106 protein-coding genes, 1 tRNA gene and 1 other RNA gene are annotated in these 113,608 nt (G+C 64.3%); 73 read left to right on the top strand and 35 right to left on the bottom strand.

Features of this window, described 5'->3' with window-relative positions:
* Positions 1–38 precede the first annotated feature (38 nt).
* The 4 genes from C8348_RS07680 to C8348_RS07665 all read right to left on the bottom strand — a co-directional run bounded on the left by C8348_RS07680 (position 39) and on the right by C8348_RS07665 (position 4,344).
* Positions 39–1,172 carry a sn-glycerol-3-phosphate import ATP-binding protein UgpC gene (locus C8348_RS07680; RefSeq protein WP_106752713.1) on the bottom strand — a complete coding sequence of 378 codons (1,134 nt, stop codon included), beginning with the start codon at positions 1,170–1,172 and terminating at the stop codon, positions 39–41.
* Between the two features lie 9 nt (positions 1,173–1,181).
* Positions 1,182–2,024, bottom strand: a complete 843-nt coding sequence (locus C8348_RS07675) for an ABC transporter permease subunit (protein WP_106752712.1) — start codon at positions 2,022–2,024, stop codon at positions 1,182–1,184.
* A 10-nt stretch (positions 2,025–2,034) separates the two neighbouring features.
* Positions 2,035–2,916: an ABC transporter permease subunit gene (locus C8348_RS07670; protein ID WP_106752711.1), complete on the bottom strand. Its 882-nt coding sequence runs from the start codon at positions 2,914–2,916 to the stop codon at positions 2,035–2,037.
* Positions 2,917–3,033: 117 nt separating this feature from the next.
* Positions 3,034–4,344: an extracellular solute-binding protein gene (locus C8348_RS07665; RefSeq protein WP_106752710.1), complete on the bottom strand. Its 1,311-nt coding sequence runs from the start codon at positions 4,342–4,344 to the stop codon at positions 3,034–3,036.
* A gap of 517 nt (positions 4,345–4,861) precedes the next feature.
* Between C8348_RS07665 and ugpB the strand changes: the two genes are divergently transcribed.
* The 9 genes from ugpB to C8348_RS07620 all read left to right on the top strand — a co-directional run bounded on the left by ugpB (position 4,862) and on the right by C8348_RS07620 (position 12,227).
* A complete protein-coding gene (gene ugpB / locus C8348_RS07660; RefSeq protein ID WP_106752709.1) occupies positions 4,862–6,190 on the top strand; it encodes a sn-glycerol-3-phosphate ABC transporter substrate-binding protein UgpB in 1,329 nt (442 codons plus the stop codon).
* A 92-nt stretch (positions 6,191–6,282) separates the two neighbouring features.
* A complete protein-coding gene (gene ugpA / locus C8348_RS07655) occupies positions 6,283–7,167 on the top strand; it encodes a sn-glycerol-3-phosphate ABC transporter permease UgpA (protein ID WP_106752708.1) in 885 nt (294 codons plus the stop codon).
* A 12-nt stretch (positions 7,168–7,179) separates the two neighbouring features.
* Positions 7,180–8,028, top strand: a complete 849-nt coding sequence (gene ugpE, locus C8348_RS07650; protein ID WP_106752707.1) for a sn-glycerol-3-phosphate ABC transporter permease UgpE — start codon at positions 7,180–7,182, stop codon at positions 8,026–8,028.
* 1 nt (position 8,029) lies between these two features.
* Positions 8,030–9,160: a sn-glycerol-3-phosphate import ATP-binding protein UgpC gene (locus C8348_RS07645; protein WP_106752706.1), complete on the top strand. Its 1,131-nt coding sequence runs from the start codon at positions 8,030–8,032 to the stop codon at positions 9,158–9,160.
* A gap of 164 nt (positions 9,161–9,324) precedes the next feature.
* Positions 9,325–10,296: a tyrosine recombinase XerC gene (locus C8348_RS07640; RefSeq protein WP_106752705.1), complete on the top strand. Its 972-nt coding sequence runs from the start codon at positions 9,325–9,327 to the stop codon at positions 10,294–10,296.
* A gap of 312 nt (positions 10,297–10,608) precedes the next feature.
* On the top strand, positions 10,609–10,815 hold the full coding sequence (locus tag C8348_RS07635; protein ID WP_106752704.1) for a cold-shock protein: 207 nt from the start codon (positions 10,609–10,611) through the stop codon (positions 10,813–10,815).
* 242 nt (positions 10,816–11,057) lie between these two features.
* Positions 11,058–11,288 carry a 30S ribosomal protein S21 gene (rpsU, locus tag C8348_RS07630; protein ID WP_106752703.1) on the top strand — a complete coding sequence of 77 codons (231 nt, stop codon included), beginning with the start codon at positions 11,058–11,060 and terminating at the stop codon, positions 11,286–11,288.
* A 135-nt stretch (positions 11,289–11,423) separates the two neighbouring features.
* Entirely contained in the window at positions 11,424–11,879 is a 456-nt protein-coding gene (locus C8348_RS07625) for a hypothetical protein (protein ID WP_106752702.1), read from the top strand.
* A gap of 99 nt (positions 11,880–11,978) precedes the next feature.
* Positions 11,979–12,227, top strand: coding sequence for a hypothetical protein (locus tag C8348_RS07620; RefSeq protein ID WP_106752701.1), 249 nt, complete (start codon positions 11,979–11,981; stop codon positions 12,225–12,227).
* Between the two features lie 44 nt (positions 12,228–12,271).
* On the opposite strand, the gene C8348_RS07615 is transcribed toward C8348_RS07620, so the two are convergent.
* A complete protein-coding gene (locus C8348_RS07615; protein ID WP_106752700.1) occupies positions 12,272–12,622 on the bottom strand; it encodes an MmcQ/YjbR family DNA-binding protein in 351 nt (116 codons plus the stop codon).
* A 161-nt stretch (positions 12,623–12,783) separates the two neighbouring features.
* Here C8348_RS07615 and C8348_RS07610 point away from each other — a divergent pair, with 161 nt between their 5' ends.
* A complete protein-coding gene (locus C8348_RS07610) occupies positions 12,784–13,212 on the top strand; it encodes an Hsp20 family protein (protein WP_198646964.1) in 429 nt (142 codons plus the stop codon).
* 56 nt (positions 13,213–13,268) lie between these two features.
* Positions 13,269–13,541, top strand: coding sequence for a BQ00720 family protein (locus C8348_RS07605; protein WP_106752698.1), 273 nt, complete (start codon positions 13,269–13,271; stop codon positions 13,539–13,541).
* A gap of 140 nt (positions 13,542–13,681) precedes the next feature.
* On the opposite strand, the gene C8348_RS07600 is transcribed toward C8348_RS07605, so the two are convergent.
* Positions 13,682–14,266: a disulfide bond formation protein B gene (locus C8348_RS07600; RefSeq protein WP_106752697.1), complete on the bottom strand. Its 585-nt coding sequence runs from the start codon at positions 14,264–14,266 to the stop codon at positions 13,682–13,684.
* 10 nt (positions 14,267–14,276) lie between these two features.
* A complete protein-coding gene (locus tag C8348_RS22085; protein WP_198646963.1) occupies positions 14,277–14,432 on the bottom strand; it encodes a DUF5993 family protein in 156 nt (51 codons plus the stop codon).
* A gap of 465 nt (positions 14,433–14,897) precedes the next feature.
* Here C8348_RS22085 and ffs point away from each other — a divergent pair.
* The 4 genes from ffs (at position 14,898) to msrA (ending at position 18,187) form a co-directional block, all read left to right on the top strand.
* Positions 14,898–14,994: signal recognition particle sRNA small type (gene ffs / locus C8348_RS07590), an RNA gene on the top strand.
* A 29-nt stretch (positions 14,995–15,023) separates the two neighbouring features.
* Positions 15,024–17,060 (top strand): DNA polymerase III subunit gamma/tau, encoded by a 2,037-nt coding sequence (locus C8348_RS07585; protein ID WP_198646962.1) that lies wholly within the window; start codon positions 15,024–15,026, stop codon positions 17,058–17,060.
* Between the two features lie 75 nt (positions 17,061–17,135).
* Positions 17,136–17,456 (top strand): heavy metal-binding domain-containing protein, encoded by a 321-nt coding sequence (locus C8348_RS07580; protein ID WP_106752695.1) that lies wholly within the window; start codon positions 17,136–17,138, stop codon positions 17,454–17,456.
* Positions 17,457–17,551: 95 nt separating this feature from the next.
* Positions 17,552–18,187 carry a peptide-methionine (S)-S-oxide reductase MsrA gene (gene msrA, locus C8348_RS07575; protein ID WP_106752694.1) on the top strand — a complete coding sequence of 212 codons (636 nt, stop codon included), beginning with the start codon at positions 17,552–17,554 and terminating at the stop codon, positions 18,185–18,187.
* Between the two features lie 33 nt (positions 18,188–18,220).
* Here the strand turns inward: msrA and recQ are convergent, their stop codons facing one another.
* The gene (gene recQ, locus C8348_RS07570) at positions 18,221–20,095 is read right to left on the bottom strand and encodes a DNA helicase RecQ (RefSeq protein WP_106752693.1); all 1,875 of its coding nucleotides are present in this window, start codon (positions 20,093–20,095) and stop codon (positions 18,221–18,223) included.
* A 117-nt stretch (positions 20,096–20,212) separates the two neighbouring features.
* Positions 20,213–20,590 carry an MAPEG family protein gene (locus C8348_RS07565; protein ID WP_106752692.1) on the bottom strand — a complete coding sequence of 126 codons (378 nt, stop codon included), beginning with the start codon at positions 20,588–20,590 and terminating at the stop codon, positions 20,213–20,215.
* A 172-nt stretch (positions 20,591–20,762) separates the two neighbouring features.
* Here C8348_RS07565 and C8348_RS07560 point away from each other — a divergent pair, with 172 nt between their 5' ends.
* Positions 20,763–21,164: a methyltransferase family protein gene (locus tag C8348_RS07560; protein ID WP_198646961.1), complete on the top strand. Its 402-nt coding sequence runs from the start codon at positions 20,763–20,765 to the stop codon at positions 21,162–21,164.
* On the opposite strand, the gene C8348_RS07555 is transcribed toward C8348_RS07560, so the two are convergent.
* Positions 21,161–22,084, bottom strand: a complete 924-nt coding sequence (locus tag C8348_RS07555; RefSeq protein WP_106752690.1) for a LysR family transcriptional regulator — start codon at positions 22,082–22,084, stop codon at positions 21,161–21,163. The two genes, C8348_RS07560 and C8348_RS07555, sit on opposite strands and share 4 nt — an antisense overlap.
* A gap of 123 nt (positions 22,085–22,207) precedes the next feature.
* Here C8348_RS07555 and C8348_RS07550 point away from each other — a divergent pair, with 123 nt between their 5' ends.
* From C8348_RS07550 to C8348_RS07530, 5 genes are all read left to right on the top strand, one after another.
* Positions 22,208–22,834, top strand: a complete 627-nt coding sequence (locus tag C8348_RS07550) for a nitroreductase family protein (RefSeq protein WP_106752689.1) — start codon at positions 22,208–22,210, stop codon at positions 22,832–22,834.
* An 87-nt stretch (positions 22,835–22,921) separates the two neighbouring features.
* On the top strand, positions 22,922–23,875 hold the full coding sequence (locus C8348_RS07545) for a DMT family transporter (RefSeq protein ID WP_106752688.1): 954 nt from the start codon (positions 22,922–22,924) through the stop codon (positions 23,873–23,875).
* Between the two features lie 76 nt (positions 23,876–23,951).
* Entirely contained in the window at positions 23,952–25,016 is a 1,065-nt protein-coding gene (locus C8348_RS07540) for a glycosyltransferase family 4 protein (RefSeq protein ID WP_106752687.1), read from the top strand.
* Positions 25,013–25,969 carry a glycosyltransferase family 2 protein gene (locus C8348_RS07535; protein WP_106752686.1) on the top strand — a complete coding sequence of 319 codons (957 nt, stop codon included), beginning with the start codon at positions 25,013–25,015 and terminating at the stop codon, positions 25,967–25,969. Before C8348_RS07540 ends, C8348_RS07535 begins: the two co-directional genes overlap by 4 nt.
* 17 nt (positions 25,970–25,986) lie before the next feature.
* The gene (locus C8348_RS07530; protein ID WP_157950399.1) at positions 25,987–26,727 is read left to right on the top strand and encodes a glycosyltransferase family 32 protein; all 741 of its coding nucleotides are present in this window, start codon (positions 25,987–25,989) and stop codon (positions 26,725–26,727) included.
* A 23-nt stretch (positions 26,728–26,750) separates the two neighbouring features.
* Here C8348_RS07530 and C8348_RS07525 read toward each other — a convergent pair whose 3' ends face one another.
* Positions 26,751–27,839 carry a glycosyltransferase family 61 protein gene (locus C8348_RS07525; protein ID WP_208983621.1) on the bottom strand — a complete coding sequence of 363 codons (1,089 nt, stop codon included), beginning with the start codon at positions 27,837–27,839 and terminating at the stop codon, positions 26,751–26,753.
* A gap of 66 nt (positions 27,840–27,905) precedes the next feature.
* Complete coding sequence (locus C8348_RS07520) at positions 27,906–28,832, bottom strand: LysR substrate-binding domain-containing protein (RefSeq protein ID WP_106752684.1); 927 nt, start codon at positions 28,830–28,832, stop codon at positions 27,906–27,908.
* Between the two features lie 252 nt (positions 28,833–29,084).
* Here C8348_RS07520 and C8348_RS07515 point away from each other — a divergent pair, with 252 nt between their 5' ends.
* From C8348_RS07515 to C8348_RS07500, 4 genes are all read left to right on the top strand, one after another.
* Positions 29,085–29,621 (top strand): hypothetical protein, encoded by a 537-nt coding sequence (locus C8348_RS07515; protein ID WP_106752683.1) that lies wholly within the window; start codon positions 29,085–29,087, stop codon positions 29,619–29,621.
* Positions 29,622–29,648: 27 nt separating this feature from the next.
* On the top strand, positions 29,649–30,524 hold the full coding sequence (locus C8348_RS07510; RefSeq protein ID WP_106752682.1) for a sigma-70 family RNA polymerase sigma factor: 876 nt from the start codon (positions 29,649–29,651) through the stop codon (positions 30,522–30,524).
* A 168-nt stretch (positions 30,525–30,692) separates the two neighbouring features.
* On the top strand, positions 30,693–31,901 hold the full coding sequence (locus C8348_RS07505) for an acyl-CoA dehydrogenase (protein ID WP_106752681.1): 1,209 nt from the start codon (positions 30,693–30,695) through the stop codon (positions 31,899–31,901).
* Between the two features lie 299 nt (positions 31,902–32,200).
* The gene (locus C8348_RS07500; RefSeq protein WP_244293955.1) at positions 32,201–33,385 is read left to right on the top strand and encodes an NAD(P)/FAD-dependent oxidoreductase; all 1,185 of its coding nucleotides are present in this window, start codon (positions 32,201–32,203) and stop codon (positions 33,383–33,385) included.
* Here C8348_RS07500 and C8348_RS07495 read toward each other — a convergent pair whose 3' ends face one another.
* Positions 33,386–34,243 carry an N-formylglutamate amidohydrolase gene (locus C8348_RS07495; protein WP_208983620.1) on the bottom strand — a complete coding sequence of 286 codons (858 nt, stop codon included), beginning with the start codon at positions 34,241–34,243 and terminating at the stop codon, positions 33,386–33,388.
* Between the two features lie 258 nt (positions 34,244–34,501).
* Here C8348_RS07495 and C8348_RS07490 point away from each other — a divergent pair, with 258 nt between their 5' ends.
* Positions 34,502–35,683 carry a pyridoxal-phosphate-dependent aminotransferase family protein gene (locus C8348_RS07490; protein WP_106752678.1) on the top strand — a complete coding sequence of 394 codons (1,182 nt, stop codon included), beginning with the start codon at positions 34,502–34,504 and terminating at the stop codon, positions 35,681–35,683.
* A 47-nt stretch (positions 35,684–35,730) separates the two neighbouring features.
* On the opposite strand, the gene C8348_RS07485 is transcribed toward C8348_RS07490, so the two are convergent.
* Positions 35,731–36,312 carry a GNAT family N-acetyltransferase gene (locus C8348_RS07485; RefSeq protein ID WP_106752677.1) on the bottom strand — a complete coding sequence of 194 codons (582 nt, stop codon included), beginning with the start codon at positions 36,310–36,312 and terminating at the stop codon, positions 35,731–35,733.
* A gap of 196 nt (positions 36,313–36,508) precedes the next feature.
* Here C8348_RS07485 and C8348_RS07480 point away from each other — a divergent pair, with 196 nt between their 5' ends.
* The 11 genes from C8348_RS07480 to lpdA all read left to right on the top strand — a co-directional run bounded on the left by C8348_RS07480 (position 36,509) and on the right by lpdA (position 49,953).
* Positions 36,509–37,048 carry a protease inhibitor Inh/omp19 family protein gene (locus tag C8348_RS07480; RefSeq protein ID WP_106752676.1) on the top strand — a complete coding sequence of 180 codons (540 nt, stop codon included), beginning with the start codon at positions 36,509–36,511 and terminating at the stop codon, positions 37,046–37,048.
* Positions 37,049–37,159: 111 nt separating this feature from the next.
* A complete protein-coding gene (locus tag C8348_RS07475) occupies positions 37,160–37,963 on the top strand; it encodes a DUF7662 domain-containing protein (RefSeq protein WP_106752675.1) in 804 nt (267 codons plus the stop codon).
* Positions 37,964–38,349: 386 nt separating this feature from the next.
* Positions 38,350–39,525, top strand: coding sequence for a cell division protein ZapE (gene zapE / locus C8348_RS07470; RefSeq protein ID WP_106752674.1), 1,176 nt, complete (start codon positions 38,350–38,352; stop codon positions 39,523–39,525).
* 159 nt (positions 39,526–39,684) lie between these two features.
* Positions 39,685–40,647, top strand: coding sequence for a malate dehydrogenase (gene mdh / locus C8348_RS07465; RefSeq protein WP_106752673.1), 963 nt, complete (start codon positions 39,685–39,687; stop codon positions 40,645–40,647).
* An 81-nt stretch (positions 40,648–40,728) separates the two neighbouring features.
* The gene (gene sucC, locus C8348_RS07460; RefSeq protein WP_106752672.1) at positions 40,729–41,928 is read left to right on the top strand and encodes an ADP-forming succinate--CoA ligase subunit beta; all 1,200 of its coding nucleotides are present in this window, start codon (positions 40,729–40,731) and stop codon (positions 41,926–41,928) included.
* Entirely contained in the window at positions 41,928–42,308 is a 381-nt protein-coding gene (locus C8348_RS07455) for a hypothetical protein (RefSeq protein WP_106752671.1), read from the top strand. The genes sucC and C8348_RS07455 overlap by 1 nt, the downstream gene beginning before the upstream one ends.
* On the top strand, positions 42,308–43,210 hold the full coding sequence (gene sucD, locus C8348_RS07450; protein WP_106752670.1) for a succinate--CoA ligase subunit alpha: 903 nt from the start codon (positions 42,308–42,310) through the stop codon (positions 43,208–43,210). Before C8348_RS07455 ends, sucD begins: the two co-directional genes overlap by 1 nt.
* A gap of 192 nt (positions 43,211–43,402) precedes the next feature.
* Positions 43,403–46,396 carry a 2-oxoglutarate dehydrogenase E1 component gene (locus tag C8348_RS07445; protein WP_106752669.1) on the top strand — a complete coding sequence of 998 codons (2,994 nt, stop codon included), beginning with the start codon at positions 43,403–43,405 and terminating at the stop codon, positions 46,394–46,396.
* 78 nt (positions 46,397–46,474) lie between these two features.
* Entirely contained in the window at positions 46,475–47,704 is a 1,230-nt protein-coding gene (gene odhB, locus C8348_RS07440) for a 2-oxoglutarate dehydrogenase complex dihydrolipoyllysine-residue succinyltransferase (RefSeq protein ID WP_106752668.1), read from the top strand.
* Between the two features lie 186 nt (positions 47,705–47,890).
* On the top strand, positions 47,891–48,472 hold the full coding sequence (locus C8348_RS07435; protein ID WP_157950398.1) for an HXXEE domain-containing protein: 582 nt from the start codon (positions 47,891–47,893) through the stop codon (positions 48,470–48,472).
* A gap of 77 nt (positions 48,473–48,549) precedes the next feature.
* Entirely contained in the window at positions 48,550–49,953 is a 1,404-nt protein-coding gene (gene lpdA, locus C8348_RS07430) for a dihydrolipoyl dehydrogenase (RefSeq protein ID WP_106752666.1), read from the top strand.
* Between the two features lie 306 nt (positions 49,954–50,259).
* On the opposite strand, the gene C8348_RS07425 is transcribed toward lpdA, so the two are convergent.
* Both C8348_RS07425 and fsa read right to left on the bottom strand, forming a co-directional pair.
* The gene (locus C8348_RS07425) at positions 50,260–50,682 is read right to left on the bottom strand and encodes a MerR family transcriptional regulator (protein ID WP_106752665.1); all 423 of its coding nucleotides are present in this window, start codon (positions 50,680–50,682) and stop codon (positions 50,260–50,262) included.
* A gap of 394 nt (positions 50,683–51,076) precedes the next feature.
* Positions 51,077–51,730, bottom strand: coding sequence for a fructose-6-phosphate aldolase (gene fsa, locus C8348_RS07420; protein WP_106752664.1), 654 nt, complete (start codon positions 51,728–51,730; stop codon positions 51,077–51,079).
* A gap of 337 nt (positions 51,731–52,067) precedes the next feature.
* Between fsa and C8348_RS07415 the strand changes: the two genes are divergently transcribed.
* The 6 genes from C8348_RS07415 (at position 52,068) to C8348_RS07390 (ending at position 59,457) form a co-directional block, all read left to right on the top strand.
* On the top strand, positions 52,068–54,263 hold the full coding sequence (locus C8348_RS07415) for a primosomal protein N' (RefSeq protein ID WP_106752663.1): 2,196 nt from the start codon (positions 52,068–52,070) through the stop codon (positions 54,261–54,263).
* 231 nt (positions 54,264–54,494) lie between these two features.
* Positions 54,495–55,055: a F0F1 ATP synthase subunit delta gene (locus C8348_RS07410; RefSeq protein WP_106752863.1), complete on the top strand. Its 561-nt coding sequence runs from the start codon at positions 54,495–54,497 to the stop codon at positions 55,053–55,055.
* Positions 55,055–56,584 (top strand): F0F1 ATP synthase subunit alpha, encoded by a 1,530-nt coding sequence (gene atpA / locus C8348_RS07405; RefSeq protein ID WP_106752662.1) that lies wholly within the window; start codon positions 55,055–55,057, stop codon positions 56,582–56,584. Before C8348_RS07410 ends, atpA begins: the two co-directional genes overlap by 1 nt.
* 36 nt (positions 56,585–56,620) lie before the next feature.
* Positions 56,621–57,499: a F0F1 ATP synthase subunit gamma gene (locus C8348_RS07400; RefSeq protein ID WP_106752661.1), complete on the top strand. Its 879-nt coding sequence runs from the start codon at positions 56,621–56,623 to the stop codon at positions 57,497–57,499.
* Positions 57,500–57,518: 19 nt separating this feature from the next.
* On the top strand, positions 57,519–58,943 hold the full coding sequence (gene atpD, locus C8348_RS07395; protein ID WP_106752660.1) for a F0F1 ATP synthase subunit beta: 1,425 nt from the start codon (positions 57,519–57,521) through the stop codon (positions 58,941–58,943).
* 106 nt (positions 58,944–59,049) lie between these two features.
* Entirely contained in the window at positions 59,050–59,457 is a 408-nt protein-coding gene (locus C8348_RS07390; protein WP_106752659.1) for a F0F1 ATP synthase subunit epsilon, read from the top strand.
* A 162-nt stretch (positions 59,458–59,619) separates the two neighbouring features.
* Here the strand turns inward: C8348_RS07390 and C8348_RS07385 are convergent, their stop codons facing one another.
* The 5 genes from C8348_RS07385 to C8348_RS07365 form a co-directional block, all read right to left on the bottom strand.
* On the bottom strand, positions 59,620–59,823 hold the full coding sequence (locus tag C8348_RS07385) for a hypothetical protein (RefSeq protein ID WP_106752862.1): 204 nt from the start codon (positions 59,821–59,823) through the stop codon (positions 59,620–59,622).
* A gap of 242 nt (positions 59,824–60,065) precedes the next feature.
* Positions 60,066–61,676, bottom strand: coding sequence for an NTP transferase domain-containing protein (locus tag C8348_RS07380; RefSeq protein ID WP_106752658.1), 1,611 nt, complete (start codon positions 61,674–61,676; stop codon positions 60,066–60,068).
* Positions 61,676–62,392 carry an XdhC family protein gene (locus tag C8348_RS07375; protein WP_106752657.1) on the bottom strand — a complete coding sequence of 239 codons (717 nt, stop codon included), beginning with the start codon at positions 62,390–62,392 and terminating at the stop codon, positions 61,676–61,678. The genes C8348_RS07380 and C8348_RS07375 overlap by 1 nt, the downstream gene beginning before the upstream one ends.
* The gene (locus C8348_RS07370; protein ID WP_106752656.1) at positions 62,382–62,738 is read right to left on the bottom strand and encodes an XdhC family protein; all 357 of its coding nucleotides are present in this window, start codon (positions 62,736–62,738) and stop codon (positions 62,382–62,384) included. Before C8348_RS07370 ends, C8348_RS07375 begins: the two co-directional genes overlap by 11 nt.
* Before the next feature lie 201 nt (positions 62,739–62,939).
* On the bottom strand, positions 62,940–64,550 hold the full coding sequence (locus C8348_RS07365) for a phosphoenolpyruvate carboxykinase (protein ID WP_106752655.1): 1,611 nt from the start codon (positions 64,548–64,550) through the stop codon (positions 62,940–62,942).
* Between the two features lie 457 nt (positions 64,551–65,007).
* On the opposite strand from C8348_RS07365, the gene C8348_RS07360 reads away from it, so the two are divergent.
* The 17 genes from C8348_RS07360 to C8348_RS07280 all read left to right on the top strand — a co-directional run bounded on the left by C8348_RS07360 (position 65,008) and on the right by C8348_RS07280 (position 81,645).
* On the top strand, positions 65,008–65,706 hold the full coding sequence (locus C8348_RS07360) for a response regulator transcription factor (protein WP_106752861.1): 699 nt from the start codon (positions 65,008–65,010) through the stop codon (positions 65,704–65,706).
* Between the two features lie 77 nt (positions 65,707–65,783).
* Positions 65,784–67,631, top strand: coding sequence for a sensor histidine kinase (locus C8348_RS07355; RefSeq protein WP_106752654.1), 1,848 nt, complete (start codon positions 65,784–65,786; stop codon positions 67,629–67,631).
* Between the two features lie 17 nt (positions 67,632–67,648).
* The gene (locus C8348_RS07350) at positions 67,649–68,119 is read left to right on the top strand and encodes an HPr kinase/phosphorylase (protein ID WP_244293954.1); all 471 of its coding nucleotides are present in this window, start codon (positions 67,649–67,651) and stop codon (positions 68,117–68,119) included.
* A gap of 155 nt (positions 68,120–68,274) precedes the next feature.
* Positions 68,275–68,679, top strand: coding sequence for a PTS sugar transporter subunit IIA (locus C8348_RS07345; protein ID WP_106752652.1), 405 nt, complete (start codon positions 68,275–68,277; stop codon positions 68,677–68,679).
* Between the two features lie 33 nt (positions 68,680–68,712).
* Positions 68,713–68,988 (top strand): HPr family phosphocarrier protein, encoded by a 276-nt coding sequence (locus C8348_RS07340; RefSeq protein WP_106752651.1) that lies wholly within the window; start codon positions 68,713–68,715, stop codon positions 68,986–68,988.
* A 129-nt stretch (positions 68,989–69,117) separates the two neighbouring features.
* Complete coding sequence (locus C8348_RS07335; RefSeq protein WP_106752650.1) at positions 69,118–69,738, top strand: ribonuclease D; 621 nt, start codon at positions 69,118–69,120, stop codon at positions 69,736–69,738.
* A gap of 244 nt (positions 69,739–69,982) precedes the next feature.
* Positions 69,983–70,609, top strand: a complete 627-nt coding sequence (lptC, locus tag C8348_RS07330; RefSeq protein ID WP_106752649.1) for an LPS export ABC transporter periplasmic protein LptC — start codon at positions 69,983–69,985, stop codon at positions 70,607–70,609.
* Positions 70,606–71,136 (top strand): LptA/OstA family protein, encoded by a 531-nt coding sequence (locus C8348_RS07325; protein WP_106752648.1) that lies wholly within the window; start codon positions 70,606–70,608, stop codon positions 71,134–71,136. Before lptC ends, C8348_RS07325 begins: the two co-directional genes overlap by 4 nt.
* A gap of 141 nt (positions 71,137–71,277) precedes the next feature.
* Positions 71,278–72,060 (top strand): LPS export ABC transporter ATP-binding protein, encoded by a 783-nt coding sequence (lptB, locus tag C8348_RS07320; protein WP_208983650.1) that lies wholly within the window; start codon positions 71,278–71,280, stop codon positions 72,058–72,060.
* Between the two features lie 187 nt (positions 72,061–72,247).
* Entirely contained in the window at positions 72,248–73,825 is a 1,578-nt protein-coding gene (rpoN, locus tag C8348_RS07315; protein ID WP_106752646.1) for an RNA polymerase factor sigma-54, read from the top strand.
* Between the two features lie 285 nt (positions 73,826–74,110).
* The gene (hpf, locus tag C8348_RS07310; RefSeq protein ID WP_106752645.1) at positions 74,111–74,698 is read left to right on the top strand and encodes a ribosome hibernation-promoting factor, HPF/YfiA family; all 588 of its coding nucleotides are present in this window, start codon (positions 74,111–74,113) and stop codon (positions 74,696–74,698) included.
* 79 nt (positions 74,699–74,777) lie between these two features.
* Positions 74,778–75,245, top strand: coding sequence for a PTS IIA-like nitrogen regulatory protein PtsN (gene ptsN, locus C8348_RS07305; protein WP_106752644.1), 468 nt, complete (start codon positions 74,778–74,780; stop codon positions 75,243–75,245).
* A gap of 508 nt (positions 75,246–75,753) precedes the next feature.
* Positions 75,754–76,002 carry an acyl carrier protein gene (locus C8348_RS07300; RefSeq protein WP_106752643.1) on the top strand — a complete coding sequence of 83 codons (249 nt, stop codon included), beginning with the start codon at positions 75,754–75,756 and terminating at the stop codon, positions 76,000–76,002.
* Positions 76,002–77,183, top strand: a complete 1,182-nt coding sequence (locus C8348_RS07295) for an acyl-CoA dehydrogenase family protein (protein ID WP_106752642.1) — start codon at positions 76,002–76,004, stop codon at positions 77,181–77,183. Before C8348_RS07300 ends, C8348_RS07295 begins: the two co-directional genes overlap by 1 nt.
* 3 nt (positions 77,184–77,186) lie before the next feature.
* Positions 77,187–78,095 (top strand): amino acid--[acyl-carrier-protein] ligase, encoded by a 909-nt coding sequence (locus tag C8348_RS07290; RefSeq protein WP_106752641.1) that lies wholly within the window; start codon positions 77,187–77,189, stop codon positions 78,093–78,095.
* 1 nt (position 78,096) lies between these two features.
* On the top strand, positions 78,097–79,119 hold the full coding sequence (locus tag C8348_RS07285) for a DUF1839 family protein (RefSeq protein ID WP_106752640.1): 1,023 nt from the start codon (positions 78,097–78,099) through the stop codon (positions 79,117–79,119).
* 6 nt (positions 79,120–79,125) lie between these two features.
* The gene (locus tag C8348_RS07280) at positions 79,126–81,645 is read left to right on the top strand and encodes a glycosyl hydrolase 2 galactose-binding domain-containing protein (RefSeq protein WP_106752639.1); all 2,520 of its coding nucleotides are present in this window, start codon (positions 79,126–79,128) and stop codon (positions 81,643–81,645) included.
* Between the two features lie 378 nt (positions 81,646–82,023).
* Here C8348_RS07280 and grpE read toward each other — a convergent pair whose 3' ends face one another.
* The 9 genes from grpE to C8348_RS07235 form a co-directional block, all read right to left on the bottom strand.
* Positions 82,024–82,620: a nucleotide exchange factor GrpE gene (gene grpE / locus C8348_RS07275; protein WP_106752860.1), complete on the bottom strand. Its 597-nt coding sequence runs from the start codon at positions 82,618–82,620 to the stop codon at positions 82,024–82,026.
* Positions 82,621–82,809: 189 nt separating this feature from the next.
* On the bottom strand, positions 82,810–83,130 hold the full coding sequence (gene trxA, locus C8348_RS07270; RefSeq protein WP_106752638.1) for a thioredoxin: 321 nt from the start codon (positions 83,128–83,130) through the stop codon (positions 82,810–82,812).
* Positions 83,131–83,212: 82 nt separating this feature from the next.
* On the bottom strand, positions 83,213–86,734 hold the full coding sequence (gene addA / locus C8348_RS07265; protein ID WP_106752637.1) for a double-strand break repair helicase AddA: 3,522 nt from the start codon (positions 86,732–86,734) through the stop codon (positions 83,213–83,215).
* Positions 86,731–89,880 (bottom strand): double-strand break repair protein AddB, encoded by a 3,150-nt coding sequence (addB, locus tag C8348_RS07260; RefSeq protein WP_106752636.1) that lies wholly within the window; start codon positions 89,878–89,880, stop codon positions 86,731–86,733. Before addB ends, addA begins: the two co-directional genes overlap by 4 nt.
* The gene (locus C8348_RS07255; protein ID WP_208983619.1) at positions 89,880–90,614 is read right to left on the bottom strand and encodes a nucleotidyltransferase family protein; all 735 of its coding nucleotides are present in this window, start codon (positions 90,612–90,614) and stop codon (positions 89,880–89,882) included. Before C8348_RS07255 ends, addB begins: the two co-directional genes overlap by 1 nt.
* Positions 90,615–90,778: 164 nt before the next feature.
* Positions 90,779–92,326 (bottom strand): tRNA (adenosine(37)-N6)-threonylcarbamoyltransferase complex ATPase subunit type 1 TsaE, encoded by a 1,548-nt coding sequence (gene tsaE / locus C8348_RS07250; protein WP_106752635.1) that lies wholly within the window; start codon positions 92,324–92,326, stop codon positions 90,779–90,781.
* An 8-nt stretch (positions 92,327–92,334) separates the two neighbouring features.
* Positions 92,335–94,860 (bottom strand): PAS domain-containing sensor histidine kinase, encoded by a 2,526-nt coding sequence (locus tag C8348_RS07245; protein WP_106752634.1) that lies wholly within the window; start codon positions 94,858–94,860, stop codon positions 92,335–92,337.
* Positions 94,861–95,089: 229 nt separating this feature from the next.
* Positions 95,090–96,478: an adenosylhomocysteinase gene (gene ahcY, locus C8348_RS07240; protein WP_106752633.1), complete on the bottom strand. Its 1,389-nt coding sequence runs from the start codon at positions 96,476–96,478 to the stop codon at positions 95,090–95,092.
* Between the two features lie 257 nt (positions 96,479–96,735).
* Entirely contained in the window at positions 96,736–97,125 is a 390-nt protein-coding gene (locus C8348_RS07235; RefSeq protein ID WP_157950397.1) for a YybH family protein, read from the bottom strand.
* 159 nt (positions 97,126–97,284) lie between these two features.
* Here C8348_RS07235 and C8348_RS07230 point away from each other — a divergent pair, with 159 nt between their 5' ends.
* Positions 97,285–97,974, top strand: a complete 690-nt coding sequence (locus tag C8348_RS07230) for a helix-turn-helix transcriptional regulator (protein ID WP_106752631.1) — start codon at positions 97,285–97,287, stop codon at positions 97,972–97,974.
* Between the two features lie 131 nt (positions 97,975–98,105).
* On the opposite strand, the gene C8348_RS07225 is transcribed toward C8348_RS07230, so the two are convergent.
* Positions 98,106–98,192 (bottom strand) — tRNA-Leu (locus C8348_RS07225).
* Between the two features lie 174 nt (positions 98,193–98,366).
* Here C8348_RS07225 and C8348_RS07220 point away from each other — a divergent pair.
* The gene (locus tag C8348_RS07220; protein ID WP_106752630.1) at positions 98,367–99,341 is read left to right on the top strand and encodes a complex I NDUFA9 subunit family protein; all 975 of its coding nucleotides are present in this window, start codon (positions 98,367–98,369) and stop codon (positions 99,339–99,341) included.
* Between the two features lie 75 nt (positions 99,342–99,416).
* Here the strand turns inward: C8348_RS07220 and C8348_RS21915 are convergent, their stop codons facing one another.
* Positions 99,417–99,668 carry a YjiS-like domain-containing protein gene (locus C8348_RS21915; protein WP_157950396.1) on the bottom strand — a complete coding sequence of 84 codons (252 nt, stop codon included), beginning with the start codon at positions 99,666–99,668 and terminating at the stop codon, positions 99,417–99,419.
* Between the two features lie 148 nt (positions 99,669–99,816).
* Between C8348_RS21915 and C8348_RS07210 the strand changes: the two genes are divergently transcribed.
* Positions 99,817–100,830, top strand: a complete 1,014-nt coding sequence (locus C8348_RS07210; RefSeq protein ID WP_106752629.1) for a helix-turn-helix transcriptional regulator — start codon at positions 99,817–99,819, stop codon at positions 100,828–100,830.
* Positions 100,831–100,865: 35 nt separating this feature from the next.
* Here the strand turns inward: C8348_RS07210 and C8348_RS07205 are convergent, their stop codons facing one another.
* Positions 100,866–101,147 carry a LuxR C-terminal-related transcriptional regulator gene (locus C8348_RS07205; RefSeq protein WP_106752628.1) on the bottom strand — a complete coding sequence of 94 codons (282 nt, stop codon included), beginning with the start codon at positions 101,145–101,147 and terminating at the stop codon, positions 100,866–100,868.
* Between the two features lie 160 nt (positions 101,148–101,307).
* Between C8348_RS07205 and C8348_RS07200 the strand changes: the two genes are divergently transcribed.
* Positions 101,308–102,744 carry a helix-turn-helix domain-containing protein gene (locus C8348_RS07200; protein ID WP_106752627.1) on the top strand — a complete coding sequence of 479 codons (1,437 nt, stop codon included), beginning with the start codon at positions 101,308–101,310 and terminating at the stop codon, positions 102,742–102,744.
* Between the two features lie 18 nt (positions 102,745–102,762).
* Here the strand turns inward: C8348_RS07200 and C8348_RS07195 are convergent, their stop codons facing one another.
* A complete protein-coding gene (locus C8348_RS07195) occupies positions 102,763–103,470 on the bottom strand; it encodes a GntR family transcriptional regulator (RefSeq protein WP_106752626.1) in 708 nt (235 codons plus the stop codon).
* A 104-nt stretch (positions 103,471–103,574) separates the two neighbouring features.
* On the opposite strand from C8348_RS07195, the gene uxaC reads away from it, so the two are divergent.
* The 8 genes from uxaC (at position 103,575) to C8348_RS07155 (ending at position 111,280) form a co-directional block, all read left to right on the top strand.
* Entirely contained in the window at positions 103,575–104,981 is a 1,407-nt protein-coding gene (gene uxaC / locus C8348_RS07190) for a glucuronate isomerase (protein WP_106752625.1), read from the top strand.
* 27 nt (positions 104,982–105,008) lie between these two features.
* The gene (locus C8348_RS07185) at positions 105,009–105,989 is read left to right on the top strand and encodes a TRAP transporter substrate-binding protein (RefSeq protein ID WP_106752624.1); all 981 of its coding nucleotides are present in this window, start codon (positions 105,009–105,011) and stop codon (positions 105,987–105,989) included.
* Positions 105,990–106,056: 67 nt separating this feature from the next.
* Positions 106,057–106,569, top strand: a complete 513-nt coding sequence (locus C8348_RS07180) for a TRAP transporter small permease (protein WP_106752623.1) — start codon at positions 106,057–106,059, stop codon at positions 106,567–106,569.
* Position 106,570: 1 nt separating this feature from the next.
* Positions 106,571–107,851 (top strand): TRAP transporter large permease, encoded by a 1,281-nt coding sequence (locus C8348_RS07175; RefSeq protein WP_106752622.1) that lies wholly within the window; start codon positions 106,571–106,573, stop codon positions 107,849–107,851.
* An 8-nt stretch (positions 107,852–107,859) separates the two neighbouring features.
* The gene (locus C8348_RS07170) at positions 107,860–108,174 is read left to right on the top strand and encodes a cupin domain-containing protein (RefSeq protein WP_198646959.1); all 315 of its coding nucleotides are present in this window, start codon (positions 107,860–107,862) and stop codon (positions 108,172–108,174) included.
* Between the two features lie 25 nt (positions 108,175–108,199).
* Entirely contained in the window at positions 108,200–109,024 is an 825-nt protein-coding gene (gene kduI / locus C8348_RS07165; RefSeq protein WP_106752621.1) for a 5-dehydro-4-deoxy-D-glucuronate isomerase, read from the top strand.
* Positions 109,021–109,749, top strand: coding sequence for a 2-dehydro-3-deoxy-D-gluconate 5-dehydrogenase KduD (gene kduD, locus C8348_RS07160; protein ID WP_106752620.1), 729 nt, complete (start codon positions 109,021–109,023; stop codon positions 109,747–109,749). The genes kduI and kduD overlap by 4 nt, the downstream gene beginning before the upstream one ends.
* Positions 109,739–111,280, top strand: a complete 1,542-nt coding sequence (locus tag C8348_RS07155; RefSeq protein WP_244293953.1) for a UxaA family hydrolase — start codon at positions 109,739–109,741, stop codon at positions 111,278–111,280. The genes kduD and C8348_RS07155 overlap by 11 nt, the downstream gene beginning before the upstream one ends.
* A gap of 3 nt (positions 111,281–111,283) precedes the next feature.
* Here C8348_RS07155 and C8348_RS07150 read toward each other — a convergent pair whose 3' ends face one another.
* A complete protein-coding gene (locus C8348_RS07150; protein ID WP_198646958.1) occupies positions 111,284–112,135 on the bottom strand; it encodes a helix-turn-helix transcriptional regulator in 852 nt (283 codons plus the stop codon).
* Between the two features lie 110 nt (positions 112,136–112,245).
* Between C8348_RS07150 and C8348_RS07145 the strand changes: the two genes are divergently transcribed.
* The gene (locus tag C8348_RS07145; protein WP_106752617.1) at positions 112,246–113,505 is read left to right on the top strand and encodes a cytochrome P450; all 1,260 of its coding nucleotides are present in this window, start codon (positions 112,246–112,248) and stop codon (positions 113,503–113,505) included.
* The last annotated feature ends 103 nt before the right edge of the window (positions 113,506–113,608 follow it).

Below are 113,608 nucleotides of genomic sequence, written 5' to 3'. Positions count from 1 at the left end.
GGTTCTGATGTGCGGTTCTGGCGTCCGTCTTCCTGTCTTCAGCGCGGGATGCGTTTGCCGGTTGTCTTGTCGAAGGCGTGGAGGCGGTCGGCGGTGGCGGTGAAGGAGAGGACTTCGCCGGGCTGGTGGCGGGCGGCGGCGGGGACGCGGATGACCACATGCGCGGCAGAACTGTTTGTAACTGTTGCACCGGTTGCCCCGCTGTCACCGCCGATGCTGGCATAGAGGTAGCTCTCTGCGCCGACCGGTTCGAGCACGGTGGTGGTGACGGTGAGGCTGAGGTCGCCGGGGCCGGCGGGCCGCTCGCTGGCCGGCACGAAGTGCTCGGGCCGCACGCCCAGCGTATAGCCAGTTCCATTGCCAAGATCCGGACCGGAGAGGCTGGAGCCCCCTGCTGCCGTTTCGCTGTCGAGGGTTGCGCGGCCGTCACGTACGCTGACCGGGATCAGGTTCATGGCCGGCGAGCCGATGAAGGAGGCAACGAAGGTGGAGGCGGGCTGTTCATAGACCGAGATCGGATCGCCGATCTGCTCGATGGCGCCGCCATTGAGCACGACGAGCCGGTCGGCCAGCGTCATGGCCTCGAGCTGGTCATGGGTGACATAGACCGAGGTGGTGCCGAGGCTCTTCTGCAGGCGCTTGATCTCGACGCGCATCTGCACGCGCAGCTTGGCATCGAGGTTGGAGAGCGGCTCGTCGAAGAGGAAGGCAGCCGGCTCGCGCACGATGGCGCGGCCCATGGCCACGCGCTGGCGCTGGCCGCCGGAGAGGGCCTTGGGCTTGCGCTCGAGGAAGGCGCCGATCTCGAGGATGCGGGCGGCTTCCTTCACGCGGCGGTCGATCTCGTCCTTGGGCACGCCGCGGTTGCGCAGGCCATAGGCGAGGTTGTTGTAGACGCTCATATGCGGATAGAGCGCGTAGTTCTGGAACACCATGGCGATGTCGCGGTCGGCCGGATCGATCCGGTTGACGACCCTGTCGCCGATGCTGATCGTGCCCGAGGAAATCTCCTCGAGCCCGGCGATCATGCGCAAGAGCGTGGACTTGCCGCAGCCCGACGGCCCCACCAGCACGATGAACTCGCCATCGGCGATGTCCATCGACACACTCTTCACCGCCTCAACACCGCCAGCATAGATCTTGCGGACTTCCTCTAGACTGATCGTCGCCATCGCAGTCGCTCACTTGTCGCTTTCGGTCAGGCCCTTGATGAACCAGCTCTGGAACACCACCACGATGAGCACGGGTGGCAGCATGGCCAGGATCGTCAGGGCGAAGGCCTCGTTGTACTCAGGGATGTTGGAACCGATCCAGGCGAGCAGGATCGTCTTGATGCCGCGCACCAGGGTGTAATAGCCCTCGTCATTGGTCATCAGCGTCGGCCAGAGGTACTGGTTCCAGCCGTAGACGAACATGATGATGAAGATCGCGGCGATCATCGTGCGCGAGGTCGGCACCAGGATGTCGAGGAAGAACCGGACGGGACCGGCGCCATCGATGCGGGCGGCCTCGACCAGTTCCTCCGGCACGGAGCGGAAGAACTGGCGGAAATAGAAAGTGCCGGTGGCCGAGGCCAGCAGCGGCACGATCAGGCCGGAATAGCTGTTGAGCATGCCGAGCCCCTGAACCACCTCATAGGATGGCAGGATGCGCACCTCGAGCGGCAGCAGCAGCGTGGTGAAGATGATCCAGAAGAACAGGCTCGCCAGCGGCAGCCGGAAATAGACCAGCGCGTAGGCGGCAAGCATCGACAGGATGATCTTGCCCACGGCAAAGCCGACGCCAAGGATCAGCGAGTTCATCAGCATGGTCATGCCGGTGACCTGGCCGGTGAACCCGCCCTTGTGGGTCAGCACCTTGCCATAGGTCGACAGGAACTCGTCGCCCAGGGACAGCATCAGTCCGTTCTGGTGGATCGCGACGGCGGAGTGGGTGGAGGTCAGGAAGGCCATCACCACCGGGGCGATCATGATGAAGGCGCCCAGCATGAGGATCAGGTGATCGAGCGGCTTGAACCGGGACATGGTGTTCTCCTCAGCCGTAATGCACGCGCCGCTCGATGAAGCGGAACTGGGCCATCGTCAGCACGAGCACGACGATCATCAGGATCACCGACTGCGCCGACGAGCCACCAAGGTCGTTGGACCGGAAACCGTCGAGATAGACCTTGTAGACCAGCGTCAGCGGATTGTTGGCAGGCTCGTTGCGGGTGACCACGTCGATGATGCCGAACGTGTCGAACAGGGCGTAGGTCATGTTGATGATCAGGAGGAAGAAGGCCGTGGGGGCAAGCATTGGCAGGGTCACGGTCCAGAAGCGGCGCAATTCCGAGCGGCAGTCGATGGCCGCCGCCTCGCGCAGATGTTTCGGGATGGCCTGCAGCCCGGACAAGAAGAAGATGAAATTATACGGGATCTGCTTCCAGACGGCGATCACGACCATGGCGAAGGCGGTGTCGTAATAGTTGACGCCGACACGCATGTCCCAGCCGAACAGGGCGGCCAGATCCACCAGCGGGCCGATGTGCTGGTCGAAGAACATGATGCCCATCAGGCCGGCCACCGGCGGGGCAATAGCATAGACCCACATCAGCAGGCTGCGATAGGTGGAAGCGCCCGTCAGCACGGCGTCTGCCTTCACCGCCAGCACAAGGGCGATGGACAGCGACAGGAAGGTGACGATCAGCGTGAACACCAGCGTGAACTGGGCGATGCGCAGATACTCGGACGAGCCCAGCACCGTGGTGTAGTTCTCGAGCCCGACGAAGGTAGCGCCAAAGCCGAAGGGATCCTCGATGTAGAACGAGGACTGGATCGCCTGGGCCGACGGCCAGTAGAAGAAGATGAAGATGATGGCCAGCTGCGGGGCGAGCAGGAAATAGGGCAGCAGCGGCGAGGAAAACTGGGCGCGCTTCATGGGCTGGCTCGCGGATCTGGCAGGCGTCGCGGCCTTACATGGCCGGCAGGACGCAGGACGGACGATAGGACGAACGGCCGGGCATGGCCCGGCCGTTGTCTCAATGGCAGGATCAGATCAGCCGGCGGTCTTGGCGAAGCGGGCGAGGATCTGGTTTGCTTCTTCTTCGATGGTCTTGAAGGCGTCTTCGACCTTGATCTCGCCAGCGAAGACCTTGCCGAACTCGCGGTTCATGACGTCGCGGATCTGCGGGTAGAAGCCGAGGCGGTAGCCCTTGGACCATTCGCCGCCCGGCAGCATCAGCTGCTGGATGCCGACTTCGGCGGCCGGGGTCTCGGTGTAGTAGCCGTCCTTCTTGGCCAGCTCATAGGCGGCCGAGGTGATCGGCACATAACCCGACGTCTTGTGGTACCAGTACTGGATCTCGGGCGAGGTCAGGAACTGGAAGAAATCCGCCGAGCACTTGTTCTCTTCAGCCGGCTTTCCGGCCATGGCGAACAGGGCGGCGCCGCCGATGAAGGAGTTGGTGCCAGCGCCCTTGATGCCTTCCCAGTAGGGCAGGAACGTCGCGCCGAACGGCATGGTGGCTGTCTTCTGCAGGCCGCCGAAGGAACCCGACGAGCCGATCCACAGGGCAACCTTGCCGTCTTCGAACGGCTTCTGGTTCTCGTTCCAGCCGGCACCGTAGAAGCCGAACAGGTCAGCCTGTTTCCACTCGACCAGCTTCTCGAACATCTTGCGCTGTTCGGGGGAGTTGACGGTCAGCTTGGCGCCTTCAGCGCCGTCAAAGCCGTTGTTGTTGTTGGCAAACGGCAGGTTGTTGCGGGAATGGAAGTTCTCGACCATTTCCCACGGCAGGTGCGACTGCACGAGCGGGATAAAACCGGCGGCCTTGAGCTTCGGAGCGATCGTCTCGAACTCTTCCCAGGTCTTCGGCGCCTCGACACCGGCCTGCTTCAGGGCTTCGGTGTTGAAGTACATGATCGGAGCAGACGAGTTGAACGGCATGCCGATGAACTTGCCATCCTTGTCGGCGTAGAAATGACGCACGCCCTGGATGAAGTCCTCGGCCTTGAAGGGGTAGCCGGCTTCGCGGATCAGGTCCTCGGCGGCAACGGTCGCGCCCTTGGCGTTGATGATGGTGGCGGCACCGGCATCGAACACCTGCAGGATGTTCGGCTGCTGGCCGGAGCGGAAGGCGGCGATGCCCGAAGCAAGGGCTTCCTCGTAGGTGCCCTTGGAAACCGGGGTCAGCGCGCATGCCGACTGGGCTGCGTTGAACTTGGTGGCCAGTTCATTGATGATCTCGCCGTTGCGGCCGCCCATGCCGTGCCACCAGGAAATCTGGGTGGCGGCAAAGGCCGGCGCCGAGGCGCTGAGAAGGGCAGCTGCGGCGACTGCGCCAGCAACGAGGGTGCGGAAAGACATGGGACACTCCTTGAGTGGATCGGGCCCGGGATGGTCGGGCATTGCATGCGCGAATGAGCCTGCAGCCTGTATCTGCCGCATTGGGTCAGCAGACGGTTCAGGCCGGCATTGGGTAGTGTTTTCATATGAAATCATGATGTCGCCCGCGCGAAACTTTGGCGACAGTTGCATGACGCATTGCCCCCATGTTCAGGACATTACAATTGGGCCGTTACATATTGTGTGCTGTACGTTTGTGACAGTGGAATACAATGGAATATTCTGGAATATATTGGTGCGCGCCGCGCGAATGCAGGGAATTCGTTGGTTTTGCTGCGTTGCATGATGCAACGCGGACCGCAAGGGCATTGTCGCCGTCATCGAATTGTCGTACAACTTTCATATGAACGACATGTGTAGTTCATATGAAAACAATAAGCAGCGCAGGGGCAAGCAGGGGTTTCAGCTTACTGGCTAGATTCCCCGGTTCCAAGCGCTGTCCGGGCCGGACGGCCTCCAACTGGGAGCAGGAAACACAATGGCTAAACGTCATCTTCTGACCAGCCTCGTCGCCGCAGCGGCAATGGCTGGTACTTCGACCGCAGCTTTCGCCGCCACCGAGATCACCTGGTGGCACGCCATGGGTGGCGAACTCGGCGCCAAGCTGGAAGCAGTCGCGACCAAGTACAATGAAACCCAGAGCGACTATAAGGTCGTTCCGGTGTTCAAGGGCACCTATGCCGAGACCCTGACCGCTGCCATCGCCGCCTTCCGCGCCGGCCAGCAGCCGCACATCGTGCAGGTTTTCGAAGTCGGCACCGGCACCATGATGGCCGCCAAGGGCGCCGTCTATCCGGTCTATGAACTGATGACGAACGCCGGTGAGCCGTTTGACCCGAAGGCATTCCTGCCGTCCGTCGTTGGCTACTACACCGACACGGCGGGCAACATGCTCTCCATGCCGTTCAACTCCTCGACCCCCGTCCTGTATTACAACAAGGACGTCTTCACCAAGGCTGGTCTCGACGCCAACACCCCGCCGAAGACCTGGGAAGAGATGGAATCCTTCTCCAAGAAGATCATGGAATCCGGCGCAGCCAAGTGCGGCTTCACCACGGGCTGGGTTTCCTGGGTTCAGACCGAGAATTTCTCGGCCTGGCATAACCAGCAGATCGGCACCCTCGAGAACGGTTTTGGTGGCCTGAAGACCGAGCTGACCTACAATAACCCGCTGGTTGCCAAGCACTGGAACAACCTGAAGACCTGGCAGGATGCCGGTATCTTCCAGTACGGCGGTAAGGGTGGCGGCAATGACGCTCCCCCGAAGTTCTATTCGCAGGAATGCGCCATGTACATGAACTCCTCCGCCTCGCGCGCTGGCGTTCTGGCCAATGCGAAGGACTTCGAAGTCGGCATCACGATGCTGCCGCACTATGCTGACGTGAAGCCGCAGAACTCGATCATCGGCGGCGCGACCCTCTGGGTGCTGCAGGGCAAGAAGGACGAAGAGTACAAGGGCGTAGCCAACTTCTTCACCTACCTGTCGTCCCCGGAAGTGCAGGCTCAGTGGCACCAGGACACCGGCTACCTGCCGATCACCCAGGCTGCTTATGACCTCAGCCAGCAGCAGGGCTTCTACGAGAAGAACCCGGGTGCTGACGTTTCGATCAAGCAGATGACGCTGAACGAGCCGACGGCCAACTCCAAGGGCCTGCGTTTCGGCAGCTACGTGCAGATCCGCGACATCATCGACGAAGAGTTCCAGCAGGTCCTGAGCGGAGCCAAGACCGCCGAAGTCGCCCTGGACGATCTGGTCAAGCGTGGCAACGTGCTGCTGCGTGAGTTCGAGGCGGCCAACGCCAACTGATCCTTCCCGGATCCAAATCGCCCGCGTCCCGGTTGCCATTCTGGCCTCCGGGGCGTGGGTCTTTATGTCCGTTGCGCCAGCAGGTGTCCCTGATGCAAACCAAACGCACGATCTTCCCTAACAAGGTTCTGCCGTATTTCCTGCTGGCACCCCAGCTCGCAATCACGGGCATCTTCTTTTTCTGGCCTGCAGGCCAGGCCGTCTGGCAGTCGTTCCTGCGCGAGGACGCCTTTGGCTTCAAAACGACATTTGTCGGCCTTGCCAACTATACCGCACTGCTCAACGACCCGAATTACCTGAACTCGCTGCAGGTCACTCTTGTCTTCTCGATCTGCGTCGCGGCGCTTTCGCTCGGCCTGGCCCTGTTGCTTGCGGTCTGCGTCGACCGGTTGATCAAGGGCGCAAGCGGATACACGACGCTGCTGCTTTGGCCTTACGCCGTCGCCCCGGCTATTGCAGGTGTGCTGTGGTGGTTCCTGTTCAACCCGACCATCGGCATCCTGCCGTTCGTGATGGATATGCTTGGCTACAAGTGGAACCATGCCCTGGACAGCACTGATGCGATGATCCTGGTCGTCATCGCCGCCAGCTGGAAGCAGATTTCCTACAATTTCATCTTCTTCCTCGCCGGGCTGCAGTCGATCCCGTTGTCGCTGCGCGAAGCTGCTGCAATTGACGGCGCCGGCCCGTTCAAACGCTTCTTCACGATCACGCTGCCGCTCCTGTCGCCCACTTCGTTCTTCCTGATGGTCGTCAACGTCGTCTACGCCATGTTCGACACGTTCGGCATTATCCACGCCACAACCGAGGGTGGTCCGGCCCAGTCGACCAACATCCTGGTCTACAAGGTCTACTCCGATGGCTTCATCGGTCTGAACCTTGGCTCGTCCGCTGCACAGTCCGTCATCCTGATGGGCATCGTGATCCTGCTCACCTTCGTCCAGTTCCGCTATGTCGAGCGGCGCGTGGCTTACTAGGACAAGTCCGTCATGGTCGAAAACAAACCCTGGCTCACTGCCCTTGCGCATCTGGTCCTGATCCTCGGCGTCATTGTCGTCGCGTTTCCGGTCTATGTTGCGCTGATCGCCTCGACTCGGGCGCCGGATGAGTTCATGTCGGGCCTGATCCCGCTGGTTCCCGGCCCGCATGCCTTCCAGACCTACTGGGACCTGCTGACCACCGGGGCCAGCACCTCCGGCGCGCCGCCGCTTGGGCCGATGATGCTCAATTCGCTGGTGATGGCGCTGATCATCGCCACCGGCAAGATCGCGATCTCGATCCTGTCGGCCTTCGCGATCGTCTATTTTCGCTTCCCGTTCCGCCAGTTCTTCTTCTGGATGATCTTCGTCACCCTGATGCTGCCCGTGGAAGTGCGCATCCTGCCGACCTTCAAGGTCGTGGCCGACCTCGGCATGCTGAACAGTTATCTCGGACTGACAGTGCCGCTGATCGCCTCCGCGACGGCAACCTTCCTGTTCCGCCAGTTCTTCCTGACGGTTCCTGACGAGCTTCTGGAAGCGGCCCGGGTCGATGGTGCGGGACCGATGAAGTTCTTCCGCGACATTCTGCTGCCGCTGTCGCAGACCAACATCGCCGCGCTCTTCGTGATCCTCTTCATCTACGGCTGGAACCAGTATCTCTGGCCCATGCTGGTGACCACCGAGACGGGCTACTACACGATCGTCATGGCGATCAAGCGCATGGCCGATGTGGCCGATGGCCTGCCCTACTGGAACTACGTGATGGCCGCAGCCGTCCTATCAATGCTGCCGCCCGTGCTTGTCATCATCGTGATGCAGAAGCTCTTCGTCAAAGGTCTTGTGGAGACGGAAAAGTAAAATGGCGACGATCAGTCTAGAGGAAGTCCGCAAGATCTATGCTGGCGGTGTTGAGGCGGTGAAGGGTGTGTCGATGGACATCGCCGATGGCGAGTTCATCGTGCTGGTGGGTCCGTCGGGCTGCGGCAAGTCCACGCTCTTGCGCATGATTGCCGGGCTCGAGGAGATTTCCTCGGGCACGATCAGCATCGGCGACCGGGTCGTCAACCGGATCGATCCGGCCGACCGCGACATCGCCATGGTGTTCCAGAACTACGCGCTCTATCCGCACATGAGCGTCTACAACAACCTCGCCTATGGCCTGCGCAATCGCGGCGTGCCCAAGGACGAGATCGACCGCCGCGTGAAGGAAGCGGCCCGCATCCTCGAGATCGGTGCCTTCCTCGAGCGCAAGCCCAAGGCCCTCTCCGGCGGCCAGCGCCAGCGCGTGGCCATGGGCCGCGCCATCGTGCGCGAGCCGGCCGCCTTCCTCTTCGACGAGCCACTCTCCAACCTCGATGCCAAGCTGCGTGTGCAGATGCGCGTCGAGATCAAGCGCCTGCAGAAGAGCCTCGGCACCACCTCGGTCTATGTCACCCATGACCAGCTCGAGGCCATGACGCTGGCCGACCGGCTCGTCGTGCTCAATGGCGGGGCCATCGAGCAGATCGGCGATCCGATCTCGGTCTATGAACAGCCCGCCTCCACCTTCGTTGCCTCCTTCATCGGCTCGCCGGCCATGAACCTGATCCCGGTCAGCGTGCGGGATGGCCGCGCAACCCTCGACAGCGAAACGGCAGCAGGGGGCAGCGGCCTCGCCGGTCCGGACCTTGCCAACGGGGCAGGCTATACGCTGGGCGTGCGGCCCGAGCACTTCGTGCCGGCCAGCGAGCGGCCCGCCGGCCCCGGCGACCTCAGCCTCACCGTCACCACCACCGTGCTCGAACCGGTCGGCGCAGAGAGCTACCTCTATGCGACCATCGGCGGTGACAGTGCGGCAACCGGCACAGTGGCAAACAGCGCGGCCCCGCATGTGGTCATCCGCGTCCCCGCCGCCGCCCGCCACCAGCCCGGCGAAGTCCTCTCCTTCACCGCCCCCACCGACCGCATCCACCCCTTCGACAAGGCTACAGGCAAACGCATCCCGCGCTGAAGACAGGAAGACGGACGCCAGAACCGCACATCAGAACCACAAACCAGGCACTTCCCCCAGCCCCGGCCGCGACCCTTCGCGCGCGCCGGGGTTTCTTTTGCCCTGCGATGGCTGGCGGTGCCGGTGGACCTGCACCGCCAGCCACATCTGGTATAGATTGCAGCATGTCCAACGTACCCTCGTCCGATTCCCTGCTTGTCCATGCGACGCCGGAGCTGATGCGCCGTGTCACCGCTTGGCTCGATCACCTTGGCGATGAACGGCGTCTGGCCGACAAGACCCTGGTTGCCTATGAGCGCGATGTGACGCAGTTCCTGCAGTTTTTGGCACTGCATCTCGGCGGTGCGCCGGGTGTCGAAGAAATCCGAAGTCTCGCTCCTTCGGACTTTCGCGCGTTTCTGGCCCGTCGGCGGAACGCCGGGGTCGGCAGTCGCTCGCTGGCGCGCGGGCTGGCCGGCATCCGCTCCTTCCTCGGCTTTCTGGAGCGGCGCGGCGAGGTCAATGCGGCTGCAGCCGGTGCGGTGCGGCCGCCGCGCCAGCCACGTTCGCTACCGAAGCCGCTGTCGGTAGTGGATGCGAGGGCCGTGACCTCCGGTGATCTGGCCCTGGAGGCTGCGCCCTGGATCGAAGCGCGCAATGCAGCCGTTCTGACGCTGCTTTATGGCTGCGGCCTGCGCATTTCAGAAGCCCTGTCGCTGACCTTGCGCAGTGCACCTTTGCCCACCACGCGCAGCTTGCGCATTGTCGGCAAGGGCGGCAAGGAGCGCATCGTGCCCTTGCTGCCGGCGGTTGGCGAAGCGATCGCCGCCTATCTTCGGCTGTGTCCCTACCAGTTGGAACCCGACGGGCCGCTGTTTGTCGGCGTGCGTGGCGGGCCGCTCAGCCCGCGTCTGGTCCAGATGGCGGTCGAGAAACTGCGCGGCGCTCTGGGCTTGCCTGACAGTGCGACACCCCATGCCCTGCGTCACTCCTTTGCCACGCATCTTCTGGCGAGCGGCGGGGACTTGCGTTCGATCCAGGAACTGCTGGGGCACGCCAGTCTTTCAACCACGCAGATCTACACGGAAGTCGACGCCGCGCGGCTTCTGCTGGCCTATGACAAGGCGCATCCCCGGGCACGGGGCGAGCAGGCCTAGGAAAGGTCCTGCAGCGGCGGAGCAGCCGTTCACTCGCAATGGGCTGAATCGATGCGTTTTTGTACCGCGAGACATCCGGGGGCCGTGCGCCTTGAGCGCCGCCTCCAGCCGCTCCATGACGATTGTGCAGATTCGGTGTTGGCGCAGACGGCATTCTGCTGTATATGGAAGCTATCGACTTTTTGGGCCAGGCTTGGCTTCTCGCGGTGTCAACGATATCGACCCGCCAATCTCTCTTCCAAAAATCTGCGATACACGACCGCCTTGATCATTCGGATCCGGGCGTCGAAACTCTATATCAAGGTACTGCACATGAAAACCGGAACCGTAAAGTTCTTCAACGGCCAGAAGGGCTTTGGCTTCATCCAGCCGGAAGACGGCAGCCGCGATGTCTTCGTTCACATCAGCGCTGTCGAGCGTTCGGGCCTCAGCCACCTCGGCGAAGGTCAGAAGGTCAGCTTCGAGCTGGAAACCGACCGTCAGGGCCGCAGCGCTGCTGCAAACCTGCAGCTTCTCTGAGCTGAATTCAGCGCTTTGAGAGCGCCATCGCCCTGATCCGGCCAGGCCGGACAGGCGAGTGAGCCGCCTCTTCGACGCTCGGGCCCCGGACCTGTCCGGGGCCTAAATTTTTTCGCCGCAGGGGGGTGCAATTTCCCAGAAACCTGCTAGGTTGCGCCACCTTTCGTGCCGTATGGCGCTTGTACTCAACTCCCCCGGTCGCCTCCAAGGCAGTTTCGACCGGGCCAACGTCAGGATTTACCTTGCAGGTTCTCGTTCGTGACAACAACATCGAGCAGGCGCTCCGCGTCCTGAAGAAGAAGCTCCAGCGTGAGGGCGTGCTGCGCGAGATGAAGGCGCGCCGCTCTTTCGAGAAGCCGTCTGAGAAGCGTGTGCGTGAAAAGGCTGAAGCCGTCCGCCGTGCCCGCAAGGCCGCTCGTAAGCTCGCACAGCGCGAAGGCCTGATCGCGGCTCCCAAGCGCAAGGCGCGCTGAGCCCTCCAGGTCTTGTGATTTCTGCAATGCCCTCGGACCGACCGGTTCCGGGGGTTTTTGCATGGGAAGCGCTGTGCTGAGAATTAACGGCAGGTTAATCGCCGGGCGCTAGCGTCTGGTCATGGGAGAATGCCTATGACACCGCTGGTCAACTATGCCGTGACTGCCGCCCTTGCCGTCTGCCTGGTTGCTGGCGGCGTCATGCTGTGGGGTGGAAACGTGGCCCTGGCACAATCCGCAGGGCGCATCTACTGTCCGCTGCCCGAGGATGGCATCTGGGTCGACCGCAAGGCCAAGCGGCAGGAACTGACGCGGCTCGAAGTGGAAAGCCGCTGCGTCGACGACAAGGTCGTGATCCGTGCCCGGGCGTTCATGCGCTGCAGTCCGAGTGACTGCAAATGGGGCTGGACCGAAGCGACCCTGCGTCCGGGCGGCGGCGTCAATGTGCGGCTGCTGGGCTTCTATGGCGCGCGCATCATCGATATTCGCGCTTTCGGCGATCAGGTTGAGGCCTATGTCACGGCCATGCCGCATGATCCCACGCGCCAGGAAGTCGTGACCAGCCACATCCTCAGTCGGGCCAGGCGATAATCAGCACCGATTTGTGATGACACGCCGCTTGCCGGCGTGGCCACATGCGTTACCCTGCGTCATCGGGTCGATCGTGACCCTTGCGCAGGAGGACATCGCATGCACGCTCTGAAAACGTCCGCAACCGTTCTGGCTCTCGGCCTCGCCGGCAGTCTGGCCCTTGCCGGTGCCGCGCAGGCTTGCGGTCACATGAAGTCCGTCAAGGCTCCCACCAGCATGTCGGTGGCTCAGACGCCACTGCCGGGCAGCACTTCGGTGAACCCAAAACAGACTGGCATGTCCATCGCCACAAGCGACGTCAAGACGCCGCTGCCGGTCCTGACACAGCCGGCGCCGGCACCCCGCTGACAGCCTCTGGCACACTTGCCACTGCGGCCTGCCGGCAGAATCGCTCAGGCGAAGCCGAGTTCCAGCTTCACCCGTCTCGGCAGTTTTGCCGCGACGAGCTGATGTGCTGCAGCAACATAGGCCTCGGTTTCGCCGGTTTCGACGCTGGTGCTTGAGATCAGCTGCATCCAGCCCGCGCGCGCCAGATAGGGCGCGGGCTGATACTGCGGCCGCTCGCGCAGCATCTCGCCGGTCAGGTCCGAGGCCTTGAAGCTGATATGGCCATTGGCGTCGTCCCCGCCCCAGATGGCAAAGATTTTGCCGCCAACTTTCCAGACAGACGCGCCTCCCCACTGGATGACATGCGTGGTGCCTGGCAGGCTGGCGCAGAAAGCGTCGAACTCGGAACGGGTCATCGGGGAAAGAACCTCGGGCAAGGAATCGGGCGCGGCCCGGTTGCTTGAAACTCTGTCGTACAGTCGCCATATTCGCAAGCAGTACGGGGTGACAGGCACCCCGGTCCGGATGCCTCCTCAGAGGGTCCGGGTCTCAAGGTCGCTTCAAGAGGACTTTGACGATGACGCGAATGTCAGCGTTTTCTAGCCCGTTCATGCTCGGCTTCGATGATATCGAGCGGGTTCTGGACCGGGTATCCAAGGCCGCCAGTGACGGCTATCCGCCCTATAACATCGAACGTCTGCCGAAAACCGACGCGCATGGCGAGGTGATCCGCATCACGCTGGCCGTTGCCGGCTTCACGCGCGACCAGCTGGACGTCTCCGTCGAGGAACGCCAGCTTGTCATCCGTGGCCGCCAGATCGACGACAAGGCCCGCCAGTATCTGCACCGCGGCATCGCCGCCCGGCAGTTCCAGCGAGCCTTCGTGCTGGCGGAAGGGATCGAGATCCTTGGAGCGGATCTCAAGGATGGTCTGCTCTCGATCGATCTGGTTCGACCCGAGCCCGAGCGGGTGATCCGCCGGATCGAGATCTCCTCCGGCGAGTAAGGCCCCTGACCGGTTCGACCCGGCCAGGCCAGACAAGAAAACAAGGAAAACCGACTATGACGCGTGATGCAAATCCGCGCGCAAGCCTTTCGCGCGCACTCTCGCCTGAAGTTTTCGCCCAGCTTGGCGCCGGTCACGTCGGCTATCTGCGCCAGATTACGTCCGACGATCTGCGCCGCCTGTTTCCGGGTACACCGGAAATGGCACGCGGCCTGCGTCTGTGGGCCCTGCTTGGCGCGGACGGCAATCCGATCGTTGTCGCCGACAGCCGCGAGGCGGCAATTGCCAACGCCCTGGAAACCGAACTGCTGATGGTCAGCGTGCACTGAGCCGGTACGGCCTCAGGTCCGGGTGGACCTGACCGCGCCGGTCCGCACATTTGCCACATGGGTGTAACCCGCTCTGACAAGAGGCCGGAAGGGCAATCCCTCCGGTCTCTTGTCGTTTGGACCTTCATCAACCGAAGGACTTACCGGGCAGCTGCCGGCAACGGCTCGCCGCCAAGGATCCAGTAGTTTGTCGGGTCGTCCGCACATTCAATCGGACCGCATTCGGCAAAGGTCGTCACCGTGTTGGCGGCCGCAAGCACGATGATCGCTGCGACGGCAACCTTGCCGAGCACGGGCAGCGCAGAAAAGCGTCCAGGCGCAGTTTCGGTGCGCTCGAACTGGCGGTCCATGAGCAGCAGGATCGCGCTGCCCAGGATGACGAGGCAGAACAGCACAAGCGCCCAGGTATAGAAATGCAGCCCCAGGAACGGTGCGCCGTAGCTTCCGGTTCCCGGAACGATATGCAGCAGCACCTGACGGCTGGCAACGGCAGCGCCAAAGCAGGCAGCCAGCAACATGAATCCGTAATGGCGCGGCCTTGGCCCGTGAACCACGTTCATCAGCAGTCCAAATCCGACTGCCGTCAGAGCCACGCGCTGCAGCAGGCAGAGCGGACAGGGCAGATCGCCGCCGAAAAACTGGTCGTAATAAGCAAACGCCAGTGCGGCGGAAATTGCCAGAAGACCGAGCGCATTGAGCTGGCGGGCGAGAGCGGGCGTCAACATCGGGGCCTCCTTACAGCGAAATGGCGAGCGGATCGGTCATGTGGTGGTTGAACCACACAAGACCGAGGACCAGTGCAAGGGCGAACAGAAGGCCGGCCGGCCGGGCCCGGCCAATGGCCGCAACCCAGAACGCAGCGGTCAGAAGGGCAAAGATGAGCGTCGTCATGCAAAGGTCTCCGGGCCAGTCGACGGCCGGCACCAACTGTCGGCTCAAAGTCTTTCAATTTGATTTCATTGCATTTTTTCACGTTACGGCAAGTTTCGGACGGCAGCGCGGCCGGTCATACAGCCATGTCGTTTTTTGCCTCTTGCAGGATCTGGCTACTGCGCTAACCTTCTTCCTGTTTGCAACAACCGAAAGGAGGTGAGCCCATGTCGAGTGAGACCCTGTGCGTGGCCCTGATGTCTGGGCGGAAGGGTGAGATGCTGGAGCAGCCTCTGGCAGCGAGAATTTCCGCCGGGATCTGATCCGGACACGAGGTCATGCCGATCTCACGGGAGGGCCGCGATTGCGGCCCTCTTTGTTTTTCAGAAGCTAATTTACTGAAAACGCAGCGAAAATAACCCATCTTCGGCTTTATCGGATGAAAGCCTTGCCAAAGGCCCATGCCTTGCTGATATAAGGGGCTCGGGAGGTTGGTGGTGGACGAGCCACTCGCCAACCGGGTCAGGTCCGGAAGGAAGCAGCCCTAACGAGATCGGCACGGGTCGCCGTGCCAGCCTCCCACCCTTTCCCGCGCACATCAGACGGGTTTCCATGAGCGGTATCGATGGCGACAGCCCGGACGGCATGACGGAACCCGGCGCGGAAGAGATCCGTGATGATCTGACCCTCTCCATGTTTGGCGATGCGCCGTCCCCGGCGCCTGCCGCCGCTCCTGCGGTGGTGGCAGAGGCAGCGCCCAAGGCTGCAGCCTATCGCGTCCTTGCCCGCAAGTATCGCCCCCAGACCTTCGACGATCTCGTCGGCCAGGAGCCGATGGTCCAGACGCTGGAAAACGCGTTTGCCACAGGCCGTATCGCCCAGGCCTGGATGCTCACGGGTGTCCGTGGCGTCGGCAAGACGACGACGGCCCGCATTCTGGCGCGCGGCCTCAATTACGAGATCCCCGGCGAGGCTGACCGGCCGACGGTCAAGCTGACGCGCGAGGGCGTGCATTGCCGCTCGATCATGGAAGGCCGCCACGTCGATGTGATCGAGATGGACGCTGCCTCGCACACCGGCATCAACGACATCCGCGAGATCACCGATGCGGCGCGCTATCGTCCGGCGACGGCGCGCTACAAGGTCTACATCATCGACGAAGTGCACATGCTGTCCAACGCGGCCTTCAACGGGCTGCTGAAGACGCTCGAAGAGCCGCCGGAGCATGTGAAGTTCATCTTCGCCACCACGGAAATCCGCAAGGTCCCGGTCACGGTCCTGTCCCGCTGCCAGCGCTTCGACCTGCGCCGCATCGAGCAGCCGAAGCTGGTCGGCCTGCTGCGCCGGATTTCCAATGCTGAAACAATCGACATTTCCGACGATGCGCTGACGCTGATCGCGCGCGCGGGCGAAGGCTCGGCGCGTGACAGCCTGTCGCTGCTGGACCAGGCCATCGCCCATGGTGCCGGTCACATCGACGCCGGCCAGGTGCGCGAGATGCTGGGCCTTGCCGACCGCGCCCGCGTCATCGACCTGTTCGGCCATGTCATGTCGGGCCGTATTGCCGAGGCGATGCAGGAACTGGCGCAGCAATATTCCATCGGCGCCGACCCCGCGGTCGTCCTGACCGATCTTGCGGACTTCACCCATCTCGTGACGCGCCTGAAGATCGTGCCGAAGGCGGGCGAGGAAGTCTCCGTCACGGAGACAGAGCGTCTGCGCGGCCGGGAGTTTGCCGAAAAGCTGTCGATGCGGGCCCTGTCGCGGGCCTGGCAGATCCTGCTCAAGGGCATTTCCGAGGTTCAGGCCGCGCCGAAGCCGCTGGCTGCCGCAGACATGGTGCTCGTGCGCCTTGCCTATGCTGCCGACCTGCCGGATCCGGAAGAAGCGCTGAAGCTACTGCGCTCTGGCGCGCTTGGTGCCCTGCCGCAGGGCGCCTCTGTACCGGGTGGCGGCCAGGGCGCTGGTCCTTCTGGCGCTGGTCCCTCTGGTGCTGGCTCTTCCGGAGGTGGCGCCATGGCCGTTGGCATGGGGTCTGGCCAGATGGGTCAGATTCCACAGCCCTCGGGCGCGCCCGTCGCCGCGCTTTCCGGCGCGCAGCCGCAGCCAGATGGGCGGCCACGTCTCGCATCCATTCAGGGCGGCATGACCCTGCCCGCCGTGGCACCGCAGCCGGCCCAGCCGCAGCGTGACGTTCCGCCGGCCCGCCCCGCCGTTGTCCTGCGCAGTCTGGCCGACTGTGCCGCGCTTGCCTCCGAGAAGCGCGATATTCCGATGAAGGTCGCCATCGAGCGGCAGATGCGTCTGGTCAAGTTCGATCAGGGGCACATCGAAATCCAGCCGACCCGCGACGCGGGGGCCGATGTCGCCGGGGAACTGGGCCGCAAGCTGACCGAATGGACCGGCACCCGCTGGATTGTCTCCGTCAGCCGGGAGCAGGGCCGCCCGACGATCCATGAGGAACGCGAGGCGACCCAGGCGCAGCTTCTCTCTGATGCCAGATCGCATCCGACTGTCGCCGCGCTCTTGTCGGAGTTTCCCGGCGCGCGCATCGTGGACGTCCGCGTCACCGCTGACGAGGACGAGGCAGACCTCGCCGATCCGCTGCTCAACGAGGCGCTCGGCACCGACGACAGCGACGATATCTGAGCCGCACCAGCGCCCGAGGCTTGCAATCACCACGCAGCATTCCCAGTTCCACATCGTCAATCGATGGAGGCCGGAATGATCGTCACCACCACCAGCACCCTTCAGAACCGCGAGATTCTTGATTACAAGGGCCTCGTCACCGGGGAAGCCATTCTGGGTGCCAACATCTTCAAGGACCTCTTTGCCGGCATCCGCGACATCGTCGGCGGGCGCTCCGGCGCCTATGAGGCAGAACTCGCCAAGGCGCGCACGATTGCGCTCGACGAAATGCAGCAGAATGCCGCGCGTCTGGGCGCCAACGCGGTGATCGGCGTCGATCTCGACTACGAAACTGTCGGCAATGGCGGCTCGATGCTGATGGTCACCGCGACCGGAACCGCCGTCCTGGTGCGTTGATCCTTGTCTTGCCTCACATGCTCAAGCCACTGTGAGATGACGGTGACCGGCGCGCGCCCTATGGTCCTGTGACCATTCATCGGGAGATTGCCACCATGGTGCGCGCCACTGTTCTCGCTCTTGCTCTTGGCCTTGCCGTCCCCCTGCCGGCCAGTGCGGACACCGCGCTGTTCGCAGGCGGCTGCTTCTGGTGCGTCGAGGCGGACATGGACAAGGTGCCCGGCGTTACGGCGACCGTCTCCGGCTACGCCGGCGGCAAGACCGACAAGCCGACCTACAAGACCTATGAGGACGGCGGCCACCGCGAGGTGGTCGAGGTCACGTTCGATCCGGCGAAGATCAGCTACGGCGATCTCGTCGCCATCTTCCTGCGCACTGTCGATGTGACCGATGCCGGCGGCCAGTTCTGCGACCGGGGCCATGGCTATTCAACCGCGATCCACGCGCTTGATCCGGCGCAGGAAAAGGCTGCCGAGGCGGAAATCGCCAAGGCCGAGAAGATCCTGGGCCAGTCCATCGTCACCCCGGTCGAGGGCAAGGCCACGTTCTGGGCGGCCGAGGACTATCATCAGAACTACTATCTCGGCGAGGATCGCACGCTGACCCGCTTTGGCTATGTCAAGCAGAGCGAAGCCTACAAGGGCTATCGCGGGGCCTGCGGCCGCGATGTCCAGGTCAAGCGGGTCTGGGGCAACGAAGCCTACAAGGGCCTCAGCAAGGCTGGTTCCTGACGCTGCCAGTGGTCCGGCGTCCGGCGCGATCTGTCAGACGCCCGCCTCGAACGCCTCGACCAGCTCGAGAAACGCATCGCCATAGCGATCCAGCTTGGTCTGGCCGACGCCGGAGACGGCAAGCAGCTGCTCCGGTGTCACCGGCCGCGCATGCGCGATGCCGATCAGTGTGGCATCGGGAAACACCACATAGGGCGGCACTTCATTCTCCCGCGCGATCTGCGTCCTGAGCCGGCGCAGGCGCTCGAAAAGCAGCCGCTCTTCCGCATCAAGATCATCCGCCAGCGTCGACGACCGCTCGCCGCGCGAGGACTTGAGGCTGGCCGCAGCGCGGTCGCGGCGCAAAAGCACCTTGCGCTCGTTGCGGAAAACCGCTCGGGCCTCCTCGGTCAGCACCAGCGCGCCATAGCTGGCGTGATCGACGCCCACCAGCCCCATCGCCACAAGCTGCCGGGCGACCGATTGCCAGGTCTTCGGCGACAGGTCCTTGCCGATCCCGTAGACGGTCAGCTTGTCGTGGCCGAAGCGGGTGATCTTCTCGTTGTCCTTGGCCAGCAGCACATCAATGACATGCCCGGCGCCGAAGCGCTGGCCGGTGCGGTAGATCGCCGACATGAACTTGGAGGCGGCCTCCGTGCCATCCCAGGTCTCCACCGGTGACAGGCAGGTGTCGCAGTTGCCGCAGGGCTTCGGGTACACCTCGCCGAAATGCGCCAGCAGCGCCTGACGGCGGCAGCCGGCCGTCTCGCAAATGCCGAGCAGGGCGTTGAGCTTGGCGGTTTCCGCCCGTTTCACCTCGTCCGGCGCATCGCCTTCGGCGATCATGCGCCGGCGCTGCACCATGTCGGCCATGCCATAGGCCATCCAGGCTTCGGCCGGAGCGCCATCACGGCCGGCGCGGCCGGTTTCCTGATAATAGGCCTCGACGGACGAAGGTAGGTCCAGATGGGCCACGAACCGCACATCCGGTTTGTCGATGCCCATGCCGAAGGCCACCGTGGCGACGAGGACGAGATTTTCCTCCAGCAGGAACGCGTCCTGGTTCGCTTCCCGGATCTCCCGGTCGAGCCCGGCATGATACGGCAGGGCACGGATGCCCTTCGAGGTCAGCCAGTCGGCGATATCCTCGACCTTTGCCCGCGACAGGCAATAGACGATTCCGCTCTCGCCCTTGTGCCGCTTGAGGAAGTCCAGGAGCTGCTGACGCTGGTTCTCGCGCTCGACAATCTCGTAGCGGATGTTGGGCCGGTCGAACGACGTCGTGAAAACCTGTGCGTTTTCAAGCTTCAGGCGCACGCCGATGTCTTCGCGGGTGTGCGGATCGGCGGTCGCCGTCAGGGCCACGCGCGGCACGCCGGGATAGCGCTCGGCAAGGCTCGCCAGCTGCAGGTACTCCGGCCGGAAATCATGCCCCCACTGGCTGACACAATGGGCTTCGTCGATGGCAAACAGGGAAATCGGTATGCCCTCAAGCAGCCTTGAGAAGGAGGCTGTGGCCACCCTTTCCGGGGTCACATAGAGAAAATCCAGTGCCCCGGCGCGACAATCTCCGACAATTTTCGCCTGTTCATCCGCGCTCATGGCCGAGTTGAGGGCTGCGGCCCGAACACCGGCCGCTCTCAGCGCCCCGACCTGATCCTTCATGAGGGCAATCAGCGGCGAGATGACGATCCCCGTGCCCGGCCGGCACAGCGCCGGGATCTGGAAGCACAGCGACTTGCCCGCACCTGTCGGAAACAGGACGATTGCGTCCTCGCCGGCGACCAGCGCGTCGACCACTTCCCGTTGCCGGCCACGGAAAGACGCATAGCCAAACACGTCGGCCAGCACCTTCGCCGGGTCGCGGCGGACGGAGGACGTTGCTGGAGTGATGAAGTCGTCGGCTTGTCGAGCCTGAGGATGCGGCATCTGCGGCGGGTTCCCTTGTCCGGCGCACAATCCCTTATTCGCGCGCGCCGGGCAATGACCTGATGTGGATGGCACCACAAAACCCGCCGGAAAAGCGCCCCGGAAAGCGGTCGTTTGTCAGCTCCAGAGCGGACTGGTGAAGATCGCGACAGACGACGCGGTCGACACCATCCAGGACAGGGAACGCGGGGTGGCCCGGTCGGTCCAGTAGCAGACGGTGTAGATGATCCGCATCAGGACAAAGAGGACGGCGAGCTTGTCGATCCAGATCGGATCACCGCCCTGCCAGAGCCCGACACCAACGGCCACGGCAAACAGCGGAAAAGCCTCGAACCCGTTCGCCTGAGCCCACTGGGCGCGGGCACGGAATCCTTCGGCGAAATAGGCCGGATCGCGCGGGCGGGCATTGTCGAAGCCCTTCGACATCTTGGCGGGCAGCACGGAGAGCATGGGCAGGAAGGCGGCGACAAGAACGCACCAGAGGGCAATCGGCAAGGGAACGGCTCCTGAAAGTGCACCCGTCGGGTGCGGTGTGGTTTATGATTGGCTATGTTGGCCAGGAAGCCGCCCGCGTCAATCAAGGATAGCCATGAAGGATCAGCCTGCTTCCCGGCATTCTCGCCTTCTCGTCCCACCCCCGGTACAGGCGCTTTGCTGGGCGTTAGCCATGTGGGCGATTGCTTCGACCTGGCCGGCGCCTGTCATCCGCTTGCCGGGACAGGCTGTTGTTGCGCTGGGTCTGGCTGGTGTCGGGCTGGCCATTGACCTTGCCTCTGTTGTCCGGTTCCTGCGATCCCGCACGACCGTCAATCCCATAAGGCCGGACAAGGCGACAAGTCTGGTGATCTCCGGTCTCTACCGTTATTCGCGTAATCCCATGTATCTCGGCATGCTGCTGGTGCTCAGCGGCTGGGCTGTTTGGCTCGGTCATGTGATCGCTTTTGCCGGACCCGTCCTGTTTGCAATCGTGTTGACCCGGCTCCAGATCCTGCCGGAAGAGACCGCGCTTGAGGCCCGCTTCGGACAGGAGTACCGCGACTACAAGGCCCGGGTCCGGCGCTGGATCTAGCGATCGGACCCGGCATCTTGCGGTGAACCGTTATGCCGCTGCAGTACCTCGACCGCAAAGTCGATGAAGGCGCGGACTTTTGGGGGCACATGGCGGCGGGAGGGGTAAAGCGCGTTGACCACAACGTCCGGCGTCGTCCAGTTCGGAAGCACCTGGGTCAGCCGCCCGGCGGCCAGATCTTCCGCAACATAGGCGCGGGGAATAAGGCTGAGCCCGAAGCCGGACCGCAGCGCATCGCGAACGGCAAGGCTGGACGAGACCTGATAGCGGCCCCGGACTTTCTGGTTCACCACGTCGCCATTGCGGTGAAAGCTCCAGGCATCCGCATTGCCCGACAGGGAGAAACGCACGCACTCGTGCCGGGCCAGGTCCGCTGGTTCTCTCGGCTCGCCTGCCCGTGCCAGATAGGCGGGAGAGGCGCAAAGCACATGACACAGGGTGCCGACGCGGCGTGTGATCAGGGCTGCATCTTCCAGCCTCTGCCCGCCGCGAAGGGCAAGGTCAAACCCGTCGCGGACAAGATCAACCCGGCGGTCATTCAGGTCCAGGTCGAGAGAAATCCTGGGGTAGCGGTCAAGAAACTCCGGAATGCGTTCCGTCAGGAGCACGAGGCTTGAGGTCATGGGCGCACTGACCCGCAACCGGCCGGACGGCTCGGTGTTGAGGCTTGCAAGCTGGTCGCGGGCTTCCTCCAGCTCGTCTAGGGCGCGGCGCACCTGCTCGAGATAGAGGCTTCCCGCCTCCGTCAGGTTGAGGCGCCGTGTGGTGCGGTTGAAGAGACGCGTTCCAAGATCGGTTTCCAGTTCACCGATGGCCTTGCTGGCTCCGGCCGGGGAAAGGCCGATGGCGCGCGCCGCTGCGGCGAAACTGCCAAGATCGGCGATGGCCCGGAACAGGCGGAGGGTCGAGAGGCTTTCCATGGATGAAATATTATTCACTTTTCGTAATGAGTGAAACGAAAATCAGATGAATTATCACCTTGGAAGAAGTGGTCTATTTCCTTCCGGACAGCGCCGCACGGCGTAACTGAAAGGACAATAACCATGCAGATCCAGATGCCGGCCGTGATCAAGGCCATTGAATCCCGCTCCTCGGTCAACTTCTTCCAGGCTGGCGAGGTCCTCGAGGACGAGGCGATCCTCCGCCTTGTCGAACTTGCGGTGCGTGCGCCGTCCGCCTTCAACCTGCAGAACTGGCGCTTCATCGCGGTCCGCTCGCCCGAGCAGAAGAAGCGGTTGAGGGCCGTGTCGATGAACCAGGCCAAGATCGACGAGGCCGCCGTCACCTTCATCATGTGCGGCCAGTATCCGCGCAAGGGCTCGCTCCCGGCCCTTCTGGCCCCCAGTGTCGAGGCCGGCTTCATGCCGGCGGCGATGGCGGCAGACCTTTCCAGGAATGCGGATGATTTCTACGCCAGCAGCGAACAGCTGGCGCGTGACGAGGCCGTCCGCTCTGCCAGCCTCGCGGGTGCGTTCCTGTTGCTGGCTGCCGAGGCGCATGGCCTTGGCGCCTGCCCGATGGTGGGCTTCGATGCCGAGGCACTGTCGGCAGCCTTTGAACTGGATAACGACGAGGTTCCGGTGATGCTGATCACGGTCGGGACTGCCCTCGATGGCAACTGGCCGCAGAAGTCGCGCCGCGCCCCCACGGCGGTTGCAAAGCTCGTCTGAGGCAATAGTCTCTCGTTCGGAGTGCAGGTGGCCTTCCGGCGCAGATGCCGGACCACCTGCAGTCCGGCCTTATGATCGGATCAGGTCATGAAACAGCTTTCCCTGCTGGCGACGATGCTGGCCCCGCTTGTATGGGGCAGCAGCTATCTCGTCATTACCGAGTTTCTCCCTCCCGACCGGCCCATGACGCTTGCCATGTGGCGGGCTCTGCCGGCGGCGTTCCTGCTCCTGCTGATCGTCCGCACCCTGCCGCGCGGCATCTGGATCTGGCGCGTCACCGTGCTTGGGGCGCTGAATTTCACCCTGTTCTGGACCCTGATGAACATCGGCGCCTACCGGCTGCCGGGCGGCGTTGCGGCAACGGTCGGCGCGATCCAGCCGCTCATTGTTCTGGGCCTGTCGCGCATGTTGCTGGGAACGCGGCTGACGGTTCTGGCGGCCGCGGCGGCGCTGGTCGGTATTGTCGGCGTCGGTCTCCTCACCTTGAAGCCGCAGGCGGCCCTCGACAGCGTCGGTGTGGCGGCAGCCCTTGCCGCTGCGGTCTCGATGGCATTCGGAACGGTGCTGACCCGGCTCTGGAAGCCGGATGTCTCCGCCCTGACCTTCACGGCCTGGCAGCTGACGGCAGGCGGTCTGCTGCTTGTGCCACTGGCCCTTTTGACCGAGCCGGCCATGCCGGCGCTGACCATGACCAACTGGGTTGCCTTTGCCTATTTCAGCTTCATCGGGGCCGGGCTGACCTATCTCCTGTGGTTCCGTGGCATCCAGCTGATGGGTCCGACGGCGGTTGCCCCGCTCGGCCTGCTCTCGCCTGCCATGGCCGTGGTGCTTGGCTGGGCCTGGCTGGACCAGTCGCTGGGAACCTGGCAGATCGTTGGCATGGCACTTGTCATCATCAGCGTCCTGGCAGGCCAGTGGGCCGGGATGGCAGCCGGCAAGACTGCCGCTTCAAAAGGTCGCGAGGTCATTCCTGGTGGCGATGGGATGGCGACGGTCGTCCCGGATGGACCGGTGACAGCGCGCCCGGCCGGTCAGGCTTGAGCCAAGCGAAGCGCTTGCAGCCGCGCACGGCGACAGGTAGTCAGGAGGAAACCCGGAAACAGACGGAGCCTTCGCGGTGCGCGTATCCATAGTCCTGCCGCGCGGCATGCGCTTCTCGCCGGAAGGGGCCACGTCCATCGATCTGGTGGCGCGTGACCTCATCCTGGCCAGCCGCTATCGCGAGGCAACAAGCGTGGTTGGCGCGGCGGTGGACAATCCGTTCCCGGATGTGCCGTTTCGGGCTGTTGTCGCGTCCTCCCAGCGGGGCATGATCGCCGGCTGCGTTGACCGGCTGAAGGCTGATCGGCCTGAGGTCATCCTGGTCCATCAGCATCCGGAAAGCGCTGCCGCCATCGCCCGGGCGATGCCCGGGGTGCCCGTCATCCTGCACCGGCACGGTCTTCTGAAAAAGCCGCGCGGCTGGCTGTCGCGCTGGCGGCGGGCCCGGCAACTGGAGCAGGTCAAGCGCATCGTCTTTGTCAGCCAGTTTATCCGGGGCACGTTTCTGGAGGATTTCCCGCGCGTTGCGGCGAAAAGCGTGGTCATTCCCAACGGGGTCGATACCGGCCTGTGGCTGCCGGCCACGAAGGAACGCCGTATCACCTATGTCGGACGGGCCCGGGCGGACAAGGGGATCGGCGAGTTGCTGGAGGCATTCCTCGGCCTTGATGCGCCCGGCTGGACGCTGTCGCTGGTCATGTCTGTCCAGTCGGAGGAAGAGGCTGCCTTCGCCCGCGCAATCGAGGCACGGGCTGACGGGCGGGCCGATGTGGAACTATTCCGCAGCCTGACCATTGACGCCGTCCGGGCCGAGCTTGCCCGTTCGGCCATCGCGGCGCTGCCGTCCATCGTGCGGGAGGGGTTTCCGCGCGCGGTTGTCGAGGCGATGTCCTGCGGCTGTGCAGTCATCGCCGGCACGGGCGGCGGTACGCCTGAGGCGGCCGGAGAGGCCGCCATTTTGCTGGATGCCGTTGACGCGGCAAGTGTTCGTGCAGCCCTGGCGCGGCTGGTGGCCGATCCGGTGCTGTGTACGACCCTGGGCGCAGGTGCGCGGGCCCATGCGGCGAGCCAGCTGGATCTTGGCGTCGTGGCGCGGCGCTATGATGACCTGATTGCAGATGTCGCCAGCAAGGGGGCATGATGCAGCCTGAAGCCGCCTTTGTCGGGATTCTGGTCTGCACGGCCCGCCGGCCGGAGATGTTGCGCGCCTGCCTGATCGCGCTCAGCCGGCAAAGCCTCGCCGCTGGTATCACGGCCGAAATCTGTGTCATCGAGAATGACGCCGAGCCATTGAGCGGGCAGGTGGTCGAGGACGTGCGCGCAGTGTCGCCGCTGGCCATCCATTATGTGCAGGAGCCCCGGCGCGGCATTCCCTTCGCCCGCAACCGCTCGCTTGCCGAGGCCCTGTCGCGTGGCTACGACTGGATCGCCCTGATTGACGATGACGAGATCGCCGAGCCGGACTGGCTGATGCAGCACCTTGCAACGGCACGCAAGCATGCGGCCGAGGTCACCTATGGTTGGGTCAGGAAAAACTTCGAGGCCGAGCCGCCTGCCTGGTGGCCGCCGGAAGTGATGCGGCCGGACCCGGAGGGCACGGTTCTGCCCCGCGCCTCGACCAACAATGTGGCGTTCTCGGCCCGCTTGATCCGGCCGGATGGCAGCAACTTGAGCTACAATCCGGTGTTTCTCAACGGCTATGAGGACCTCGATTTTTTCGAGCGCGCCCATGCCAAGGGGCACCGGATCGTCTGGGCGCCGGGCGCGGTGGTGACCGAGGATGTGCCGGCCAGCCGTGTTGCGCCCGACCGCCTGATCGCCCTCGTGCGCGCCAGTGCCGAGGCGCATGTGCAGGCCGATATCCTGAAGATGGGCTATGCGAAGGCGGCACTGAAATATCTTCTGAAAGGGCTGCGCCGGCTTGTCGGGGGTGCCATCCTGTTGGCTCTCGCCGTGCTGCAACAACGACTGGGGATCGCCCGGAGCGAAAACCGGTATTACAAGGCGCGGCTGCGGCTGGCGCGGGCCTCCGGCAATCTGCAGGGCGTCTTCGGTCACCGGCCGGATTACTACGGCACCATCGACGGGCGCTGATGGCAAAGGCAGAGGGAATGCAGCTTCCAAGGCGGATATTCACCTTCTGGACGGGTTCCAATGCCATGTCCGATGCCCGGCGGCGTGGGCTGGACAGCATGGCCGCGACGGGCTGCGAGGTCATCCTGGTGACGCCGGAGACGCTTGCGCCCTGGCTGGTGCCGGGGGAGCCGCTGCCGGACACCTATGACGCCTTGAGCGTCGTGCACCGGTCGGACTATCTGCGCGCCTATTTCATGCATCACCATGGCGGCGGCTATTCGGATATCAAGCCGACCAGCCAGTCCTGGCTGCCGGCCTTCGAGGCGCTGGAGACAAGCGACGCCTTTGGCATCGGCTATCGTGAGATCTCGCCGAAAGGCGTGGCGCATGTGCATCGCCACCGGCTCGCCGGGGCGCTGCGCTCGGGCGTGCGGGCGCGGGGCTGGCTGGAAAGCTATCTGCACTATCGCCGAATGCGCTGGGCCTATCGGTCGCTGATCGGGAACGGGGCCTATATTTTCCGCCCCGGCACCACGTTTACCGCCGAATGGCTGGCGACGGTGACCGGGCGGCTTGAGCTCCTGCGTGAGGCACTGCTGGCCAATCCGGCCCGGATCGCGCGCGAGGCGAGCGACAGCCTCATCGATGGCCGCCTGACCGGTTATCCGCTGCCCTGGTCGGGGATCTGCGCCGATGTGCTGCACCCCCTGGTGTTCCGGCATCGTTCGCGCATCCTGCAAGGCCTGCCGCCGCCGGGCTTCCGCGATTATCAATAGGCAGTCTTTCCCGTCTTGCGGGATCAGCCGAGCAACCGCTCAAGACCAGCATCGAGTGCGTCCAGATCGACCTCGGTGTCGGCGGTGAAGGCGCGGCCCTGCGGCGCCAGCGTCATCTGGCTTTCGTAGGAAAAACCCTTTTCCCGCGCGAGCATGAAGTAATGCGGCGAGCCCATGCCCGGGCTGAACAGTTCCAGCACCCGGCAGGGACCGCGGCGGAACAGAAGGTTCGTCAGCCCGGCCCCATGTGCTCCCGCAACCGCCGGCGCACCGGCAAATAGCTGAACCTGCTCGCGCAGCGGCAGGCTGCCGGGGTCGACGGGACGAAAGCCCTTGCTCCGGGCAAGCGCTGTGACCGCGTCCTGGTTGCGAAAGCGGCGGCCATTGTTGGCGCTTGCCTTTCGTTCGATCAGCAGCGGGTCACCCTGGCCGCCGACGGGGGCGGCAAAGCGCTCGGCGATTGCCGACATGATTGCGTCGGTGAGGAAAAAATCCCGCACCAGAAAGGCCTCGTCGACGGCAATGACCTCCTTGCGGCCCTGGACGAGGACCGGGCGGCTGCCGAAGACACCCATTTCGAGGGCCTCTTTAAAAAATCCGGTGGCTGCGGTCTTTTCGCCGACGAGGAAGGGCAGGGCCGGATCGAGGCCGGCGGCGTCGGCCACGCTTGCCTTGCTGAGCACGAAGAAGAAGAAGTGGAAGAAATTGTCGCCATGCACATGGTGCAGCAGGATCGCGCCGGGCAGGCGCCGGGACGGGGCGGCAAGATGGCCGGCAAAGCGCGGGCCGCGCTCGCGCTCCGGCGTGTCGCTGGTGCCCCAGATGATGCGTTTCTCGCTGAACAGGAGACCCATCTTCGGGTCGACGGTCACGGGCCGGGTGAGGCGCAGCACGCCCTGCACTTCCTGCCGGCCGCCGTGCTGTTCGAGCCAGCTTCGCGCCTGGTCCGGCATTGCTGCCGGCGGATCGAGGCGGGGCGCTGTCCGTGCGACGAGGCCGGGCGGCACGTCCCGGCTGACGGCGACAAGCGGCAGCGCCGGCCAGAAGTGCTCGAGGCGGTGGATCATCGCCTTGCGGGCGGCATGGAACCTGTCGCGGAAAGGGGTGTTCACGCTCGCGCTCCCGGATGATGGCCTGCCTTCAATACGCTGCCCCGGGCGTGCTGCAAAGACGCTCCTTCACCCCGGCAGCAGGCTTTCACGGCTGATGCGGGCAGCTTTCGCCTCGGCCAGCAGCCAACGCCTGAAAGCCGAGACAACGGGCCGCAGCGCCCGGTTCTCCGGAAAGACGAAATGATAGGCGGAGCGTTCGGCAAGCGTGCCGGGAAACAGCTTGACCAGACGGCCAGACGCGAGCTCGTCCTCGACAAAGAACACGGGCATGATCGCGACGCCCAGATGATGCGCGGCCGCTTCCGCAATCATGCCAAACTGCTCGAAACGTGGCCCCTGGAAGGCGGTGTCGGTGGCAAGGCCATTCGCTTCCAGCCAGTCGCGCCAGGCCATCGGGCGCGTGGCCAGCTGCAGACGCGGCACACGCAGGAGGTCCGCAGGCTGCGCCAGCAGTTGCCGATCTCGGAACGGGCGGGAGCAGACCACAACGGTTTCTTCCGGGAACAGCGGCTCGACGATGCCGCCGGCCCAGAGCGGGTCGCCGTGGTGGATTGCCCCGTCGAAGGGTTCCTGCTCGAAGTCGAAGGGCCTGAGGCGGATCGAGATGTTGAGCGCGGCCTGCGGCGTCTGGCGCAGGAAATCGGCAAGGCGCGGCGCCAGCCAGCGGGTGCCGAAGGTGGGCAGGACCGCCAGATTGAGCACGTCCTGACTGCCGGCAAAGGACATCACCTGCCGGGTGGCGTCGTGCAGATGGTCAAGCGCGCCGCGCACCTCGTGCAGGTAGAGCCGGCCGGCATCGGTCAGGAGCACGCGCTGCCGCACCCGGGAGAACAGGGCAACGCCAAGGCGCTGCTCCAGATGGCGGATCTGCTTGGAGACAGCGCCCTGCGTCAGGTGCAGCTCCTCCGCTGCCCGCGTGAAGCTCTCGTGCCGGGCTGCCGCCTCGAAGGCGACGAGGGCATCGGCGGGAGGAAGAAAGGCGCGCTTGAGCATGAGATCATTCCGGATCGGCGGAGCTTGCGCAGGAAAGACCTGCAGGTTCGGATCAGACTAGCGCAGGGTGATGAGGAATTGGAATGAAAGTTTGACCCTGTCGGAGAGGCCTCAAGAGGAGGACCGTGTGGCGACGGCAGCATCACCCTACCGACAGACGGGGCATGTCACGTTTTGCGGGGTCGAGCGTCATGGACGTGCAGGCGATCTCGGCCTGCGCATTGCTCCCCTAACGCTCTCGCCGGAGACCCCATGCTGAAATCCATGCTGATGGCGCAGACGCGCCAGTTTGGCCGCCGCTACGCTTATGACACGACCTTTCTGGAAGACCTCGTCGCGCAGGATCTGACCGGCGGCCTGAAACTTGGGCTGGCGATGCCGTTTCTCGATCACCGCTTCGGGCTGCCGGCAGCCGCCTATTTTGCCGCGCGCCTCATCACTGCCGACGCGGGCGGCTGCGGTGACTGCGCCGAGCTGGTGCTGAAACTGGCCGAAGAGGCCGGCGTCGCGCGTCACCGGTTGTTGCCGCTGCTGGGCGCGGAAGTCGGGGATGTGGTCGAGCCGGATCTTTGGCTGGCGGCGGCCTTCGCCCGTGCGGTGCTGCAGGACAGCCCGGATCAGCTGGACCTGGGGGAGCGGGTGCTGGACCGGTTCGGCCGGCGCGGCCGGATCGGGCTTGCGGCGGCGATTGCCTCGGAGCAGGTTTACACCGTGATCAAACGCGGGACCGGTCATGCGTTGCAGTGTGGCGCCGGTCCTCTTGCGCACAAACGCAAGGCCGGGGCCTAGGCCGGGTCGGTACGGGAGCAGGAACGCATGACGGTCTGGCTGGAGCAGCAGGAGGTGACACAGGCACGGCCGCGGCTCATGCGTCTTGCCTATCGCATGCTGGGCAGCCGGGCGGATGCCGAGGATGTGGTGCAGGACGCCTGGGTGGCCGGACTGGCGCTGCCCGAACTGCCCGACCGGCCGGAAGCCTGGCTGGCACGGGTGGTCACGACCCGGGCCATTGACCTCTTGCGCCGGCAGAAGCGCCAGCGGGCGGCCTATACCGGCTGCTGGCTGCCGGAACCCTGGATGGACGACGGCTCCGATCTCCCGGCGACGGACGAGGCGGAGGTTGACCTGTCGATGGCGGTGATGCGGGTGCTGGACCGGCTCAGTCCGCTGGAGCGGGCCGCCTTCCTGCTGCATGACCTGTTCGGACTGCCGTTCGAGGAGATCGGCCAGACGCTGGGCCGCAGCAGCGTTACCTGCCGCAAGCTGGCCTCACGGGCCCGTGGACAGCTGCAGGCGGACCGGCCGCGCTTTCCGGCGCGGCCCGAGGACATCGCACGGCTGACCGCGCTGATCGAGACCTGCGTGCGCAGTGGCGACACGGCCGCATTTGCCGCAATCCTGGCGGATGACGTGGAGCTGGTGTCTGATGGCGGCGCCAAGGTTGCCGCGGCACGGCGTGTGCTCAGCGGGCCGGCCGAGGTGTCCGGCTTTCTGGCCGGCGTGCTCGGGCAAATGGCGGAGGGAACGGCCATCGTGTCGCGCCGGGCGAACGGCGGCACAGCGCTGCAGTTTGCAGAGCCGGGCGCGCCGGACAGCCTGGTGTTCTTCGACCTGACACCGGACGGCCAGCTTTGCGGCATCTACATCCAGCGCAATCCCGACAAGCTGACAGCCCTGTCGCCTCAAGGGTAATCAACTTCATTCCCGTCTGGAATGATAACGGGAGAAACTGTCCCTTTAGTGCGGCCCCCCTCTCTGTCATGGTCCTTGCCAACCCCGGACACCTTGCGGCGTGACGCAGGTCCGGTCGAGACGCAGCGCGGCGGGCTTAGGCCCGTTCGCCGACGAGGAGGAAAGAACATGGCGGCCCTGAAGTCTGATCCCACCGGTGGCGGTACCTTTTCCTGGGATGATCCGTTCCTGCTGCGCGAGCAGCTGAACGAGGACGAGATCCTGATCATGGAAACCGCCCGCGCCTATGCGCAGGACAAGCTGATGCCGCGTGTGCTCGAAGCCTATGCGCATGAGAAGACCGACCGCGAGATCTTCAACGAGATGGGCGAACTGGGCCTGCTCGGCGTAACGCTGCCGGAAGAGTACGGCTGCGCCAGCGCGTCCTACGTGGCTTATGGTCTGGTGGCGCGCGAGATCGAGCGCGTCGACAGCGGCTACCGCTCGATGAACTCGGTGCAGTCCTCGCTGGTGATGTATCCGATCTATGCCTATGGCACGGAAGAGCAGCGCAAGAAGTACCTGCCGAAGCTCGCCTCCGGTGAATATGTCGGCTGCTTCGGCCTGACCGAGCCGGACGCAGGTTCTGACCCGGCCGGCATGCGCACCCGCGCCGAGAAGATCGACGGCGGCTACCGCCTCAAGGGATCCAAGATGTGGATCTCCAACTCGCCGATCGCCGATGTCTTCGTCGTCTGGGCCAAGTCCGAGGCGCATGACAATGCCATTCGCGGCTTCGTGCTGGAGAAGGGCATGAAGGGTCTCAGCGCACCGAAGATCGGCGGCAAGCTGTCCCTGCGCGCCTCGATCACCGGCGAGATCGTCATGGACGGCGTGGAAGTGTCCGAAGACGCGCTGCTGCCGAATGTCTCGGGCCTGAAGGGTCCGTTCGGCTGCCTCAACCGCGCCCGCTATGGCATTTCCTGGGGCGCGCTGGGCGCGGCCGAGGATTGCTGGCACCGTGCCCGCCAGTATGGCCTCGACCGGCATCAGTTCGGCCGCCCGCTGGCGCAGACGCAGCTGTTCCAGAAGAAGCTCGCCGACATGCAGACGGAAATTGCGCTCGGCCTGCAGGGCTCGCTGCGCGTCGGCCGCCTGTTCGATGAAGGCAAGGTGGCACCGGAGATGATCTCGCTGGTCAAGCGCAACAACTGCGGCAAGGCCCTCGACGTCGCCCGCCAGGCGCGCGACATGCACGGCGGCAACGGCATTCAGGAAGAATACCACGTGATGCGTCACGCCCAGAACCTGGAGACCGTGAACACCTACGAAGGCACGCATGACGTCCACGCCCTGATCCTGGGCCGTGCCCAGACGGGCCTGCAGGCGTTCTTCTGAGGAACGGACGAAGGGGACGCCTGTGCCTGCGTATCGCCGCTGGCACGGGGTCTGTTCCGTACTCTGAGGTCATCCCCGCCTCGTGCGGGGATCCTTGCGGTTTTCGGCCTTCTCTCCCGTTCCGGCTCGCGTTGATGCGGAGGCTGGATCCCCGCACAAGGCGGGGATGACCGTGGAGAGGGGCTGGGAGCACGGCGGAGAGGGCAGAGATTACGGCGGAGCGACTTGAGCGCGTTTGACCACTTCGACCGGACGGCATGGCCGCCCGGTCTTTCGCGTTTTGTGGCGGGGAGGACGCCTTGGCAGACACAGCAGATCTCGTGATCATCGGTGGGGCCGCAATTGGCTCGTCGGTGGCCGCCCAGCTTGCTGCGCGGAGCGATTTTTCCGGTCGGATCGTCGTGGTCGAGGCGGACCCTGCCTACACCTTTTGCGCCTCGGCCCGCTCGGCGGCCTCGATCCGGCAGCAGTTTTCCAGCGCGATCAACATCGAGATATCGCTCTTTGGCATCGCGTTCCTGCGCGACATCGGCCTGCGGCTTGCTGTCCCGGGGGGCGGGCAGGCGCCCGACATCGGGCTGAAGGAGGGCGGCTATCTGTTCCTGGCAACGCCGGAAACGCGCCCGATCCTGGAGGAAAACCATACGCTGCAACGCCGGCTCGGGGCCGACATTGCCTTTTACGAGCCCGAGGCGCTGGCGCGGCGCTTTCCCTTCCTGAACACCGAAGGCATTGCTGCCGGTTGTCACGGCACGACCGGGGAAGGCTGGTTCGACGGCTACGGCCTGATGCAGGCGTTCCGTGTCCGCGCCCGGGCGCTTGGCGTCGAGTATGTCGCCGCACGGGTGATCGGCCTGGAGCGGGGCGAGGCGGCCTGGCGGGCGCGGCTCGACACGGGCGACGTGATCGAGGCGGGGGCGGTGCTCAATGCGGCCGGAGCGTCGGGCGGGGCGGAGATCTGCCGGCTGGCCGGGCTGGAGCTGCCGATCCACCGCCGCAAGCGCTTTGTCTTCCCCTTCACCTGTCGGGAGAAAGTCACCGGTGTGCCGCTGCTGATCGACCCGGATGGCACCTATGTGCGGCCCGAGGGCGAGGGCTTCATCTGCGGCGCCGGCTCGGATGACGATCCGGACGTTGCGGCGGACGACTTCGAGGTCGACCACGCCTTCTTCGACGAACGCCTGTGGCCGAGCCTGGCGAACCGGGTGCCGGCCTTCGAGGCCATCCGCCCCGGCGCGGCCTGGGCCGGGCACTACGACATGAACCTGTTCGATCACAATGCCTTCGTCGGCAACGTGCCGGGCCGTCCGGGGCTCTATATCGCGCTGGGCTTCTCCGGGCACGGGTTGCAGCAGTCGCCCGCCGTCGGCCGGGGACTGGCGGAACTGATTGCGACGGGAGGTTACGAGACGCTGGACCTTGCGCCTCTGGGGCTCGAGCGGCTGGCACAGGACAAGCCGCTGATCGAGCGCAACGTCGTCTGATCAGACTGAGAGGAAATCCGGCAATGGTTCCAGCAGCGTGCGCGGCGGAGCCTTCTGCGCGCCATTGGCCCAGTTGATCAGATCAGCCGAAATGCGGCGCAAGGCTGCGCGGGTCTGCCTGAGGCGTTCCTTGTCCATCTCGAAGGGGGGCGTTTCGTGCCGGATATAGGCGCGTTGGGCCAGGACTAGGGTGATAGCATGGACGCCGTCGCGCGGCTGGCCAACCATCTGAGCGATGAAGCCGCCGGTCGTGATGTCATTTTCCGACAGACCACCGTTCGGATAGTCCTTTTCAAGGCTGGCGACGATGCTGGTCACATCCTCGTGGCAGCTTCGGCCCTGGCAATTGCCGATGTTGACCATAGGCAGTTCGCCCGGGAACCTGCCCTTGATGCGTGAGCGCATGGACTGGATGTTGAGCAGGACCACGCGCCGGTTCTGGCCCTTGAGCCGTTCGATCTGGGCTCCCAGTGCGGTGTGGAACGGCTCGTGGAACAGCCTGCGCCGCTCCTCGATTTCCACCGGCCCCGGATCTTCCTCGGCCTGGTAGACGCGCTTGCCGTCCATGGTGGTCAGCGGGCACAGCGCCACGGCGGGATCTGACGGCTGGCCATCCGCCTCGCGGACCGGATCGCGGTCGACGTCAATGACGAGGCGCGAAAAGGGGGTGCGCAGGACACTGATGCCAAGCTCGCCGGTAAAGTCGGCCACTTGGTCAAGATGCCAGGACAGATCGGTCTGCAGGCGACCGGTTGCGGTCATGCGGCGTTCCAGCTCGCGCGGAATGCGCAGGCCGGAATGGGGCAACACCAGAAGCAGGGGCGAACTACGCTCTTCAACCACAATCATTCTTGCCATAACTCACGAGATCCGAAGCGTCAGTTTCGGCGAGGTTGTACGGGCGCACAAGGCGGCACAGGCTACTCCTCTCACGAATCGTCGCATCTGGGGTGACATTGATGCGACAGCGGCAGGGCGCACCACCATTCGCACGGGTCAATCCCCAGAAAATGGCGGAAATCCCAGATGTTGCTATCCGTTGCCGCCGCCTGCCCGGCAGGGCTATATCTGGGACCTCGCCTGATTTCTCTCTACCGCCTTCCAGGACACTTCGACATGACCCTTCGCAACGGCAAGGAATTCCTGATGATCCCGGGCCCGACAAACGTGCCCGACGAGGTGCTTCGCGCCATGCACCGGCCGGCGGTGGACATTTATGAGGGACCTTTGCTCCGCACCACGGACGCCTGCCTCTCCGGGCTGAAGCGGTTGTTCCGCACCGAGGGCAAGCCCTACATCTACATTTCAAACGGCCATGGCGCCTGGGATGCGGCGCTGTCCAACACGCTGTCGCGCGGCGACACGGTGCTGGTGCTGGAATCGGGCCGGTTTGCGCTGGGCTGGGGCGAGGCGGCAGCCATGAGCGGGATCGAGATGGAGGTGCTGCCGGGCAGCTGGCATCTGCCGGTCGATCCGGCCGCCGTCGAGGCGCGGCTCAAGGCCGATACGGCGCATGCCATCAAGGCGGTGCTGGTGGTGCAGATCGATACCGCGTCCGGCGTTCTCAACGATATTGCAGCGATCCGCAAGGCGATCGATGCGGCCAGGCATCCGGCGCTCTACATGGTCGACTGCATCGCGTCGCTCGGCTGCGTGCCCTTCGAGATGGACGAATGGGGCGTCGACCTTGCGCTGACCGGCTCGCAGAAGGGACTGATGGCGCCTCCTGGCCTTGCCTTCGTTGCCGCCGGACCGCGTGCGCTGGCCGCGCACAAGACCGCCGGCCTGCGCAACAGCTACATGGACTGGACGTTCCGTGACGGACCGGAACACTACATGAAATACTGCGGCACACCGCCGGAGCATCTGCTTTTCGCCTTCAACCGTGCGGTTGAACTGATCGAGGAGGAGGGGCTGGAGGCCGTGTGGCGTCGGCACGCACTGCTGGCGCAGGCAACCCGCGCTGCGGTCGAGGTCTGGGGGCAGGCAGGAAGCCTGGAACTGAACATCAAGGTGCCGGACGCCCGTTCCGACAGCGTGACGGTAATCCTGTTCAACGGCGTCGATCCGGCCCCGCTCAGGGCCTTCGTCAAGGATGTCTGCGGCGTCACCGTGGGCGGAACCATCGGCGAGATCGCCGGGCGTGGCATCCGCATCGGCCACATGGGGCACGTCAATGCGGTGATGCTGCTCGGCACTCTGGCGGCGCTGGAACTTGGCCTGCGCCATCTTGGCATTCCGCATGGCGCCGGCGGTGTCGATGCGGCGATCCAGAGCCTGCAGCAGGCGCTGGCCTGACATCGCCCGGTCGACACCGGGCTTGAACCAGACCCCGAGGGGTCTGGCTAGCCGCCTGCAGCGCGTTGCTTGTCGCGGTCGCCAAGTCCGAGCAATGCACGGAGCCGGCCGAAGGCAAGGCGTGGCCAGTCGGCCCGTGGCTCCGTTCCGACAGGTTCGACCGGAGCTGGTGCGAGATGGGCGATGACATCGCCGGCCTCGAAGCTGAGATCGGCAGCGAACTTGCGCGCAAGGGCCTGCATCGACCGGTTGGTGCCGAGGCAGTTCATGTAGATATGCTGGTAGCCCTGGGCACGCGCCGCGATCAGGACCAGTTCCATCAGCGCGGTCCCGAGCCCCTGGCCGCGCCAGCCGGTCTCGACGCAAAAGGCAGCCTCGCCAGAGGTGGCATCAGCGACCCGGCGCAGTTCGGACGTGGCCCGGAGCGTGCCGTCCTCGATATAACCATAGATGACCGTGTCGAGCGAAAACGATGTCTCGACATAGGCCTCGAGAAACGTATCGCTTACAAGCATGGCAAAACGGCTCCGCTTCGTCTCTGGATCGAGGCGCAGCAGATGGTCGCGGAACAGATGTTTGTCGGCGCTGCCCAGAAGGCGGATGCGCCCGTTATTAGTCAGGTGCGGCATGATCCCGTGCCTTCTTGAACGAAGTGACGAGCCGCCCTTGGGTCTCCCTAAGACTTGCCTCAAATATGACGTTAACGGCAACAAGGATCAAGCCGTTTAGTCAAACATCGTGAATTGAAGGTTTGTCGGGGGAGAATTCTGCCGCAGCTGACGGTAGACTGTATCAAACCTGTGAGGCAGGAAGGACTGATTCGATATGAAACGCCTAGCAACGATCGCCATGGTGCTTTGTCTGACCGGTGTTGCCGGCTGCCAGCGCTTCGGCGGCGGCAACTATTCCGCGCCGCCGCTTCCGGCGACGCCCACGACGCCTGTGTCCGGCGGTCAGCTGCAGCCCCTCGTCCCGGCACCCGGCGCGGTCACCACCGATCCGATGGCGCCGCTTCCTGGCGCTCCGGCAGCTCCCGGCCCCGTGGCAGCATTGCCGGCAACACCGGCGCCGGCCGACAGCCGTGAAATCGGCCGAAACGACATGCTTGGTGGTTGGAAGATCGCCTCCGGCAGCAGCAACTGCATGCTGTTCATGACCCTGACCACCTGGAGCGGCGGCTATCGGGCCAACACCCGTGGCTGTAATGACGCCACCCTCGCCGGCGTCTCGGCCTGGGATCTTTCAGGCAAGCAGGTCGTGCTGAAGGATGGCAGCGGCGGCGAGATCGCCCGGCTCTATTCCACCTCCGGCGAACGCTTCAGCGGCCAGACCAGCACGGGCGCTGCCGTCAGTCTGTCGCGCTGATCGTCGACTTTTCACGCCTCCCCCGGAAACGTTCTCGCCCGTTTCGCGAAATTTTCACGCGAAACGGGCATTCGTTTCACAAATAGCAACTTGGGGGAGTGTCTGAGGGTTATGGCGAAGTATGATCCGCTGCGCGAACATCTGGCCCGGTTGGACGAGGTTGTCTGGGCGGCCAAGCTGGATGATCTGGAGACAATTCTCGGCTCTAATCTACCGATGAGCGCGCGTGAACATCGGACCTGGTGGGCGAATTCTGGCGGCAGTCTGGTGCACCAGAACGCCTGGCTGGATGCTGGCTGGCGTGTTGATCACACGGATCTGAAACGCGACCTGGTTGTCTTTCGCAGGTTGCGCATCGGCGGCACTTCGCTCGCGCAGGCGCAGCGCCGTGCGGAGACCGATGCTCCGAAGTCCGGCGAGACACAGCCGGCCGATGCTGCCCGCCTGGCGCAGGCCATGGCCACCTTGCGCGAATCCGTTTCGATCACGATCCGGGCCGAATGGACGGCAATCGGGGCCCTGGCCGATGTCGCCTGCAGTTCGCAGCTTCTTCCGTCCGAGCCGGGTGTCTATCGGCTGACCCGATTGCGCGACGGTCTGGTCTTCACCTGCATCGTCGACAGCCGGGATCTTGCCGGGTTCCATGCCGCCCTGCGCCGTTCGTTCAAGGGATTGGACCAGCAGGACACGGCCCCGGAAGCAGTCGGCGGCGTGCGCCTGATCGATCGGCTCGGCATCGAGCCGGGGACCGCTTGCGAGATCGACATCCTGCGTCCGGGCAACGCGTGGATCCTCAGCGACGGACGGGGACGCGGCGCGGACCTTGCCAAGTCGCAGGAGCGCGAACTGGTTGCGCGCCTCCTCGCAATTCAGGAGCGGCAGTCGGGACGCGGCGGTCGGCTCCTGCGCTGGTAGGCGTCTGACGCCGGGCCGTTGGAGCCCCGGGCTTTCCGGCGTCATTTCCAGACTTACGAATGCCCCAAGGTGACAACTCTGGTGCACCACCGGTGCAGCCCGTTGCCCGTTGGTGCGCGCAGGCCTTCAGGGACTGGTTGGAGCGGCTGAAAGACACGGTCTTTTCGGGGCAAATTCTGTCGGCATTTACGCTCCGGTTGCATCCTGATGCTAGAAAGCAGATCCCTTTAGTCTGATGGGACTTGCGTCCGTATGCCAATCTCCGTATCGCAGCAGCGAAAGTCACGGGCGCCAATGCGCAGGCGCGCGGGGCGGTGGCCCGGTCCTTCGGGAGCCAGGATGCGTTTGCTGCAGGCGGAGAGCCGACGTTGAAGCCGACGACGAGAATGGAACTGCCGAGCAGTCGCGCGCTGGCCAGACGCTACGAAGCGCTGGTCGCAAGTGGCGCGATCGTCGAGGATGCGGCGCAGCTTGCCGCCGTGCGCAAGCTCGATGCCCTGAACGATCACCTGGCCGAAGTTCGGCTTGCGTCGAAGAAAAGCTCCCTCGGCTGGCTGTTCGCCCGCAAGAAAAACGAGATGTGGGCTGCCGTGCGCGGCCTCTACATGTGGGGCGGCGTCGGACGCGGCAAGACGATGCTGATGGACCTCTTCATGGAGGTCACCGTCATCCGCCGCAAGCGACGGGTGCATTTTCATGAATTCATGGCCGAGACGCATGAACGCATCCACGCCTGGCGGCAGGCTCTGAAGCGCGGTGAGGTCAAGGGCGACGACCCGATCCCGCCGGTCGCCGACCAGATCGCGCTCGAGACGCGGTTGCTGTGCTTTGACGAGTTCGCGGTCACCGACATCGCCGATGCCATGATCCTCGGACGGCTGTTCACGCAGCTGTTCGCGCGCGGCGTGATTGTGGTTGCGACGTCGAATGTTGCAACCGAAAATCTCTACAAGGATGGCCTTAACCGTCAGCTGTTCCTGCCGTTCCTGAGTCTGCTTTCCAAGCATGTCGAAGTGCTTAAACTGGATTCCCCGACGGACTATCGCCTGGAGAAACTGGGTGGATCGAAGGTTTACATGACGCCGCTCGGGACCGAGACCGCGCGCGCCTTTGATGACCTGTGGCGGGCCCTGACCCACGGCATGCCGGAGCATGCAGAGCATCTGGAGATGAAGGGACGCCGCATCGAGGTGCCGCGTGTTGCGAGTGGTATCGCCCGTTTCAGCTTTGCTGATCTGTGCTGCAATCCGCTGGGCGCTGCGGATTATCTGCGCATCGCCCATGCCTATGGCACGGTCTTCATCGAAAACGTCCCGGCCATGGACATGGCCCGTCGCAATGAAGCCAAGCGGTTCATAAATCTGATCGATACCCTGTACGACAATGGCGTCAAGACAGTGATCTCGGCCGAGGTCGATGCTGACGGGCTTTACCGCGCCGCCAGCGGGGCTGAGATCTTCGAGTTCGACCGGACAATCTCGCGCCTGATCGAAATGCGGTCTGACGCCTATCTGTCAGGAGAGAACAGAAGCACTGCACGCCCTGATATGCATTCCCATTAGGTCATGCACGTGGGCGCGCAAGGAATGGCATAAACTGGCCTCTCGCAGAGGTATATTCTTTTGATTGGCTTGCGTGGGCAGGTCAAACGGAGTAGTGCCATCCCCAGTCATCGGCGGATGGCGTGAGGTTCCATCTTACGTAAAGGGAAACTTTCGGACATGGCGCGCAACAAAATTGCTTTGATTGGTTCGGGTCAGATCGGCGGCACGCTCGCCCACCTGGCTGGTCTCAAGGAGCTGGGGGACATCGTCCTCTTCGACATCGCCGAGGGCATGCCGCAGGGCAAGTCGCTCGACATCGCCGAGTCTTCCCCGGTTGACGGCTTTGACGCCAAGCTCGCCGGCACCAACACCTATGAAGGCATCGAAGGCGCGGACGTCGTGATCGTAACCGCCGGCGTGCCGCGCAAGCCGGGCATGAGCCGCGACGACCTGCTGGAAATCAACCTGAAGGTCATGGAGCAGGTCGGCGCCGGTATCGCCAAGCACGCTCCGAATGCTTTCGTCATCTGCATCACCAACCCGCTCGACGCGATGGTCTGGGCCCTGCAGAAGTTCTCCGGTCTTCCGGCACACAAGGTCGTCGGCATGGCCGGCGTGCTGGACAGCGCCCGCTTCCGCTATTTCCTGGCCGACGAGTTCAACGTCTCGGTCGAGGACGTGACGGCGTTTGTGCTGGGTGGCCACGGCGACACCATGGTGCCGTTGACCCGCTACTCCACCGTTGCCGGCATTCCGCTGCCCGACCTCGTCAAGATGGGCTGGTGCACGGCCGAGCGCCTGGAACAGATCGTCCAGCGCACCCGTGACGGCGGCGCCGAGATCGTCGGTCTCCTGAAGACCGGTTCGGCCTTCTACGCCCCGGCCTCTTCGGCCATTGCGATGGCTGAGAGCTACCTCAAGGACAAGAAGCGCGTGCTGCCCTGCGCTGCTGCGCTGAACGGCCAGTACGGCCTCAAGAACACCTACGTCGGTGTTCCGGTGGTGATCGGCGCCGGCGGCGTCGAGCGCGTCATCGAGATCGACATGAACGCCGACGAGAAGGCCATGTTCGACAAGTCCGTCGCATCCGTCGACGCGCTGGTCGAAGCCTGCAAGAAGATCCAGCCGGCGCTCGCCTGAGCCTTGCGCTGACCTTAACAGCCAGAGATGCAACCCGCCGCCGGCTCACCGGCGGCGGTACTCCGAACGACGGGGGAGACCATGAATATTCATGAGTATCAGGCCAAGGCGGTCCTGAAGGAATACGGCGCTCCGGTAGCCGAGGGCGTCGCCATCTTCTCGGCCAGCGAAGCGGAAGCTGCAGCCAAGCAGTTGCCTGGCCCGCTCTGGGTCGTGAAGTCGCAGATCCACGCCGGTGGCCGTGGCAAGGGCAAGTTCAAGGAACTGCCCGCCGATGCCAAGGGCGGCGTACGCCTCGCCTTCACGATGGAAGACGTCATCAAGCATGCCGGCGAAATGCTCGGCAACACGCTGGTGACCGCCCAGACCGGCGATGCCGGCAAGGTCGTCAACCGTCTTTACATCGAAGACGGCGCCGACATCGAGCGTGAGCTGTATCTGTCGATCCTCGTGGACCGTTCCGTTGGCCGCCCGGCTTTCGTCGTCTCCACCGAAGGCGGCATGGACATCGAAGCTGTCGCTGAACACACCCCGGAAAAGATCATCACCCTGCCGATCGATCCGGACACCGGTGTGACCGAGGCGGATGCTGCCAAGCTTTGCGATGCGCTGAAGCTCGACGGTGAAGCCCGCCAGGACGGCATGACGCTGTTCCCGATCCTCTACAAGGCCTTCATGGAAAAAGACATGAGCCTGATGGAGATCAACCCGCTGATCGTCATGAAGGACGGCCGCGTGCGCGTTCTCGACGCCAAGGTATCCTTCGACGGCAACGCCCTGTTCCGTCATCCCGAAATCCTCGCCCTGCGCGATGAAACGGAAGAAGACGCCAAGGAAATCGAGGCTTCCAAGTGGGACCTCGCCTATGTCGCCCTCGACGGCAACATCGGCTGCATGGTCAACGGCGCCGGCCTTGCCATGGCGACCATGGATATCATCAAGCTGTACGGCAAGGAGCCGGCCAACTTCTGTGACGTCGGTGGCGGCGCCAGCAAGGAGAAGGTGGCAGCAGCCTTCAAGATCATCACCGCGGACCCGCGTGTGGAAGGCATCCTGGTCAACATCTTCGGCGGCATCATGAAGTGTGATGTCATCGCGGAAGGCGTGATCGCGGCCGTGAAGGAAGTGGGCCTGCAGGTTCCGCTCGTCGTCCGTCTCGAGGGCACCAACGTCGAACTCGGCAAGAAGATCATCTCGGACAGCGGTCTGAACGTGATCGCTGCCGATGACCTCGACGATGCGGCCCAGAAGATCGTTGCCGCCGTGAAGGGTGCACAGTGATGGCCGCCGCGAGCAAAGGCGTCAAGCGCCAGGCTTTCGGGCCGAACGAGACCGATATCAACCTGTGCTACTTCGTGTGCTGGGACGTGACAGCGACGCCGGAAGACGGCATCGCCAACAGCTGGGCACATTTCACGGATCGTGAAGACGCGGCCGAGTATTTCGGCCTCAAGTCGAAGGACGCCAAGACGTTTGTCTGGCAGGGCGAACTCGGTATCTCGAAAGCCGATGGCCACTTCGACTGGTACAGCACCAACTGGTCCCGCAACCTTGATGCGCAGATGCCGCACAAGCAGGCGGCCGGCAAGGGCTACCGTTTCACGAACGACGTTTTCGAGGAATTTGACGCCCTCGAGTTTGAGGAAGAGGAAGCAGAATAATGTCGATCCTCGTCAACAAAGATACCAAGGTCATCGTCCAGGGCCTGACCGGCAAGACCGGCACGTTCCACACGGAACAGGCACTGGCCTATTACGGCACCCAGATGGTGGCCGGCGTGCATCCGGCCAAGGGTGGCGAGAAGTGGACCGGCTCGAAGGGCGAAAGCCTGCCGATCTACGCGTCCGTCGCCGCTGCCAAGGATGCGACCGGTGCGGATGCTTCCGTAATCTACGTTCCGCCGGCCGGTGCCGCGGCTGCGATCATCGAAGCCATCGACGCCGAGATCCCCTTCATCGTCTGCATCACGGAAGGCATTCCGGTTGCTGACATGGTGAAGGTCAAGGCCCGCCTGGAGAAGTCCAAGTCGCGCCTGCTCGGCCCCAACTGCCCGGGCATCCTGACCCCGGAACAGTGCAAGATCGGCATCATGCCGGGCTCCATCTTCAAGAAGGGTTCGGTCGGTATTGTGTCGCGCTCCGGCACGCTTACCTATGAAGCCGTGTTCCAGACCACCAACGCCGGCCTCGGCCAGACGACGGCTGTCGGCATCGGTGGTGACCCGGTCAAGGGTACGGAATTCATTGATGTGCTGGAGATGTTCCTCGCGGACGACGCCACCCAGTCGATCATCATGATCGGCGAGATCGGTGGCTCGGCTGAAGAGGAAGCAGCCCAGTTCCTCATCGACGAGGCCAAGAAGGGCCGCAAGAAGCCGATGGCCGGCTTCATCGCGGGTCGGACCGCCCCGAAGGGCCGCACGATGGGTCACGCAGGTGCCGTGATCTCCGGCGGCAAAGGCGGTGCGGAAGACAAGATTGCCGCCATGGAATCGGCTGGCATCCGCGTCTCTTCGTCGCCGGCCAAGCTGGGCGAGACCCTCGTCCAGGTCCTGAAGGGCTGATGCCGCTGCGAGCCGGGCAATTTGTTTACGGTTCGTAAGGCATAACCAAGGAAAGCGGACATCGGCACTCCCGGTGTCCGTGATTTTCGAGCGGGGTCCGTGTCCTGTGGCGCGGGCCCGAACGTGCAACACAGGCCAGCCTCTGGCTGCGCCTGAGAAAAAAAGGGCGGAGCGACCCTCCGCTGAACGAGCATGGCCCGGCAGGACGCGAACAATGTCTTCGCGCTGACGTCGTTCCTTTACGGCGCCAACGCAGCCTACATTGAAGAACTCTACGCCCAGTACCAGGAGAATCCCGCTTCGGTTGACGCCGAGTGGCAGGACTTCTTCGCCGGTCTGCAGGATGAAAAAGCCGATGTGCTGAAGGAAGCACGCGGTGCCCCGTGGGCGCGGGCCGATTGGCCAGTCGCAGCCGGGGGCGACCTCATCAACGCTCTCGACGGCAACTGGGGCCAGATCGAGAAGGTGGTCGGGGACAAGCTGAAGCAGAAGGCCGATGCCAAGGGCGCGGCAGCTCCGGCGTCCGCTGGCGACGTGCATCAGGCAACCCGCGACAGCGTGCGTGCCCTGATGATGATCCGCGCTTACCGCATGCGCGGCCATCTGCACGCTGACCTTGATCCGCTGCGCCTCTCGCCCCCGGGCGACCACGAGGAGCTGCATCCCTCTTCCTACGGTTTCACCGACGCCGACTGGGACCGTCCGATCTTCATCGACAACGTGCTGGGGCTGGAATACGCCACCCTGCGCGAGATGCTGGAGATCCTGAAGCGCACCTATTGCTCGACCCTGGGCGTGGAGTTCATGCACATCTCCGATCCGGCCGCCAAGGCCTGGATCCAGGCGCGCATCGAGGGCCCGGACAAGCATGTCGAGTTCACGCCGGAAGGCAAGCGCGCGATCCTGAACAAGCTTGTCGAGGCCGAAGGCTTCGAGAAGTTCATCGATGTCAAATACACCGGCACCAAGCGCTTCGGCCTGGATGGTGGAGAGGCGCTGATCCCGGCGCTCGAGCAGATCATCAAGCGCGGCGGCAACATGGGCCTCAAGGACATCGTCCTTGGCATGGCGCACCGTGGCCGCCTCAACGTCTTGACCCAGGTGATGGGCAAGCCGCACCGCGCGGTGTTCCACGAGTTCAAGGGCGGCTCCTATGCCCCCGATGAAGTGGAAGGCTCGGGCGACGTGAAGTACCACCTCGGTGCCTCGTCGGACCGCTCCTTCGACGGCAACCAGGTGCACCTGTCATTGACCGCGAACCCGTCGCATCTGGAAATCGTCAATCCGGTGGTGCTGGGCAAGGCCCGCGCCAAGCAAGACCAGCTGTCGGCCACTGAAGGCCGGTGGCTGATGGACTCGCGCCAGACCGACCGGTCGAACGTGCTGCCGCTGCTCATCCACGGCGATGCGGCCTTTGCCGGCCAGGGCGTCGTGGCGGAATGCTTCGGCCTCTCGGCCCTGCGCGGTCACCGCACCGGCGGCTCGCTGCATGTCATCATCAACAACCAGATCGGCTTTACGACGAACCCGCGCTTCTCGCGGTCCTCGCCGTATCCCTCCGACATGGCCAAGGTGATCGAGGCGCCGATCTTCCACGTCAACGCGGATGATCCGGAAGCTGTGGTGTTCGCCGCCAAGGTTGCGATCGAGTTCCGCCAGACGTTTGGCCGCCCGGTCGTCATTGACATGATCTGCTACCGCCGCTTCGGTCACAACGAAGGCGACGAGCCGAGCTTCACGCAGCCGATCATGTATCGCAAGATCCGCAACCATCCGACCACGCTGCAGATCTATGCCGAGCGTCTGATGGCCGAGGGTGTCCTCACCGCCGAGGAAGTCGACGCGATGAAGACGGCCTGGCGCGCCAAGCTGGAAGCCGAGTTCGAGGCGGGCCAGAGCTACAAGCCGAACAAGGCCGACTGGCTGGACGGCAAGTGGTCCGGGATGAAGGCCGCCGACGACCAGGAAGACGCGCGCCGTGGCGCGACCGGTGTTCCGACCGAACGTCTCAAGGAAATCGGCCAGAAGCTGACGCAGGTTCCGGAAGGTTTCAATGTCCACAAGACCATCGGCCGGTTCTTGTCGAACCGCGCGACGATGATCGAGACCGGCGAAGGGATTGACTGGGCGACAGCCGAGGCACTGGCCTTCGGCACGCTGGTGACCGAAGGTCATCCTGTGCGCCTGTCCGGCCAGGACTGCGAACGCGGCACCTTCTCGCAGCGTCATACCGTGCTGTATGACCAGGAAGACGAGAACCGCTTCATTCCGCTCAACAACCTGGCCGCTGACCAGGCCCGCTACGAAGTCATCAACTCGATGCTTTCGGAAGAAGCGGTGCTTGGGTTTGAGTATGGCTACTCGATGGCCGAACCGAATGCGCTGACCATGTGGGAAGCCCAGTTCGGTGACTTCGCCAACGGTGCACAGGTTCTGTTCGACCAGTTCATCTCGAGCGGTGAGCGCAAGTGGCTGCGCATGTCCGGTCTCGTCTGCCTTCTGCCGCATGGCTATGAAGGTCAGGGCCCGGAGCACTCCTCAGCCCGTCTGGAACGGTTCCTGCAGATGTGCGCGGAAGACAACATGCAGGTCGCCAACTGCACGACTCCGGCGAACTACTTCCACATCCTGCGCCGTCAGCTGAAGCGTGACATCCGCAAGCCGCTGATCCTGATGACGCCGAAGTCGCTTCTGCGTCACAAGCGCGCCACCTCGAAGCTGGTGGAACTGGGCGCGGATTCGACCTTCCACCGCCTGCTGTGGGACGATGCGGAGTATCTGGCTGACAGCACCATCAAGCTGGTGCCGGACGACAAGATCCGCCGTGTGGTGATGTGCTCGGGCAAGGTCTATTATGACCTTTACGAAGAGCGCGAGAAGCGCGGCATCACGGATGTCTATCTCCTGCGTGTCGAGCAGCTCTACCCGTTCCCGAAGAAGGCCCTGGTGCAGGAACTGTCGCGTTTCCGCAATGCCGACATGGTCTGGTGCCAGGAAGAGCCGCAGAACATGGGCAGCTGGACGTTCGTCGAGCCCTATATCGAATGGGTTCTCGACCAGATTGGCGCGAAGAACCGCCGTCCGCGCTACGCCGGACGTGCCGCTTCGGCCTCGACTGCAACGGGTCTGATGTCCAAGCACCTTGCCCAGCTGCAGGCGTTCCTGGACGAGGCATTCGCAAACTGATCCCGGACGGCCCGCCAGTCAGGCGAGCCGGACCCCTGATCCGGAACTGGCCAAGGCAATTTTTTAGAGAAGGCGACCATGGCAACCGAAATCCGCGTGCCCACTCTGGGCGAATCCGTCTCCGAGGCAACGATTGCCCAGTGGTTCAAGAAGCCCGGCGAAGCCGTGAAGGCCGACGAGCCGCTCGTTGAACTCGAAACCGACAAGGTGACCGTCGAGGTTCCGTCCCCGGCATCCGGCACCCTTGAGAGCATCCTCGTCAAGGAAGGCGACACCGTTGGCGTCGGCGCCCTGCTCGGCCTGATCGCTGCTGGCGCCGCTGCGGCTGCCGCAGCTCCTGCTGCCGCTGCCGCCCCTGCCGTTGCCGCCGCTGCTCCGGCCCCGGCCGTCGCCGCCCCGGCTGCGCCGACCTCCATGCCGCCGGCCCCGGCCGCTGGCAAGCTGCTGGCCGAAACCGGCCTGTCGGCCGACCAGGTTGCAGGCTCCGGCAAGCGTGGCCAGGTGCTGAAGGGTGACGTGCTGGCCGCCGTGGCTGCCGGCGTCACCGCCGCCCCGGCTGCCGCCGCTGCTCCCGTTTCCGTCCGCGCGCCGGTTCCGGCCGAGGACGAGGCCCGCGAAGAGCGCGTCCGCATGACCAAGCTGCGCCAGACCATCGCGCGCCGCCTGAAGGACGCCCAGAACACCGCTGCCATGCTGACCACTTACAACGAAGTGGACATGGGCCCGGTGATGGACCTGCGCGCCGCCTACAAGGACGTGTTCGAGAAGAAGCATGGCGTGAAGCTCGGCTTCATGGGCTTCTTCACCAAGGCCGTCTGCCACGCGCTGAAGGAAATCCCGGCCGTCAACGCCGAGATCGATGGCACGGACGTGGTGTACAAGAACTTCTGCCACATCGGCGTGGCCGTGGGTACCGACAAGGGCCTCGTGGTTCCGGTCGTGCGTGATGCCGATCAGATGTCGATTGCCGAGATCGAGAAGGAAATCGGCAACCTCGGTCGCAAGGCCCGCGACGGCAAGCTCGGCGTCGCCGACATGCAGGGCGGCACCTTCACGATCTCGAACGGCGGCGTCTATGGCTCGCTGATGTCCTCGCCGATCCTGAACGCACCGCAGTCAGGCATCCTCGGCATGCACAAGATCCAGGACCGGCCGATGGCCGTGAACGGTCAGGTCGTCATCCGCCCGATGATGTATCTGGCCCTGTCCTACGATCACCGCATCGTCGATGGCAAGGAAGCCGTGACCTTCCTCGTCCGCGTGAAGGAAAGCCTGGAAGATCCGCGCCGTCTGGTGCTGGATCTCTGATCCTGCTGGTCTGCGGCGGAGCGGTCTGAACCCTCCGCCGCCGATTGCGTTTCCCGGCAGGCGCCCCTGATGCCCGCCGCCATCTTCTGACGCGTTCCCTGCCTTTGCCCCTTGCAATTGCAGGAATGGCGGTCAAGCTAGCCCGCGTGACAACAGGTCGCAGCCGGACACAGGGAGCGGATGGGCATGATGACGGGTGTGCTTGAGCGCCTCAGCGCAAACTGGGTCTACGGTGGCTTCATGGCAGGGTTTGTCCTGCTGCTCCTGACCCCCGTGTTCACCGCCGGATGGCCCCAGGCCGAACTCTACGTCTATCTCGTCCTGCCGGTCTACATGCTGCACCAGTTCGAGGAGCATGACCGCGACCGGTTCCGCCAGTTCGTCAATGCCCATATCGGCCATGGCCGTGAGGTGCTGACCCCGGGTTTCGTATTTGCCGTCAACATCTTCGGCGTCTGGTGGGTGGCCGCGCTGGCCATGCTCGCGATGCGCTTCATCGATGCCGGATGGGGCATGGTCGCCGTCTATCTGGTGCTGGTGAATGCGGTGCTGCACATCGTCCAGATGATCGCCATGCGCCAGCCCAATCCGGGCGTCTGGACGGCAATCGTCCTGTTCCTGCCGCTGGGGGCCGCCGGTTTTGCCGGCCTCTGGCCGGTCGCAAGCCTGACCCAGCATGTCGTTTCGCTGGTCCTGATCATCGCGCTGCATGGAGTGATCATGGCGCGGGTGAAGGCCGGTCTCGCCGGGAGCGCGCCTGCCGCATGATCTCCCGAAAGCTATGGTGGCTGGCCGCATGCGCGCCGGCTGCCTCAAACTGACCTATAAGAACGTGAGGCATTCCCATGTCCCAGTATGATCTCGTTGTCATCGGTACCGGTCCCGGTGGCTATGTCTGCGCCATCAAGGCCGCCCAGCTCGGCCTGAAGGTCGCGGTGGTCGAGAAGCGCGCCACCCATGGCGGCACCTGCCTGAACGTGGGCTGCATTCCGTCCAAGGCGCTGCTGCATGCTTCCGAGATGTTCCATGAGGCCGGTCATGGCTTCGAGGCACTCGGCATCAAGGTGGCCAAGCCGAAGCTCGACCTCCCGGCGATGATGACGCACAAGCAGGCGACCATCGACGCCAATGTCGGCGGCGTTGCGTTCCTGCTGAAGAAGAACAAGATCGAGGCCTTCCATGGCACCGGCAAGATCCTGGGCCAGGGCAAGGTGTCCGTCACTGCCGAAGACGGCAATGTGACCGAACTTGCCACCAAGTCGATCGTCATTGCCACCGGCTCCGACGTGATGCAGCTGCCGGGCGTCGAGATCGACGAAAAGCAGGTCGTCTCCTCCACCGGTGCCCTGACGCTTGAGAAGGTGCCGGATCACCTCGTTGTGGTCGGCGGCGGCGTCATCGGCCTGGAGCTGGGCTCGGTCTGGGGCCGTCTCGGCGCCAAGGTGACCGTTGTCGAATTCATGGACAAGATCCTCGGCCCGATGGACGGTGACGTGTCGAAGCAGTTCCAGCGCATGCTGGCCAAGCAGGGCATGACCTTCAAGCTGTCGTCCAAGGTCACCGGCGTTGCCAAGAAGGGCAAGGGTCTGGAAGTCTCGGTCGAGCCGGCGGCTGGCGGTGCTGCGGAAGTGATCGAGGCCGACGTGGTCCTCGTCGCCATCGGCCGCAAGCCCTACACGGCCGGACTTGGCCTGGAAGAGGCAGGCGTCAAGCTGGATAACCGCGGCCGCGTCGAGACGAATGGCCACTATCAGACCAACGTGCCGGGCATCTACGCCATCGGCGACGTCATCGTCGGTCCGATGCTGGCGCACAAGGCCGAGGACGAGGGCGTGGCGCTGGCCGAGATGCTCGCTGGCCAGGCCGGTCACGTGAACTATGACGTCATCCCGGGCGTCGTCTACACCTCGCCGGAAGTGGCGTCGGTGGGCAAGACCGAGGAAGAGCTGAAGGCCGCAGGCGTCGCCTACAAGGCCGGCAAGTTCAACTTCGTCGCCAACGGCCGTGCCCGCGCCATGAACCACACCGACGGCTTCGTGAAGGTGCTGGCGGATGCGGCCACCGACCGCGTTCTCGGCGTGCATATCGTCGGCCACGGCGCTGGCGAGATGATCCACGAGGCAGCCGTGCTGATGGAATTCGGCGGCTCGTCGGAAGACCTCGGCCGCACCTGCCACGCGCATCCGACCATGTCGGAAGCCGTGAAGGAAGCAGCCATGGCGACTTTCGCCAAGCCGATCCACGCCTGATCGGGCTGGGTTCAATCCCGAATGTTAGGAAGGCCGGAGCGGCGACGCTCCGGCCTTTTTCATCTTTCGTTGTCGCCCGGGCTCCGGTCGGAACCGTCTATGCTGGAAACGTCTGTGTTTGCCCCCGGCCACTGCCTTTCACCATCACGGTCATCCCCGCCTCGTGCGGGGATCCATTCTGCCTCAACGGAATCGAGGTGTTGATGTTTGTGCGGCGCCGCTGGATCCGTGCACGGGGGCGGGGATGACCTCGGAGTGGGGGCATGTGCATCGCGTTCTCTTGGAACATCGTGCCTGCTGTCCTTCTCAATGGTCGCCGTCGCAGAGGGAATGGTCAGCGAGGGCGCGCAGGACGTGGCATTCCGCGACGGTGTGGGCGCCGTGGTCATGGGCCATGATCCGCTCCAGTTCTGCTTCCAGCCGCTGCAGGCGAGCGATCTTGTCACGCACGGCAACGAGCTGTTCGGCGGCGATCCGCTCGGCATCGCCGCAGGGGCGCTCCGGATGGGCGCTGAGGTCGATCAGGTCACGGATTGCCTCCATCGGCAGCCCGAGATCCCGGGCGTGCTTGATGAAGGTGAGACGTTCCAGTTCAGCGCGTCCATAGCGGCGCTGGTTGCCCTCAGTGCGCGGCGGTTCCGGTACCAGTCCCATCTGCTCGTAATAGCGGATCGTCGGCACCTTGACGCCGGTGCGGCGGGCGAGATCACCGATGGACAAGTCGGCCATGACAGAAAATCCTATAGCTCTAGTCGCTATAGGATAAGTGCCCCGCGCGGTGACTGCAAGGGGCGAGAGCGGCGGGGCGGCCGGAAACGGCGGTTGCCTGCGCAACTGTGGGGCTGCCGGGTGACCCAAGAGCTAACCCCGGGCGAGTGCGAGGCGGAGACCCGGGACCTACGCGCTTCCAGAGCAGACTATGTTAGCCGCGCCGCCAGCGGTTTGACGCAGCGTGAGCTTGTGAAGGGCGCCGCATCGCCCGCATCAACACTCTGGAAACGAGTGGGCCGGCTCGGCGTTTCTCTTGGCCGGGGTGACTCGGAACGCAAATCGGCAGTCACAAGGGCTGCAAACAAAAACGGCACCCGAGAGGGTGCCGTTTCAATGCTGGTGGCCGAGGCGATCAGGCGATCGACTGGCCGGTCTTGGCCCAGTCTGCCAGGAAGGTTTCGAGGCCCTTGTCGGTCAGCGGATGCTTGACCAGCGCCTTGAGGGTCGACGGCGGGATGGTGGCGACGTCGGCACCGATGATGGCGCAGTCGCGCACGTGGTTGATCGTGCGGATCGAGGCAGCCAGGATCTCGGTGGCGAAACCGTAGTTGTCGTAGATCGTGCGGATCTCGCGGATCAGTTCAAGGCCGTCGAGATTGATGTCGTCGAGGCGGCCGATGAAGGGCGAGATGTAGGTGGCGCCGGCCTTGGCGGCCAGAAGGGCCTGGGTAGCAGAGAAGCACAGGGTGACGTTGGTCTTGTGGCCAGCCGAGGTGAGCGCCTTGCAGGCCTTGAGACCGTCCATGGTCAACGGCAGCTTGATGACGACATTCGGCGCAATGGCGGCGAGCACCTTGGCCTCGCGCATGATGCCTTCATAGTCGGTGGCGGCAACTTCTGCGGAGACCGGGCCGTCCGTGATCTTGCAGATTTCTGCGATCACATCCTTCATCGGGCGGCCAGCCTTCATGATCAGGGAGGGGTTGGTGGTCACGCCGTCCAGAAGGCCGGTGGCAGCCAGTTCGGCGATTTCTGCGGTATCGGCCGTATCGACAAAGAACTTCATCTGGGTATCAACTCCCCTTGTGCCCACGCAAACAGGGCACGTCCACTCGAAATGAGGCGGGACGGAAGACGGCATGCGCCATCTGCCACTCCGGTCCCCGTCTGTTTAGCGTAGGATCGCGCAGTGCAACACCCCCGATTCGGTGCGGCCTGTGATTTTGCGGAGCGTACCTCAGCCCTCGGCATGATCTTGACCGCCGGGCCGAGGCAAAGGGGTGTTCAGGACCGTTTGCAGCCCTGGACCTGACATTCGCGAGAATACCGGTTTGACCTGAGCCGGTCCCCGGCTGAAAACGGACCAGTTAAGCTGGACACAAACTACCGGAGACGATTGCGGCGTGCTGTTCGACGACCTGCCCGAAACGCGTGAGACGATTGCCAGCGTGCTGGTGCCTGTCGCCGTGCCCGAGCCCTACACCTACCGGGTGCCAGCGGGCCAGACCGTCGTGCCGGGGTCCATTGTGCGGGTGCCGCTGGGTCCGCGTGAGGTCGTCGGCGCGGTCTGGGACACACCGGCGGATGCGGCCATCAATCCCGCCAAGCTGAAACAGATCAGCCATGTCTATGACTGTCCGCCGCTGACGGACGAGTTGCGGCGTTTCATCGACTGGGTTGCCACCTGGACGCTGGCCTCGCCCGGGATGGTGCTGCGCATGGTGCTGCGCTCCGAAGACGCGCTGGAGCCGGAAGCACCTGTGCCGGGCCTGCGTCTGGTGCTGGACCGCCAGCCTGATCGCATGACCCCGGCCCGGGCGCGGGTGATCGAAACCGCCAGCGAGGGCTTTGCCTGGACCCGCGCCGGCCTTGCCGCCACCGCCGGCGTCAGTTCCTCCGTCATCGATGGCCTGACCGCGCAAGGGGTGTTTGAACCCGTCTTCATGACGGCAACCCCGTTGCCACCGATGCCGGAGCCCGAATTCAACCCGCCGAACCTGACGCCGATGCAGGATGAAGTGGCCAAGGCGCTGGTGGCGAGCTTCGCCAAGGGCGGCGTTGTTTCGCTCATTGACGGGGTGACCGGCTCGGGAAAGACCGAGGTCTATTTCGAAGCCGTCGCCGAAGCCGTCCGGCGCGGCCGCCAGGCTGTGATCCTCGTGCCGGAAATCGGCCTGACGGAACAGTTCCTGCGCCGCTTTGAAACGCGGTTCGGCGTCGCGCCGGCCGAATGGCATTCGGAGATCACGCCAAAGAAGCGCGCCCGGGTCTGGCGCGGGGTGGCGAGCGGCGAGGTGCCGGTTGTTGTCGGTGCGCGCTCGGCCCTCTTCCTGCCCTTCGCCGATCTGGGGCTCATCGTCGTCGACGAAGAGCACGACACGGCCTTCAAGCAGGATGATCGGGTGTCCTATAATGCCCGCGACATGGCGGTAGTGCGTGGCCATCTGGCCCGCTTCCCGGTGGTCCTTGCCTCGGCGACACCGTCCGTGGAAAGCCGGGTCAATGCGGATGTTGGCCGCTATCAACGCCATATCCTGCCCGAGCGCGCCAGCGGCGCGAGCCTGCCGGAATTGTCCGTCATCGACATGCGCATCGAGGGGCCGGAACGCGGCCGCTGGATCGCGCCGGGCCTGATTACGGCCATGCGCGAGACTTTCGCCGACAAGGGCCAGTCACTGCTGTTTCTCAACCGGCGTGGCTATGCCCCGCTGACGCTCTGCCGCTCCTGTGGCCACCGCTTACAGTGCAGCCAGTGCAGCGCCTGGCTGGTCGAGCACCGGATGAAGGGCAAGCTGGTTTGCCACCACTGTGGCCACAACGAAGCCATTCCGCGTGCCTGCCCGGCCTGCGGCACCCAGGATGCCCTCGTCGCCTGCGGGCCCGGCGTGGAGCGCGTCGCCGAGGAGGTGGAGGGACTGTTTCCGGACGCCCGCGTGCTGGTCCTCTCCTCCGACCTGCTGGGGGGACCGGCGCGGCTGCGACGCGAAATGAAGATTGTCGAGGAGGGAGGCGCAGATATCGTCATCGGCACTCAGCTTGTCGCCAAGGGTCACAACTTTCCGCTGATGAAGCTTGTCGGTGTCGTGGATGCAGATCTTGGGCTTGCCCACGGAGATCCACGCGCAGCCGAACGAACGTTCCAGCTGCTCGCCCAGGTGACGGGCCGGGCTGGCCGTGTGACGGGCGGCGGGCGTGGGATCCTGCAAAGCTACTCGCCGGAGCACCCCGTGCTGCGCGCGCTCCTGTCAGGTGACCGGGAAGCATTCTACCGCGCCGAGATTGAAGCGCGCCGGGTGGCCGGGCTTCCCCCGTTCGGCAGACTTGCGGCGCTGGTGATCTCCGGCCCGGACAAGCCGGCGACAGAAGCCTTCGCCCGCGCGGTCTCCCGTGTTGCGCCCCCGGATCGGTCAGTGACAATTCTCGGGCCAGCCGAAGCGGCGCTGGCGATGGTGCGCGGGCGCTACAGGTTCCGGCTTCTGGCCATGGCGCCGCGCCAGACCGACCTGCAAGCCTATCTGAGGCACTGGATGCGCCTTGCGCCGCCGGCACGCGGGGGACTGAAACTGCAGATCGACATCGATCCGCAGCAGTTTCTGTGACAGCGTTTGTGACAGGGGCGAACGGCTGCGGCAAGAATCCTTCGCAATTGCGGCCATTGTCCGCCCTTGTGAAGTTGCACACCACATCGGCCTGTGTTATTCGAGGCGCGGCTTCTGGGGGCGCGGTTCTGCCGTCAATCCAATTGACCCTGAAAACCCAATAAATTTCAAGGCATTGTGACGGATAGTCTGGTGCGGCGCCTTGGAATTGTGTCAGAGAGCTCGGATCAGGTGACTGACAACACAACTCTCGTTTCCGGCGTGGCAAAGCGGTATGCCGCAGCCCTGCTCGAACTTGCCGAAGACGGTGGCGCGACCAGTGAGGTCGAGCGTGACCTCGCAGCTTTCGACTCCATGCTGGCCGAAAGCGCGGATCTCGTCCGTCTTGTGCGCAGCCCGGTGTTTACTGCCGACGAACAGCAGGCGGCGCTTGACGCCCTGCTGACCAAGGCAGGCATCACCGGTCTGGCCGCCAACTTCGTCAAGCTTGCAGCCAAGAACCGCCGTCTTTTCGTTCTTCCCGACATGATCAAGGCCTTCCGCGCCCTGCTCGCTGAAAAGCGTGGCGAGGCAACGGCCGAGGTCGTCTCCGCAGCTCCGCTGTCGGATGCTCATGTCGCGGCGCTCAAGGAGGGTCTTTCTGCCTCCACGGGCAAGAAGATCAACATCGCCGCGCGCGTCGACCCTGCTCTCATTGGCGGCCTTGTCGTCAAGGTGGGCAGCCGTATGGTCGATACGTCGCTGCGCACCAAGCTCAATTCTCTTAAGTTCGCAATGAAAGAGGTCGGCTGATGGATATTCGGGCCGCGGAAATTTCCGCTATCCTCAAGGACCAAATCAAGAGCTTCGGCCAGGATGCCGAGGTGACTGAGGTTGGTCAGGTGCTGTCCGTCGGTGACGGTATCGCCCGCGTCTACGGCCTGGACAATGTCCAGGCCGGTGAAATGGTCGAGTTCCCGGGCGGCGTGCGTGGCATGGCGCTGAACCTCGAAACCGACAACGTCGGTATCGTGATTTTCGGTTCCGACCGCGAAATCAAGGAAGGCGACACCGTCAAGCGCACCGGCGCCATCGTGGAAGTCCCGGTCGGCAAGGGCCTGCTCGGCCGCGTTGTCGATCCGCTGGGCAACCCGCTGGACGGCAAGGGCCCGATCGAGGCGACCGAGCGTCGCCGCGTGGACGTCAAGGCGCCTGGCATTCTGCCGCGCAAGTCCGTGCACGAGCCGATGTCCACCGGCCTCAAGGCGATTGACGCCCTGATCCCGGTCGGTCGTGGCCAGCGCGAACTGGTGATCGGTGATCGTCAGACTGGCAAGACCGCCATTCTGCTCGACACCTTCCTGAACCAGAAGTCCCTGCACGCCGGTGACGACGAGAGCAACAAGCTGTACTGCATCTACGTTGCGGTCGGCCAGAAGCGCTCCACCGTTGCCCAGTTCGTGAAGACCCTGGAAGACGCAGGTGCCCTGCCGTACTCCATCGTCGTCGCCGCGACCGCTTCGGACGCAGCTCCGCTGCAGTTCCTGGCTCCGTTCGCCGGCTGCGCCATGGGCGAGTTCTTCCGCGACAACGGCATGCATGCCGTGATCGGCTATGACGATCTGTCCAAGCAGGCCGTGGCTTACCGCCAGATGTCCCTGCTTCTGCGCCGTCCGCCCGGACGTGAAGCTTTCCCGGGCGACGTGTTCTACCTGCACTCGCGTCTGCTGGAGCGCGCGGCCAAGCTGAACGATGCCAATGGCAACGGTTCGCTGACCGCTCTCCCGGTCATCGAGACCCAGGCGAACGACGTGTCGGCCTACATTCCCACCAACGTGATCTCGATCACCGACGGTCAGATCTTCCTTGAAACCGACCTGTTCTACCAGGGCGTCCGTCCGGCGGTTAACGTCGGCCTGTCGGTGTCCCGCGTGGGCTCTTCGGCTCAGATCAAGGCGATGAAGCAGGTTGCAGGCCCGATCAAGGGCGAGCTGGCGCAGTACCGCGAAATGGCGGCCTTTGCCCAGTTCGGCTCGGATCTCGACGCCACCACCCAGCGTCTGCTGAACCGCGGTGCCCGTCTCGTCGAGCTGCTGAAGCAGCCGCAGTTCTCGCCCCTCAAGACCGAGGAGCAGGTTGCGGTGATTTACGCCGGCGTGAATGGTTACCTGGACAAGATCGCCGTCGATCGCGTTCGCGACTTCGAGGCTGGTCTGCTGCTTTCCCTGCGTGGTGAGCACAAGGACCTTCTCGACGCGATCTGGCAGAAGAAGGCTCTCGACGACGAGCTGACCGCCCGCCTGCGCGCGGCGATCGATGCTTTCGCCAAGAGCTTCTCTTAATCCCGGAACGCTGTCTGAGAAGGAGCGGGGGCGGCCATGCCGAGCCTGAAGGACCTACGAAACCGCATCGCCTCGGTCAAGGCGACGCAGAAGATCACCAAGGCCATGAAAATGGTGGCCGCGGCGAAGCTGCGTCGCGCCCAGGAAGCTGCGGAGGCTGCCCGGCCCTATGCGGAACGCATGGACCAGGTGCTGGCCAATATCGCCGTCGCCTTCGAAGGCCGCGACGATGCGCCGAAGCTGATGTCCGGCACGGGGCACGATCAGGTACATCTCCTGATCGTTGCCACGGCCGAGCGCGGCCTGTGCGGTGGCTTCAATTCGTCGATTGCAAAGCTGGCGCGCGAGCGCGCCCGCAGCCTGATTGCCCAGGGCAAAGAGGTGAAAATCCTCTGCGTCGGCAAGAAGGGCTATGACGCGATCAAGCGTGAGTTCGGCAAGCTCGTGCTGCGCACGATCGAACTGCGCGGCGTGAAGTCGATTGGCTATGCCAATGCCGCTGAAATCGCCGACCTGGTCCTGTCCATGTATGACAAGGGCGAGTTCGACGTCTGCACCCTGATGTATGCCGAGTTCAAGTCGGTCATCAGCCAGGTGCCGACGGCTCTGCAGATCATTCCGGCCAAGCTGCCGGAAGGCAAGGTGTCCTCTGACGCCGCGCAGGTCTATGAGTACGAACCGGACGAGGCCGAAATTCTGACCGATATTCTGCCCCGCAATATTGCGGTGCAGATCTTCCGCGCGCTCCTTGAGAACGCCGCGTCGGAGCAGGGCGCCCGCATGTCCGCCATGGACAACGCGACCCGCAACGCCGGTGACATGATCAAGAAACTGACCCTGAAGTACAACCGTCAGCGTCAGGCTCAGATCACCAAGGAACTGATTGAAATCATCTCGGGCGCAGAGGCGCTCTGACCGGATCGAGGATTTAGGGATGGCTGACACAAAAGTCGGACAGATTACCCAGGTCATCGGCGCCGTGGTCGACGTCAAGTTCGACGGCCACCTGCCGCAGATTCTGAACAGCCTGGAAACTGAGAACCAGGGCGCCCGTCTGGTGCTCGAAGTTGCCCAGCATCTTGGCGAAAACACCGTGCGCACCATCGCCATGGACTCGACCGAAGGTCTGGTTCGCGGTCAGAAGGTGACCGACACCGGCGGATCGATTTCCGTGCCGGTCGGCGCTGGCACCCTTGGCCGCATCATGAACGTGATCGGTGAGCCGGTGGATGAAGCCGGTCCGATCGTTCACGACACCAAGCGCGGCATCCACCAGGAAGCTCCGTCTTTCGTCGAGCAGTCGACCGAAGCCGAGATCCTGGTCACTGGCATCAAGGTCGTTGACCTTCTGGCTCCGTACGCCAAGGGCGGCAAGATCGGCCTGTTCGGCGGCGCCGGCGTGGGCAAGACCGTTCTGATCATGGAACTGATCAACAACGTCGCAAAGGCGCACGGCGGTTATTCCGTGTTCGCCGGCGTTGGCGAGCGTACTCGTGAAGGTAACGACCTTTACTGGGAAATGATCGAATCCGGCGTGAACAAGGAAGGCGGCGGCGAAGGCTCCAAGGCTGCGCTTGTTTACGGCCAGATGAACGAGCCCCCCGGTGCGCGCGCCCGCGTTGCGCTGACCGGTCTGACCGTCGCAGAGCACTTCCGCGACCAGGGCCAGGACGTGCTGTTCTTCGTCGACAACATCTTCCGCTTCACCCAGGCGGGTTCGGAAGTGTCGGCGCTGCTCGGCCGTATTCCGTCGGCCGTGGGTTACCAGCCGACGCTGGCGACCGACATGGGCACGATGCAGGAACGCATCACCACCACCACCAAGGGTTCGATCACCTCGGTGCAGGCCGTTTACGTGCCCGCCGACGACTTGACCGACCCGGCGCCGGCTTCGACCTTCGCCCACCTCGACGCAACGACGGTTCTGAACCGTTCGATCGCCGAAAAGGGCATCTACCCAGCCGTGGATCCGCTGGACTCCACCTCGCGCATGCTTGACGCCCGTATCATCGGCGACGAGCACTACAACGTGGCCCGTCAGGTTCAGCAGACCCTGCAGCGCTACAAGGCCCTGCAGGACATCATCGCGATCCTGGGCATGGACGAACTGTCCGAAGAGGACAAGCTCACCGTGGCCCGCGCCCGCAAGATCGAGCGCTTCCTGTCCCAGCCGTTCTTCGTCGCCGAAGTCTTCACCGGCTCGCCGGGTAAGCTCGTCGCGCTCGAAGACACGATCAAGGGCTTCAAGGGCCTCGTCAGCGGCGAATACGATCACCTGCCGGAAGCTGCCTTCTACATGGTCGGCAACATCCAGGAAGCGATCGAAAAGGCTCAGCGCCTGGCTGCCGAAGCCGCGTGATGCAACAGGCCGCCGGTAACCCGGCGGCCGCTCAACCGGGGCGCGCCAGTCGCGCCTCGTTTCACGATCCGATTGCCAGCCAGTCGACCAGTAAAGGACTTGCCAGATGGCACAGCCATTCCAGTTCGAGCTTGTCTCGCCCGAGCGCCTTCTCGTGTCGGAGAAAGTGCTTGAGGTTACCGTGCCGGGCAGCGAAGGCGAGTTCGGCGTCCTCAAGGATCACAGCCCGTTCATGTCCACCGTCCGTCCGGGCCTCTTGAAGGTTCGCAAGGACGGCGGCCAGGTTGTCGAGTTTTTCGTGCGCGGCGGCTTTGCCGACGTCAACGGCAACGGTCTTACCGTGCTTGCCGAGATGGCCGTGCCGGTTACCGAACTGAAGGCCGACGTGCTTGCGCAGCATGTCAAGGACGCTGAAGAAGACGTCGCCGATGCACGTGATGACGCAAGCCGGCAGAAGGCAGAAATGCTGTTGAGCCAGCTTCGCGAAATCCAGGCAGCGCTCAAGGCAGCCTGATCGCAAGAACGCTGCATGCTGATATGAGTGAAGGGCAGGACCGCGAGGTACCTGCCCTTTGCTTTTGCTGGCGCAGACATGCCCATAAACACAAAGAAGCCCGGGCTTTCGCTCCGGGCTTCTTTGCACGCGATGGGGCCACGTGCGCCGCTTATGTTTTTGTTAGGCGGCGATTCGCTTGAAGCTTGCCGAGCTGTTGGCCGGCTTGGAGCGGCGACGCTCTTCCGGCGGCATGTAGACCAGGGCACGGTGATCGGTGCAGTAAGACACACCTGCATCGACGCGCTGGTTGCACGGGAACGTGTAATTGCCGGTATCGCCTTCTGCCCATTTGCAGCGGCCCGGACGGGGCAAGCTCAGATCCATGGTCATCCTCATGTCATATCTCGACTGGAAAGCGCAAAAAGCCGGCCGTTGGCCCGGGGGTTCCGGGACGGCCTTGCGAGCGCACCTGTCTATGAAATCCTGGTTGCTGGAACGCGAGGCGCGGGCGAGCCCGGCCTGCCGCGTGGCAACGCGAGTGGTGCATACATAAGCACCTGATTGCTGCAACGCAACTCTTTTGACGGCATAAGAGCTGCTCAGAAATCACATGGCTTTGCCAAAGGTTAACTGATGTTTAGTTCTCCCCCGGCGGCCGCAAGTGCTTCCCTTGTGTCGAGGTCGAGCCGGGCGGCCCCGCCGAGTTCCACTTCGGCCACGATCTCGGCCTCTCGGGCGATCAGGTGCCTTGCGCCGATGTCGCCTTCTAGTGCTTTCAGCTCTTCGAGGAAAACCGTGTCGAACAGCACAGGATTGCCGCGCTTGCCCTCTGCCGTGGCGACAATGATGAGATGCCGCTTGTCCCGATCATGCGCCGCAATCAGTTTGTCCACCATTGCAGCCGTGACGCCGGGCATGTCGCCCAGAAGGACGATGACACCATCCAGATCGCCCGGCAGCGCCTGCAGTCCCGCCCGGATGGAACTTGCCATGCCAGAGGCAAAATCCGGATTGTGGACAATTCGCGCCGAATGACCTTCGGCTTCCCGTGCGACACTGTCTCCCATATGCCCCGTGACCAGAACAACATCGCAGACGCTGCTGTTGCAGGCCGCATCGAGCGCATGGGCGACGAGGCTGCGGCCCTCCAGACGGGCCAGGAGCTTGTTGCCCCCTTCCATCCGGCTCGAACGTCCGGCAGCCAGGACCAGCGCGCCATAGCGCCGGTTCGGGCGAGGGGGGACCGGCTCGCGCAGGTGCGGCCGGGAGGTGATTTCCATCAGCAGGCCTCCAACGCCAAACGCGGTGATTTCGTCGACAGTAACGGGGATGTCGGCAAGCAGGCGCTGCAGCACCCAGTCAAAGCCATTCTCCTTTGGGCTGCGGGCGCAGCCCGGTGCGCCGATGACCGGCACGCCGGCAACGTCGCCCAGCAGCAGCAGATTGCCGGGGTCAACCGGCATGCCAAAGTGGTGAACCGTCCCGCCGGCAAGCCGGATGGCTTCGGGAAGCACATCCGCCCGGTCCACGACCGCCGATGCGCCGAAAAGAATCATCAGACCGGCGCCTTGCCCTAGTTGCTCCTGCAAAGCCGCTGCGACAGCGTGGGCGGCATGCTCTGTCCTGATTTCGGGGAGCAGCAGGCTTCCGGATGGCGACAGGCGCTGCTCAAGGACGCGGCGGGTCTTGTCCATGGTCACGGTCTTGAGCTGCGGCAGCTGCGTTGCGACCAGACCGACCGGGCGCGGCCGATAGGGAGCGATGCGCACCGCCGCGCGGGCCGCCGCTTCTGCGACGGCGACGGACTGGCCCGGTACAGCAAAGGGAATGATCTTGACCGTGGCAACCATCCGTCCAGCTTCAACGGCGGTCAGGTCCGGCAAGGTGGCAAGAGTGATCGCCGGATCGATCCGGTTGAAGCGATGGATCGCAGCCACGTCGAGCTGCAACACGCCATTGGCCTCGGCATAGAGATTGACCCGCCCCGTGAACGGCGCGTCGGTGACAATGGCCTGCCCGGCGACGGCACTTGCGAGCTGCTGGGCCGCGCTATCTTCCGGGATGTCGCCAGGCTCAAGCCGGGCCACGACAAGGGATGTGAGGCCGGCCTCGGCCAGCCTTGTGACATCGTCGGATGTCAGGGTGTGACCCTTTTTCAGCACGCGTTCGCCTATACGCTGGCTATGCGCAAGAAATGCACCAGCGGCCTCGGCGAGGGGAACCGGACCAAAGCGCATCAGAGGATCACCGGGCTGTCAGACCGGGCTACCGTTGTCTGGCGCAGGGCGGCGATGATTTCCGCCAGCACGGCAACCGCAATCTCGGCCGGGGAGGCAGCGCCGATGCTGAGGCCGATCGGCGCCTTGATGCGGGCGACGTCCGCCTCTGTCAGTCCGGCGGTCATCAATCGCTCTGCCCGCTTGCCGTGCGTCTTGCGGCTGCCGAGCGCGCCGACATAGAAGCATCCCGCCCGCAGCGCCGCGATCAAGGGCATGTCATCGATCTTGGGGTCATGCGTCACGGCCGCGAGCGCGGTGTAGGCGTCCAGCGGCGTTCGGGCGAGCACCTCGTCCGGCCACTCGGCCCGCAGCACGCGGGGAGGAAAGCGCTCCTCGCTGGCAAAGGCCGTTCTCGGATCAATGACCGTCACGTCAAAGCCCGCGATCTCGGCCATTGGCAGCAGCGCCTGCGAGATATGGACAGCGCCGATGATCACGAGCCGTGGCGAGGGAACCGAAACCGTCAGAAATGCGGCGCGGCCGTCCGGCGCCTCGACCTGACCAGACGCACCGCTGCGAAAGCGCTTCTCCAGCTCAGGATACAGAGGGTCGTCAGCGGACAGGGTGGCGGCCTGGACAAGGCGCTGGCTGCCGTCTTGCAGATCAGTCACAAGGATCGCCGCCTGACGCTGGGCCCTGGCCTCATTCAGGGCCGAAAGGAGATCAAGCCGCATCGGTCACGGGCTCCACATAGACGCGGATCCGGCCGCCACAGGACAGGCCGACGCGCCAGGCGGTTTCATCCGCCACACCGAACTCGAGCATCGTTGCACGGCCACTGGCGATCACATCCAGCGCCTCGCTCACGACGGACCCTTCGACACAACCGCCGGACACCGATCCTTCGAAATTGCCTTCAGAATCGATGACGAGGTGAGAGCCGACCGGACGGGGAGCAGAGCCCCAGGTCTCGACAACAGTCGCAATGGCCGCCTTGCGCCCCGACTGCACCCAGCGTTCAGCCACGGCCAGAACGTCGAGGTGGTGCGGAGCGGACCCCGATTGCGTCCCCGGTTGCATGCACTGCCTCCCTGACGGCGATAGTATTCTCCGTTCCATTGAGCATATAGGGCGGTTCAGATGGCGGAAAGGGTCACGGCTGTCATCAGCCGCGGAACTGTCGCAGCGGTGCTCAAACGAAAACAGCGCCCCAGGTTGCCCTGGGACGCTGCGGTGAGCCGTCTGCCGGCGGACAGACGGTCCTGAAGTCAAGCTGCCCGTTTATTCGGCGGCTTCCCGGACCACAGGAGCCGCGTCGCGGACGGCACCGTCCACGGCTTCCTCAAACTTGGCGAAGTTGTCGATGAACATCTGGACCAGCTTCTTGGCCTGCGCGTCATAGGCGGCACCGTCAGCCCAGGTCGAGCGCGGATCCAGGATGGCGCTGTCGACGCCCGGAACGGCTTCCGGCACGGCGAAGCCGAAGTTGGCGTCAGTGCGGAAGGTCGCGCCCTTCAGGGAGCCATCAAGTGCGGCGCGCAGGAGCGTGCGGGTGGCCTTGATCGGCATGCGGCTGCCAGTGCCATAGGCGCCGCCCGTCCAGCCGGTGTTGACCAGCCAGCAGTCGACATTGTGCTCGGCGATGAGGTCGCGCAGCAGGTTGCCGTATTCCGTCGGGTGGCGCGGAATGAACGGCGCGCCGAAGCAGGTGGAGAAGGTCGCCTGCGGCTCGGTCACGCCCTTTTCCGTACCGGCGACCTTGGCGGTGTAGCCGGAGAGGAAGTGGTACATGGCCTGCGCCGGGGTCAGCTTGGCGATCGGGGGCATGACGCCGAAGGCATCGGCCGTCAGCATGATGATCGTCTTCGGCTGCGGCGCAATGCCGGTGGCGGATGCGTTCGAGATGAAGTGGATCGGGTAAGCCGCGCGGGTGTTCTCGGTCTTGCGGCCGTCATCGAAATCGGGAACGCGCTTGTCGTCCAGCACCACGTTTTCAAGCACGGTGCCGAAACGCTGGGTGGTGGAGTAGATCTCCGGTTCTGCTTCCTTCGACAACTTGATGGTCTTGGCGTAGCAGCCGCCTTCGAAGTTGAAGACGCCGCCCTTGCCCCAGCCATGCTCGTCGTCGCCGATCAGGGTGCGCTCCGGATCCGCGGACAACGTGGTCTTGCCGGTGCCCGACAGGCCGAAGAAGACGGCGGTGTCACCATCCTTGCCGACGTTGGCCGAGCAATGCATCGGCATCACGCCCTGCGGCGGCAGCAGGTAGTTGAGGAAAGTGAAGACCGACTTCTTCATTTCGCCGGCATAGGACGTACCGCCGATCAGCACGATCATGCGCGTCAGGTCGCAGGCGATGACGGTTTCACCACGGCAGCCGTGGCGCGCCGGATCGGCCTTGAAACTCGGCAGATCGATGATGGTCATCTTCGGCTGGAACGTCGACAGGTCCTCGGCCTTCGGACGGATCAGCAGGTTGCGGATGAACAGCGAGTGCCAGGCGTACTGGGTGTAGACGCGAACCGGCAGGCGATACGCCTCATCGGCGCCCCCATAGAGATCCTGCGCGAACAGATCCCGGCCCTTGGCATGCGCGATGAAATCGGCCAGCAGTACGTCGAAATGCTCGCGGCTCATGCGGGCGTTGTTGTCCCACCAGACCTGGCCGGTGGTGTGCTCGTCAGCCACCACGAACTTGTCCTTCGGTGAGCGGCCGGTGTGCTGGCCGGTGTCAGCAACCAGAGCGCCGCCTGCGGACAGGCAAGCCTCGCCTCGGGTGAGCGCCTGCTCATACAGCGCAGGCTCGTTCTGGTTCCAGTAGATCGCAGACAGATCCGTCAGCCCAATGGTTTCAAGGCCAAAGGCCGGATTTCTGACACCCGTCTCTTTCATGGTCGCGCAATCCCTGTCGAAGAACCTGAAGTGGAGCGGCGGGGGGACGGGCATTTACCTTTACGCTGCCTCCCAAGTCCCGCGGCAGTCGGACCCTAGTTGATTGGGATTTCTGCAACAAGTGACCCTTTTGGAGAACCGTCATACTAAATCGATTAAAAGACGAAGACTTGCCAACATGATTTATTTCACTGTTCGAATTTAAGCAAAACTGTGGCGCTGCTGCTTTTGTCTTGTCTTATTCCGTTGACTGAGGGTGCACAGGTCAATCGCGGAGGCAGCGCGTGACGCAGGTCACAGCTTTGCCGATTAATGAAAGTCGTTCTGCTGTTCTGCCTTAATTGACGCTTTAAGGTTTGGTGCTGGTGAGCCAATGCCTTATTTTATGCGCAATTGCGGGGCCAAACGCTGAAAGTGAGATAACACCTTGACGGATCAGAGGACGAAGACCCGCATCATGCCGACGATTGCCTTGGTCGATGACGACCGCAACATTCTGACTTCGGTGTCGATTGCTCTGGAATCCGAAGGCTACCGGGTCCAGACCTACACGGACGGCGCATCGGCGCTGGACGGCCTGCTGACTGATCCCCCGACGCTGGCCATCTTCGACATCAAGATGCCCCGCATGGATGGCATGGAGCTGCTGCGCCGTCTGCGCCAGACGTCCGACATGCCGGTGATCTTCCTCACCTCCAAGGACGACGAGATCGACGAGTTGTTCGGGCTCAAGATGGGCGCGGATGATTTTATCCGGAAGCCGTTCTCGCAGCGCCTGCTGGTAGAGCGTGTCCGCGCTGTCCTGCGCCGCGTTTCGCCGCGCGATGCCTCGTCTCCGCGCGAGGATGCCGACAAGCTGCTGGAGCGGGGCCTGCTGCTGATGGACCAGGAGCGCCATACCTGCACCTGGAACGGCAAGCCGGTGACGCTGACGGTGACGGAGTTCCTGATCCTCTCGGCCCTGGCGCAGCGCCCGGGTGTGGTCAAGAGCCGCAATGCCCTCATGGACGCGGCCTATGACGATCAGGTCTATGTTGACGACCGGACGATCGACAGCCACATCAAGCGACTGCGCAAGAAATTCAAGATGGTCGACGATGATTTCGACATGATCGAAACGCTCTATGGCGTCGGTTATCGCTTTCGCGAGACCTGAGTTCGGCGCGCGGGTGGCAGGGAGCCTGCGCCGCGCCGGCGATGTAGACGCCAGCAGGGCCGCAGCAGCGGATTGCGATGGTTAGTGAAGCGGACAAGGACGACATGGCCTTGCGCCCGGCCGAAGCGGCCGGCGATCGGGGTGCTGCACCCTTGCGACGGCTTGGCAATCCGCGCCTACGCCGACGGGCCCGCCTGCGCATTGGCGCCTTCCTCGGCACCTATGTCTTCTCCTCGCTGACCAAGCGCATCGTCGTGCTCAATCTGGCCGGGCTGATCGCGCTGGTATCCGGCATTTTGTATCTGAACCAGTTCCGCGCCGGGCTGATTGATGCCCGGGTGCAGAGCCTGCTGACCCAGGGCGAAATCATCGCCAGCGCAATTGCCGCCTCTGCCACGGTGGACACCGGCGCCATCAGCGTCGACCCGGAAAAGCTGCTGCAGCTTCAGGCTGGCGAGACCTTGGGGCCAGACTCCAACTCTCTGACATCGCTGGATTTTCCGGTCAATCCGGAGCGGGTTGGGCCTGTGCTGCGGCGGCTGATCTCGCCGACCAAGACCCGTGCCCGGATCTATGATCCGGACGGCATGCTGATCCTGGATTCGCGCCATCTCTATTCCGGTCCCCAGATCCTGCGCTTCGATCTGCCGCCGCCCGAGGGCGAGGAGATCGGTATGCTCGACCGGGTCTGGCAGTCGACCAAGCTCTGGCTGCGCCAGGGCGATCTGCCGCTGTATCTTGAGGCCGGTGGCGGTGATGGCCGGGTCTATCCGGAGGTCGAGGCCGCCCTTGCCGGGTCGCCGGCCAGTGTCGTGCGCGTGTCGCAACGCGGCGAACTGATTGTATCGGTGGCAGTGCCGATCCAGCGTTTTCGCGCTGTGCTGGGAACGCTGCTGCTGTCCACACAGGGCGGCGACATCGACGCCATTGTCAGTGCCGAGCGCATCGCCATCATGCGAGTGTTTCTGGTGGCAGCGGGCGTGATGTTCATCATGTCCGTGCTTCTGGCCGGTACGATTGCCGGTCCGGTGCGCCGGCTGGCAGCAGCAGCGGAGCGGGTGCGCAAGGGCTCGAACTCGCGCCAGGAAATTCCGGACTTCTCTGACCGCCAGGATGAGATCGGCCATCTGGCGCGGGCCTTCCGCGACATGACCAATGCGCTCTACAATCGTATGGATGCCATCGAGCGCTTTGCCGCTGACGTTGCGCATGAGCTGAAAAACCCGCTGACGTCCCTGCGCAGCGCCGTGGAGACCTTGCCGCTGGCCAAGTCCGATACGTCGAGAGCCCGGTTGCTGGAGGTGATCCAGCATGATGTGCGGCGGCTGGATCGACTGATCACCGATATTTCCGATGCCTCGCGCCTCGATGCGGAACTGTCGCGCGGCAACGCCGAGGTTCTGGATGTGGCAAAACTCCTGCGCGGTGTGGCCGACATGAGCAACCAGCGGGCCAGCGACGACATGCCTCGGGTGATCCTGGCCATTGCGGATGTGAAGCCGGACAAACCGGGCGAGAAGAAGCCCGAAAACCCTTATGAGATGATGGGCTATGACAGCCGCCTGGCGCAGGTGATCAACAACCTGATCGACAATGCCCGCTCGTTTTCCCCCGAGGGGGGGAATGTCCGGATCGGTGCGAGCCGCAAGGCGGGGCGTATCCTCGTCACGGTTGACGATGACGGTCCCGGCATCCGGGCCGAGAAGATCGAGCGCATCTTCGAGCGCTTCTACACCGACCGGCCCGATGGCGAGGATTTCGGCAACAATTCCGGTCTTGGCCTCTCGATTTCGCGCCAGATCATCGAGGCGCACAAGGGTACGATCAGCGCCGAGAACCGCATGGAAAAGGATCCCGAGAGCGGTGAGCCACGGGTGACGGGGGCCCGGTTCACGATTTCCCTGCCAGCCGGACGGCCGGCGTGAGCGGCGGGGGAATGATCATGCCGCCTGAGCCGTACCAGCATGCGACGGCGCTGGTGCTGGGCTGCCATGGCCTGCTGCTGCGCGGTCCGTCCGGAGCGGGCAAGTCGATGCTGGCACTTGAACTTCTGGCGCTGGCGCGGCGAAAGGGACACTGGGCAGCACTGGTCGGCGATGACCGCGTCGTGTTGACGGCATATCCTTCCGGGCTGGTTGCCAGTGGAGCGCCGGTCCTCGCGGGTCAGATTGAGCTGCGGGGGCGCGGGATCGAAGGCGAGCTGGCCGAGCGGCAGGCCTTGATCCGTCTGGTTGTCGATCTTGTTCCAGCTGGGCAAATGGAGCGGATGCCGGAGGACGATGCGTTCCAGGTGACCCTGGCCGGTGTCGTCGTGGCGCGCCAACCGGCGCCGGAAAGGGATCTGCAACGTCAGGTGCTGCTGGTCCGGGCAGCGCTCGCCCAGCTCTGCAATGGGGCTGAATGCCCAGTTTAACGGAATTTAATCTGAAAAACGACTTGCTTTGCGCCGCGGCCTTGCCGACATTGCGGGCAAGCCGCCGAATGCGGGCAAGCCGCAGCATGAAAACGTCGAGCAGGGTCCGGTCAGATCGATATGACCAGATCTTGATCAGGACAGGTCGGACAAGAATGATCGGACTCGTACTCGTGACCCACGGCCGTCTGGCCGAGGAATTCAAGGCGGCGCTGGAACACGTGGTTGGCCCGCAGACCCAGATTGCGACCATCTGCATCGGTCCCGAAGACAACATGGAACAGCGGCGTCAGGATATCCTCGACGCTGTCGAAGCCGTCAACACCGGCGCTGGCGTCGTGTTGCTCACCGACATGTTCGGCGGCACCCCTTCGAATCTCGCCATTTCGGTCATGGATGGCAAAACGATCGAGGTCGTCGCCGGCGTCAACCTGCCGCTCCTGGTCAAGCTGACCAGCCTCCGCGGGGACCGCGCCCTGCCCGAGGCAGTGGACGAAGCGCGCAAAGCCGGGCAAAAGTATATTTCCGTCGCCAGCCAGGTTCTTTCCGGCCAGGTCTGACGCTTTGCTTACCCGGGACGATATCTCCGCAAAATGACGCGACTTGAACAGGACCTAGCCATCGTCAACAAGCGCGGCCTCCATGCCCGCGCCTCTGCCAAGCTGGTGAAGCTGGTTGAGACCTTTTCCTCGCAGGTTCAGGTGTCCAAGGACGGCCAGACCGTCGGCGGCAATTCGATCATGGGGCTGATGATGCTGGCTGCAGCGCCTGGCTGCTGCATTCATGTGCTTGTCGAAGGCAATGATGCCGAAGCGGCCATGGCGGCTATTGCAGCATTGGTAGCGGATCGCTTCGGCGAAGAAGACTGAAACTGCGCCTTGGAAGCCGCCTGCGGCTGCGCCTTTCCGTTTTAGTCATCGTTCTCTGCCATTCCCTTGCCGCAGTGCACCTGAATGTGCTGTAAGTGCGCGGCAAACACGAATGATGAGACCAGACCGATGACCATCCGCTATCACAGGAACGACCTGCCCGACCTTTCCAACTACCAGGGCGTCACGGCTGTCGCGGTGGATACCGAAACGCTCGGTCTCAATCCGCATCGTGACCGGCTCTGCGTGGTTCAGTTGTCGCCGGGTGACGGCTCTGCCGATGTGGTGCAGATCGACCGTGGCCAGAAGAACGCGCCGCATCTGGCACGTCTGTTCACCGATCCGTCCGTGACCAAGATTTTCCATTTCGCCCGGTTCGATGTTGCGGTGCTGTATCAGTATCTTGGCATCGAGGTGGCGCCGGTGTTCTGCACCAAGATTGCTTCCAAGCTTGTGCGCACCTACACGGACCGGCACGGCCTGAAGGACATCACCCGCGAGCTTCTCGGGGTCGAGCTCTCCAAGCAGCAGCAGAGTTCCGACTGGGCGGCGGAAAAACTGTCCGACGCGCAGCTCGCCTATGCTGCCTCCGATGTGCTCTACCTGCACGCGCTGCAGCGGCAGCTTGAGGTGATGCTGGCCCGCGAGGAGCGCACCGGCTTTGCCAATGCCTGTTTCGATTTCCTGCCGACCCGGGCCCGTCTGGACCTGATCGGCTGGGACGAGGACGACATTTTCGCCCATAGCTGATCGTATGCCATGCGCCGGGGCGGCGTGTGGTTCTGTCCGGTCTCTTATGGTCAGTCCGGGTTCAGATTGGCAGAAACCCGGCGGACACTTTATTGTAGGGGATGCGCACCCCATATGGAGGCGCGGTCAGGTCCTGGGGAGGCCTGTCATCCGATTGAACATGCGGCCCTGGTGGGACGGGCCCTAGCGGCGAGGCAGCTTTTTGAGCTCTGACGCGTGGGATGATGAGGCGGGCGCGCGATTGATGCGCGCACGCAGCGACGCGCGCCGGCATTCTGGCCGCGTGCGGATTTTGCGCATCCTGTTCCCCGTGCTGGGCATCGGCATCGTGGCAGTGATGGCCGCGCTGATCGTCCTGTTCAACTTCCTCACCAGTCTCGGGATCGGCAATGTCATGCTGACGTCAGAAGGACTGGTCATGGATCGTCCGGAACTGTCCGGCCATGACGGAGACCGCTCCTACAAGGTCTCTGCCGTACGGGCGATCCAGCGGATCATGGACCCGCGTATCATCGATCTTGAGACCATTGTCGCCGAAATCGTGATGGGCGATGGCCAGCGGGCGGCGATCACGGCGAACAAGGGCACCTATGACAATGGCGCCGAGACTTTGCTGCTCAAGGACGGCATCAAGCTGGACTGGAGCGGTGACTATGACGCGGAGTTTTCATCCGTTCAGATCGACCTGAAGACCGGCAAGGTGCGGACATCCGATCCGCTGGTCGTGCGTTCGACGCAAGGCGACATCAGTGCGGGAAAATTCAGCTATGATCAGGACAATGGTGTCGTGCGCTTCACCAACGGCATCAAGATGACGCTACGACCGGGTGCCACCAAGATGGTCGCCAAGGACACGGAGAAAACAGAATGAAGGGCATTTCCCTGTTTGCGGCTGCGGCCCTGTTTGCCCTTGCGCCCGGGCTTGCAACGGCACAGACCTTTTCGAACGCGTTTGCCGGTTTCGGCGACAACGACAAGGAACCGATCCAGATCGAGGCGCAGGAGCTTCAGGTCGAGGACAAGAGCAACAGCGCGACATTCACCGGTGACGTTCTGGTCTCCCAGGGTGAAACCCGGATGAAGACGCAGAAGCTGCGGGTCTATTACGACGGCAAGGCCGATGGCGGCGTCCAGCAGCGGATCATGCGTCTGGAAGCCAATGGCCGCGTCTATATTTCGTCCAAGGACCAGACGGCTACGGGCGATGAGGCCAGCTTCGACATGGCCCGCAAGATCATGGTGATGACCGGGCAGCAGGTTGTGCTGAGCCAGGGGCCGAATGTGGTCGTCGGCAACAAGCTGACGATTAACCTGGAAACCGGCAAGGCTGATCTGGAAGCAAAGAAGTCCGGGCGCGTCAAGGTTCTCATCCAGCCCAACAGCCTGAACGGGAACTGATCCCCCGGGTCAGCCTTTGGCCGGAACTGGCTGCCCATGTCCGGTCGGTTTGACCGGACATGCGGTCAGGCTCGACAGGAGCGGTGGCACTCCTTATGACTTCCCCCTTGTTCATTTCCAGGACGCCCACGCGTGAGATGGTTGCCTTTTTCATTCGGCGCTCGGTCCGATCAGGACAGTGAAGCGGCCCCTGGCTCTGGCTACGGCGCACTTGCCGTCGAGGGCATCGGCAAGAGCTACGGCAAGCGCCGCGTGGTGAAGCATGTCTCGCTCACCGTTTACCCCGGGGAGGCCGTCGGGCTGCTCGGGCCGAACGGCGCCGGCAAGACGACAGTCTTTTACATGATCACTGGCCTGATCCGCCCGGACCAGGGCTCCATTACGCTCGACGGTTTCGAGATCACCAGCCTGCCGATGTACCGCCGTGCCCGTCTCGGCATCGGCTATCTGCCACAGGAAGCCTCGATCTTTCGCGGTCTCAGCGTTGAGGAAAACATCCGCGCAGTTCTTGAGGTCGTGGAGCCCGACCGGAAACAGCGCCAGGCGGATCTCGATGAACTTCTGGCTGAATTCGGCCTGACCCATCTGCGCAAGTCGCCGTCCATTGCCTTGTCGGGCGGTGAGCGCCGGCGCGTGGAAATCGCCCGGGCCTTGGCCAGCCGCCCCTCCTTCATGTTGCTGGACGAGCCCTTTGCCGGCATCGACCCGATTGCGGTGGGGGACATCCAGCAACTGGTGCGTCACTTGACCCAGCGCGGCATCGGCGTGCTCATCACCGATCACAACGTGCGGGAAACGCTCGGCCTGATCGACCGGGCCTACATCATTGCGGCAGGTGAAGTCCTGACCGAGGGCACCCCGTACGAGATCGTTGCGGACCCCGATGTCCGCCGTCTTTACCTTGGCGAACAATTTACACTTTGATGCGGGCGGCTCGGCTGCGGTATAAGCAAGAAACGGACCAGATCCAAACTGATCCGGCTTCGAGGCTGGGCCGCCGTCATCCGTTCATGTTGATCGGGTCCGGTCCGGGAGGACAGAACTATCGCAGGACCGTGGGCAGGCAAGCCAAGCCCTGACCGGCCTGCCCAGCAGGATGCGCGACCCGCCCATGGCACTCTCGACCAAGCTTGAGATGCGGCAGAGCCAGTCGCTTGTGATGACGCCGCAACTGATGCAGGCGATCAAGCTGCTGCAGTTTTCCAATCTCGATCTTGCGGCCTATGTCGATGCCGAGCTGGAGCGCAATCCGCTGCTCGAGCGGAGCGATCCGGCCACCGGTTCCGCGAGCGAGCAGTCCGGTGACAGCGCCGTCGAGATCCTGCCCGAGGCGGCAGGCTCCGGCGCTGAGGGCGGGGCATACGACACCGGCCTCGACGGCACCGATGCGCCTGACGGCGACGCTGGCGACTGGATGAAGAACCAGCTGGAATCGAGCGCCGAAACCATCGCCTCCAGCATGGACACGGATCTCGGCAATGTCTTCCCCGATGAAAGCGGCGTTGCGCCGGCACCGGAACAGGCCATTGCCTATGCTGCCGATTCCGGCCGCACCGGCGGCGGTGTCAGCGAGGACTACAATCTCGAAGCCTTTGTCGCAGAAGAAGAGTCCCTGACGCAGATCCTCACCGACCAGATGAACCTGGCGCTGGCGGATCCTGTCGACAAGCTGATTGGCCTGCATCTGATCAACAGCCTGGATGAAAACGGCTATCTGGCGCAGGAACTCGACGAGGCCGCTGGCCAGCTCGGCGTTTCATTGGCCCGTGTCGAAGCGGTTCTGGTCATCCTGCAAGGGTTCGAGCCCTCCGGCGTGTTCGCGCGCTCGCTGGCCGAATGCCTGGCCCTGCAATTGAAGGAACGTGATCGCTTCGATCCGGCGATGGCGACCCTGATCGACAACATCGAGCTGCTTGCCCGGCGCGAACTGGCGGCGCTGCGACGCCTGTGCAATGTCGATGAGGAAGACCTCACCGACATGATCGCGGAAATCCGCGCGCTGGATCCCCGGCCAGGTCGTGCCTATGGCAGTGCTCTTGTGCAGCCGGTCGTGCCAGATGTGTTTGTACGCCGGGCCTCGGATGGGGGCTGGACGGTCGAGCTCAACGCCGACACCCTGCCGCGTGTTCTCGTCAACCAGACCTATTACGCGAGTGTCACCCGGACGGCCCGCAAGGAAACGGAGCGCAGTTATCTGACGGACTGCCTGCAGACAGCGAACTGGCTGGTGAAAAGCCTCGACCAGCGCGCCAAGACCATCCTCAAGGTGTCGACCGAGATCGTGCGGCAGCAGGATGGTTTCCTGAGCTACGGCATCGAGCATCTGCGGCCACTCAACCTCAAGACCATCGCCGATGCGGTCGGCATGCATGAGTCCACCATCAGCCGCGTGACGTCGAACAAATACATGGCGACCTCACGGGGCATTTTCGAGCTGAAGTATTTCTTCTCGTCCTCGATTGCGGCGACGGAGGGGGGGGACGCCCATTCAGCCGAGGCTGTCCGCCATCGGATCAAGCAACTGATCGACGCCGAATCTGCCTCGGATATCCTGTCGGACGACACCTTGGTGAAGATGCTGAAAGGGGAAGGCATCGACATCGCACGGCGGACAGTTGCCAAGTATCGCGAGGCTCTGCGTATTTCTTCGTCGGTGCAGCGCAGGCGGGAAAAAAGTGGCGGCCGGTAAGCCGGCTTTACCCACAACAGGCAGTTTTGCCAATCTTTTCTGAAAACACACAAACCATTGCTATATAATAAGTTGCGGATGCAGCTGCTCCACATTGCGGGTGGCGTCATGCCAGGGCGATTGACTTTCGGATGGGCGAAGCCTATAGCCCGCCCCCGAAACCTATGGCCAAAGGGGTATGGCGCCGAAGCGCCGAGTGGTTCATGCTGCAACGTCCGGGACATGATGTGTCTCGAGAGTCGGGCCACCGACTGCATTTCGGTTCATGAACGAGTAGAGGTCCCCATGACACTGCGGATTTCGGGAAAGAACGTTGATGTTGGATCTGCCATGCGCGACCACGTCAACGACCGGATAGCTGACGCGCTGTCGAAGTATTTCGGCGGCGGGTTCAATGGCCACGTGACCGTGAGCCGGGAGGGATCGGGATTCAAGACCGAATGCTCGATCCACCTAGACACAGGCATCGTATTGCAGGTGTCCGGGGAGGATCCGGACCCGCGCGCGAGCTTTGACCGCGCTGCGGAACGTATCGAGAAGCGTCTGCGCCGCTACAAGCGCAAGCTGAAGGCCCATCATGGGGCCAATGGCACAGAGCGAGAAGTTTTCGAAGCCGCGTCCTATGTCCTGGCTTTGCCTGAAGAGGAAGAGGAAGTGCCGGCGGATTTCAGTCCGCTGGTTATCGCCGAAACCTCGGCCAAGATCAGGACGCTGACCGTCGGCATGGCCGTCATGGAGCTTGATCTGTCCGAAGCTCCGGTCGTCGTCTTCAAGAATGCCGCCAGCGGCGGCGTCAATGTGGTTTACCGGCGCCCGGACGGCAACATCGGCTGGATTGATCCGGCCCTGGTTGGACAGAAGACGGCCAGCTAGGCTGGTCGCTTCCCGGATATGCGGGGCTCAGGCGGCAAGCGCTGCCTGGGCCCTCGCCGGGACGAAATGGAAAAAGAACATGGATCTGAGTGATCTGATTACGCAAGACGCAGTGGTTGTCGGGCTGAAGGCGAACAGCAAGAAGCAGGCAATCCAGGAACTGGCCTCCAAGGCCGCTGAACTGACCGGACTGACCGAGCGCGAAATCTTCGACACGCTGCTGCAGCGTGAAAGGCTCGGCTCGACCGGCGTTGGGCATGGCGTGGCCATTCCACACGGCAAGCTGATCAAGCTCACCCGTCTCGTGGGCGTCTTTGCCCGCATGGACAAGCCGATTGACTTTGACTCGCTGGATGACCAGCCGGTCGATCTGATTTTCCTGCTGCTGGCTCCCGAGGGCGCCGGCGCTGATCATCTGAAGGCGCTAGCCCGGATCGCGCGCCAGCTGCGCGACCCGAAGGTTGCCGGCGGCTTGCGGGCTGCCGAGGATCCGGAAGCGGCCTTCTCGCTCCTTACCCAGCCACTGGCCTCGTCCAACGCAGCCTGATCCTCTTCCAGAGCGTCAGCCATTCAGCCCCGCCCTTTGGGCGGGGTTTTCGTTTGACCTTCCGCCAGCCGACGGCTTTTGCTATCCAGCGCCCAGGCTCGAAGCCAGCGTCTGGGCATGGTCAGATGATCAGATGGTCTGGCAGTCGTTTCTTGCCGCGCTGCTAAGCCTTTTCGCTATGACCAAAGCACTTGGTCTTTCTTTTTACTGTCCTGAAGGTTGGCTGGCTTTGATCGGTCGGCGTATGGATCATGGCAACAGCAGAGTAACTTAATATTCCGTATGGTTATTTTAGATAATACATGGAAATAGACAGAAACAATGAGGCGCAGAAGGAATTAATTCATTAACAATTCGTAAATATACGTCGACCAGATTTAACTTTATTGTGATATTTACCATGCATCTTAAGCGCGGGTTATTTAACATGCGCTAGAAATGCAATGGACATGACATTTCCAGCAGGGCTGCAGGCGCGGCCTACCTGTTTGTTGAGGGATTACGCAACATGACCACCAAGATCCGCGAATTGCTGGCAAAGCATGGCGCCTTGCCGGTTTCCGTCGAGACTCTGGCAGACACTACTGACCTGTACGAAGCTGGCCTGTCGTCATTTGCCTCCGTCCAGCTGATGTTGGCGCTCGAAGACGCGTTCGACGTCGAATTCCCCGAGACCCTGCTCAATCGCAAGTCCTTCGCGTCGATTGCCGCGATCCGGGATGCGCTGGCGTCCTTGACTGAAGAAGCGGTGGCGTGATGAACGAGCTGGCCAAGGCGAAGGCGCTCAGCCTGACCGAGCGCGCCCGCAGGGCAGCGGCGGTGGCCGCGGCCAACGCGGATGATGTTGATGCTGGCGGACGGTTCCCAAATGAAGCCGTCGACGCCATGAAGGCCGAGCGCCTGCTTGGTATCCAGATTCCGGACTATCTTGGCGGAGAAAGCGCGACCACGGCAGAGATTGCTGAAGTCTGCTGCATTCTCGGTCAGGCCTGTGCTGCCTCCGGCATGGTCTTCGCCATGCATCAGATCAAGGCGTCGAGCCTGGTGTCGCACGGCGAGGGCGCGCCCTGGCACGAAGCCTACATGCGCCGCATCGCGGCAGACCAGCTGCTGCTTGCCTCGGCAACCACGGAGGGCGGCATCGGCGGCAATCTGCGCAATTCCATCTGCGCCATCGAGGTCGATGGCGACACCTGCCGCCTGACCAAGGATGCGACGGTCATTTCCTATGCCGAGGCGGCGGATGCTATCCTCGTCACATCCCGGGCCCGCGCCGACAGCGCCCCCTCGGACCAGGTGATGACCGTGTTCGAGAAAGGTCAGTATACGCTCGAGAAGACCCATCACTGGGACACGCTCGGCATGCGCGGAACCCGCTCGGACGGCTTCATCTTCAAGGGCGAGGCACCGGCGGAGCAGATCCTGCCCAAGCCCTTCGCCGAGATCGCGGCCCAGTCGATGCTGGCCAATTCGCACATCCTGTGGAGCGGCGTCTGGTTCGGCATCGCCTCGGACGCCTTTGCCCGTGCCCAGGCCTTCGTCCGCGCAGCGGCGCGCAAGTCGCCGGGCAGCGTGCCTCCGGGCGCGCTGCGTCTGGCGGAAGCGTCCAACTTGCTGCAACTGGTCAAGTCCAACATCCTGGCCGCCCTGCAGCAGTATGATGCCGCCCAGAAGGACGAGACGAAGCTGTCGTCGATGGGCTTTGCGGTAGCCATGAACAACGTGAAGATCGCCTCGTCGCAGACGATCCTCGAGATCATCAACCATTGCCTGCTGATCACAGGGATCATGGGCTACAAAAACGGCACGCCCTACAGCATTGGCCGGCACCTGCGTGATGCACATTCGGCGCAACTGATGATCTCCAATGACCGCATTCTCGGCAACACTTCCACGATGCTGCTTGTGAACAAGCAGGACACCAGCCTGTTGGGGTGAGACATGGACATGCAGACCTCCCTTCTCGACCGGCTGTTTGATGCAGGTCTTCTGATCGACACCGGCGTCGATGGCCTCTACGGCCGTTCGGGCGCCTTCGAGGACGTGATCCAGCGCTTCGAGGGGCTGATCTCGGCCTTCGGCAGCAGCTCCCCGTCCGAGGTCATCCGCTTTCCCCCGGGCATGAACCGCAGCCATTTCGAGGGCTCGGGCTACATGAAGAGCTTCCCGCAGCTTGCCGGAACCGTGCATTCCTTCTGCGGCTGCGAGCTGGACCACGTGAACCTGCTGCAGTGCATGGCCGAGGGCAATGACTGGACCAAGGACCAGAAGGCGACGGACATCGTGCTGACGCCGGCGGCCTGCTATCCGCTCTATCCGACCATTGCCAAGCGCGGCCCGCTGCCGGCTGGCGGCGGGCTGTTCGACCTGCAGTCCTACTGCTTCCGGCATGAGCCGTCGAAAGACCCGGCCCGCATGCAGCTGTTCCGCATGCGCGAGTATGTCCGCATGGGTACGCCGGAAGAGGTGATGGCCTTCCGCCAGCAGTGGATGGAGCGCGGCCAGGAGCTGATCGCCGCCGTCGAACTGCCGGTCGAGATCGACGTCGCCAACGATCCCTTCTTCGGCCGCGCCGGCAAGATGCTGGCCAACAACCAGCGCGACCAGGCCCTGAAGTTCGAGCTGCTCATTCCGGTGACCTCGACCGCTAAGAAGACGGCCTGCCTGTCCTTCAACTATCACCAGGACCATTTCGGCAAGACCTGGGGACTGACCACCGCCGATGGTGCGGTTGCGCACACGGCCTGTGTCGGCTTCGGTCTGGAGCGGATCGCTCTGGCCCTGTTCGCGCACCATGGTCTGGATACGGCCGACTGGCCGTCAACGGTGCGCAAGGCGCTCTGGGGCTGACATGACGCGCGAGAAGGTGTTTCCGGCGCTTGATCCGCTGGCGTATCAGCGCCACGGCCTGCACGATCTCGGCCGCGACTGGCCGGAGACCAACTGCTATCTCGACATCTGGATCGAGGTGCTGGCCGCGCTGGGGCAGCCGCCCGAGGCGGCGCTCGGCTATGCGATCACCCAGGATTTCGAGGGCGACCAGTTCACCTTCTTCAAGGTGCCGCTGGAAGACCTCGAGACCCTGTTCGGCATCCGCGTGACCGAGCTTGCCATCTTCGACCGGGTCGAGGCGCATGTCGCGGCACAGATTGCGCGCGGCAACCTCTGCCTTGTCGAGATGGACAGCTTCTATCTCCCCGACACCCAGGGTACCGCCTACCGCAAGGAACACGGCAAGACGACCGTCGCCATCAACCGGCTCGATGTCGACGGCCGGACGATGGACTATTTCCACAATCTCGGCCTGCACCGGCTGGAAGGCGAAGATTTCGACGGCATCTTCCACCGCACGGCGCCCGAGGGCGCGCTGCCGTTCCTGCCCTATACCGAATTTGTGAAGTTTCCGGCCGCCTTGCCCGATGCAGCCATGCTGGCCGGGCGCGCCGTCGCCCTGCTGCGCCGGCATCTGGCGCGCGCGCCTGAGGCCAATCCGATTGCCACTTTCGCCGCCGTGTTTCCGGCGCAGGTGGCCGAGATTGCCGAGCGGCCCTTCGGCTTCTTCCATCTCTACGCCTTCAACACCCTGCGCCAGTTCGGCGCGAATTTCGAGCTGTTCTCCGCCCATCTCGACTGGCTGGCGCGGCAGGACACGGCTCTGGATGCGTCCGCGCTGGAACGGCTTGCCCCCGAGGCACGGACTATCTCGGCAACCGCCAAGGTGGTGCAGTTCCAGCTCGCCCGGGCGGTGATGCGTAAATCCTTCGACAAGCTCGCGCCCGCGCTGGTGCCGGCGATCGAGGCCTGGGACCGGCTGCATGGTGGCCTGACTGGGCTGCTGTCGCACCCGCCTGCCGCTGCCGCAGCGGCGGAGTGAGACGGCATGGCGAGCGCTGTATCCGATTTCTCGCTCCTGCCTGCGCCGCGCCGCCTAGCAGAGCAGCTGCATCCGCTTGACGCAGGCTGGAGACTGGCCGGCACCTATGCCGGCGAGGCTGCAAGCCCTGCCGACCTGCCCGACGATCTCGACTGGCTGCCGGCCACTGTCCCGGGCACCGTCGCCGGAGCCTTTGCCGATCTCGGCGCCTTCTCGGCGTCCGGGCCATTTCCCCTGCAGGACAAGGACTTCTGGTATCGGACAGAAGTTACTGCCAAGGCCGGTGCCCGCTGCCGCCTGCGCTTTGAAGGCCTCGCCACGCTCACCGACATCTTCTGGAACGGCCAACGCGTGGCCCGTTCAGACAGCATGTTCGCGGCGCTGGAGGTCGAGGTCGGGGCTGACGCCCGGAACACCCTGCATCTGGCCTTCCGGGCGCTGACGGACCGGCTCGCCGCAAGGCTTCCCCGCGCCCGCTGGCGGACCCAACTTGTTGATCAGGCTGGCTTGCGCGGCCTGCGCACCACGCTGCTCGGCCACATGCCCGGCTGGTGCCCCGAGGTGGAGGCCGTCGGCCCCTACCGGCCCGTGTTCGTCTCGCTTCCGGACGAGACCGGGCGAGCCCCCGATATCGCCATCACGCAGCTTGCCAGCACCTTGGGCGAGGATGGCACCGGCGTGCTGGCGCTGACGCTCACCAGTGCCGCGCCGCTCGTGGACGCGGAGCTTTCCTGCGCCGGCCATCACGTGCCGCTCGTGGCCGGCCCGGACGGGCAGTACGCCGCGACGCTTTACCTCCCGGATGTCGCGCCCTGGTGGCCAGCGACGCACGGCACGCCGCATCTGCATGAGGTGACGCTGCATCTTGCCGGTCATCGCCACCGGCTTGGCCGCACCGGCTTCCGCCGGGTCGAGGTCGATGCCGGCGCTGAGGGTCTGGGCTTCGGGCTCGTCGTCAACGGCGTGCCCGTGTTTGCACGCGGGGCCGTGTGGACCAGCGCTGACATCCTGCGCCTCGCCTCGACACCCGAGGCGCTGCGACCGCTGCTGGCGGCGGCGGCCGGCGCGGGCATGAACCTCCTGCGCATTCCCGGCATCACGACCTACGAGGGCGAGGCCTTCTTCGCGCTCTGCGACGAGCTGGGTCTGATGGTCTGGCAGGACTTCCAGTTCGCCAACTTCGACTATCCGCTCGCTGACCCCGTCTTCGAGGCAGCGGTCCGCCGTGAAGCCGCTGAGGTCGTCAGCCGGCTTTGCTTCCATCCGAGCCTTGCCGTCTTCTGCGGCGGTAGTGAGATGGAGCAGCAGGCCGCGATGATGGGCCTGCCGGCTGAGCGCCGGGCACAGCCGCTGATCGAAAGCCTTCTGCCTGATCTCGTTGCGGCACTGGCCCCCTCCGTGCCCTATGTGCGCAACTCGCCGACCGGGGGCGACCTGCCGTTCTTGCCCAATGTGGGCATCGGTCACTATTACGGCGTCGGCGCCTATCTGCGGCCGCTTGACGATGCGCGCCGGGCCGGGGTTTGCTTTGCCGGCGAATGTCTTGCCTTTGCCAACGTGCCGGAACCCGTGACGCTGGAGCGCGAGCTGCCCGGCATTGCCTGCCACGATCCGCGCTGGAAGGCGCGCGTTCCGCGCGACCGGGGGGCAGGCTGGGACTTCGAGGATGTGCGCGACCACTATCTCGGCTCTCTCTACGGCGTCGATCCCGCGCGGCTGCGTAGCCACGACCCGGAGCGCTATCTGGAGCTGTCCCGGGCCGTGACGGGCGAGGTGATGGCAGCCACCTTTGCCGAGTGGCGGCGCGTCGGCTCGACCTGCCGGGGCGCGATGGTGCTGGCGCTGTCCGATCTCCTGCCTGGTGCCGGCTGGGGGCTGATCGATGCCCACGGCGAGCCGAAGCTCGCCCTCGGCATCCTGTCGCAGGTGCTGGCGCCGGTGCAGGTGCTGATTACGGATGAGGGCACCAATGGCCTCGACATCCATCTCCTCAACGAAACGGCAGCGCCGCTCGGCGCCCGCCTGGAACTGACAGCGTGGCGCGACGGCCTGACGCCGGTTATCTCTGTCGCCCGGGACGTGGTGCTGCCGCCGCGCTCGCAGCAGCGGCACACGGGCTTCGCGCTGATCGGCAGCTTCTTCGATCTCGGTTACGCCTATCGCTTCGGGCCGCCGTCGCATGATGTCGTGCGCGCAAGGCTCGTCGATGCATCAGGGGCATCGCTCAGCGAGGCGTGCCACTTGCCGCTTGGCCTGGCTTTGCCGCGCCAGCAACTGGATCTCACCGCTGAGGCGAAGGATCTGGGCGAGGGGACTTTCGAACTGGCGCTGACGGCACGGCGTTTTGCCCAGCGTGTCGTGATCCGCGATCCGCAATTCCGGCCCGAGCTCAACGGCCTGAACATCGCGCCGGGCGAGACCCGGCATGTGCGGATGCATCCGCGTGCAGGAACGCCGGCCCATGCCCGGCTGGACGCTGTGATCAGCGCCCTCAATGGCCTGCAGGATGTGCGGATTACGGCCTAGAGATCAGACCAGAAGTGGGCGAAATTCCCGCACAAGCGGTTGTCCCGGCTAGATCTTGCAAGCGCTGCTCTCCCCACAGAAAGGCAAGGAAAACGCAGGTGATGTCTGGCATATGTCTGATGTGAAGGACTGTGCCTGGAACGTCAAACCCTGTCGCAGCCTCTCCGCTCCCCTCCCCCTCGTGGGGAGGGGTTTTGGGGGTGGGGGGAGCGGACGCAAACCCAATTTCCTAGGGTTCTGACCAGGCTGACTTCCGACGCCTTGCGATCAAACAGCCTCCCGTGCCCCCCACCCCTTACCCCTCCCCACGAGGGGGAGGGGAGCGGAGAGGTCTCGACATGGCCGCCAAGGACTTGCGTCCGGGGCCGGGACAGCGGGTCAGGCGGTGGTGTCGACGCTGGCGTCCTGGGCCGGGGCGTCCTTCGGGCCGCCCTTGGCAACGCCGACAAGGGCCGGGCGCAGCACGCGGTCAGCGATGGCGTAGCCAGCCTGTACCACCTGGACCACGGTGTTGTTCGGCACGTTCGGGTTCGGCACCTCGAACATGGCCTGATGGAAGTTCGGGTCGAACTTCTGGCCCATCGGATCGAGCTTCTTGACGCCGTGCTTGTCGAGCTGGTTCAGAAGCTCGCGCTCGGTCATTTCCACGCCTTCGATCAGCGCGGTCAGGCCGGCATCGGCGCTGTCGCGGGCATCAGCCGGAAGCGCTTCGAGCGCGCGGCGCAGGTTGTCGGAGACGGTCAGCACGTCGCGGGCAAAGCCGGCTACGGCGTACTGGCGGATGTCCTTGATTTCCTTTTCGGTGCGGCGGCGCAGGTTTTCCATTTCCGCCATCACGCGCAAGGCACGATCCTTGAGTTCGGCGTTCTCGGCCCGGAGCGCCTCGACGGGATCAAGGCCAGCCTCGTTGCCCGCGCCGGTGTCGGCAGCAGTGGCAGCATCGTCCGCCGGGGGAGTGTTGGTCTCGTCGGTCATCATTCAAAATCCCTGAGTTTCGGGAACACATGCAAAGGCCGGTTCGCCGCAGGTCAGCCGGGCATCGGGGCAGTGCGATCACGCAGCTTGACCCTTGCGGCTTGCCCGGGGCTGGAACCGGCCCTTCGTGGTCTTTACCCCGCCCGGTGGCATCTGCCAACCGGCAGATGCACAAGACGGTGCTTCAGATCAAAGCGCGTTCTTGATCCAGTCGGCCAGCTTGCCCTTCGGGGCTGCGCCCACCTGGGTCGCCATCGGTTCGCCGTTCTTGAACAGGATCAGCATCGGAATGGAGCGGACGCCATACTTCATGGCCATCGCCTGGTTCTCGTCGATGTTGATCTTGGCGATCTTCACCTGGCCGGCCATCTCTTCGGAGATCTCTTCGAGCGCCGGAGCGATCATCTTGCACGGACCGCACCATTCCGCCCAGAAATCGACAACGACCGGTTCGGAAGAGTTCAGGACGTCTGCGTCAAAGCTGGCGTCGGTCACTTTGCTGGTAGCCATGACAAGTACTTTCGTCTGTGGGCGTGGGGAGAGACTCGCCCTAGTTTCGTTGAATGGAACGTAGGGAGCAGGGCGGCATCCGTCAAGTCAGCGAGGCTGTGCTCTTGAGCTGGGTCAGGATTGCGTCCAGCGCTGCACTCTCGACCCGCATCAGCCGCGGAACGGATGTCCACAGCAGCGCGGCCTCGATATCATGCCCTGGATAGATCTCCCGGAGCAATGCCCGGTAGACGGCAAGCTGGGCGAGATAGTCGGGCGGAATGCCTGCGGCATCCTCCGGCACATGCCGGTTGGTCTTGTAGTCGAGGATCAGCACCCGCTGCGCAGTCACCACCAGCCGGTCGATCTGGCCGGTGACCTGCACGGTGATGCCGTCCGCCGCAACGAGCTGTCCGGTGATCGGCACTTCGGCCAGTCCTCCTGCCGCAAAAAGCTCGGCGAACTCAGGATCCCCGACGATGCGCAGCACCTCTGCGGTCAGCTCGTCGGCCCGGTTGGCAAAGCGGGGGGCAAGGCCGGAGGCGATGAGACGCCGGGCCGCCGGGCCGCGCTCGCCGGCCGGCAGATCCGGCAGGGTTTCCAGCAGGCGGTGCAGCAGACGGCCACGCTCCAGCGGCCAGGCCTCCGGCTGACGCCGCGCGTCCAGCACCGACAGGCCCGGCGTCGCCTCGATGCCTTCCTTCATCTCCATGGCCTCGAAGACGCGGGAGGGCTGCAGGCGCGGCATCCGCTTCGGCGTCTCGACCGGCCGCAGGAGCCAGTCGGGCAGCGGCGCGGGAGCGGCGGCTGCGGCAGTGGCCGTCGCATGCGACCGGGCGACGGGCGCTGCGTCAGCTGCCGTGCCGGGCTGGCGCCAGTCCCAGGCAATGACCGCACCGTCCGGGCCCTTGCGCTCGACAGCCTCCGGCTTCAGCGCGCCGGCGATCAGCTGATACCAGCAGCCCTCCTTGGGTCCCTTCTTCGGCGCCCAGCCGCAGACGATCAGCCGGTCCTCGGCCCGTGTCATGGCGACGTAAAGCAGCCGCCGGTATTCCTCTTCCGTTGCCCTCCGGGCGTTGGCAATCGCGTCGTCCTGCCAGGCCATCCGCTCGTCCTTCGGCGGCAGCCAGACGAGGGCGGGCGGTGTCAGCGCGTCGCTGCCGCGCGCAAAGGGCAGGAAACTCGGGTCATGGGTGGCGCTGGCCGGCGCGCTGCCCGGATCGACCAGAATGACGATCGGCGCTTCCAGCCCCTTCGATCCGTGCACGGTCATGATGCGGACAAGACCGCTGGCGTTGGTCAGCTCGCGCTTGATCTCGGTCGGCGCGGCGGCGAGCCAGGCGAGGAAGCCTTCCAGCCCCGGAATGCCGGTCTGCTCGTAGCCCATGGCAAGCGCCAGGAACTCGTCCAGCACGTCATCCACCTCCGCCCCCATGCGGGCGCGGAAGGCCCGGCGGCGGCCATCGACGGACAGGAGGCGGGCGTAGAACTCGAAGGGCGGCATGAAGTCCGCCCGCGCGCGCCAGGTCTCGAGCTGCCGGCGCACCGTCTCCCAGGCCGCATCCTGATCGGCGCGCTTCAGGAGCGCCTGCCAGAGAGTTCCCGCACGCAGGCGCTCCGGGGTCTCGCGGGCGAGCGTCAGCAGGGCGTTGTCGTCAAGGCCGAACAGCGGGCTCTTCAGCACGGCGGCCAGCGACAGGTCGTCCTCGGGCAACAGGATGAAGCGGCCGAGCGCGACCAGGTCCATGACGGCGATGTGCTCGGTCAGCACCAGCCGGTCGCTGCCGGCGGCCGGCACGCCGAGCCGCTTCATTTCCCGGTTGAGCGCCTCGACGAAGGGACCACGCTTGCGCACCAGCACCATGACGTCGCCCGGTCCGGCGGTGCCGTCGTCCATCCACTGGCGCAGCATCTCCGCGATGCGGCGGGCAATGCGCAGCATCGGCGAGCCGGCTCCGAGATGGTCGACCGGAAGCGTCCAGTCGTCCGGCTCCTCGGTGTCCTGCTCCTCCTCCAGCGGCCAGATCTCGATAAGACCCGGATCGCGGCGGATCGCCTCGTGCACGGGGGCCTTCAGGTCCTGCGACAGGCCGGCATGTGCCTCGGGCGCTGCGAACACCTTGTCGACGGCGCGAAGGACATCCGGCGTGGAGCGGAAGGAGAGCTGCAGCTCCACGGGGTGGAACGGCTGCTGCGCCTGGGCGGCCCGCTGGTCGAAATAGCGGCGCATCTCGTCGAAATATGCCGGCACCGCGCCCTGGAACGAGTAGATCGACTGTTTCTCGTCGCCCACGGCAAAGATCGTGCGCGGCCCGCGCCGGGCGCCGACGCCGGCAAAGAACTCCTCGGCCAGCGCCGTCACCACCTGCCACTGGCGCGGGCTGGTGTCCTGCGCCTCGTCGACGAGGATGTGGTCGAGCCCCTGGTCCAGCTTGTACTGCACCCACTGGGCCGCATCGGAGTTGGAGAGAAGGTTGGCGGTGCGCACCACCAGATCCTCGAAGTCGAGCATCCCGCGCCGCGCCTTGCCCGCCTCGTAGTCGGCAATGACGCCATCGGCAAGCCGCAGGATGGCAGCCGTCACCTCGAAAGCCCTGAGCGCGCGGCGCCGGTCGAGGAGGGCCGTCAGCCGTTCCTGTTCGGCCTGCATCTGCTCCAGCACGTCCGGGAACCGGTCGGCCACCTTCTTTGTGGCGAGGCTCTTTGTCGGGGTCAGTTTCTGGGTGAAGAACACGGAGAGCCAGGCGGCCTCGAAGCTCGCCTGTCCCGGGCTGCCCGGCTTCAGCGTCGCAGCGGCGACCACCAGCTTGTCGGCGGCCTTGATGTCGTTGGCCGAGCCGTAGCGCAGGGCCTCGGCCACGGCGAGCGGATCGCGGATCAGCCGGGCGTTGCGCATCTCGTCGGCAATCGCGGTTTCGCTCTCCCCGGCCGGGATGGCGAAACTCTGGCGCAGCTCGGCCAGCGCCAGCTCCAGATCGCTCGCGTCGACCAGCCAGCGCGCCAGCGCGTCGCGCCGGGCAATCGCGTCGGCCATCAGCTCCTCAACGGTGCTGTCGCCCATCTGGGTGATCAGCAGGCTGAGCGACTGGCCGAGGGCGCTGTCCGGCGCGGTTTCGGCTGCATGCAGGACGCGCGCGCGCGCTTCCGCCATCAGTTCTGCGGCGAGCCGGTCGTCCAGCACCGAGAAATGCCCGGCGACATTGGCCTCCAGCGGAAACTGGTGCAGCAAGGCCTCGCAGAAGGCGTGGATGGTCTGGATCTTCAGGCCGCCCGGGGTCTCCAGCGCCTTGGCGAAGAGCCGGCGGGCCGTGGCGAGCCGCGCGGCCGAGGGGGCCGTGCCGTCGATGTCGGTGAGCGCTGCCGAAAGGGCGGCATCGTCAAGTCCGACCCACTCGCCGAGCAGGCGGAACACGCGGGTCGCCATTTCGGCGGCTGCCGCCTTGGTGAAGGTGAGGCACAGGATGCGCGAGGGATCGGTGCCGTCGAGCAGCAGCCGGACGACGCGGCGGGACAGGACGAAGGTCTTGCCGGAGCCGGCGTTGGCGCTCACCCAGGCGGAGGCACCGGGGCGCGAGGCAAGGTCCTGGCGCTGGCGGGTGGCGAGCGGGATCTGCGGCTTGCTCATTCGCCCTCTCCTCCGCCGATCGCCCATTCCTTGACGCGGGCCAGATGGTCGTAAGGCCCGTTCATGTCGCGTTCCTTTTCCACGCGCGCGCGGGACAGATAGCCCTTTGCCTCGTCCTGATAGGCGGCAATGAGCGCTTCCAGCCGCGTCCACGAAGCTTCCGCCAGTTCGCCGACGCTCATGTCCTTTGGCGTGCGGCCCTGTTCGCTCAGGGCCTCACGCGCGCCTTTCAGCTGCAGGTAGAGCAGCTCGGACACGGGCCGGTCGGAGGGAATGCCGGCAAAGCCGCCGCGGGTGATCATCGCCACTTCCAGCGGCAGCTGCGGCGACAGGAGCGCATCCACCTGCTTCTGGCTCGGCGCCTGGCCGGTCTTGTAGTCGATGACCGACAGGGTGCCGTCGGTCAGGAGATCGATGCGGTCGGCGCGGCCCGTCAGCCGGAATTCGGCCCCCGGCAGCACCAGCTCCGCCCCGCCGCCGATCTCGACGAAGCGGTTGGAGACACGGGGGTCGCGCGACCGCTCCCAGGCGACGAAGCCTTCGGCGATGCGCAGGAAGCGCGGCCACCACAGCGCCCGCACGGCCGGGAAGGCATCCAGCGGCGCAAACACCTCCTCGCCGATATCCGTCAGGCGGGCGACGGCCGTGTGATCGAACGGGCCATGCCAGTCGGCAAGAAAACGCGCCAGCGCATCGTGGATGATCGTACCCTTGTCTGCCGCCCCCGGCGCGCCGCCAACCGGATCGACCGGCTCGAGACCGAGCACGCGGCGGGCGAAGATGGCGTAGGGATCGCGCACCAGCCGCTCGATCTCGGTCACCGACAGCTGGCGCGGCCGGGCGGCCAGCGGCGGCTTCGGCTCCGGCCGGGCAGCGGGGGTCACCGGGCCGTCCGGACGGTCGAGGCGGGTGGTGAGGTCCAGCCAGCGGCTGCCACGGGCGGCCATCTCCGCTTCGGCCTGCGGTCCGGCGAGGGTCAAGAGCCTTTGCAGCCAGCGCGAGGTCACCGTCGGCGCGCCATCGGCACGGGCCGCGCGGGACAGGATCACGCGCCGCGCGCCCATCCCTTGCACGAAATCATGCGCGCCAGCGCCGATGCGGCGTTCCGGCGGTTCCAGCCCGAGATCGCGCTTCATAGGCCGGTTGAGCCAGGGATCGTTGCGGGTGCGCTGTGGCCAGACGCCTTCGTTGAGGCCGCCGAGAATGACCAGATCCGGCCGCTGCAGACGCGCTTCCATCGGTCCCAGGATCTGGATGCGCGGATCCCCCGGCAGCCGGCGGCGCACGGCGGTGCCCGCGATCAGTGCCGAAAACACGGAGGGCCACTCGCGCGCCGGCACGGCAAGCCCGGCGCGCCCCGCTTCCATCAGGCCGGCGAGGGCGAGGGCCAGCGCATCGCCGGTCTCGCCGCGATAGAGTTCTGCCTCGCTGCCCGTCTCGTCGCCGGCGATGGCCTTCAGCACCTCGGCATGGGCGCTGGCCAGCTCGACAACGGGCACGGGCCCGGCTTGCTCGGCCAGGCGTTCCAGCGGCGCTAGGGCCGCACGCAGGCGGGAAACGAGATCCTCGACGGCGGTCCAGTCTGCCTCGACCAGCTTCTTCCAGCGCGGCACATGGGCGCCCTCGGACGCCAGACGCGCAGCAGCGATGGCCTCGACCAGCCCGCCGGAGCCCAGGCGCGGCAAGGGGCCACGCAGGACGCCGCGTTCCAGCGACCGGGCCGCGGCGCGGATTTCCTTCGCCGGCAAACCCAGCCGGGCGAGCGGGTGCTTCAGGAGCGCGAGCAGGTCCAGCGGCACGCAGCCCTCCAGCGCCAGCCGGGCGGCGAGCATGGCCAGCACGGCGGGCGGGGTCTGGTCGAGCGGCCGCCCGGCGCTGTCGTCGACGATGATCGACCAGCGGCCCAGCTCCTCGGCGACGCGGCGGGCAAGCAGGCGGTCGGGCGAGACGAGGGCAGCCGTCTCGCCGCGCTCCAGCGCCTCGCGCAGGGCAATGGCGACGGCCAGCGCCTCCTCGGCCTCGTTGCGGGCGGTCAGCAGCTCCACTTCGGCCAGCGCCTCGGCCCGCGCGTCGGCCGTGACGCGGGCGAGATAGCCGGTCCAGCGGTCGGTGGTGGCAGCCGGGCGCAGGGCCTCGCTGACCAGGCGCGCGCGGGCGACTAGCCGGGGGCTTTCCGGAGGGCAGAGCGCCAGCACGTCGCGGCGCAGCACCTTCAGCCGGTCGAGCAGCAGCTTCAGGCCATATTGCGGATGACCGCTGACGCTGCCCTCGGTGAAGGCGGGGGCGGGATGTTTCGCGCTGAGGCGCGGCTGCGGCGCCTCGCCGAGCGCCTCCCAGGAGGCGTCATCCATGTCGAGATCGAGCCCCGGCAGGACGATGGCCCCGCGCGGCAGGTCGGCTACGGCGGCGAGCAGCTCGGCCGTGGCCGGAACCGATCCGGTGGAGCCGGCGACGATGACCGGGCCCTGCGGCGGCGACTGGCGCAACCGCGCGGCCTCGCGGCGGATCAGGGCGGAGCGGCGCGCCTTCGGGTCCATCGCGCCGCATTCCTCGAGATAGGCCGGCCAGGCCTTGCGCACGATGTCGAGGAATTCCAGCGTCACCTGCCAGTAGCGGGCATGGTCATCCGGCACCAGGCGGGACAGGTCGGACCAGTCCGCTTCCTCCGTCTCCAGCTCGTCCATCAGCGTGATGAGATCGCCCGCCAGCCAGGCGGCGTCGGCGGCGGAGGCCGGCAGGCCAAGCGGTTCGTCGGCGGAAAGCCGCAGCACCTCGCGCCGCAGGGCCGCCTTCCAGCTCATCACCAGCCGGGTCATGGCAAGACGGCGTTCCAGCAGTGGCAGCTCGGGCGGCAGCGCCTCGCCGTCGGCCACAGCCTCCAGCACCTGGGCTTCCTCGTCGACATCACCAAGCGGGCGAATGCGCGGCAGGAGCACCGGACGACCGCCGAAGATCTCCTGCACGAGCGCCGGCAGGTTGCGCGCCGCGCGCCGTGTCGGCAGGTAGAGCGTGACGGTGGACAGGAGCAGCGGATCGTCCAGCGGCCGGAAGCCCTCGATCAGCCGGCCTTCGGCCAGCGCCGCGATCAGCTCGCGGGAGAAATCCGCAGAGGCCGGGATGGTGAAGATCCGCCGCGCCGCCGGCATCAGTCGGCGCTTTCGCGGACGGCAGCCTCGGCAGCGGCAATGTCCTTCGGCGTGCCGACGTGCAGCCAGATGCCTTCCATCAGGACGCCATGCAGGCGGCCTTCGGCAATGGCTCGGTCGAACAGCACGTTGAGTGAGAACTTGCCCTCGGGCGCGCCGTCGAACAGGCGCGGCGAGAAGATGGCGGCCCCGGCATAGGCAAAGGGCGTGACGTAACGCTCCGGGCGACGGGTCAGGCGGCCTTCCGTGTCCATCAGGAAGTCGCCGCGCCCCTCATAGCCGACCGAATTGATCAGATCGGAAATGAGCAGCAGGCCGTCCATGCGCTCAGGATCGAAGGCGTCGATCATGTGCTCGAGATTGGGCTTCACGCCTTCGATCCAGTAGGCCGTGTCGGCGTTGAGCAGGAAGAAGGGATCGGTGCCAAGCGCCGGCAGGGCCTTGACCACGCCGCCGCCGGTTTCCAGCACGGTGTCGCGCTCGTCGGAGATGATGATTTCCATGTCCTGACGCCGCCGGGCGTGCACCTCGACGAGGTCGGCAAGGTAATGCACGTTGACGACGCAGCGCTTCACGCCCGCAGCCGCCAGCTTGTCCATGCCGTGGTCGATCAGCGCCTTGCCGTTGACCTCGATCAGCGGCTTAGGCGTCGTCGCCGTGATCGGTCGCATGCGCTTGCCGAGACCGGCAGCGAGGATCATGGCGGTGTGGGGACGGAACGGGCGGGCAGACATGACAGGGACCTGGCTGGAGTGCGAACGACGGTTCGCTAGAAAGTAAGAAAAGGGCAGCATGGTCTCAAGCCATGCTGCCCTAGCTGTGACTGCTTCGCGGAGGGAGTGCAAGTGCGCCGCGCAGCGGCAGACGGTTGCAGCTGTCACCCGGCCTTGCGGCGGTGTCAGCCGCCGATCCGCTTGTGGAACCAGTGGTTCAGGTCGGCCAGCACCGGATGGGCCAGCGCCCGGTCGAGATAGCCGGCCATGCGTGGCAGATGCGCCATGTAGCCGGGCTTGCCCTCACGCAGGTTCAGGCGGATGAACAGGCCGAGAATCTTGGCAACGCGCTGGGCCGCGGTCACCGCATAGGCGGCATGGAAGGGCTCCGGGTCGAACCGCGTGTCTACCGTGCGGCGCGCGGTGACATAAAGATCCACCAGATGCCGTTCCAGCTCGTGTGGCATGTCGACACGGGCATCGAGCGCCAGCGACGACACGTCATAGGCCAGCGGTCCGATGACACAGTCCTGATAGTCGATGAGGCCGAGCCGGTCGACGCCATGGCGCTGCTCGCGCCAGATGATGTTGGGCGAATGATAGTCGCGCAGCACCCAGCCGGTTTCCGCATGCGCGATGTCATCCAGCGCCTTGTGCCAGAGCGCGTGATACTCCTCGCGGACATCGGCGGGAACAAAGTCTGGCGAGACCGGAACGCCGGCGCGCCAGGGCACGTACCAGTCGAGGAACAGGTCGGCTTCCGTCAAAAGGGCACGGCGGGAATAGGCCGGGATCGTGTAGCTGCCGCCGCCGGGCACAGGCAGCGTCTCGGACCAGGGCGCGCTCGCGTGCATGTCGGCGAGTAGCAGCGCTGCAGCCTCGTAGCGCTCTGGGATCGGGGCACGCTCGTGCACCATGGTATCCGAACCCAGATCCTCCAGCACGATGAGGCAGCGGTCTTCATCGGCGGCAAGGATTTCGGGAGCAGCATAGCCGCGCCGGCGCAGTTCCGTTGTCAGCGCGAGAAACGGCGCGATGGTGCGGGCGCGGTGGACGATCTCGCCGTAGCTGGGCGTTTCGCCGGGGCCGGCCAGCACATACAGCGGCGGTGCATTCATGACGATCGCGCTCGCGCCGTCGAAATGCAGCCGCTCATAGGTGCGCGCGGCGGCGTCGCCGATCAGATAGCGACGGGAGGCCTGGCCCCAGCCGGCCGCATGCATCAGGCTGCGGATGGCGATGGTGCGTTCAAGCCTTGCGCCCCAGCGGGATGCCGTCTCAGCCTCACGGGCCGAAAACACCACATGCCGGCCGTCGTCGTCGTGACCGGCGCTGAACGTCAGGAACAGGGCACCGGAAGGCAGCAGATGCCCGGCCTTTTCCGGCCATTCCACCAGCGCCGCGCCGGTTGCAACCAGCTCGTCGAGCCCGAGTTCGAGCAGCTCTTCCGGATCGTCCAGTCGGTACAGGTCAAGATGCGAGACAGTCAGGCGCGGCAGATCATAGGTCTGCACCAAGGTGAAGGTGGGGCTTGGAACCTCCAGCGTGCTGTTGGCGGCAAAGGCGCGCAGCAGGGCGCGGGCGAAGGTCGACTTGCCGGCCCCGAGGTTCCCGGACAGGGCGATCAGATCACCGGCGGAGAGAAGGGCGGCCAGATCTTCCGCGAGCCGGACGGTCGCAGCTTCATCGGCAAGGTCGAGGCTGAAGAGCTCGGTGGCGGGAACAGGCGCCATGTAAGTCCTTATTCGGCGGCAACGCGGCCGCTTGCTTCCGGCCGGGCCGGGAAGATGCAGGTGACCGTGGTTCCGGCGCCTTCGCGGGATTCGATCTCCACTTCCCCGCCATGCAGCTCGACGAAGCTCTTGACGATGGAAAGGCCGAGACCGGCTCCGCGTCTGCGGGCCCCGGAATCATGGCCGACAAAACGGTTGAACACCGCCTCTATCATGTCCTGCGGAATGCCGCAGCCGCGATCCTTCACCGTGAACACGATGCTGCTGCCACGCCGGCCGCAGGTGATGTCGACCACGCCGCCTTCCTCGGAATAGCGCACGGCATTGGCGATCAGGTTGAACAGAACCTGGCGCAGCCGGCGTTCATCCGCCAGCATGGTGCCGATGTCGTCCGGCACATGGGTGCGCAGGGTGATATTGGCTTCCGCCAGCCGGTCCTTGAGGCCTTCAACCGCTTCCGAGACGGTCCGTCCCACATCTACTTCGCTGAGATCCAGCTCCATGATGCCGGCGTCGATGGTGGCGAGGTCCAGAATGTCGTTGATGATGGCCAGCAGCGCCGAGGATGACGACAGGATGTAGTCGGCATATTCCGACTGCTTGTCGGACAGGTCGCCGAATTTCGGGTCGGACAGAAGCTGGGCAAAGCCGATGATGTTCGTCAGCGGCGAGCGCAGCTCGTAGGACACGTGCTGGATGAAGGCGTTCTTGAGCCCGTCGGCCTGCTGCAGCGCCTCGTTCTTGTCGACGAGCGCGCGCTCGACGTTGACGCTGTCGGTAACGTTAACGAAGGTCACCAGCGTGCCGCCATCCGGCAGGGGCACGGTGGCATAGTCGAGGACCATGCCGTCGCGCCGCTCCATGCGTCCGGCCAGATGTGTCCGGCTGTCCATCAGTCCGGTCACGGACCCGGCCAGTTGCCGCCAGGCCTCGGCTTCATTGGAGGTGGCAGCGCAGCTGTCGACCACTTCATTGACATGCGGCAGGGTTGCGAGGTTCTCTTCCGGCAAATGCCAGATGCGGCCAAAGGCCGGGTTCCACAGCCGCAGGCGGCCATCGGAGCCGAACACGGCGACGGCTTCGGACAGGTTGTCCAGCGTCTCGCCCTGGACCCGGATCAGCGCGTTGTAGCGGCTTTCCAGGTCCAGCCGTTCGGTGACGTTTTCATAGATATAGGTGACGCCGCCCTGCGGATGCGGGTTGGCAATGACGCGCAGCGTGCGGCCGTCCGGCAGGTGCCACCAGAATTCGCGCGCAGCCAGAGACTGGTAGCTCTCCAGCATCTTGGTGCGCCAGACGCGGTAATCCGCCTGCTCGGGCAGCTTTCGGCCGGCGCGCAGCGTGTCGAGCACGGTGCCGTCTTCCGGGTTCGCATCGAGAAAAGCCGGGTCGAGATCCCAGAGGGCGCGGAAGGCAGCGTTGTAGAACTGCAGCTTGCGGTCGGCGCCATAGATGGCAACGGCAGTTGCAAGCTGATCCAGCGTGCGGCCGTGGAACTCCTCGGTGCGCAGCAGTTCCTTGCGCGTCCGGTCAAGCTCCGACACGTCGATGGCCAGCGCTGCGCCGCCTTGCAGGTTGCGCACGTCGGTGACTTCGAAGATCCGGCGCTCGCCAGCGGCCACGATGGGCATGCGGGCAGAGAAGGCGCCGTCGGCCTGTCGGTCGCGGCGGATTGCCTCGCGCGCGGAGGCATCCAGGAAGTCAATGTTGCCCTCAACCGCCCGCGCCGGATCGGCAGCGTCCACGGCGTGGGCATAGGCGGAATTTGCCCAGGTGATCTGGCCTTCGCTGTTGCTCTGCCAGGCGGGTGCCGGCATGGCCTCCAGCAGGGCCCGCAGCGTTGCCAGCTCGCCGGCCAGGCGTGCGTTGAGGGCGCCGAGTTCGGCTTGCGCCTGCCGGTCGCCGGTCAGGTCGCTGAGCCGCAGCACGGCCGAGGCACCGGCGGTGCGGCCAACCGCCTCGACAAAGGTCTGTTCGCGGGTCTCGAGCGTCAGGGCAAAGCTCTCGCCGGCCGTGCGCAGGCGCAGCAGGTGGTCTTCCAGCAGCTCGGCCGATTTCGGTTCCAGCCAGCTGCCAAAGGCAAGCAGTTGAGCCGGCGCGCGCGGAACGCCGGAGCTTTCCGGCAGCACGCCCCACACGCCAGGGCGGGCACCGATGCGGGTTCCGTTGCCTTCGCCGGCGTCGGTCCAGGCGATAATGCGCTGGCCGTCGGTATCGAGCATGGATTCGAGACGGTCGACAGTGAGGCGCAGGTTCAGCATGTCCGCCGACATCCCTGCGATCTTCTCGGCAGAGACGCGGCGATTGCGGACATAGGCGAGCGAGGCAGTGATGGCAAAGACGCAGGCTCCGCCAAGTGCGGCGAGCCAGACCATCTGCGCCGGAGCAACGACAGCAGCCTCCGCCGCTGCCAGTGCGTCGCCGCCACTGGCCAGCATGGCCAGGATGCTGACGCCGGAAAGGGATATCCTTTTCAGAATCCGCTCCCGCCGCCCTGCGCTGATGCGCAAGCGTGACACGCCGACTGCCGGCATTTCGTGATCCTCATTCGCCGCCTGTAAGTCCGGCCGGAGGCCGGAGTCCTCAAGGAAATGCCTCGTTTCCCCTGATTCGTCCTGACCATACCGCGTTCGAGAATCGCGCTAAAGAGTCTGTTGCTGAAAAGTTAACAGGCCCCGCTTTGGGGCGGGGCCTGTGGATCGTGCTTTTCCGCAGGGTAAGACTGCGGATCCTTACCAGATATTGTGTCTGTCCGGCGTCAAATCAATACTTGTAGTGTTCCGACTTGAACGGACCGGCCTTCGCAATCCCCAAGTATTGGGCCTGATCGTCAGACAGTTCGGTTAACGTGACGCCGAGCTTGTCGAGATGCAGGCGCGCAACCTTCTCGTCGAGGTGTTTCGGCAGGACGTAGACCTCGTTCTGGTACTGGTCGCCGCGGGTGAAGAGCTCGATCTGGGCCAGCACCTGGTTGGTGAAGCTCGCCGACATGACGAAGCTCGGGTGACCGGTGGCATTGCCGAGGTTCACGAGACGGCCCTGCGACAGGAGGATCATCCGCTTGCCATCCGGGAACACGACCATGTCGACCTGGTCCTTGACCGGACGCCACTGGAAGTTCTTCAGCGCAGCAACCTGGATCTCGTTGTCGAAGTGGCCGATGTTGCAGACGATGGCCATGTCCTTCATCGCCCGCATGTGGTCGAGGGTGATGATGTCCTTGTTGCCAGTGGCGGTGACGAAGATGTCGGCGGTGCCGGCAACCTGGTCGAGGGTCTTGACGTCAAAGCCGTCCATCGCCGCCTGCAGGGCGCAGATCGGGTCGATTTCGGTGACGATGACGCGGGCGCCGGAGCCGGCGAGCGACTGGGCCGAGCCCTTGCCGACGTCGCCATAGCCGCAGACCACGGCGACCTTGCCCGACATCATCACGTCGGTACCGCGGCGGATGCCGTCGACCAGCGATTCGCGGCAGCCATAGCGGTTGTCGAACTTGGACTTGGTGACGCTGTCGTTGACGTTGATCGCCGGGAACGGCAGCTGGCCCTTCTTCTGCATTTCATAAAGACGCATCACGCCGGTGGTGGTCTCTTCCGTCACGCCCTGGATGAGGTCGCGCTGCTTGATGAACCAGCCCGGGTTCTTGGCCATGCGTTTCTTGATCTGGGCAAAGAGGTACTCTTCCTCTTCCGACTTCGGGTTCTCGATCAGGCTGGTCTCGCCGGCTTCGACGCGGGCGCCGATCAGGATGTAGAGCGTGGCATCGCCGCCGTCATCGAGGATCATGTTGGCACCTTCCGGGAAGTCGAAGATGCGGTCGGCGTAGTCCCAGTATTCTTCCAGCGTCTCGCCCTTGGTGGCGAACACCGGGATGCCGGCGGCGGCAATCGCGGCAGCGGCCTGGTCCTGGGTCGAGAAGATGTTGCAGGAAGCCCAGCGGACGTCGGCGCCAAGGGCGACCAGGGTCTCAATCAGAACGGCCGTCTGGATCGTCATGTGCAGCGAACCGGCGATGCGGGCGCCCTTCAGCGGCTTGGAGGCACCGAATTCGGCGCGGCAGGCCATCAGGCCCGGCATCTCGGTTTCGGCGATCTCGATCTCGGTGCGGCCCCAGTCGGCGAGCTTGATGTCCTTGACGATATAGTCGGTCATGAAAATGTCCTGTGTCTGACGGGCCAGTGGCCCGGAGCGGGGCGGAAAACGCATCTGGCCACAGGGTGCGCCCGGCCACAAAGCAGCCGGCCACCCTGCAGCAACCGCCGCCCTTATACCCCGCGCGGCCCGGCCCTGCAATTCGGATATAAAGCTTTCTTTATATCCCGTTCGAAAAGCTGCGAACGGGGTAAAGGAAGAATGGACGGGACGGGACGCCACATCGCCGGGCGCGAGAGCTCGCCCGGCGATGGCTGTCAGTTCGCCTGTTGCATTACCGTATCCCCGAAAGGATGGTCGAGAACCATTTTCCATGTCCCGTCCGGCTGCTTGCGCAGAACAGCGACAGACAGTGCCGTTGTGTTTCCGAGCGGACCGGGAGCGGTCCATTGCATCAGATGCAGGGCGATATCACCGGCGACAACCACCTCGTGGCCGCCGTAGGAGAAGGCGACGCCCGCATCAACAAACTGACGGAACATGGCTGCCAGTTCTGCTGTGCCTGTCGCCACAGCACCGCTCTGCGCCGCCCCCGGTGCCGGGACGACGACGGCGTCTGGCTCATAGGTGGACAGAATGCCCGCAACGTCGCCCTTGGCGAAGGCGTCGGTCATGCGGGTTATGGTTGCGTGGACGTCCTTTGTCATGCGGGTCGCTCCGGTGTCTGCGTGAAGGGAAGCAGGGATCAGGCCAAAAAGGACTGCCATCACCGCTGCCGCGCTGTGCTTGCGCATTTGAACCTCCGTTGTTGTCGGCCCGTCGTGTATCAAGGGTGGCAGTGACAGTTTCTGGCAGTGGCGGTTCGCATGCGCCTGTTCCGACTTTTTGCGTTGATGGATCATTTTCGCTCGCGCCTGCAGCCGACGACGGCGCGGGACCTCGGGCTTCTTCTCGGCGTGTCGGTGCGTACCGTCTACCGGGACATTGCCGATCTGCAGGCTATGGGGGCGCCGATTCGCGGCGAAGGCGGTATCGGCTACGTGATGGAGCGCGGCTACTTCATGCCGTCGCTGCGATTCGATACGGACGAACTTGAGGCAATTGCCCTCGGCATGCGGCTGGTGGCCGAGCGAGGTGGTTCGCAGCTGGCCGAAGCGGCTGGACGGGTGTCGGCCAAGATCGCCTCGTCGATCGGTGACACTGCCCGGGAAACAATGATCAAGACGCCGCTAGAGGCTGGGCCAAGCTCGACCGGGTTTTCACCGGAGGACCGGGCTCGGCATGATCGGCTTCGTGTTGCCATCCGTGATCGACAGAGGCTGCGGATCGACTATGTCAGTCGGAATGGCCAGGCGTCCTCACGCCTTGCTCGGCCGCTTGGCCTGACAGCCTTTGATGAAAGCTGGCTTCTCACAATCTGGTGTGAACAGGCCGGGGATTTCAGGCACCTCCGCGTCGATCTGATCAGGACGGCAGAGCCCACCGGCGAGACATTCCGGGACGAAGCTGGCAAACGGTTTGCCGACGCCCTGCAGCGGGAGCGCGGGGCGCCATAAGCCTATGAGCAGATAGTTGGCCTGGTACGCAGACCAGTCGTCAAGCTGCTGAAAAGACGTGCTGAAAACGAAAAAAGGTCCGGCGAACCGGACCTTTTTCATTCGGACCTGGTAGTGGTCCGAAGCAGATTTGGTGCCCAGGAGAGGACTCGAACCTCCACGCCCTTTCGAGCGCTAGCACCTGAAGCTAGTGCGTCTACCAATTCCGCCACCTGGGCTGTGAGAGGGGCTTTTAAGGATGGCTCGGGGGGTTGTCAATCGGCCTTTTGAGGAAAAATGTGTTTGTGTACATCGTGCCTTCACACTGGGCTGGCAAAGGGCTAAGAACCCTCGGGTAGCCGCTTTTCGGGCGGCATGGGATTTCACAAGCGACACGAGAGGGAGCGGCAGGCATGTCCAAGGCGCTCAACGGAAAACTCGTAACAGTGTTTGGCGGTTCGGGCTTTATTGGCCGCCACGTGGTTCAGGCGCTGGCGCGCCGTGGCTACCGGATCCGGGCAGCCGTGCGCCGGCCGGACCTGGCCGAACACCTGCAGCCGCTCGGCGGCGTCGGGCAGATCATGCCTGTGCAGGCGAACCTGCGCTATCGCTGGTCTGTCGACCGGGCGGTCGAGGGCGCGGATGCGGTGGTCAACCTGGTCGGCATTCTGGCTGCCTCCGGCAAGCAGACCTTCGACGCAGTTCAGGCCTTTGGTCCGCGCGCCATTGCCGAGGCCGCGCGCGGCGCCGGGCTGTCCGCGATCACGCATCTCTCCGCCATCGGCGCGGATGCGGCTTCCGATGCGGATTATGCCCGCACCAAGGCGGCCGGTGAGGCGGCCGTGCTGGAAACGCTGCCGGACAGCGTGATCCTGCGGCCCTCCATCGTGTTTGGCCCGGAAGACCAGTTCTTCAACCGTTTTGCCGCCATGGCCCGGGTGTCGCCGGCCTTGCCGTTGATCGGCGGCGGGATGACGAAGTTCCAGCCGGTTTATGTCTGTGATGTCGCCGAAGCCGTTGCGAAGGCTGTCGACGGCGACCTGACGCCCGGCGCGGTCTATGAACTGGGCGGTCCTGAAGTGAAGAGCTTCAAGGAATGCATGGAACTGATGCTCGAGGTGATCCAGCGCCAGCGCCTGTTGCTGCCGATTCCCTTTGGCGTGGCCAGCCTTCAGGCCGGCATTCTGGAACGGCTGCCGGGCAAGCTGCTGACCACCGATCAGGTCCGCATGCTGAAGGTGGACAATATTGTTTCCGCAGAGGCCGAGCAGGCCGGACGCACGCTGGCAGGCATCGGTATCAACCCGTCCTCGCTGGCGGCGGTGCTGCCGACCTATCTGGACCGGTTCCGCGAGCGCGGCCAGTACGACGCGCATCGTCTCGCCTGAGGCGGTGTTCCTGCAGGGCTGATGCCCGAATTTTGACAGGTTCACGGTCCTCCCGGCCGTGAACCTGTTTTCGTTTCACCGCTCCGATGTCCTGTGGCGTTGCAAGGGCTCAGCGCCGGCTCGGTCGATCTGCCATCGGCCATCGTCACCGCGCATCAGGCCGATGTCCTTCAGCATGCGTGCATCCAGTGCCGACAATTCGCGCTGTGCCCGGCGGATTTTCAGATGACACCGGAACCTGTCTAGGAGCAGCCGCATGAGCGTGCGGATGCCTGCTGCGTGTCCCGGTGTCGCATGTGCCTGGGCTGTGTCCTGTCCTGCGTGCATTGTGTCTCTCCTGTCCGGCGGGTGATCCGCCTTGAGGGGACACTGACAGGTCAATCCTGACAGCTGCGAGTCAGCTTTGATCTTGTTTTGTTCTTGGCGTATAGATTTTTCTCGAATCGATGCCTGAACCCCGACGAGCGCTGGCCCCATGAACCCGATCGACCGTGCCCTGGGCATTCTGCTGCTGCTTTCCGGTAGCAAGCTGGTCAGCGCTGCCACCTTGTCCGAGCGGTTTGCCGTGTCCCTGCGCACCATTTACCGGGATGTCGACCGTCTGATTGCCCTTGGCGTGCCGGTCGAGGCCGAGCGGGGAGCGGAGGGTGGCTACCGGCTTGCGGGCGGCTATCACCAGCCGCCCGTTGCCCTGACCCGCAAGGAGACGGCGGCGCTGCTGGTTGCGCTGGCCTTTGTCCGCGGCATCCGCGCGACGCCACTGGCGAGCGAACTCGAGACGGCGGAGAGCAAACTGGTCTCCGCCCTGCCGAAAAGCGCCAAGGATCTTTTGTCCCGGGCCGAGCGCATCATTGGGATCGAGCCCATGGCGGTGGACGTGTTTCATCACGCTACCCAGGCGCCGCCGGTGGGTGAGTGGCAGGCCGCGCTGGATGGCTTTATGGAAGGGATCCTGGCTGGCTGCCGCGTCCGCTTCGAGCATCGCAATCCGGCGCGGAACGAGATCCGCGAACATGAAGTCGAGCCCTACGGCATCCTGTTTGACCGCAATCTCTGGTATCTCGCCGGCCGCTCCGTCGACGCCGATGACCTGCGCATCTACCGGGCCGACCGGCTGCGCAACCTTACGGTCACCGGCATGCGCTTTCGTGCGCCGAAGGAATTCTCGGTCGAATCGCTGCTGGGCGGCGCCTGGCTGTCCCGTGCCATGCGGCGCTGGGCGCAGGAGGACGGTCTTGCAGAGCTCCGCGTGACTGCAGAACAGGCCCGTCGCCTGTCGCAGGACTGGTTTTATCGCCACGCTCTGTTCACGCCCGATGGCGCGGGCGCAGTCCGGGTGCGGCTTGCCGATACTTCGGCAGAACGGCTCTATCCGCTGCTGCGCTGGCTGGGGCCTGGAGCTGAACTGATCGCGCCTGAGGCGCTGCGCGCCGGACTGGCCACCGAACTGACTGCCATGGCGGCGGCACATGGAGGTGCCGCGCCATGAGTCATACCGAATTGCCTGGCCTGGGCAGTTGTCACTCAGGCAAAGGTTTCGGCGCGGATCAGCATGGCGACCGCGTGAATGCGGTTACGCGCCTTCATCCGGCGCACGGCAGCAGCGATGTGGGTCTTCACGGTGGCGACGGAGATGTCGAGGCGATGGGCGATCTGCTTGTTGATCATGCCTTCGGCCAGCATCCGCATCACGTCTTTCTGCCTGTCGGTCAGAAGCGACACCCGCTCCTCTGCCAAGACGACGCCCGCCGGACGGGCCGTGAATTCAGCCGCGCGATGCCAGTTCTCAGAAACGGTATCCAGCATGTCTCTCTCCCGCCAATGGCTCACTTGCCTTCACCCCGGATTTGCGTGTGGTCAGGTCCGGTTGCGAAGACCCTAGCCGTTTTGACGGCTTGTAGCGATATGCAAAGAAGTGATATGTTAAATTGCAAATTATTCGCAATTTGAGAGGGCGCGTGTAAGCATGGCCAAGAAACTCTTTGCCGGGCACGTGCTGCGCAAGCTGCGCGAGCGTGCGGGGCTGACGCAGGTCGCCTTTGCCAGCCGGCTGGATCTGTCGCCCTCTTATGTGAACCAGCTTGAAAGCAACATTCGTCCGGTCTCGGCCTCGGTGCTGATTGCCGTCAGCCGCGAATTTGGCGCCGATCTTGCCAGTTTCGAGGCCAGCGACCTCGACCGCCTCGTCGCCGATCTGGGCGAGGCCTTCGCCGACACGCGCTTTCATGATGGCAGCGTCGGGTTGCAGGACCTGAAAAGCGTTGCCACCCACACGCCGGATTTTGCCCGCGCCGTGCTTGGCCTCTATGGCGGGCTGCGGCGCATGAGCGAGCAGCAGGCGTCCTTTGACGATGCCCTGGATTCGCAAGGGGAAGCGGCCGGACGCGGTCCGCGCATGGTGCCGCCCTTCGACGAGGTGCGCGATCACTTCCACTACATCGACAATTATGTCGATGCGCTGGACGTCAGCGCGGAAGCCCTTGCGGAGCGGCTCGGTCTGGCCTGGCATCCGGACCGGTTCGCCGTCCTCGCCGGCTTCCTGCTCGAGACGCATGGCGTGCGGGTGGATGTGGCCGAACGCACCCGTCCGGATGGCCCGATCACCGCCTTCAACCCGCGCAGCAAGACCGTGACGCTGGACCGGGCCCTGCCACGTTCGGCGATGGAATTCCAGCTCGGGTGCCTGATTGCGGACCTGACCGCCGATCCGCTGATTTCCGGTCATGTGTCAAAGGCCGGGTTCCGCAGTCAGGCTGCGCGCGACATCTGCCGTCTGGCCTTGCGCAACTATTTCTCCGGCGCATTGCTGCTGCCCTATGGCGGCTTTCTGGCGCTGGCCAAGTCCTACCGCCACGATCTCGATCGCCTGATGGTGACGACCGGTGCCAGCCTCGAACAGATCTGCCATCGTCTGTCGACGCTGCAACGCAGCGGCGAGAAGGGCGTACCGTTTTATTTTCTCAAGGTTGACCGGGCCGGCAATGTGATCAAGCGGCACAGCGCGACGCGATTCCAGTTTGCCCGTTACGGCGGCGCCTGTCCGGTCTGGAACGTGCATGAGGCCTTCGAGAATCGCGACGGGCGGCTGCAGGCGCAGGTGGGCGAGATGCCCGACGGCAGCCAGTATCTTTGTCTGGCCCGTTCCATCTCGAAGCCGGCTGCCCGGTTCGGCGAGCGCGAGCGGCGCTATGCGCTGGGGCTTGGCTGCGAGCTGAAATACGCGGACATGATCGTCTATGCGGACGAGCTCGGCCTGACCGACCGGGTCAATCCGGCGCGCATTGGCATCAACTGCCGCATATGCCCGCGCGGCGATTGCCAGGACCGTGCCTTCCCGGCGCTCGACAAGGAACTGCTGGTCGACCAGCGCGCCCGGGGCATCGTGCCCTTTTCGCTGCGGTGAGGTAATTGCGACCAGGCGTCAGTCTTCCAACGGCTCCTGCGCAAAATATTGCATGTGCTCGGCGCGGATGCGGATGATCTGGGTACGGATGCGCGCCAGATGCTTGCGCATGTCGCTCACGGCCAGTTCAGCGTTGCGGGCGCGGATTGCATCCATGACCTTGCAATGATCCTCGAAAGCTTCATTCGAGGCAAAGGCGAGGGACAGGTAGCGCACCCGGTCCATATGCGCCTTGTTCTCGCGAATGATCTCCCAGGCATGCCCATGCCCTGACCGCTCACAGATTTCACGGTGAAACTGGTCATCCAGCGCCTGGAAATCGAGCGGACGCCCCTCCTGTATCGCCTTGCGTTGCAGGTCGAGCAACCCGTCCAGCACGGTGTGGTCCGCAGATGTCAGCTTGCTACAGGCAATACGCACGGTCTCGGCCTCGATGGCCGTGCGGATGAACTGCGCCTGGAGGACGGCGTTTTCCGAGATCACCGACACGCAGGTCGCCCGTTGCGGACGTATGGTGAGGAAGCCGAGCTTGGATAGCCGGTAGAAGGCATCGCGGACAGGCTGGCGCGAGACGCCGGAGGCCTTCGAGACATCGACTTCGGAAATTTTCGTGCCCGGCGGCAGTTCCAGCGACAGGATCTGCCGGTGCAGCGCGTCAAAAACGGCATCGGCGACCGATGGCCGGTTCAGGGCCTCGATGGCCCGCAGTTGCACTGATCCTGACATCCGCACCTCCGTTGACTCGCTTTGCATACTAGCATATTAGTTTTGTTGCCGACTACCAAGCAGTCAAAGAACCGCAATAGTCGGCCTCAGGGAGGAGAACAAGAGTGACGATACTGGATCCGGACCGACTTTTCCCGCTGGACTTGGAAGCCCGGTCCCTGGCGCGCGATCTTTACGCCGACACCCAGAGCCTCCCGATCGTCAGTCCGCATGGCCATACGGACCCGCGCTGGTTCGCCGAAAATGCAGCCTTTCCAGATCCGGCGCAGCTCTTCGTCACCCCCGATCACTATGTCTTTCGGATGCTGTGCTCGCAGGGTGTTCCCCTGGAAAAGCTTGGTGTTCCACGTGTCGACGGTGGCTGGACAGAAATCGACGGACGCGGCATCTGGCACTTGTTCGCGCAGAATTATCATGTGTTTCGCGGCACACCGTCCCGTCTCTGGCTCGATCATGCCTTTGCCGATGTCTTCGGCGTCACCCGCCGCCTGAGCGCAGAAACGGCGGATGAGATCTACGACCAGATCGCCGACTGCCTCGCCCGTCCCGAGTTCCGCCCGCGCGCGTTGTTCGAGCGTTTCAACATCGAGGTTCTGGCAACGACAGAAAGCGCGCTGGATGATCTGCGCTGGCATGCGATGATCCGCGACAGCGGCTGGAAGGGGCGGGTGATCACGGCCTATCGTCCCGATCAGGTGGTCGATCCGGAAATGCCCGGTTTTTCCGGGGCGGTTGAGCAACTCGGCGCCCTGGCGGGAACCCGGTCGACAAGCTGGGACGGCTATCTTGAGGCGCACAGGAGCCGGAGGGCCTACTTCAAGCAGTTCGGGGCGACCTCGACGGACCACGGCCATCCCACAGCCCGCACTGAAAATCTCCCACAGGCCGAAGCCGCCGCCCTGTTTGACAAGGCCTTGCAGGGGCGTTGCACGGCTGAGGAGGCGGATGCCTTTCGTGGCCAGATGCTGACGGAAATGGCCCGCATGAGCCTTGACGATGGTCTGGTGATGCAGATCCATCCAGGCTCGGCCCGCAACCACAACGCGGACGTGCTTGCCCGTTTCGGGCGGGACAAGGGCTTCGATATTCCAACACGCACCGACTACGTTCGCGCCCTGCGCCCCCTGTTGGACGCCGTCGGGATGCGGGCTGATCTGACCGTCATCGTCTTCACGCTGGACGAGACGGCCTATTCGCGGGAACTCGCTCCGCTTGCCGGTGTCTATCCGGCACTTCGGCTCGGTCCCGCCTGGTGGTTCTTCGACAGTCCGGAGGGGATGTCGCGGTACCGCCAGATGACCACGGAAACGGCCGGGTTCTACAACACTGTCGGTTTCAACGACGACACCCGGGCGTTCTGTTCGATCCCGGCCCGCCATGATGTGGCGCGGCGCGTGGATTGTGCCTTCCTAGCCGGTCTCGTCGCCTCCGGGCGGCTGGATGGCGACGAGGCGCGCGAGGTCGCACACGACCTTGCCTACCGGCTTGCGCGGCAAGCCTACCGGCTCTGACCGGTTTTACTGATGGGAGGAGAAATCATGACTTTTATGAAACTGGCGAAGGCAGCGCTCCTGGCGAGCGTGATGATGACCGGGTCGGCCATGGCCTGCGAGACCACCTTGCGGTCATCCGACACCCACCCGGACGGCTATCCGACCGTCGAGGCGGTCAAGGCGATGGGCAAGTTGCTTGAGGAGCGGACCAACGGCCGGCTGTGCATCGAGGTGTTTCACTCCGCCCAGCTGGGGCAGGAGAAGGACACCATCGAGCAGACCAAGTTCGGTGTCATCGACATGAACCGCGTCTCGATGGGTCCGTTCAACAACCTCGTCGAGGAGACCAAGGTCGTCTCGCTGCCCTTCATCTTCCGCTCGACCGAGCACATGCACAAGGTGATGGACGGGCCGATCGGTGAAGACATTCTCAAGGCCTTCGAAGAGCATGGTTACGTTGGCCTTGCCTTCTTCGATGGCGGATCGCGCAGCTTCTACAATTCGAAGAAGCCGATCACGTCGGTCGAGGACCTCAAGGGCATGAAGGTCCGCGTCATGCAGTCCGACATTTTCGTCGACATGATGACGGCCCTTGGCGCCAATGCGACGCCGATGCCCTATGGCGAGGTCTATTCCTCGATCCAGACCGGTGTCATCGACGGGGCCGAGAACAACTGGCCCTCGTTTGAATCCTCCGGCCACTTCGAAGTCGCCAAGTACTACACCCTGAACCAGCATCTGATGGTGCCGGAAGTCCTGGTGATGTCGAAGTCCAGCTGGGACAAGCTGTCGGCCGAAGATCAGGCCACGGTCCGTGAGGCAGCCAAGGATGCAGTTCCGTTAATGCGTGACCTGTGGGTCGCCCGTGAAAAGGCATCAGAGGAAAAGGTTCGCGCTGCCGGTGCCCAGGTGATCACCGACATTGACAAAAAGCCGTTCATCGACGCGATGAAGCCGGTCTACGAAAAGCATGTCACCTCGGACAAGCTGAAGGAACTGGTGGCCCGGATCCAGGCCACCGAGTGACCTGAGCCCGCATGCCCGCGCCGGTTCCGGCGCGGGCTTTTCTTCTTGCTGTTGGTTTCAGGTCATCATGCACGCGCTTGCCCAGATTTGCGGGACGATCTCCCGCCTGGCCCTCTGGATCGCCGGAGTAGGCCTTTCCCTGATGACCGCGATCATCGCGGCCCAGGTGTTCTTTCGCTATGTGCTCAACGACAGCATTGTCTGGAGCGAGCCCTTCGCCGTCATCCTCATGGGTTGGTTCATCTTTTTCGGGGCAGCTGTCGGCATCCGGGAGGGCTACCACCTCAGCTTCGACATCCTGCTCTACGTCGTGCCGCCGCGGGTCAAGCTTGCGTTGTTCAGCTTGTCTGACGCCTTGGTCGGGGCCTTCGGGGCCGGCATGGCGTGGTACGGGCTGGAGCTTTGCTTTTCTGCCTGGAACGTCAAGCTGCCTTCGCTCGGCCTCTCCGGGGCGGTCGACTTCATGCCGCTGGTTGGTGGCGGCGTGCTGATCTTCCTGTTCTCGGTTGAACGTCTCTTGCGCCGGGCCGCCGGCCTCCCCACCGCCCGCTTCGGCGAAGTTGACAGCGCGGAGGCGTGACATGGAGTTCTGGGTTCTTTTCGGGACATTCGGCTTCCTGCTGCTGATCGGCATGCCGGTCGCCTTCTGCCTCGGCATCTCGTCCTTTGCCACCGTCGTCTATCTCGGCTTGCCGCCGATGATCGTGTTCCAGCGGCTGAATTCCGGCGTATCGGTCTTCGCGCTGATGGCAATCCCGTTCTTTATCTTTGCCGGCGAACTTATGGTGCGCGGCGATATCGCCCGCCGTCTCGTGGCGCTTGCCGGAGCGGCGGTCGGGCACATGCGCGGTGGTCTCGGGCAGGTCAACATCGCAGCTTCCGTCATGTTCGGTGGCATCTCGGGTTCAGCCGCGGCTGATGCCTCCGCCATTGGCGGCCTGATGATCCCGCAAATGAAGGAGCGCGGCTATGGCGTGGACTATGCCGTTAACGTCACCGTGGTCTCCTCGATCATCGCGCTGCTGATCCCGCCGTCGCACAACATGATCATCTATTCGATCTCGGCCGGCGGGCGCATTTCCATCGCCGACCTGTTCACCGCCGGCATCATCCCCGGCCTGCTGCTGGCGCTGTCGCTGATGTCCGCAGCCTGGTGGGTGGCAAAGCGCCGTGGCTATCCCACTGAAGCCTTTCCCGGCTGGGGGGCGGTCGGCTTCCTGTTCGCCAATGCGATTCCCGGCCTGATGCTGATCGGCATCATTTTCTTCGGCGTCCGCTCCGGTGTCTTCACCGCATCGGAAAGCTCTTGCATTGCCGCAGTCTATGCACTGCTGGTCACCGTCCTGGCCTATCGCACGATGACCTTGGACAACTTTGTCGCCTCCACCATGGCGGCAGTTCGCACCACCGCGATGGTGCTGCTGGTGATTGGCTGCGCAGCCTCTTTCGGGTGGCTGATGGCCCTCTTGAAGGTTCCTGCCGAGATGGTCGCGCTGCTGCGCGGCGTTTCCGACAATCCCATTGTCATCCTTCTGCTGATCAACGTCATTCTGCTGTTCCTCGGCACCTTCATGGACATGTCGCCGCTGATCGTCATCACGACGCCGATCTTCCTGCCAGTCGCTGCGGCCTATGGGGTCGATCCGGTGCATTTCGGCGTGATCCTGATCCTCAATCTGGGCATCGGTCTGTGTACGCCGCCCGTCGGCTCGGTGCTGTTCGTCGGCTGCGCCGTCGGGCGCATAACGGTCTGGGAGGCGGTGAAGACGATCTGGCCCTTCTACGGTGCGGCTTTCGCGGCGCTTTTGCTGGTGACCTATATCCCCGCCCTGTCCTTGTGGCTCCCTTCCCTGTTCCGATGAGGCCCCCGATGCTGAAGAGCTTTCCCGTCGTTGCAACGGATCCTGGCGTGACGCGCCAGGTGCTCTCCGAATGCCCGGACCTCATGGTCGTGGCGTTTCGCTTTGCCCATGCCGGGGCGGAGGGCAAGTTGCACAACCACCCGCACATCCAGTCGACTTACGTGGAAAGCGGACGCTTCCGCTTCTCCGTGGCCGGGGAGGCCGTCGAGGTTGGCCCTGGAGACAGCTTCGTCATTCCGTCCCTCGCCATGCACGGCTGCGTCTGCCTCGCTCCTGGTAGGCTGATCGACACGTTCACCCCGCGCCGGGACGATTTTCTTTGACTCATCCGACTTCAAGGACACCGCCATGCTGACCGTTGAAACCCGCCACGCCATCGACCCGGAAGCTGCCAAGCGGATGGGCACCGCCGAACTGCGCAAGAATTTTCATCTGGGCGAGCTGTTCCGTGTTGGCGAGATCCGCCTTGTCTATACGCACTATGACCGCATGATCGTCGGGGGTGCGGTCCCGGCCGGTGCGCCGCTGACGCTGGATCATGTCAAGGAATGCGGCACCGCAAGCATTCTTGATCGCCGCGAAATGGCCGTCGTGAATGTCGGCGCGACCGGTACCGTTTCTGCCGGTGGGCAGACACATACGCTCGAGCGTGGCGACGTGCTCTACCTGCCGCTTGGTTCAGGTCCGGTGACATTTGCGGGTGAGGGGCGCTTCTACATCCTGTCCGCCCCTGCCCACAGCGTTCATCCGGCACGTTTGATCCGCCTTGAGGAGGCCGCTGTCGTCAAGCTGGGCTCCGGCGAGACCTCGAATGACCGCACCATCTACCAGTTCGTGCATCCCGCCGTGATGACGTCCTGCCAGCTCGTTGTCGGCTACACCAAACTGCACAATGGTTCGGTCTGGAACACCATGCCTGCCCATCTGCATGACCGGCGCATGGAGGCCTATCTCTACTTCAACATGAAGCCGGAGCAGCGCGTGTTCCACTTCATGGGCCGTCCGGATGAAACCCGTCACCTGGTGATGCAGAACGAGGATGCGGTGGTCTCGCCGCCCTGGTCGATCCATTGCGGCGCAGGCACCGGCAGCTACACCTTCATCTGGGCCATGGCCGGCGACAATGTCGATTACAAGGACGTTGAAATGGTGGCGATGGAGGACCTGCGGTGAACCCGTTCTCGCTGGAGGGGCGGGTCGCGCTGGTCACGGGTGCCAACACCGGCATCGGCCAGGCGATTGCCATCGCTCTCGGCCGGGCGGGCGCAGAGGTCATTTGCGCCGGACGCAGTTCCTCTGCGGAAACCGTAGCCCTCATCGGCCACGCACGCGACCTGAAGCTGGACCTGTCCGACCCGCTGGCAGCAAAGGATGTCTTCGATGCCGAGCCCGTGGACATTCTGGTCAACAATGCCGGCATCATTCGCCGCGCCGACACGGTTGATTTCTCCGAAAGTGACTGGGACGCCGTCATGGACATCAACCTGAAGGCCGTCTTTTTCACAAGTCAGGCCTTTGCCCGGTCGGCCTTCGCACGGGGAGGCGTGGGCAAGGTGATCAACATCGCCTCGCTGCTGTCGTTCCAGGGTGGTATCCGCGTGCCTTCCTATACGGCGTCGAAGCATGGCGTTGCAGGCCTCACCAAACTGATGGCCAATGAATGGGCGGCGCGGGGCATCAACGTCAATGCCATCGCGCCGGGCTATATCGAGACCAACAACACCGAGGCCCTGCGCGACGACCCGGATCGCAACCGTGCCATCCTGGAGCGGATCCCCGCCGGACGCTGGGGCCGGGCCTCGGACATTGGTGAGGCAGCGGTGTTCCTCGCCTCACCCGCTTCCAGCTATATTCATGGCGCGGTCCTCAACGTGGATGGAGGGTGGCTTGCACGCTGACCGGTCGGGCCCCGCCGCGATCATCCTGCATGAGGCGGATAACGTTGCAATCCTGCGGGAGCGGGTGGCCGGCGGCGGTGATCCGCTCGGGTTCGGGCGGCCGTTGCCGCAGCCGCTGTCCGCCGGGCACAAGATCGCGTTGCGCCCGATCCCGCATGGCGCTTCTATCCTCAAGTTCGGCCAGATCATCGGCACCGCGAAGATGGACATCGCTGCCGGTGAACATGTCCATACCCACAACTGCGCCTTCAGCGAGCATGACCGCGCCTATACGATCGGCGACGATCTTGCTCGGGCCGCGGCTGCGATACCAGACATTGCACCCCGTCATTTTGCCGGCTACCGCCGTGCCGACGGCCGGATCGGCACCCGTAACTTCATAGCGCTCTGTGCCACGGTCAACTGTTCGGCCACCGTCATCCGTCGTGCCGCCTTTGAGCTGGAAACCTCCGGCGTGCTGGCCAACTATCCCAACGTCGACGGGATTGTCGCCTTCGCGCACGGGTCCGGTTGCGGCATGGCCAGCGAGGGGCGTGGCTTCGATATTCTTCAGCGGGTTCTGTGGGGGCATGCCACACATCCCAATGTCGGGGCGGCCGTGTTTGTCGGGCTCGGCTGCGAGGTCATGCAGATCGCCCGCATGAAGTCGGTGTTTGGTGCGGCCGGCGCAGACCACTTCCACGGCCTGACAATTCAGGACAGCGGCGGCACACGCCAGACGATTGCCGCGATCAAGGCCAAGGTGCTGGAGATTCTGCCCGCCGTGAACGAAGTCCACCGCGAGCCGGTGCCGGTGTCGGCGCTGAAGGTCGCGCTGCAATGCGGCGGTTCGGACGGCCTGTCGGGCATCACCGCCAATCCGGCGCTGGGCGCGGCTTGCGATCTTCTGGTGGGGCTCGGCGCTACCGTGATCCTGTCTGAAACCCCCGAGATATATGGTGCCGAACAGCTGCTGCTGCGCCGGGCGGTGAACCAGCAGGTTGCCGACCGGCTGATCGCCTGTCTCGGCTGGTGGGAGCGCTACACCGCGATGAACGGCGGCAGCATGGACAACAACCCCAGTCCTGGCAACAAGGCCGGCGGCCTCACCACTATTCTGGAAAAATCTCTCGGCGCCGTTGCCAAGGGGGGCTCGACGCCGCTCACCGCCTTCTACGATTACGCCGAGCAGGTGACGGCGCCGGGCCTCGTGTTCATGGACACGCCCGGTTACGATCCTGTCTCGGCAACGGGGCAGATTGCCGGCGGGGCCCAGATCGTGGTCTTCACCACCGGGCGCGGCTCCGCCTTTGGCTCCAAGCCGGCCCCGACCGTGAAACTGGCCACCAACGATGCCCTGTTCGCGTCCATGCCTGAGGACATGGACCTGAACTGCGGCGATGTGCTGAGCGAGAGTGTTCCTCTGTCTGACAAGGGGCTGCAAATCCTCGAACTCCTCCTCGCGGTTGCCTCCGGGGCACAATCGAAATCTGAAGCGCTGGGCCTTGGCGACAACGAATTCGTGCCCTGGCAGGTCGGTGCGGTGATGTGAGGCTCAGAAGCCGGTGCTGCGCCGCAGGAGCGTCGGTGTCGTGCCGGTGAGCCGGCGGAAGTCGCGCGAAAAGTGATAGGGATCGGCATAGCCGCAGCGCCGCGCGATCACGGCCACCGGATCGTTCGTTGCCGTCAGCAGGCACCTTGCCTCGGCAATCCGCTCCTGGCGCAGGTAGCTCATCGGCGTGCTGCCGCTGGCCGCCTTGAACGCCCGGAACAGCTGCGAGGCGCTGAGACCGGCGAGGCGCGCAAGATCCTCGATGGTCCAGGCCCGGGCGAGATCCTGCCGCAGCAGCTCGGCAATCCGCGCCATCTGAGGGCTGTGCTGCAGCCCGGACAGGCCGCCGTCCCGCGCGCCCGCCAGCACGGCGAGGATCGCGGCCACCGCAGCATTGGCGCGGGCATCGGCCTCCGGCGCGGGGTTCCCGGCCAGCGCGCAGACCTCCCGGAACACGGTCTCCAGGTCATGCGCGGGCTCGGGCCGGAACAGCGGCTGCCGGCTTACATCCAGAAGGCCATGCAGCCCGTCGAGCCCGGTTCCGCGCAGGCCCATCCAGAGATAGCGCCAGGACGCCGCCCCTGCAGCCCCATGCGCATAGGGACGCGAGGTGTCCAGCCAGAGCACCTCGCCCGGCTCGACCACATGCACCGCGCCGCCGATCTCGACACGGCCCTGGCCCGCAAGTGCAAAGAGCAGCACGTGGTCGTGGTAGCGCTTGCGCACGGGCTCTTGCGCCGGGTACGCGATGCCGAGCCCGGCGACCTGCAACGCATAAGGCAGGGCACCGGCCAGTCTGCCCGGGGTATGGAAGATAATTTCCTCGGTGGTCTGTTCCGGCTGCGTGTTCACCATGGCCGGCACAATGTGAGAAGATGCGAGTTTTGTCCAGTTTATGCGAGAGGACTGCATTTTCCCTCATGGAAGCGGACGCTATCTTTTGCCAATCGAGGGAGAGTTCGATCATGCCGCATCTCACCGCACCCGCCGAGGCATCGGAAGAGGGGTTCAACTTCGCACCGCTGGATCCGGCCTTCGCCGCCGATCCCTATGCCGCCTATGCCAGGCTGCGCGCGCGGGATGGCTTGACTTACTTCGCGGATTTCGACATCCACCTCGCCTCCCGTTTCGAGGACGTCTCGGCCATTGTGATGGACAAGACGATGGTGCGCTCGCTGGACGGGCTGGTGCCGCCGGAGGAGATCGTGGCACAGCAGCGCGCGGCCAACTGGCATGACATGCCGCATCACTCCCGCTTCGTGCAATTCAGCCTGCTGGACAGCGACGGCGAGGTGCACGACCGCCTGCGCAAGGCGGTGTTCCGCCTGTTCACGCCGGCGATGGTGGCAAGGCTCCGCGATGACATCCAGGCCTATGTGACGCGCCTCCTCGACCGGCTTCTCGACCAGCGCGACATTGACTTCGTCGAGGATCTGGCTGCCGAAGTGCCCGGCCATATCATCGGCCGCCTCATTGGCGTGCCGGACGAGGATTGCCCGAAGCTGCGCATCTGGTCGGAAAACATCGTCCAGTTCTTCGACATCGACCGCTCGGACGCGCGCAAGCAGATCGCCGAGACCGCGACGACGGAGTTCTATGAGTATCTGTCCGCGCTGAAGGCGGACCGGCTGAAAGCCCTGCGCGCGGACCTCATCTCCGAGCTGATCAAGGCCGAGGCCGCCGGCCAGTTCAGCGAGGACGAGTTCATCTCCACCTGCATGCTGATCCTGATGGCCGGCCACGGGTCGACGATTGATGTTCTGGGATCGGGCATGCATTGCCTTTTGAAGTTCCCGGATCAGGCGGCCCGGCTGAAGGCCGACCCGGCGCTGCTGCCGACCGCGGTGCAGGAGATGTTCCGCTACGAATCGCCGCTGCCGTTCTTCCATCGCTACGCCACCGAGGATGTGACCATCGCCGGCACGCCCTATCCGCGCGGCACCAAGTTCGGCCTCCTTTACGGCGCCGCCAACCGCGACCCTTCCGCCTTCGAGGCCGCGGACCGCTTTGATGTGGGACGCAAGCCGAACCGGCACCTTGCCTTTGGCGGCGGGGCGCATTTCTGTCTCGGCAATCACCTCGCCCGCCTCGACATGGAAATCATCTTCGGCTCGCTGCTGGCCCGCACCCGCGCGATCGAGCTGGCCGATCCGGCTGTTACCTACAAGCGCGGCCTGTCGGTGCGCGGGCCGAAGCGGCTCGACCTGCGGCTGGTGCCGGCATGAGATCGGCCAGCAAAACAAGATCCTGATCGGGACCGGAGAGGAAACAAGGACAGCGGCCTCCCCCGGTGCCAAAGGCGTCACCCCACCTGACCGCCTCGACCTC

It is taken from the genome of Pannonibacter carbonis (assembly GCF_003012935.1).
Classification (GTDB): domain Bacteria; phylum Pseudomonadota; class Alphaproteobacteria; order Rhizobiales; family Stappiaceae; genus Pannonibacter; species Pannonibacter carbonis.
This window is presented reverse-complemented; position numbering and strand designations above follow the sequence as displayed.

Bases quoted from the DNA above. Each gene is read 5' to 3' on its own strand.
- C8348_RS07680 (WP_106752713.1), bottom strand. From the start codon at position 1,172: ATGGCGACGATCAGTCTAGAGGAAGTCCGCAAGATCTATGCTGGCGGT.
- C8348_RS07675 (WP_106752712.1), bottom strand. From the start codon at position 2,024: ATGTCCCGGTTCAAGCCGCTCGATCACCTGATCCTCATGCTGGGCGCC.
- C8348_RS07670 (WP_106752711.1), bottom strand. From the start codon at position 2,916: ATGAAGCGCGCCCAGTTTTCCTCGCCGCTGCTGCCCTATTTCCTGCTC.
- C8348_RS07665 (WP_106752710.1), bottom strand. From the start codon at position 4,344: ATGTCTTTCCGCACCCTCGTTGCTGGCGCAGTCGCCGCAGCTGCCCTT.
- ugpB (WP_106752709.1), top strand. From the start codon at position 4,862: ATGGCTAAACGTCATCTTCTGACCAGCCTCGTCGCCGCAGCGGCAATG.
- ugpA (WP_106752708.1), top strand. From the start codon at position 6,283: ATGCAAACCAAACGCACGATCTTCCCTAACAAGGTTCTGCCGTATTTC.
- ugpE (WP_106752707.1), top strand. From the start codon at position 7,180: ATGGTCGAAAACAAACCCTGGCTCACTGCCCTTGCGCATCTGGTCCTG.
- C8348_RS07645 (WP_106752706.1), top strand. From the start codon at position 8,030: ATGGCGACGATCAGTCTAGAGGAAGTCCGCAAGATCTATGCTGGCGGT.
- C8348_RS07640 (WP_106752705.1), top strand. From the start codon at position 9,325: ATGTCCAACGTACCCTCGTCCGATTCCCTGCTTGTCCATGCGACGCCG.
- C8348_RS07635 (WP_106752704.1), top strand. From the start codon at position 10,609: ATGAAAACCGGAACCGTAAAGTTCTTCAACGGCCAGAAGGGCTTTGGC.
- C8348_RS07625 (WP_106752702.1), top strand. From the start codon at position 11,424: ATGACACCGCTGGTCAACTATGCCGTGACTGCCGCCCTTGCCGTCTGC.
- C8348_RS07620 (WP_106752701.1), top strand. From the start codon at position 11,979: ATGCACGCTCTGAAAACGTCCGCAACCGTTCTGGCTCTCGGCCTCGCC.
- C8348_RS07615 (WP_106752700.1), bottom strand. From the start codon at position 12,622: ATGACCCGTTCCGAGTTCGACGCTTTCTGCGCCAGCCTGCCAGGCACC.
- C8348_RS07610 (WP_198646964.1), top strand. From the start codon at position 12,784: ATGACGCGAATGTCAGCGTTTTCTAGCCCGTTCATGCTCGGCTTCGAT.
- C8348_RS07605 (WP_106752698.1), top strand. From the start codon at position 13,269: ATGACGCGTGATGCAAATCCGCGCGCAAGCCTTTCGCGCGCACTCTCG.
- C8348_RS07600 (WP_106752697.1), bottom strand. From the start codon at position 14,266: ATGTTGACGCCCGCTCTCGCCCGCCAGCTCAATGCGCTCGGTCTTCTG.
- C8348_RS22085 (WP_198646963.1), bottom strand. From the start codon at position 14,432: ATGACGACGCTCATCTTTGCCCTTCTGACCGCTGCGTTCTGGGTTGCG.
- C8348_RS07585 (WP_198646962.1), top strand. From the start codon at position 15,024: ATGAGCGGTATCGATGGCGACAGCCCGGACGGCATGACGGAACCCGGC.
- C8348_RS07580 (WP_106752695.1), top strand. From the start codon at position 17,136: ATGATCGTCACCACCACCAGCACCCTTCAGAACCGCGAGATTCTTGAT.
- msrA (WP_106752694.1), top strand. From the start codon at position 17,552: ATGGTGCGCGCCACTGTTCTCGCTCTTGCTCTTGGCCTTGCCGTCCCC.
- recQ (WP_106752693.1), bottom strand. From the start codon at position 20,095: ATGCCGCATCCTCAGGCTCGACAAGCCGACGACTTCATCACTCCAGCA.
- C8348_RS07560 (WP_198646961.1), top strand. From the start codon at position 20,763: ATGTGGGCGATTGCTTCGACCTGGCCGGCGCCTGTCATCCGCTTGCCG.
- C8348_RS07555 (WP_106752690.1), bottom strand. From the start codon at position 22,084: ATGGAAAGCCTCTCGACCCTCCGCCTGTTCCGGGCCATCGCCGATCTT.
- C8348_RS07550 (WP_106752689.1), top strand. From the start codon at position 22,208: ATGCAGATCCAGATGCCGGCCGTGATCAAGGCCATTGAATCCCGCTCC.
- C8348_RS07545 (WP_106752688.1), top strand. From the start codon at position 22,922: ATGAAACAGCTTTCCCTGCTGGCGACGATGCTGGCCCCGCTTGTATGG.
- C8348_RS07535 (WP_106752686.1), top strand. From the start codon at position 25,013: ATGATGCAGCCTGAAGCCGCCTTTGTCGGGATTCTGGTCTGCACGGCC.
- C8348_RS07530 (WP_157950399.1), top strand. From the start codon at position 25,987: ATGCAGCTTCCAAGGCGGATATTCACCTTCTGGACGGGTTCCAATGCC.
- C8348_RS07520 (WP_106752684.1), bottom strand. From the start codon at position 28,832: ATGCTCAAGCGCGCCTTTCTTCCTCCCGCCGATGCCCTCGTCGCCTTC.
- C8348_RS07515 (WP_106752683.1), top strand. From the start codon at position 29,085: ATGCTGAAATCCATGCTGATGGCGCAGACGCGCCAGTTTGGCCGCCGC.
- C8348_RS07510 (WP_106752682.1), top strand. From the start codon at position 29,649: ATGACGGTCTGGCTGGAGCAGCAGGAGGTGACACAGGCACGGCCGCGG.
- C8348_RS07505 (WP_106752681.1), top strand. From the start codon at position 30,693: ATGGCGGCCCTGAAGTCTGATCCCACCGGTGGCGGTACCTTTTCCTGG.
- C8348_RS07495 (WP_208983620.1), bottom strand. From the start codon at position 34,243: ATGGCAAGAATGATTGTGGTTGAAGAGCGTAGTTCGCCCCTGCTTCTG.
- C8348_RS07490 (WP_106752678.1), top strand. From the start codon at position 34,502: ATGACCCTTCGCAACGGCAAGGAATTCCTGATGATCCCGGGCCCGACA.
- C8348_RS07485 (WP_106752677.1), bottom strand. From the start codon at position 36,312: ATGCCGCACCTGACTAATAACGGGCGCATCCGCCTTCTGGGCAGCGCC.
- C8348_RS07480 (WP_106752676.1), top strand. From the start codon at position 36,509: ATGAAACGCCTAGCAACGATCGCCATGGTGCTTTGTCTGACCGGTGTT.
- C8348_RS07475 (WP_106752675.1), top strand. From the start codon at position 37,160: ATGGCGAAGTATGATCCGCTGCGCGAACATCTGGCCCGGTTGGACGAG.
- zapE (WP_106752674.1), top strand. From the start codon at position 38,350: ATGGAACTGCCGAGCAGTCGCGCGCTGGCCAGACGCTACGAAGCGCTG.
- mdh (WP_106752673.1), top strand. From the start codon at position 39,685: ATGGCGCGCAACAAAATTGCTTTGATTGGTTCGGGTCAGATCGGCGGC.
- sucC (WP_106752672.1), top strand. From the start codon at position 40,729: ATGAATATTCATGAGTATCAGGCCAAGGCGGTCCTGAAGGAATACGGC.
- C8348_RS07455 (WP_106752671.1), top strand. From the start codon at position 41,928: ATGGCCGCCGCGAGCAAAGGCGTCAAGCGCCAGGCTTTCGGGCCGAAC.
- sucD (WP_106752670.1), top strand. From the start codon at position 42,308: ATGTCGATCCTCGTCAACAAAGATACCAAGGTCATCGTCCAGGGCCTG.
- C8348_RS07445 (WP_106752669.1), top strand. From the start codon at position 43,403: ATGGCCCGGCAGGACGCGAACAATGTCTTCGCGCTGACGTCGTTCCTT.
- odhB (WP_106752668.1), top strand. From the start codon at position 46,475: ATGGCAACCGAAATCCGCGTGCCCACTCTGGGCGAATCCGTCTCCGAG.
- C8348_RS07435 (WP_157950398.1), top strand. From the start codon at position 47,891: ATGATGACGGGTGTGCTTGAGCGCCTCAGCGCAAACTGGGTCTACGGT.
- lpdA (WP_106752666.1), top strand. From the start codon at position 48,550: ATGTCCCAGTATGATCTCGTTGTCATCGGTACCGGTCCCGGTGGCTAT.
- C8348_RS07425 (WP_106752665.1), bottom strand. From the start codon at position 50,682: ATGGCCGACTTGTCCATCGGTGATCTCGCCCGCCGCACCGGCGTCAAG.
- fsa (WP_106752664.1), bottom strand. From the start codon at position 51,730: ATGAAGTTCTTTGTCGATACGGCCGATACCGCAGAAATCGCCGAACTG.
- atpA (WP_106752662.1), top strand. From the start codon at position 55,055: ATGGATATTCGGGCCGCGGAAATTTCCGCTATCCTCAAGGACCAAATC.
- C8348_RS07400 (WP_106752661.1), top strand. From the start codon at position 56,621: ATGCCGAGCCTGAAGGACCTACGAAACCGCATCGCCTCGGTCAAGGCG.
- atpD (WP_106752660.1), top strand. From the start codon at position 57,519: ATGGCTGACACAAAAGTCGGACAGATTACCCAGGTCATCGGCGCCGTG.
- C8348_RS07390 (WP_106752659.1), top strand. From the start codon at position 59,050: ATGGCACAGCCATTCCAGTTCGAGCTTGTCTCGCCCGAGCGCCTTCTC.
- C8348_RS07385 (WP_106752862.1), bottom strand. From the start codon at position 59,823: ATGGATCTGAGCTTGCCCCGTCCGGGCCGCTGCAAATGGGCAGAAGGC.
- C8348_RS07380 (WP_106752658.1), bottom strand. From the start codon at position 61,676: ATGCGCTTTGGTCCGGTTCCCCTCGCCGAGGCCGCTGGTGCATTTCTT.
- C8348_RS07375 (WP_106752657.1), bottom strand. From the start codon at position 62,392: ATGCGGCTTGATCTCCTTTCGGCCCTGAATGAGGCCAGGGCCCAGCGT.
- C8348_RS07370 (WP_106752656.1), bottom strand. From the start codon at position 62,738: ATGCAACCGGGGACGCAATCGGGGTCCGCTCCGCACCACCTCGACGTT.
- C8348_RS07365 (WP_106752655.1), bottom strand. From the start codon at position 64,550: ATGAAAGAGACGGGTGTCAGAAATCCGGCCTTTGGCCTTGAAACCATT.
- C8348_RS07360 (WP_106752861.1), top strand. From the start codon at position 65,008: ATGCCGACGATTGCCTTGGTCGATGACGACCGCAACATTCTGACTTCG.
- C8348_RS07355 (WP_106752654.1), top strand. From the start codon at position 65,784: ATGGTTAGTGAAGCGGACAAGGACGACATGGCCTTGCGCCCGGCCGAA.
- C8348_RS07350 (WP_244293954.1), top strand. From the start codon at position 67,649: ATGCCGCCTGAGCCGTACCAGCATGCGACGGCGCTGGTGCTGGGCTGC.
- C8348_RS07345 (WP_106752652.1), top strand. From the start codon at position 68,275: ATGATCGGACTCGTACTCGTGACCCACGGCCGTCTGGCCGAGGAATTC.
- C8348_RS07340 (WP_106752651.1), top strand. From the start codon at position 68,713: ATGACGCGACTTGAACAGGACCTAGCCATCGTCAACAAGCGCGGCCTC.
- C8348_RS07335 (WP_106752650.1), top strand. From the start codon at position 69,118: ATGACCATCCGCTATCACAGGAACGACCTGCCCGACCTTTCCAACTAC.
- lptC (WP_106752649.1), top strand. From the start codon at position 69,983: ATGCGCGCACGCAGCGACGCGCGCCGGCATTCTGGCCGCGTGCGGATT.
- C8348_RS07325 (WP_106752648.1), top strand. From the start codon at position 70,606: ATGAAGGGCATTTCCCTGTTTGCGGCTGCGGCCCTGTTTGCCCTTGCG.
- rpoN (WP_106752646.1), top strand. From the start codon at position 72,248: ATGGCACTCTCGACCAAGCTTGAGATGCGGCAGAGCCAGTCGCTTGTG.
- hpf (WP_106752645.1), top strand. From the start codon at position 74,111: ATGACACTGCGGATTTCGGGAAAGAACGTTGATGTTGGATCTGCCATG.
- ptsN (WP_106752644.1), top strand. From the start codon at position 74,778: ATGGATCTGAGTGATCTGATTACGCAAGACGCAGTGGTTGTCGGGCTG.
- C8348_RS07300 (WP_106752643.1), top strand. From the start codon at position 75,754: ATGACCACCAAGATCCGCGAATTGCTGGCAAAGCATGGCGCCTTGCCG.
- C8348_RS07295 (WP_106752642.1), top strand. From the start codon at position 76,002: ATGAACGAGCTGGCCAAGGCGAAGGCGCTCAGCCTGACCGAGCGCGCC.
- C8348_RS07290 (WP_106752641.1), top strand. From the start codon at position 77,187: ATGGACATGCAGACCTCCCTTCTCGACCGGCTGTTTGATGCAGGTCTT.
- C8348_RS07285 (WP_106752640.1), top strand. From the start codon at position 78,097: ATGACGCGCGAGAAGGTGTTTCCGGCGCTTGATCCGCTGGCGTATCAG.
- C8348_RS07280 (WP_106752639.1), top strand. From the start codon at position 79,126: ATGGCGAGCGCTGTATCCGATTTCTCGCTCCTGCCTGCGCCGCGCCGC.
- grpE (WP_106752860.1), bottom strand. From the start codon at position 82,620: ATGACCGACGAGACCAACACTCCCCCGGCGGACGATGCTGCCACTGCT.
- trxA (WP_106752638.1), bottom strand. From the start codon at position 83,130: ATGGCTACCAGCAAAGTGACCGACGCCAGCTTTGACGCAGACGTCCTG.
- addA (WP_106752637.1), bottom strand. From the start codon at position 86,734: ATGAGCAAGCCGCAGATCCCGCTCGCCACCCGCCAGCGCCAGGACCTT.
- addB (WP_106752636.1), bottom strand. From the start codon at position 89,880: ATGCCGGCGGCGCGGCGGATCTTCACCATCCCGGCCTCTGCGGATTTC.
- C8348_RS07255 (WP_208983619.1), bottom strand. From the start codon at position 90,614: ATGTCTGCCCGCCCGTTCCGTCCCCACACCGCCATGATCCTCGCTGCC.
- tsaE (WP_106752635.1), bottom strand. From the start codon at position 92,326: ATGGCGCCTGTTCCCGCCACCGAGCTCTTCAGCCTCGACCTTGCCGAT.
- C8348_RS07245 (WP_106752634.1), bottom strand. From the start codon at position 94,860: ATGCCGGCAGTCGGCGTGTCACGCTTGCGCATCAGCGCAGGGCGGCGG.
- ahcY (WP_106752633.1), bottom strand. From the start codon at position 96,478: ATGACCGACTATATCGTCAAGGACATCAAGCTCGCCGACTGGGGCCGC.
- C8348_RS07235 (WP_157950397.1), bottom strand. From the start codon at position 97,125: ATGACAAAGGACGTCCACGCAACCATAACCCGCATGACCGACGCCTTC.
- C8348_RS07230 (WP_106752631.1), top strand. From the start codon at position 97,285: ATGCGCCTGTTCCGACTTTTTGCGTTGATGGATCATTTTCGCTCGCGC.
- C8348_RS07220 (WP_106752630.1), top strand. From the start codon at position 98,367: ATGTCCAAGGCGCTCAACGGAAAACTCGTAACAGTGTTTGGCGGTTCG.
- C8348_RS21915 (WP_157950396.1), bottom strand. From the start codon at position 99,668: ATGCACGCAGGACAGGACACAGCCCAGGCACATGCGACACCGGGACAC.
- C8348_RS07210 (WP_106752629.1), top strand. From the start codon at position 99,817: ATGAACCCGATCGACCGTGCCCTGGGCATTCTGCTGCTGCTTTCCGGT.
- C8348_RS07205 (WP_106752628.1), bottom strand. From the start codon at position 101,147: ATGCTGGATACCGTTTCTGAGAACTGGCATCGCGCGGCTGAATTCACG.
- C8348_RS07200 (WP_106752627.1), top strand. From the start codon at position 101,308: ATGGCCAAGAAACTCTTTGCCGGGCACGTGCTGCGCAAGCTGCGCGAG.
- C8348_RS07195 (WP_106752626.1), bottom strand. From the start codon at position 103,470: ATGTCAGGATCAGTGCAACTGCGGGCCATCGAGGCCCTGAACCGGCCA.
- C8348_RS07185 (WP_106752624.1), top strand. From the start codon at position 105,009: ATGACTTTTATGAAACTGGCGAAGGCAGCGCTCCTGGCGAGCGTGATG.
- C8348_RS07180 (WP_106752623.1), top strand. From the start codon at position 106,057: ATGCACGCGCTTGCCCAGATTTGCGGGACGATCTCCCGCCTGGCCCTC.
- C8348_RS07175 (WP_106752622.1), top strand. From the start codon at position 106,571: ATGGAGTTCTGGGTTCTTTTCGGGACATTCGGCTTCCTGCTGCTGATC.
- C8348_RS07170 (WP_198646959.1), top strand. From the start codon at position 107,860: ATGCTGAAGAGCTTTCCCGTCGTTGCAACGGATCCTGGCGTGACGCGC.
- kduI (WP_106752621.1), top strand. From the start codon at position 108,200: ATGCTGACCGTTGAAACCCGCCACGCCATCGACCCGGAAGCTGCCAAG.
- C8348_RS07150 (WP_198646958.1), bottom strand. From the start codon at position 112,135: ATGGTGAACACGCAGCCGGAACAGACCACCGAGGAAATTATCTTCCAT.
- C8348_RS07145 (WP_106752617.1), top strand. From the start codon at position 112,246: ATGCCGCATCTCACCGCACCCGCCGAGGCATCGGAAGAGGGGTTCAAC.